This is a genomic window from Streptosporangium oxazolinicum, from assembly GCF_039537505.1.
Lineage (GTDB): Bacteria > Actinomycetota > Actinomycetes > Streptosporangiales > Streptosporangiaceae > Streptosporangium > Streptosporangium oxazolinicum.
The window spans coordinates 452,989-566,841 of sequence record NZ_BAABAQ010000001.1; the positions used below are offsets into that span (position 1 = coordinate 452,989).

General features: G+C 69.0%; 107 protein-coding genes and 3 pseudogenes (2 of these 110 cut by a window edge). 34 read left to right on the plus strand and 76 right to left on the minus strand.

What is annotated here, in order from left to right; genetic code table 11:
• On the minus strand, positions 1-472 hold the 5' portion of the coding sequence (locus ABD817_RS02125) for an NADH-quinone oxidoreductase subunit J family protein (protein WP_344914395.1). 65 nt of this gene lie to the left of the window's left edge; the window shows 472 of its 537 coding nt (coding positions 1-472); the start codon lies at positions 470-472; its stop codon lies off the left edge, out of view.
• Positions 469-1,608, minus strand: coding sequence for a NuoI/complex I 23 kDa subunit family protein (locus ABD817_RS02130; protein WP_344914397.1), 1,140 nt, complete (start codon positions 1,606-1,608; stop codon positions 469-471). Before ABD817_RS02130 ends, ABD817_RS02125 begins: the two co-directional genes overlap by 4 nt.
• Before the next feature lie 254 nt (positions 1,609-1,862).
• Here ABD817_RS02130 and ABD817_RS02135 point away from each other — a divergent pair, with 254 nt between their 5' ends.
• Positions 1,863-3,233: a serine/threonine-protein kinase gene (locus ABD817_RS02135; RefSeq protein ID WP_344914399.1), complete on the plus strand. Its 1,371-nt coding sequence runs from the start codon at positions 1,863-1,865 to the stop codon at positions 3,231-3,233.
• Between the two features lie 234 nt (positions 3,234-3,467).
• Here ABD817_RS02135 and ABD817_RS02140 read toward each other — a convergent pair whose 3' ends face one another.
• The 5 genes from ABD817_RS02140 to ABD817_RS02160 all read right to left on the minus strand — a co-directional run bounded on the left by ABD817_RS02140 (position 3,468) and on the right by ABD817_RS02160 (position 7,107).
• The gene (locus ABD817_RS02140; protein ID WP_344914401.1) at positions 3,468-4,406 is read right to left on the minus strand and encodes a hypothetical protein; all 939 of its coding nucleotides are present in this window, start codon (positions 4,404-4,406) and stop codon (positions 3,468-3,470) included.
• Positions 4,407-4,520: 114 nt separating this feature from the next.
• On the minus strand, positions 4,521-5,483 hold the full coding sequence (gene nuoH, locus ABD817_RS02145) for an NADH-quinone oxidoreductase subunit NuoH (protein WP_486389316.1): 963 nt from the start codon (positions 5,481-5,483) through the stop codon (positions 4,521-4,523).
• 78 nt (positions 5,484-5,561) lie between these two features.
• Entirely contained in the window at positions 5,562-6,062 is a 501-nt protein-coding gene (locus tag ABD817_RS02150) for an NADH-quinone oxidoreductase subunit C (protein ID WP_344914403.1), read from the minus strand.
• Between the two features lie 118 nt (positions 6,063-6,180).
• Positions 6,181-6,678 (minus strand): NADH-quinone oxidoreductase subunit B, encoded by a 498-nt coding sequence (locus ABD817_RS02155; protein ID WP_425583227.1) that lies wholly within the window; start codon positions 6,676-6,678, stop codon positions 6,181-6,183.
• Positions 6,679-6,735: 57 nt separating this feature from the next.
• Complete coding sequence (locus tag ABD817_RS02160) at positions 6,736-7,107, minus strand: NADH-quinone oxidoreductase subunit A (RefSeq protein WP_344914405.1); 372 nt, start codon at positions 7,105-7,107, stop codon at positions 6,736-6,738.
• Between the two features lie 460 nt (positions 7,108-7,567).
• On the opposite strand from ABD817_RS02160, the gene ABD817_RS02165 reads away from it, so the two are divergent.
• From ABD817_RS02165 to ABD817_RS39525, 8 genes and pseudogenes are all read left to right on the plus strand, one after another.
• A complete protein-coding gene (locus ABD817_RS02165) occupies positions 7,568-9,010 on the plus strand; it encodes a polysaccharide deacetylase family protein (RefSeq protein ID WP_344914407.1) in 1,443 nt (480 codons plus the stop codon).
• 69 nt (positions 9,011-9,079) lie between these two features.
• The gene (locus ABD817_RS39520) at positions 9,080-9,163 is read left to right on the plus strand and encodes a putative leader peptide (protein ID WP_425583263.1); all 84 of its coding nucleotides are present in this window, start codon (positions 9,080-9,082) and stop codon (positions 9,161-9,163) included.
• Between the two features lie 221 nt (positions 9,164-9,384).
• A complete protein-coding gene (locus ABD817_RS02170) occupies positions 9,385-11,238 on the plus strand; it encodes a 2-oxoacid:acceptor oxidoreductase subunit alpha (RefSeq protein WP_344914409.1) in 1,854 nt (617 codons plus the stop codon).
• Between the two features lie 79 nt (positions 11,239-11,317).
• Positions 11,318-12,301, plus strand: a complete 984-nt coding sequence (locus ABD817_RS02175; protein ID WP_425583228.1) for a 2-oxoacid:ferredoxin oxidoreductase subunit beta — start codon at positions 11,318-11,320, stop codon at positions 12,299-12,301.
• Positions 12,302-12,398: 97 nt separating this feature from the next.
• Positions 12,399-13,325 (plus strand): NAD-dependent epimerase/dehydratase family protein, encoded by a 927-nt coding sequence (locus ABD817_RS02180; RefSeq protein WP_344914411.1) that lies wholly within the window; start codon positions 12,399-12,401, stop codon positions 13,323-13,325.
• A gap of 247 nt (positions 13,326-13,572) precedes the next feature.
• Positions 13,573-13,932, plus strand: coding sequence for a type II toxin-antitoxin system RelE/ParE family toxin (locus ABD817_RS02185; protein WP_344914413.1), 360 nt, complete (start codon positions 13,573-13,575; stop codon positions 13,930-13,932).
• Entirely contained in the window at positions 13,929-14,267 is a 339-nt protein-coding gene (locus ABD817_RS02190; RefSeq protein ID WP_344914415.1) for an XRE family transcriptional regulator, read from the plus strand. The genes ABD817_RS02185 and ABD817_RS02190 overlap by 4 nt, the downstream gene beginning before the upstream one ends.
• A gap of 83 nt (positions 14,268-14,350) precedes the next feature.
• Positions 14,351-14,593, plus strand: a pseudogene (locus tag ABD817_RS39525) (ATP-binding protein); the annotation flags it as partial.
• Positions 14,594-14,647: 54 nt separating this feature from the next.
• Here ABD817_RS39525 and ABD817_RS02195 read toward each other — a convergent pair.
• The 3 genes from ABD817_RS02195 to ABD817_RS02205 all read right to left on the minus strand — a co-directional run bounded on the left by ABD817_RS02195 (position 14,648) and on the right by ABD817_RS02205 (position 19,189).
• The gene (locus ABD817_RS02195) at positions 14,648-16,060 is read right to left on the minus strand and encodes a hypothetical protein (RefSeq protein WP_344914417.1); all 1,413 of its coding nucleotides are present in this window, start codon (positions 16,058-16,060) and stop codon (positions 14,648-14,650) included.
• 13 nt (positions 16,061-16,073) lie between these two features.
• Positions 16,074-18,230, minus strand: a complete 2,157-nt coding sequence (locus ABD817_RS02200; RefSeq protein WP_344914419.1) for a glycosyltransferase — start codon at positions 18,228-18,230, stop codon at positions 16,074-16,076.
• A gap of 221 nt (positions 18,231-18,451) precedes the next feature.
• Positions 18,452-19,189, minus strand: a complete 738-nt coding sequence (locus ABD817_RS02205) for a WecB/TagA/CpsF family glycosyltransferase (protein ID WP_344914421.1) — start codon at positions 19,187-19,189, stop codon at positions 18,452-18,454.
• Between the two features lie 312 nt (positions 19,190-19,501).
• Here ABD817_RS02205 and ABD817_RS02210 point away from each other — a divergent pair, with 312 nt between their 5' ends.
• Entirely contained in the window at positions 19,502-20,050 is a 549-nt protein-coding gene (locus ABD817_RS02210) for a dTDP-4-dehydrorhamnose 3,5-epimerase family protein (RefSeq protein ID WP_344914423.1), read from the plus strand.
• A gap of 26 nt (positions 20,051-20,076) precedes the next feature.
• Here ABD817_RS02210 and ABD817_RS02215 read toward each other — a convergent pair whose 3' ends face one another.
• From ABD817_RS02215 to ABD817_RS02305, 19 genes are all read right to left on the minus strand, one after another.
• Positions 20,077-21,471, minus strand: a complete 1,395-nt coding sequence (locus ABD817_RS02215; RefSeq protein ID WP_344914425.1) for an O-antigen ligase family protein — start codon at positions 21,469-21,471, stop codon at positions 20,077-20,079.
• Between the two features lie 8 nt (positions 21,472-21,479).
• Complete coding sequence (locus ABD817_RS02220) at positions 21,480-22,190, minus strand: hypothetical protein (RefSeq protein WP_344914427.1); 711 nt, start codon at positions 22,188-22,190, stop codon at positions 21,480-21,482.
• Positions 22,191-22,340: 150 nt separating this feature from the next.
• The gene (locus ABD817_RS02225; RefSeq protein WP_344914429.1) at positions 22,341-23,222 is read right to left on the minus strand and encodes a hypothetical protein; all 882 of its coding nucleotides are present in this window, start codon (positions 23,220-23,222) and stop codon (positions 22,341-22,343) included.
• Between the two features lie 118 nt (positions 23,223-23,340).
• Complete coding sequence (locus tag ABD817_RS02230; RefSeq protein ID WP_344914431.1) at positions 23,341-24,237, minus strand: phytanoyl-CoA dioxygenase family protein; 897 nt, start codon at positions 24,235-24,237, stop codon at positions 23,341-23,343.
• Positions 24,238-24,420: 183 nt separating this feature from the next.
• Positions 24,421-25,314 (minus strand): glycosyltransferase family 2 protein, encoded by an 894-nt coding sequence (locus tag ABD817_RS02235; protein ID WP_344914433.1) that lies wholly within the window; start codon positions 25,312-25,314, stop codon positions 24,421-24,423.
• Positions 25,315-25,370: 56 nt separating this feature from the next.
• A complete protein-coding gene (locus ABD817_RS02240) occupies positions 25,371-26,960 on the minus strand; it encodes a lipopolysaccharide biosynthesis protein (protein ID WP_344914435.1) in 1,590 nt (529 codons plus the stop codon).
• Positions 26,957-28,060, minus strand: coding sequence for a hypothetical protein (locus tag ABD817_RS02245; protein WP_344914437.1), 1,104 nt, complete (start codon positions 28,058-28,060; stop codon positions 26,957-26,959). The genes ABD817_RS02240 and ABD817_RS02245 overlap by 4 nt, the downstream gene beginning before the upstream one ends.
• Positions 28,057-29,319: a DUF4910 domain-containing protein gene (locus ABD817_RS02250; protein ID WP_344914439.1), complete on the minus strand. Its 1,263-nt coding sequence runs from the start codon at positions 29,317-29,319 to the stop codon at positions 28,057-28,059. Before ABD817_RS02250 ends, ABD817_RS02245 begins: the two co-directional genes overlap by 4 nt.
• A 104-nt stretch (positions 29,320-29,423) precedes the next feature.
• The gene (locus ABD817_RS02255; protein WP_344914441.1) at positions 29,424-30,530 is read right to left on the minus strand and encodes an NAD-dependent epimerase/dehydratase family protein; all 1,107 of its coding nucleotides are present in this window, start codon (positions 30,528-30,530) and stop codon (positions 29,424-29,426) included.
• A gap of 5 nt (positions 30,531-30,535) precedes the next feature.
• On the minus strand, positions 30,536-31,186 hold the full coding sequence (locus ABD817_RS02260; protein ID WP_344914443.1) for a PIG-L deacetylase family protein: 651 nt from the start codon (positions 31,184-31,186) through the stop codon (positions 30,536-30,538).
• Positions 31,183-32,136: a sugar phosphate nucleotidyltransferase gene (locus ABD817_RS02265; RefSeq protein WP_344914445.1), complete on the minus strand. Its 954-nt coding sequence runs from the start codon at positions 32,134-32,136 to the stop codon at positions 31,183-31,185. The genes ABD817_RS02260 and ABD817_RS02265 overlap by 4 nt, the downstream gene beginning before the upstream one ends.
• On the minus strand, positions 32,133-33,458 hold the full coding sequence (locus tag ABD817_RS02270) for a methyltransferase domain-containing protein (RefSeq protein WP_344914447.1): 1,326 nt from the start codon (positions 33,456-33,458) through the stop codon (positions 32,133-32,135). The genes ABD817_RS02265 and ABD817_RS02270 overlap by 4 nt, the downstream gene beginning before the upstream one ends.
• A 180-nt stretch (positions 33,459-33,638) precedes the next feature.
• Positions 33,639-34,496 (minus strand): dTDP-4-dehydrorhamnose reductase, encoded by an 858-nt coding sequence (gene rfbD / locus ABD817_RS02275; RefSeq protein ID WP_344914449.1) that lies wholly within the window; start codon positions 34,494-34,496, stop codon positions 33,639-33,641.
• Positions 34,493-35,563 carry a dTDP-glucose 4,6-dehydratase gene (gene rfbB, locus ABD817_RS02280; RefSeq protein WP_344914451.1) on the minus strand — a complete coding sequence of 357 codons (1,071 nt, stop codon included), beginning with the start codon at positions 35,561-35,563 and terminating at the stop codon, positions 34,493-34,495. Before rfbB ends, rfbD begins: the two co-directional genes overlap by 4 nt.
• Entirely contained in the window at positions 35,560-36,627 is a 1,068-nt protein-coding gene (locus ABD817_RS02285) for a glucose-1-phosphate thymidylyltransferase (protein WP_344914453.1), read from the minus strand. The genes rfbB and ABD817_RS02285 overlap by 4 nt, the downstream gene beginning before the upstream one ends.
• Positions 36,627-38,081, minus strand: a complete 1,455-nt coding sequence (locus tag ABD817_RS02290; RefSeq protein WP_344914455.1) for a sugar transferase — start codon at positions 38,079-38,081, stop codon at positions 36,627-36,629. The genes ABD817_RS02285 and ABD817_RS02290 overlap by 1 nt, the downstream gene beginning before the upstream one ends.
• Positions 38,082-38,325: 244 nt before the next feature.
• Positions 38,326-38,676, minus strand: a complete 351-nt coding sequence (locus ABD817_RS02295) for a hypothetical protein (protein WP_344914456.1) — start codon at positions 38,674-38,676, stop codon at positions 38,326-38,328.
• A gap of 58 nt (positions 38,677-38,734) precedes the next feature.
• Complete coding sequence (locus tag ABD817_RS02300) at positions 38,735-39,358, minus strand: GntR family transcriptional regulator (protein ID WP_344914458.1); 624 nt, start codon at positions 39,356-39,358, stop codon at positions 38,735-38,737.
• Positions 39,355-40,365: a DMT family transporter gene (locus tag ABD817_RS02305; RefSeq protein WP_344914459.1), complete on the minus strand. Its 1,011-nt coding sequence runs from the start codon at positions 40,363-40,365 to the stop codon at positions 39,355-39,357. Before ABD817_RS02305 ends, ABD817_RS02300 begins: the two co-directional genes overlap by 4 nt.
• 403 nt (positions 40,366-40,768) lie before the next feature.
• On the opposite strand from ABD817_RS02305, the gene ABD817_RS02310 reads away from it, so the two are divergent.
• Positions 40,769-41,137: a barstar family protein gene (locus tag ABD817_RS02310; protein ID WP_344914461.1), complete on the plus strand. Its 369-nt coding sequence runs from the start codon at positions 40,769-40,771 to the stop codon at positions 41,135-41,137.
• Here the strand turns inward: ABD817_RS02310 and ABD817_RS02315 are convergent.
• The gene (locus ABD817_RS02315) at positions 41,047-41,388 is read right to left on the minus strand and encodes a hypothetical protein (protein ID WP_344914463.1); all 342 of its coding nucleotides are present in this window, start codon (positions 41,386-41,388) and stop codon (positions 41,047-41,049) included. The two genes, ABD817_RS02310 and ABD817_RS02315, sit on opposite strands and share 91 nt — an antisense overlap.
• Positions 41,389-41,630: 242 nt before the next feature.
• On the opposite strand from ABD817_RS02315, the gene ABD817_RS02320 reads away from it, so the two are divergent.
• Positions 41,631-43,637: a sensor histidine kinase gene (locus ABD817_RS02320; protein ID WP_344914464.1), complete on the plus strand. Its 2,007-nt coding sequence runs from the start codon at positions 41,631-41,633 to the stop codon at positions 43,635-43,637.
• Positions 43,634-43,993: a DUF742 domain-containing protein gene (locus tag ABD817_RS02325; RefSeq protein ID WP_344914466.1), complete on the plus strand. Its 360-nt coding sequence runs from the start codon at positions 43,634-43,636 to the stop codon at positions 43,991-43,993. Before ABD817_RS02320 ends, ABD817_RS02325 begins: the two co-directional genes overlap by 4 nt.
• A gap of 180 nt (positions 43,994-44,173) precedes the next feature.
• Here the strand turns inward: ABD817_RS02325 and ABD817_RS02330 are convergent, their stop codons facing one another.
• Both ABD817_RS02330 and ABD817_RS02335 read right to left on the minus strand, forming a co-directional pair.
• Positions 44,174-44,665 (minus strand): GNAT family N-acetyltransferase, encoded by a 492-nt coding sequence (locus ABD817_RS02330; RefSeq protein ID WP_344914467.1) that lies wholly within the window; start codon positions 44,663-44,665, stop codon positions 44,174-44,176.
• A gap of 58 nt (positions 44,666-44,723) precedes the next feature.
• The gene (locus ABD817_RS02335) at positions 44,724-45,110 is read right to left on the minus strand and encodes an STAS domain-containing protein (RefSeq protein WP_344914470.1); all 387 of its coding nucleotides are present in this window, start codon (positions 45,108-45,110) and stop codon (positions 44,724-44,726) included.
• Positions 45,111-45,320: 210 nt separating this feature from the next.
• On the opposite strand from ABD817_RS02335, the gene ABD817_RS02340 reads away from it, so the two are divergent.
• Entirely contained in the window at positions 45,321-45,638 is a 318-nt protein-coding gene (locus ABD817_RS02340) for a hypothetical protein (RefSeq protein WP_344914472.1), read from the plus strand.
• Positions 45,639-45,953: 315 nt separating this feature from the next.
• On the opposite strand, the gene ABD817_RS02345 is transcribed toward ABD817_RS02340, so the two are convergent.
• Positions 45,954-46,922, minus strand: coding sequence for a hypothetical protein (locus ABD817_RS02345; protein ID WP_344914474.1), 969 nt, complete (start codon positions 46,920-46,922; stop codon positions 45,954-45,956).
• 190 nt (positions 46,923-47,112) lie between these two features.
• On the minus strand, positions 47,113-48,639 hold the full coding sequence (locus tag ABD817_RS02350) for an alpha/beta hydrolase family protein (RefSeq protein WP_344914475.1): 1,527 nt from the start codon (positions 48,637-48,639) through the stop codon (positions 47,113-47,115).
• A gap of 78 nt (positions 48,640-48,717) precedes the next feature.
• Between ABD817_RS02350 and ABD817_RS02355 the strand changes: the two genes are divergently transcribed.
• Both ABD817_RS02355 and ABD817_RS02360 read left to right on the plus strand, forming a co-directional pair.
• Positions 48,718-49,281 (plus strand): helix-turn-helix domain-containing protein, encoded by a 564-nt coding sequence (locus tag ABD817_RS02355; protein ID WP_344914477.1) that lies wholly within the window; start codon positions 48,718-48,720, stop codon positions 49,279-49,281.
• Positions 49,282-49,677: 396 nt separating this feature from the next.
• Positions 49,678-52,197: a discoidin domain-containing protein gene (locus ABD817_RS02360; protein WP_344914479.1), complete on the plus strand. Its 2,520-nt coding sequence runs from the start codon at positions 49,678-49,680 to the stop codon at positions 52,195-52,197.
• Between the two features lie 133 nt (positions 52,198-52,330).
• Here ABD817_RS02360 and ABD817_RS02365 read toward each other — a convergent pair whose 3' ends face one another.
• Positions 52,331-52,915 carry a TetR/AcrR family transcriptional regulator gene (locus ABD817_RS02365; protein ID WP_344914481.1) on the minus strand — a complete coding sequence of 195 codons (585 nt, stop codon included), beginning with the start codon at positions 52,913-52,915 and terminating at the stop codon, positions 52,331-52,333.
• Between the two features lie 184 nt (positions 52,916-53,099).
• Between ABD817_RS02365 and ABD817_RS02370 the strand changes: the two genes are divergently transcribed.
• Positions 53,100-54,044: an SDR family NAD(P)-dependent oxidoreductase gene (locus ABD817_RS02370; RefSeq protein ID WP_344914483.1), complete on the plus strand. Its 945-nt coding sequence runs from the start codon at positions 53,100-53,102 to the stop codon at positions 54,042-54,044.
• Positions 54,045-54,087: 43 nt separating this feature from the next.
• Here ABD817_RS02370 and ABD817_RS02375 read toward each other — a convergent pair whose 3' ends face one another.
• Entirely contained in the window at positions 54,088-54,651 is a 564-nt protein-coding gene (locus ABD817_RS02375; protein ID WP_344914484.1) for a hypothetical protein, read from the minus strand.
• A 58-nt stretch (positions 54,652-54,709) separates the two neighbouring features.
• On the opposite strand from ABD817_RS02375, the gene ABD817_RS02380 reads away from it, so the two are divergent.
• Positions 54,710-55,153: a MarR family winged helix-turn-helix transcriptional regulator gene (locus tag ABD817_RS02380; protein WP_344914486.1), complete on the plus strand. Its 444-nt coding sequence runs from the start codon at positions 54,710-54,712 to the stop codon at positions 55,151-55,153.
• 31 nt (positions 55,154-55,184) lie between these two features.
• Here the strand turns inward: ABD817_RS02380 and ABD817_RS02385 are convergent, their stop codons facing one another.
• Positions 55,185-55,985 (minus strand): alpha/beta fold hydrolase, encoded by an 801-nt coding sequence (locus ABD817_RS02385; protein WP_344914488.1) that lies wholly within the window; start codon positions 55,983-55,985, stop codon positions 55,185-55,187.
• 114 nt (positions 55,986-56,099) lie between these two features.
• On the opposite strand from ABD817_RS02385, the gene ABD817_RS02390 reads away from it, so the two are divergent.
• The 4 genes from ABD817_RS02390 (at position 56,100) to ABD817_RS02405 (ending at position 59,344) form a co-directional block, all read left to right on the plus strand.
• Positions 56,100-56,693, plus strand: a complete 594-nt coding sequence (locus tag ABD817_RS02390; RefSeq protein ID WP_344914490.1) for a TetR/AcrR family transcriptional regulator — start codon at positions 56,100-56,102, stop codon at positions 56,691-56,693.
• A gap of 128 nt (positions 56,694-56,821) precedes the next feature.
• On the plus strand, positions 56,822-57,460 hold the full coding sequence (locus tag ABD817_RS02395) for a 50S ribosomal protein L11 methyltransferase (protein WP_344914492.1): 639 nt from the start codon (positions 56,822-56,824) through the stop codon (positions 57,458-57,460).
• Positions 57,461-57,551: 91 nt separating this feature from the next.
• On the plus strand, positions 57,552-58,691 hold the full coding sequence (locus ABD817_RS02400; RefSeq protein WP_344914494.1) for a sensor histidine kinase: 1,140 nt from the start codon (positions 57,552-57,554) through the stop codon (positions 58,689-58,691).
• Positions 58,688-59,344, plus strand: a complete 657-nt coding sequence (locus tag ABD817_RS02405; protein WP_344914496.1) for a response regulator — start codon at positions 58,688-58,690, stop codon at positions 59,342-59,344. Before ABD817_RS02400 ends, ABD817_RS02405 begins: the two co-directional genes overlap by 4 nt.
• Here the strand turns inward: ABD817_RS02405 and ABD817_RS02410 are convergent.
• On the minus strand, positions 59,334-60,044 hold the full coding sequence (locus ABD817_RS02410; RefSeq protein WP_344914498.1) for a DUF2306 domain-containing protein: 711 nt from the start codon (positions 60,042-60,044) through the stop codon (positions 59,334-59,336). The two genes, ABD817_RS02405 and ABD817_RS02410, sit on opposite strands and share 11 nt — an antisense overlap.
• A 226-nt stretch (positions 60,045-60,270) precedes the next feature.
• Between ABD817_RS02410 and ABD817_RS02415 the strand changes: the two genes are divergently transcribed.
• On the plus strand, positions 60,271-61,323 hold the full coding sequence (locus ABD817_RS02415; protein ID WP_344914500.1) for an NAD(P)-dependent alcohol dehydrogenase: 1,053 nt from the start codon (positions 60,271-60,273) through the stop codon (positions 61,321-61,323).
• Here ABD817_RS02415 and ABD817_RS02420 read toward each other — a convergent pair.
• Both ABD817_RS02420 and ABD817_RS02425 read right to left on the minus strand, forming a co-directional pair.
• Complete coding sequence (locus tag ABD817_RS02420; protein WP_344914502.1) at positions 61,320-61,874, minus strand: hypothetical protein; 555 nt, start codon at positions 61,872-61,874, stop codon at positions 61,320-61,322. The genes ABD817_RS02415 and ABD817_RS02420 overlap by 4 nt on opposite strands.
• Before the next feature lie 47 nt (positions 61,875-61,921).
• Positions 61,922-62,632, minus strand: coding sequence for a hypothetical protein (locus tag ABD817_RS02425; RefSeq protein WP_344914504.1), 711 nt, complete (start codon positions 62,630-62,632; stop codon positions 61,922-61,924).
• Between the two features lie 22 nt (positions 62,633-62,654).
• On the opposite strand from ABD817_RS02425, the gene ABD817_RS02430 reads away from it, so the two are divergent.
• Positions 62,655-64,016 (plus strand): hypothetical protein, encoded by a 1,362-nt coding sequence (locus tag ABD817_RS02430; protein WP_344914506.1) that lies wholly within the window; start codon positions 62,655-62,657, stop codon positions 64,014-64,016.
• Between the two features lie 1,028 nt (positions 64,017-65,044).
• Positions 65,045-67,390, plus strand: coding sequence for an N-6 DNA methylase (locus ABD817_RS02435; protein WP_344914508.1), 2,346 nt, complete (start codon positions 65,045-65,047; stop codon positions 67,388-67,390).
• Positions 67,391-67,853: 463 nt separating this feature from the next.
• Here the strand turns inward: ABD817_RS02435 and ABD817_RS02440 are convergent, their stop codons facing one another.
• Positions 67,854-68,747, minus strand: a complete 894-nt coding sequence (locus ABD817_RS02440; RefSeq protein ID WP_344914509.1) for an SDR family NAD(P)-dependent oxidoreductase — start codon at positions 68,745-68,747, stop codon at positions 67,854-67,856.
• 214 nt (positions 68,748-68,961) lie between these two features.
• Positions 68,962-69,540 (minus strand): TetR/AcrR family transcriptional regulator, encoded by a 579-nt coding sequence (locus ABD817_RS02445; RefSeq protein WP_344914511.1) that lies wholly within the window; start codon positions 69,538-69,540, stop codon positions 68,962-68,964.
• A gap of 340 nt (positions 69,541-69,880) precedes the next feature.
• Between ABD817_RS02445 and ABD817_RS02450 the strand changes: the two genes are divergently transcribed.
• Together ABD817_RS02450 and ABD817_RS02455 are read left to right on the plus strand one after the other, a co-directional pair.
• Positions 69,881-70,408: an RNA polymerase sigma factor gene (locus ABD817_RS02450; protein ID WP_344914513.1), complete on the plus strand. Its 528-nt coding sequence runs from the start codon at positions 69,881-69,883 to the stop codon at positions 70,406-70,408.
• Positions 70,405-71,550 (plus strand): CU044_5270 family protein, encoded by a 1,146-nt coding sequence (locus ABD817_RS02455; RefSeq protein WP_344914515.1) that lies wholly within the window; start codon positions 70,405-70,407, stop codon positions 71,548-71,550. Before ABD817_RS02450 ends, ABD817_RS02455 begins: the two co-directional genes overlap by 4 nt.
• A 232-nt stretch (positions 71,551-71,782) precedes the next feature.
• Here the strand turns inward: ABD817_RS02455 and ABD817_RS02460 are convergent, their stop codons facing one another.
• From ABD817_RS02460 to ABD817_RS02485, 6 genes are all read right to left on the minus strand, one after another.
• Positions 71,783-72,319, minus strand: a complete 537-nt coding sequence (locus ABD817_RS02460; RefSeq protein WP_344914517.1) for an acetoacetate decarboxylase family protein — start codon at positions 72,317-72,319, stop codon at positions 71,783-71,785.
• 423 nt (positions 72,320-72,742) lie between these two features.
• Positions 72,743-73,072: a type II toxin-antitoxin system VapC family toxin gene (locus ABD817_RS02465; protein WP_344914519.1), complete on the minus strand. Its 330-nt coding sequence runs from the start codon at positions 73,070-73,072 to the stop codon at positions 72,743-72,745.
• Between the two features lie 62 nt (positions 73,073-73,134).
• A complete protein-coding gene (locus ABD817_RS02470) occupies positions 73,135-73,446 on the minus strand; it encodes a hypothetical protein (RefSeq protein WP_344914521.1) in 312 nt (103 codons plus the stop codon).
• 395 nt (positions 73,447-73,841) lie between these two features.
• Positions 73,842-75,497, minus strand: a complete 1,656-nt coding sequence (locus ABD817_RS02475) for a hypothetical protein (protein ID WP_344914523.1) — start codon at positions 75,495-75,497, stop codon at positions 73,842-73,844.
• Positions 75,498-75,871: 374 nt separating this feature from the next.
• Positions 75,872-76,447: an HD domain-containing protein gene (locus ABD817_RS02480; RefSeq protein ID WP_344914525.1), complete on the minus strand. Its 576-nt coding sequence runs from the start codon at positions 76,445-76,447 to the stop codon at positions 75,872-75,874.
• 651 nt (positions 76,448-77,098) lie between these two features.
• The gene (locus tag ABD817_RS02485; RefSeq protein ID WP_344914527.1) at positions 77,099-77,893 is read right to left on the minus strand and encodes a type I restriction enzyme HsdR N-terminal domain-containing protein; all 795 of its coding nucleotides are present in this window, start codon (positions 77,891-77,893) and stop codon (positions 77,099-77,101) included.
• A gap of 190 nt (positions 77,894-78,083) precedes the next feature.
• Between ABD817_RS02485 and ABD817_RS02490 the strand changes: the two genes are divergently transcribed.
• Positions 78,084-78,335, plus strand: coding sequence for a hypothetical protein (locus ABD817_RS02490; RefSeq protein WP_344914529.1), 252 nt, complete (start codon positions 78,084-78,086; stop codon positions 78,333-78,335).
• A gap of 228 nt (positions 78,336-78,563) precedes the next feature.
• Here the strand turns inward: ABD817_RS02490 and ABD817_RS02495 are convergent.
• Positions 78,564-78,668 (minus strand): annotated as a pseudogene (locus ABD817_RS02495) (peptide-methionine (S)-S-oxide reductase MsrA); the annotation flags it as partial.
• A 32-nt stretch (positions 78,669-78,700) separates the two neighbouring features.
• Between ABD817_RS02495 and ABD817_RS02500 the strand changes: the two are divergent.
• A complete protein-coding gene (locus tag ABD817_RS02500; protein WP_344914530.1) occupies positions 78,701-80,221 on the plus strand; it encodes a recombinase family protein in 1,521 nt (506 codons plus the stop codon).
• Positions 80,222-80,964: 743 nt separating this feature from the next.
• Positions 80,965-81,333: pseudogene (locus ABD817_RS02505) on the plus strand (replication initiator); the annotation flags it as partial.
• A gap of 72 nt (positions 81,334-81,405) precedes the next feature.
• Here ABD817_RS02505 and ABD817_RS02510 read toward each other — a convergent pair.
• The 4 genes from ABD817_RS02510 to msrA form a co-directional block, all read right to left on the minus strand.
• Complete coding sequence (locus tag ABD817_RS02510) at positions 81,406-83,328, minus strand: AAA family ATPase (protein ID WP_344914531.1); 1,923 nt, start codon at positions 83,326-83,328, stop codon at positions 81,406-81,408.
• Positions 83,325-83,894, minus strand: a complete 570-nt coding sequence (locus tag ABD817_RS02515; RefSeq protein WP_344914533.1) for a hypothetical protein — start codon at positions 83,892-83,894, stop codon at positions 83,325-83,327. Before ABD817_RS02515 ends, ABD817_RS02510 begins: the two co-directional genes overlap by 4 nt.
• A complete protein-coding gene (locus tag ABD817_RS02520) occupies positions 83,891-85,285 on the minus strand; it encodes a hypothetical protein (protein WP_344914534.1) in 1,395 nt (464 codons plus the stop codon). The genes ABD817_RS02515 and ABD817_RS02520 overlap by 4 nt, the downstream gene beginning before the upstream one ends.
• Positions 85,286-85,673: 388 nt before the next feature.
• Entirely contained in the window at positions 85,674-86,336 is a 663-nt protein-coding gene (gene msrA / locus ABD817_RS02525) for a peptide-methionine (S)-S-oxide reductase MsrA (RefSeq protein ID WP_344914536.1), read from the minus strand.
• Between the two features lie 136 nt (positions 86,337-86,472).
• Between msrA and rarD the strand changes: the two genes are divergently transcribed.
• Positions 86,473-87,381 carry an EamA family transporter RarD gene (rarD, locus tag ABD817_RS02530; RefSeq protein WP_344914538.1) on the plus strand — a complete coding sequence of 303 codons (909 nt, stop codon included), beginning with the start codon at positions 86,473-86,475 and terminating at the stop codon, positions 87,379-87,381.
• Between the two features lie 77 nt (positions 87,382-87,458).
• Here the strand turns inward: rarD and ABD817_RS02535 are convergent, their stop codons facing one another.
• The 18 genes from ABD817_RS02535 to ABD817_RS02620 form a co-directional block, all read right to left on the minus strand.
• Positions 87,459-87,812 carry a MarR family transcriptional regulator gene (locus tag ABD817_RS02535; protein ID WP_344914540.1) on the minus strand — a complete coding sequence of 118 codons (354 nt, stop codon included), beginning with the start codon at positions 87,810-87,812 and terminating at the stop codon, positions 87,459-87,461.
• Between the two features lie 401 nt (positions 87,813-88,213).
• A complete protein-coding gene (locus ABD817_RS02540; protein WP_344914542.1) occupies positions 88,214-89,224 on the minus strand; it encodes a polyprenyl synthetase family protein in 1,011 nt (336 codons plus the stop codon).
• 14 nt (positions 89,225-89,238) lie between these two features.
• Positions 89,239-90,789, minus strand: a complete 1,551-nt coding sequence (gene nuoN / locus ABD817_RS02545) for an NADH-quinone oxidoreductase subunit NuoN (protein WP_344914544.1) — start codon at positions 90,787-90,789, stop codon at positions 89,239-89,241.
• Entirely contained in the window at positions 90,786-92,420 is a 1,635-nt protein-coding gene (locus ABD817_RS02550) for an NADH-quinone oxidoreductase subunit M (RefSeq protein ID WP_344914546.1), read from the minus strand. Before ABD817_RS02550 ends, nuoN begins: the two co-directional genes overlap by 4 nt.
• Complete coding sequence (gene nuoL, locus ABD817_RS02555; protein WP_344915585.1) at positions 92,420-94,282, minus strand: NADH-quinone oxidoreductase subunit L; 1,863 nt, start codon at positions 94,280-94,282, stop codon at positions 92,420-92,422. Before nuoL ends, ABD817_RS02550 begins: the two co-directional genes overlap by 1 nt.
• 66 nt (positions 94,283-94,348) lie before the next feature.
• A complete protein-coding gene (gene nuoK, locus ABD817_RS02560; RefSeq protein ID WP_329089089.1) occupies positions 94,349-94,645 on the minus strand; it encodes an NADH-quinone oxidoreductase subunit NuoK in 297 nt (98 codons plus the stop codon).
• Positions 94,642-95,478, minus strand: coding sequence for an NADH-quinone oxidoreductase subunit J (locus ABD817_RS02565; RefSeq protein WP_344914548.1), 837 nt, complete (start codon positions 95,476-95,478; stop codon positions 94,642-94,644). The genes nuoK and ABD817_RS02565 overlap by 4 nt, the downstream gene beginning before the upstream one ends.
• Positions 95,471-95,986 carry an NADH-quinone oxidoreductase subunit NuoI gene (gene nuoI, locus ABD817_RS02570; protein ID WP_344914550.1) on the minus strand — a complete coding sequence of 172 codons (516 nt, stop codon included), beginning with the start codon at positions 95,984-95,986 and terminating at the stop codon, positions 95,471-95,473. The genes ABD817_RS02565 and nuoI overlap by 8 nt, the downstream gene beginning before the upstream one ends.
• Complete coding sequence (nuoH, locus tag ABD817_RS02575; protein WP_344914552.1) at positions 95,973-97,322, minus strand: NADH-quinone oxidoreductase subunit NuoH; 1,350 nt, start codon at positions 97,320-97,322, stop codon at positions 95,973-95,975. The genes nuoI and nuoH (ABD817_RS02575) overlap by 14 nt, the downstream gene beginning before the upstream one ends.
• Positions 97,322-99,907: an NADH-quinone oxidoreductase subunit G gene (locus ABD817_RS02580; RefSeq protein WP_344914554.1), complete on the minus strand. Its 2,586-nt coding sequence runs from the start codon at positions 99,905-99,907 to the stop codon at positions 97,322-97,324. Before ABD817_RS02580 ends, nuoH (ABD817_RS02575) begins: the two co-directional genes overlap by 1 nt.
• Before the next feature lie 79 nt (positions 99,908-99,986).
• Positions 99,987-101,273 (minus strand): NADH-quinone oxidoreductase subunit NuoF, encoded by a 1,287-nt coding sequence (gene nuoF / locus ABD817_RS02585; RefSeq protein WP_344914556.1) that lies wholly within the window; start codon positions 101,271-101,273, stop codon positions 99,987-99,989.
• Between the two features lie 130 nt (positions 101,274-101,403).
• Positions 101,404-102,135, minus strand: a complete 732-nt coding sequence (gene nuoE, locus ABD817_RS02590; protein WP_425583232.1) for an NADH-quinone oxidoreductase subunit NuoE — start codon at positions 102,133-102,135, stop codon at positions 101,404-101,406.
• Complete coding sequence (locus ABD817_RS02595; RefSeq protein ID WP_344914557.1) at positions 102,132-103,511, minus strand: NADH-quinone oxidoreductase subunit D; 1,380 nt, start codon at positions 103,509-103,511, stop codon at positions 102,132-102,134. The genes nuoE and ABD817_RS02595 overlap by 4 nt, the downstream gene beginning before the upstream one ends.
• Entirely contained in the window at positions 103,508-104,194 is a 687-nt protein-coding gene (locus tag ABD817_RS02600; protein WP_344914559.1) for an NADH-quinone oxidoreductase subunit C, read from the minus strand. The genes ABD817_RS02595 and ABD817_RS02600 overlap by 4 nt, the downstream gene beginning before the upstream one ends.
• Complete coding sequence (locus ABD817_RS02605; protein ID WP_030916695.1) at positions 104,191-104,742, minus strand: NuoB/complex I 20 kDa subunit family protein; 552 nt, start codon at positions 104,740-104,742, stop codon at positions 104,191-104,193. Before ABD817_RS02605 ends, ABD817_RS02600 begins: the two co-directional genes overlap by 4 nt.
• Positions 104,743-104,744: 2 nt before the next feature.
• On the minus strand, positions 104,745-105,104 hold the full coding sequence (locus tag ABD817_RS02610) for an NADH-quinone oxidoreductase subunit A (protein ID WP_329089076.1): 360 nt from the start codon (positions 105,102-105,104) through the stop codon (positions 104,745-104,747).
• Positions 105,105-105,234: 130 nt separating this feature from the next.
• Positions 105,235-106,512, minus strand: a complete 1,278-nt coding sequence (locus ABD817_RS02615; protein ID WP_344914562.1) for a geranylgeranyl reductase family protein — start codon at positions 106,510-106,512, stop codon at positions 105,235-105,237.
• 149 nt (positions 106,513-106,661) lie between these two features.
• Positions 106,662-107,387 carry a demethylmenaquinone methyltransferase gene (locus tag ABD817_RS02620; RefSeq protein ID WP_344914563.1) on the minus strand — a complete coding sequence of 242 codons (726 nt, stop codon included), beginning with the start codon at positions 107,385-107,387 and terminating at the stop codon, positions 106,662-106,664.
• A 78-nt stretch (positions 107,388-107,465) separates the two neighbouring features.
• On the opposite strand from ABD817_RS02620, the gene ABD817_RS02625 reads away from it, so the two are divergent.
• Complete coding sequence (locus ABD817_RS02625) at positions 107,466-108,782, plus strand: hypothetical protein (RefSeq protein WP_344914564.1); 1,317 nt, start codon at positions 107,466-107,468, stop codon at positions 108,780-108,782.
• Here ABD817_RS02625 and ABD817_RS02630 read toward each other — a convergent pair.
• The gene (locus ABD817_RS02630) at positions 108,766-108,963 is read right to left on the minus strand and encodes a DUF4229 domain-containing protein (RefSeq protein ID WP_329089065.1); all 198 of its coding nucleotides are present in this window, start codon (positions 108,961-108,963) and stop codon (positions 108,766-108,768) included. The genes ABD817_RS02625 and ABD817_RS02630 overlap by 17 nt on opposite strands.
• 263 nt (positions 108,964-109,226) lie before the next feature.
• Between ABD817_RS02630 and ABD817_RS02635 the strand changes: the two genes are divergently transcribed.
• The gene (locus ABD817_RS02635) at positions 109,227-109,466 is read left to right on the plus strand and encodes a BldC family transcriptional regulator (RefSeq protein ID WP_012887349.1); all 240 of its coding nucleotides are present in this window, start codon (positions 109,227-109,229) and stop codon (positions 109,464-109,466) included.
• Between the two features lie 236 nt (positions 109,467-109,702).
• Here the strand turns inward: ABD817_RS02635 and ABD817_RS02640 are convergent, their stop codons facing one another.
• On the minus strand, positions 109,703-109,942 hold the full coding sequence (locus tag ABD817_RS02640; RefSeq protein WP_344914565.1) for a hypothetical protein: 240 nt from the start codon (positions 109,940-109,942) through the stop codon (positions 109,703-109,705).
• Between the two features lie 10 nt (positions 109,943-109,952).
• Positions 109,953-110,786: a hypothetical protein gene (locus ABD817_RS02645; protein ID WP_344914566.1), complete on the minus strand. Its 834-nt coding sequence runs from the start codon at positions 110,784-110,786 to the stop codon at positions 109,953-109,955.
• A gap of 113 nt (positions 110,787-110,899) precedes the next feature.
• Between ABD817_RS02645 and ABD817_RS02650 the strand changes: the two genes are divergently transcribed.
• Positions 110,900-111,199, plus strand: a complete 300-nt coding sequence (locus ABD817_RS02650; protein ID WP_344914568.1) for a PLD nuclease N-terminal domain-containing protein — start codon at positions 110,900-110,902, stop codon at positions 111,197-111,199.
• A 166-nt stretch (positions 111,200-111,365) separates the two neighbouring features.
• Here the strand turns inward: ABD817_RS02650 and ccsA are convergent, their stop codons facing one another.
• The gene (ccsA, locus tag ABD817_RS02655; protein ID WP_344914570.1) at positions 111,366-112,328 is read right to left on the minus strand and encodes a cytochrome c biogenesis protein CcsA; all 963 of its coding nucleotides are present in this window, start codon (positions 112,326-112,328) and stop codon (positions 111,366-111,368) included.
• A protein-coding gene (gene resB / locus ABD817_RS02660) for a cytochrome c biogenesis protein ResB (RefSeq protein WP_344914572.1) crosses the window boundary here: on the minus strand, positions 112,318-113,853 show its 3' portion. Its footprint extends 36 nt past the window's final position; 1,536 of the gene's 1,572 nt are visible here — the last part of the coding sequence; its start codon lies off the right edge, out of view; it ends in the stop codon at positions 112,318-112,320. Before resB ends, ccsA begins: the two co-directional genes overlap by 11 nt.

The window sequence follows — 113,853 nt, forward strand, 5'->3', positions numbered from 1 at the left end:
GGACCGAGAGCGCCTCGAACGGGAGCACCCAGTTGCGGAAGATGCTGGCACCGAGCTCACTGGCCGAACCGGCACCGGGCTCAAGCGGGACGTAGGCCATGCGGAAGCCGTCGACGACGACGGTGACCAGCACGGCCGCGGTGGCGATCGCCACGATGACCGCGGTCGGACGGTTCGGGCTGTCGAGGTCGGCGCTCCTGCCGATCGGCGCGCGGGTGAGCATGATGCCGAACAGGAGCAGGACCACGATCGCACCGACGTAGATCAACACCTGGACCCAGGCGACGAACTCGGCGGTGAGCACCAGATAGCACCCGGCCAGCGCGCCGAAGCAGACGACCAGCCACAGGGCCGCGTGCACAAGCTGCCTGGTGGTCACGACGAGCAGCGCCGACCCGACGGCCATCGCGCCCAGCAGAAGGAAGACGATCTCCTGCCCGGTCGGCGACAGGTAGGACGGCACCTCGGTCACTTCTCCTCCTCGGGCTCTCCGCTCGGATCCCCGGGAGCATTCTGCTCCGGTGCGGCCGACATCGGAGGCGCACCGTCCCCGCCTGTGGATAACTTCTCGACGGACGATCTACCTGTGGACGGATCGTCCTTCTTCGGAAGGGCACCCGGCGGCCGGATGGCCCGGACGCTCGCGTGCCCCGCAGAGGTGCCCGGTCTGGACGATCTACCCGGCGGTGGACCGCGCCGCGCGGGTGGCGCGTCGGGAGTGCCGAAAGCGGGTGCGGCGGGCTGGGGAGGCTGCGAAGACGGGGGGCCGGACGGCGAAGACGGGGCGTCGGACGCGGCGTCCTCGTGGTCCGGAGCGTCCAAAGCGTCCGGAGCGGCGATGGGGTCGGACGGAAGACCGGGTCCGGAGGGGGAATCGGCCGTGGAGGCCGAGGCATCGGACGGGGAAGCCGAGGCGCCGGGCGGGGAGGCGCCGGGGTCCGGCCCGGCGATGGGCTTGGAGGCGGAGGCGGTCTTGGGAGCGGCCCCACCTCCGGAAGCGGGAGCGGCCCCGGCCCGGGGAGCGGACCCGGAAGTGCCCCCAGGCCCGGCCCCGGACTCGGAAGTGCCCTCGGACTCGGAAGCGGACCCGGAAGTGCCCTCGGGTACGGACCCGGACCCGGAAGTGGGCCTGGGAGCGGGTCCGGATGGGGTGGGACGGGGGCGCACCGGGCGGGAGACCGCCGCGAGTTCCTTCGGCGGATCGGCGTTGGGCTCGTGGGCCGGAGGTGGCGGAACGGTCTGCGCCCAGGCGGCCAGCTTGTCCTTCTCGTGGAGAAGGTTACGGATGTCACCTTCGGCGTACTCGAACTCCGGGGACCAGAACAGCGCGTCGAAGGGGCAGACCTCGATGCAGATCCCGCAGTACATGCACAGGGAGAAGTCGATCGCGAAGCGGTCGAGCATGTTGCGGGCACGGGGTCGCCCGCCCTCCGGGGCCGGAAGGGTCTCCTTGTGGGAGTCGATGTAGATGCACCAGTCGGGGCACTCGCGGGCACAGAGCATGCACACCGTGCAGTTCTCCTCGACCAGCGCGATCACCCCCCTGCTCCTCGGGGGCAACTCCGGCCGGACTTCGGGGTACTGCTGGGTCACCGACCTGCTCAGCATGTGGCGAAGGGTGACGGAAAGTCCCTTCGCCAACCCCACTCCTGGTATCCGTGCCACACCTCAACATCATGGCGCACAGCGGGGCGCTCGGGAATGCGTGGGCCCAGGAGACCGTCACGGCAAGGGAATCACCCGAGGGATCGAGTTATCCACAGAAGTTATCCACAGACTGTGTGTTCGATAACCGCCCTCCAACCATCGGCTCACCGTCGAAGCGACTGCGGAGATCCTGAAAAAATCGTATTGTTCGCCACATGTCCCACCAGTACGGGCCGGTCTGGCAGTCGCGACCACCGGCGCGATCCAACACGGCATGGAGCGTCGTGTGGGCGTTGGTACCCCTGCTGACCTGCGGTGTCGGGACGCCGTTCGTCATCGGCCACGCCGCGCGGCGGCTGCGGAGCCCGTTGCTGGCCATCGCCGCCGTCCTCTACGGCCTCGGCATCGGCATCTTCATGGTCGCCGCGGCGATCTACGGGAGCTCCGACAACATCCCGGTCGTACTGGACACCATCGGGACGATCGGCCTGTTCGGCGGCTGGATCGGCGGGCTGGGCCACGCGCTGATCCTCAGGGGATCGGTTTTCCGGCAGGGGCCGTCCCAGGAGTTCCACCCCGGGCCGCCGCCCGGCTACGGCCACGTCCAGGGCCCGCCCCGGATGTCGTCGTACCAGACGGGTCCCACCGCGGCCTCGATGATGCACCCGCCCGCGCAACGACCGCAGCCGCGTCTCCCGGAGCCCCCGAACCACGGCGGGTACCAGCCCCAGCTCCGTCCTGAGCGGTACGCGCCGCCCCAGTACACCCAGGGCCAGCCCACCTACCCCTCGCAAAACCAGAACACCCACACCCCGCAGGGCTGGCTGGGGCCGTACCGGCTGATCGGCAGCCTGGGGAAGGGCGGCCAGGGAACGGTTCACCTCGCGCTGAACCCGCAGGGGCAGAAAGTCGCGATCAAGGTGCTGCACGAGCACTTCAACGGCAACCAGGTGGTCAGGGAGCGTTTCCTGCGGGAGGTGGAGGCGACGCGCAGGGTGGCGACGTTCTCCACGGCACGGGTGCTCGACGTGAACATCAACGAGGACCAGGCGTACGTCGTCAGCGAGTACGTGGAGGGCGACTCCCTGGAGCAGCTGGTCCGCGACAGGGGCCCGCGCGACGAGGACGGCCTGACCCGGCTGGCCCTGGCCACGGCGGGCGCGCTGGCCGCGATCCACCGGGCCGGTGTGGTGCACCGGGACTTCAAACCGGCCAACGTGCTGATCGGCGCCGACGGCCCCCGCGTCATCGACTTCGGCATCGCCCGAGCCCTCGACCAGGTCACCTCGACGTCGGGCAACATCATGGGCACCCCCGCCTACATGTCGCCCGAGCAGCTCGCGGGCAGGACGATCGGCCCGGAGACCGACGTGTTCAGCTGGGCCGCGACCATGATCTTCGCCGCCTCGGGAAGGGTGGCCTTCGGGGAGGACACCATCCCCGCCATCCTGAACCGGGTGATCAACCACCACCCGGACCTGACGGCCCTGCCCCGGTCGCTGCGCCCGCTGGCCGCCGCCTGCCTGGACAAACAGCCGGGCAACCGGCCCACGGCCGCCGACATCATGCTGCGGATCGTGCAGTAGAACCCCCGACGCCGGACAGCCGCGCGGAAAAGGACCGAGGAGACCCTGCGGGCGAATCCGTACGGCTCCGGCTCCAGGGCCTGTTTTGTGGATTTTTCCGCCTACCGCGGTCGCCCAGGCGGCGCCCCGCGGTGTTGTCGTCGTCGCCCACAGCCCCGTTATGGACCCCTCCTCCACCGTGCGGGGCATCCACCCGGACGATCCTCGCAACGGTGAAGAACCACAAAACAGACCTTAGGGGACCGCGTCCTTCGCCCGCGTCGTCAGGTCCAGGTACTCGTCGCGGGTCAGCGCGCGAACCGTGAGCTCCAGGCCGTTCCCGGTGGCGAAGCGCTCGACCTCCACGGCGTCCCAGCGTCCCGGCAGGTGGAACAGCTCCCCGCCGACCAGCAGGCCCGTCACCCCGGACTCCGCCGAGTACAGCAGCAGCTCGGACGCGTCCAGCTCGCGGGTCCTGCGCGCGGTCTCCAGCAGCAGGCGGCCGTGGACGAACACCAGGCGGCAGTGCGGCTGGCCGTGGCGCCTGAGCACGCGCCCCTGGGCGGTCTGGTTGCGGGACCTGCGGCGGCCGACCCCGACCACGACGACGGCCCCGGCGACCGTCAGCGCGGCCAGCACCAGGGCGGCGATCCCGAGCGGGCCCATCCCCCGGGTGACGTCGGCGCGGGTCTCGGTCAGGTTGAGGAGCACGAGCGCCACGAAGACCGCCCCGTAGGCGAGCACCGCCCACATGAGCACGTACAGCAGCTGCTCGCGCCACCACACCTTCGGTGAGCCCAGCGGCGGCCTGAGGCTTCGCACACCGGGCACGCGCAGGCGCGGCAGGGGCGCGGGCGCCCGGCGCCAGGTCACCGCGCGCCACCTCGGCGACCTGCGGGCGAGGGCGACCCTGGCCCGCTGCGGCGTCTCGAACGCCCGGAACTCGAACTCCAGCCCGTTGTCCACGGCGAACGTCTTCACCGCCCTCTGCGAGCGGGAGCCCGGAGCCTCCAGCATGACCAGGCCCGACTCGTCGAGCACCGCCAGGCCGTATCTCGTCCTCCCCCTGCCGGGATAGCCGAAGATCAGCAACGTGCTCGCCCGGCCCTCCCCGGCGAGCGGTAGCCGCACCGGCGGATGTTCCGGCACATCGACGACCAGTTCATCCTTTTCCACGGCAAGCGCGAGGGTCATGCGTTCCGTCCTTGGCAGGTGGTGTCACCGAGTGTATTTACTCCCTGCCCTGCGTGGGCGCTTCGAACGTCAGATCGTCCCGTACGACGGCCGGGACGGCGCGAAACAGCGGTATCACCCCATGGCGATACCGACGACTCCCGTCAGCGCGAGCTGGACCAGTGCCAGCGGCACCAGGCCTACCCAGGCGAGCTTCTGCAACTGGTCCTCGCGGAGGCGGGGATAGCTCACCCGGAGCCAGATGATCACGAAGACCAGCAGGAAGACCTTGAGGAGCATCCATACCGGCCCCGGCAGGAAGGGGCCGTGCCAGCCGCCGAGGAACAGCACGCTGGTGAGCGCGGACACCACGATGATCCCGGCGTACTCGGCCAGCATGAACAGGGCGAACCTCATGCCGGTGTACTCGGTCATCGGGCCCATGATGAGCTCGGAGTCGGCGATCGGCATGTCGAACGGCGGGCGGCGGAGCTCGGCGAGCCCGGCGACGAAGAAGACCACTCCGCCGATCGCCTGCCAGGGCAGCCACCACCACTGCCAGGCCTCCACGATGCCCGGCAGGGAGAGCGTGCCCGCCGCCATCGCGACGCTGGAGGCCGCGAGGACCAGCGGCAGCTCGTACGCCATGAGCTGGGCCGCCGAGCGCATTCCGCCCAGGACGGAGTACTTGTTGCCCGAGGCCCACCCGGCCATGATCGAGCCGAGCACGCCGACCCCCATCACGGCGAGGACGAAGAACAGCCCGGCGTCCAGGTCGACCCCGACCAGTCCGGGTCCGACCGGGATGACGACCATCACCAGGAGATAGGGGATCAGTGCCACGCCGGGGGCCAGGGTGAAGACCCGGCGGTCGGCGGCGGCCGGGATCACCTGCTCCTTCTGCATGAACTTGACCCCGTCGGCGATCAGCTGGGCCCAGCCGTGGAAGCCCCCGGCGTACATGGGACCGAGGCGCGCCTGCATGTGCGCCATGACCTTGTGCTCCATCTGCCCGGCGACCAGCGGCAGCACCAGGAAGACCGCGACGATCACGACGAGCCGTACCGCGACGTCGAGCACCTCGGCGATCACGGGCACCTCCGGTCCCTCGGGGGAGCTCCCCGGCCATCACGGATCCCACGGGCCTCGGGGGCGCTGGACGGCTTTCGGAGTGTCTCAGGTGCCACGTTCGCGCCCCCAGTCGGCGGGCACCCCCGGCGGGAGCGTCTTGCGGCGGCTCGGCGAGCCGTGACCCGACTCCCCGGGCTCCTTCGCCCCCGGCCAGGCCTTGGCGACCCGGGCGGCGAGCACGAAGTCCTTGCGCAGCGGGAAGCCCTCGAAGCCGTCGGGGAGCAGCAGCGGCACCAGGTTCGGGTGGCCCTCGAAGACGACGCCGAACATCTCGAAGGTCTCGCGCTCGTGCCAGTCGGCCCCGCGGAAGACGCCGACCGCGCTGGGCAGCCGGGGGTCGGCGCGCGGCACCCGGGTGCGCAGCAGCAGGTGGGCGTGCGAGACGGGGGCGAAGAGGTGGGCGACGACCGCGAACGCCTCCGGCGGCTCGTCCACCGCGGTCAGCCAGTCGAAGAACTCGTAGCCCCCGGCCCTGGCGGACTCCAGCAGGCCGAGCCAGTCGCCGGGATCCACGTCGACCGTGGTCTGGCCGAAGGACTCCGACACCCGGGCCCCCTCGCCGTACGCGAAACCGGGCGCGGAACCAGGCGCGGAGCCAGACGTGGAGCCGTGCGCGGAGCCAGACGCGGAACCCGGTACGGCGCCAGACGTGGGTTCGGGCAGGTCAGACATAGCGGTCACCCAGGTTCTCCGCGGCGATCTTCTCCTGGAGCATCATGATGCCGTGGAGCAGCGCCTCGGGGCGGGGAGGGCAGCCGGGGACGTAGACGTCGACCGGGATGATCTGGTCGACGCCCTTGGTCACGCAGTAGGAGTCCCAGTACGGGCCGCCGGAGTTGGAACAGGCGCCGAAGGAGATCACGTACTTCGGGTCGGGCATCTGCTCGTAGAGCCGCTTGACCGCGGGTGCCATCTTGTCGGTCACCGTGCCTGAGACGATCATCAGATCCGCCTGCCGGGGACCGTTGGCGAACGGGATGACCCCGAACCTGATGAAGTCGTGCCTGCTCATCGAGGTCGCGATGAACTCGATCGCGCAGCAGGCCAGGCCGAAGTTGAAGGCCCACAGCGAGTAGCGGCGCCCCCAGTTGAGGATGAAGCGCATGGGTTTGGGAGCCAGTCGCGAGACCGGCCCCACGGTGGGCATCGGGAGATCCGCCATGGCACGCATTCTCCTTCAGAGTTCGGCGCTCGCGCTCGCCCCGGGTCTGCCGGGCCCTCAGGTCCAGGTGAGCACGCGTTTGCGCCAGGCGTACAGGATGCCGAGCGCGATGAAACCGAGGAAGACGAACATCTCGGCCAGGGTGGTCGCCCCGAAACCTGGAGCGGCGAAGATCGTCGCCCAGGGGAACAGGAAGACCGCGTCCACCGCGAAGACCACGTACAGGTAGGTGAACACGTAGTAGCGGATCTGGGACTGCGCCCAGCCGTCGCCGACCGGGTCGACGCCGCACTCGTAGGTGAGCAGTTTCTCCGGGGTGGGGCGGTTGGGCCGGAGTCCGCGGTTGACCAGCAGTGCCCCGGCGACGATCAGCAGGCCGATCGCGAACAGCGCGAGGACCACCACATAAGAGCTGAAATATCCGCTCATGGCCTCTCTCCCTCGGGACCGTCACACGAGTCTCCCCCGGAACCGCCACACGGACGCCCCGGGACCCGCCACACCGACGTTCCGAAGAACGCCGCACGACGCCCCAGGACCCGCCGCACCGACGTTCCGAAGAACGCCGCACGGACCGCTCCGGGACCCACCGCGCGAAAGCCCCGCGGAGCGCCGGACGAACGCCCCGGAGAACGCCCGCACGGACAAACTCCGGAGAACGCCGGACGCGCTCGGAGAACCTCCCCGCCCGGACGGTCGCGGACCTGCCGTACGGGGGCTCTCCGCCCTACCTATAGCAGTATCCGCCCTTCCCGTCACGCGGGGAAACCACCGGCCGCGGAACGACTAAAGCCTCCGTCCACTTCACATCAAGTCAGGGCAAACACGCCATAAGCCCATATAACGTTATTTTATGCATAAAATGCGATTCGTCGGCGGAATCGCTTGGATGGCCGCGACGTTGGCCGGTTGCAGCATGGCCACCGCCTCCCCTCACGTGAAGCTCCCTGTCCCCTCGGAGCCAACGCTGATCAACTACGTGGACCCCTCCATGGTCCAGGGCCTGAGCACGAGAACCCTGAGCGCGAAGGAGACCACGGGCCGGCGCGTGCACGCCACCTACCCCGCCGTCGCCGAGGCCCCCCTCCTCACCGAGAAGCTCCGCAGGACGATGACCAGGAGTCTCGACCTGTTCACCCGGCGCGAGGCCCCCTCCGACGCCCTGTCCAACCCCGAGTTCAACGTGGACTGGCAGCTCGCCGCCGCCTCCGCCGAGGTCCTGGGGGTGCGGCTGCGCATCGGCCAGTCCATGGGCTCCGGCTGGAGCGAGTCCAGGACCACCGTCTGGTACGACCGGGTGAGCCGGCGCGCCCTGAACTCCCCCGACCTGCTCAGGGACGGCGCGGCGCTGGCCACGCTGACCGAGCTCGCCAGGAGGGAACTGGCCCTGCGGGGGCCGCTGGTGAACCCCAACGCGCTCAGGCCGGACCCGGCGATGTTCGACTCCATCGGTTTCAACCCGCGCGGCGACCTCGTCGTGGAGTTCGACGACGAGCAGGTGGGCCTGGGCGTCGCCGGCCGGGTGGCGGTCGCCGTACCGTCCGCGACCGCGGCGCCGCTGCTGTCGGCGACCGGGCTGCGGGCGCGGCAGGCGGCCATGGGGACCGCGACCCTCACCTCTCAGGAGGACATGCTCGCGGCGAGCAGGGACAAGCCCGCGGCGCGCAGTTCCGGGGCGGGCGGCGTGGACTGCGCGAAGGTCAAGTGCGTGGCGCTCACCTACGAGGACGGGCCGGGCCCCGAGACCGGGCGGCTGCTCGACATCCTCGGCGCGTACAAGGCGAGGACGACCTTCTTCGTCCTCGGCTCCAACGCCTCCGCGCATCCCGAGATGCTCAGGCGGATGCGCGACGAGGGCCACCTGGTGGCCAACCACAGCTGGTCCCACCGCGACCTCACCGTGCTTCCCCCCACCATGCTCGCCGACCAGCTCACCCGCGCGCAGTACGCGATCACCCATGCGATCGGCCAGGTCCCCACGCTGATGCGCCCGCCGTACGGCGTCACCGACGTGCAGGTGGCCTCCATCGCGGGCCGGCTGGGCATGTCCGTGGTGCGCTGGAACGTGGACGCCAAGGACCAGCGCGACTCCGACCCCCGGGCGATCGCCCGCCGGACCGTCGCCCAGGTCAGGCCGGGATCGATCGTCCTCATGCACGACTTCCGCGGCGCGACCGTGAAGGCGGCCCCAGAGATCCTGCGCGGGCTCGCCGCCAAGGGTTATACCTTTGTCACCGTCCCGGAACTGTATGGTCCCCGCGCGATGGAACCGGGCCGGACTTACGACTCCGGAGCCGTGTCGGCCACGCTGGAAAAGCAGTCCATGTCATAACCTGGGGCTATGGGGCCATAGCCGGAGGCGATGAGAGCGTCTTCGTGGCGGGACATATAGTTGGGCATCGTGATCCCAACTGTCTTCTTCGGCCGCCTGCACGTTGACCTGTGTCGGCTCGCGGCCGGGCTGTGTCGGGCCTACCGTCCGTGATCGTGACTTCTCCGTAGGCCGTACGACGGCCACGACGCGCGACGTCCGCGCCCAGGCTTCGACTCAGATTCGACTCAGCGACTACCAAGGATATGGGACAAAGGTCACTTTCCTCCGCCGAGTGGAACGCGAAAAGACTATGCGTGACCCCGAGGATCTAGCATGGAAAAAAGAATGTGCCACGAGCAACGGCGCCCTGTCGCGTCGAGGAGGACTGAGCTGTGACCAAGCAGGTTCAGCAACTCGACCGCGTGATCATCCGGTTCGCCGGAGACTCCGGCGACGGCATGCAGCTGACCGGTGACCGCTTCACCGCCGGGACCGCGGAGTTCGGCAACGACCTGTCGACGCTTCCCAACTTCCCGGCCGAGATCCGCGCCCCCGCGGGCACCCTGCCGGGCGTGTCGAGCTTCCAGCTCCACTTCGCCGACCACGACATCCTCACGCCGGGCGACGCTCCCAACGTCCTGGTCGCGATGAACCCCGCCGCGCTGAAGGCGAACCTCTCCGACCTGCCGCGCGGCGCCGACCTCATCGTCAACACCGACGAGTTCACCAAGCGCAACCTGCAGAAGGTGGGCTACGCCGTCAGCCCCCTCGAAGACGACTCGCTCGCCGAGTGGCGGGTCCACCCGGTGCCGCTGACCTCGCTCACGGTCAAGGCCCTCGAAGGCTTCGCGCTGTCCAAGAAGGACGCCGAGCGGTCGAAGAACATGTTCGCCCTCGGGCTGCTGAGCTGGCTCTACCACCGGCCCACCGAGGCGACGATCCAGTTCCTCGAGACCAAGTTCGCCAAGAAGCCCGACATCGCCAAGGCCAACATCGCCGCCTTCCAGGCGGGCTGGAACTACGGCGAGACCACCGAGTCCTTCTCGGTCTCGTACGAGATCAAGCCGGCCAAGCTGGCCCCCGGGGTGTACCGCAACATCTCCGGCAACCAGGCGCTCGCCTACGGCCTGATCGCCGCCTCGGTGCAGTCGAGGCTGCCGCTGTTCCTCGGGTCGTACCCGATCACCCCGGCCAGCGACATCCTGCACGAGCTGTCCAGGCACAAGCGGTTCGGCATCCGCACCTTCCAGGCCGAGGACGAGATCGCGGGCGTCGGGGCGGCGCTCGGCGCCGCCTTCGGCGGGGCGCTGGGCGTCACGACGACCTCGGGGCCGGGTGTCGCGCTGAAGGCCGAGACCGTCGGCCTCGCGGTGACCACCGAGCTGCCGCTCATCGTGGTCGACGTGCAGCGCGCGGGTCCCAGCACCGGCATGCCCACCAAGACCGAGCAGACCGACCTGCTGATGGCCATGTTCGGCCGCAACGGCGAGTCGCCGCTGCCGATCGTGGCGCCCTCGACCCCCTCCGACTGCTTCGACGCGGCGGTGGAGGCGGTCAGGATCGCGGTGAAGTACCGCACACCGGTCATGCTGCTCTCCGACGGCTACCTCGCCAACGGCTCCGAGCCGTGGAAGCTGCCCGACGCCGCCGACCTTCCCGACATCTCCACCGAGTTCGCCTCGGGGCCGAACGGCGAGGACGGCGTCACCTTCCTGCCGTTCAAGCGCGACGCCGAGACCCTCGCCCGCCCCTGGGCGATCCCCGGCACCGCGGGCCTGGAGCACCGGATCGGCGGCATCGAGAAGGCCGAGAACACCGGCAACATCTCCTACGATCCCAACAACCACGACCGGATGGTCCGGGTCCGGCAGGCCAAGATCGACGGGATCGCGAACGACATCCCGCCGCTGGCCGTGGACGACCCCGACGGCGACGCCCGCGTGCTGGTGCTCGGCTGGGGGTCCACGTACGGGCCGATCGCGGCGGCCGTGCGGCGCATCAGGAGGGCCGGGGGCAAGGTCGCCCAGGCCCACCTGCGGCACCTCAACCCGCTGCCCGCCAACACCGGCGAGGTGCTGCGCGCGTACGACAGGGTGCTCCTGCCGGAGATCAACCTCGGCCAGCTCGCGCTGCTGCTCCGCGCCCGCTTCCTGGTCGACATCATCAGCTACAACCGAGTGCGCGGGCTTCCGTTCAAGGCCGAGGAACTTGCCGGCGTGATCCAGGACGTGATCGACAGTGAGTAGTGCTGAGTTGCCCGAGGTGTCCGTCCCCGGAAGGGGCGGGGCGCTTTCGCTGGTCCCGAAGTCCGAGGTGAAGCTCGGCATGAAGGACTTCAAGACCGACCAGGAGGTGCGCTGGTGCCCCGGGTGCGGTGACTACGCCATCCTGGCCGCGGTCCAGTCGTTCGTGCCGGAGCTCGGGCTCAAGCGCGAGAACATGGTGTTCGTCTCGGGCATCGGCTGCTCCTCCCGGTTCCCGTACTACATGGACACCTACGGGTTCCACTCGATCCACGGCCGCGCCCCGGCGATCGCGACCGGCCTGGCCGCCTCGCGTCCCGACCTGTCGGTGTGGGTGATCACCGGTGACGGCGACGCGCTGTCCATCGGCGGCAACCACCTCATCCACGCGCTGCGCCGCAACGTCAACCTGAACATCCTGCTGTTCAACAACAGGATCTACGGCCTGACCAAGGGCCAGTACTCCCCGACCTCCGAGATCGGCAAGATCACGAAGTCGACCCCGATGGGCTCGCTGGACAAGCCGTTCAACCCGATCTCGCTCGCCATCGGCGCCGAGGCCTCCTTCGTGGCCAGGACCATCGACTCCGACCGCAAGCACCTCCAGTCGGTGCTGCGCGAGGCCGTCGAGCACCGGGGCACCTCCCTGGTCGAGATCTACCAGAACTGCAACATCTTCAACGACAACGCCTTCGAGCAGCTCAAGGACCCGGAGCAGCGCGACGACATCACGCTGCGCCTGGAGCACGGGCAGCCCATCGCCTCGGCGTCCAAGGCCGTGCGCAGGGCGGCCGACGGCGGCATCGAGGTCGTCCCGAGGTCGGCGGTGAGCGAGGACGAGATCCTCGTGCACGACGTCCACCGCGCCGACCCTTCGCTGGCCTTCGCGCTCTCCCGGCTGGACGAGCCCGCCTTCGAGCACGTCCCGATCGGCGTCTTCCGCAACGTCGACCGTCCCTCCTACGACGAGCTCATGGCCGAGCAGCTCCAGGAGGCCGTCAGTGAGCGGGGTCCCGGCGACCTGAACGACCTGCTGCTCGGCGGGGACACCTGGCGCATCGGCTGACCGGAGACAACCGCACGACACCACACGGCAGGGCCCGCTCTTCGGAGCGGGCCTTCCGCTTATGAGCCACAAATCCCCCCGAACCAGGAGAAAGCGCATGGCCGACCCGGGAGCGGAAGAGTACTGGCGGGCGAGGCCCGTGCTGGTGACGGGGGCCGGAGGCTTCATCGGGACCCACCTGGTGCGACGCCTGAGCGCGCTCAGCGCGCGGGTGCACGCGGTCGGCCGCCGTCCCAGGGAGAGCTCGGACGGCGAGACGTGGCACGTCGCGGACGTCGCCGACGCGGGCGCGGTCGAGCGGCTCGTCGGCTCGACTCGCCCCGCCGTCGTGTTCCACCTGGCCAGCGAGGTCGCCGGGGCGAGGGATCCGCGGCTCGTGCTGCCGATGCTGCACAGCAACCTCACCGGCGTGGTCAACCTGCTGACGGCGGTCGCCGAGGTTCCCGAGACCAGGGTGGTGCTGGCGGGCTCGCTGGAGGAGCTCCGCCCCGAGGAGGGCGACAGGGCGCCGTCCTCGCCGTACGCGGTGTCCAAGTGGGCCGCCGACGGCTACGCGCGGATGTTCCACCACCTGTGGGGCGTCCAGGTCAGCAACCTGCGGATCGGCATGGTCTACGGGCCGGGCCGCCAGGACACCCGGAAGCTGGTCCCCTACGTGACGCTGTCGCTGCTGCGCGGGAGCGAACCCGAGCTCGGCAGTGGAGCGCGCCACCTCGACTGGGTGTACGTCGACGACGTGGTCGACGCCTTCCTCGCCGCGGGCGAGACCCCGCACGCGGCGGGCCGCGCCTTCGACATCGGCACGGGGACGGGCACCTCCATCCGCGACACCGTGGAACTGCTCTCCCACATCGTCGGCGGCCGGGCCCGCCCCCGCTACGGCGCGCTCACCGACAGGGCACTGGACAGCGCGAGGATCGCCGACCCGACCGCCGCCGCCGAAATCCTCGGCTGGCGGCCCGCCGTGGGACTTGAGGAGGGCCTGCGCAGGACCGTCGACTGGTTCGCCCACGAGAACGGCTGAACGAGCGGCTCGGCCGGGCACCCTCACGCTCCCAGGTCGAGGTTCTCGGCTGGCGGCCGACTTCGGGCCTCAGCGAAGAAGCCTTCACCGCTTGGCGTCACCAGGAACGGTCCGCACCTGCGAACAGTCAAAAAAGGACAAGCTGGTAGAGGCGAAGCGGGTGGCCTGCTCCTCTGATCAGAAAAGCACTTCCTTGCTGCTGCCTTAATGCCAGGGTTAAGCTATGGATGGAGCTGGATGGCAGATCGTGCTGGTTGCCGAGGTCGCCAACTGGTACGACCGGTTATGCCAGGACGACTGGGACAGCGCCGAGCAGGTTGAAAACGCCATAGACATGTTGGCGCAGGTCGGGCCGACGCTTGGCCGACCGCTGGTGGATCGCGTCAAGGGAGCCGACAACCACCATTTGAACGAGCTGCGACCTGGTTCGTCAAAAGGGAGTGAGATCCGCATTCTGTTCGCATTCGACCCGGTTCGCCGGGCGGTGCTGCTGGTCGCGGGTGACAAGGCCGGCAACTGGGGCCATTGGTATGACACAAACGTACCGATAGCGGAGAAGCGGTACGCCGAACACATAGCGAAACTGGCTAGCAGGGAGTACGAATGAGCGCGGTCAACTGGGATGAGGTGAAGCAGCGGGCGCGGGAGCGGCGCCAGGCTGCGGGACTGCCTGTGCAATCGGATGCCGAGAAGTCCGCCGCGATGGAGCATCTCGCCGCGGAGGTCAGGGCTCACAAACTCGCGGAGATCAGGCGTGAGCGGGATCTGACCCAGCGCGACGTAGCCACCACCATGGGGGTCTCCGGCCCGAGAGTCTCGGCCATCGAACACGGCGAGGTCGACCGTGTCGAGGTGGCGACCCTGCGCTCCTATGTCGAGGCCCTTGGCGGGCGACTGCGCGTGGTGGCCGACTTCGGTGACGTCGAATACATCGTGGCGTAACTCGCACGACGTTCGACATCCTCCGACGTGGACGTCTCCAGGCCGTCCGCCGGGATCTGCCGATCGTCGGTAAGGCTCGTGCCATGGTGCGCGAGACCCTCGTCGCCTGGGAGCCGCACCACCTCGTCTACGACGTCGTCCTGGTGGCCGACGAGCTGCTCGTCAACGCGATCATCCACGGCGAGCCCGTGGTCAGGCTCTCCCTGTGGGCCCGCGCGGATGAGCTCCGGATCCAGGTCACCGATCGGGGTCCCGGGCAGCCCCGCCACCTCGCCCTCGACGCCGGGGCCGTCCACGGTCGCGGTCCGGCCATCGTCGGAGCTCTCGCCCATGACCACGGCGTCGCTCCTCTCCTTGACCGTCCGGGCCCGCTGGCGTCTTCAGGACAGAGGCGTGATCCGGTAGATGTGGTGGGAGTACTCGGCGGCGAAGGAGTCGGTGAACCTGCCCTCGCCGTCGACGGGGATCGTCCGGTTCTCGAAGAGGACCTCGGCACGGGTGGTCCGCAGCCCGCGCGGCAGGGTGAACGCGCGCCTACCGGGAGTCGCGTCCGCGCCGGGCATCGCGAAGACGTAGTACGAGCCCCGATGGTGTTTCAGCATGGTGTCGAGGCCGGGGCCGAAGCGGTGCGCGTACGACTGGGTGTTCAGCACCGGGGCCAGTTGCCCGATGCGCCGGTTGACCTCGGCGACCGCGGGCCTGACCTTCCGCCCGCAGCTCTCCCGCAGGACGTGCTGGGAGTGGCACGGCCCGCCGAAGTTGTGGTTGAAGTAGATGATGCCCCGGGCCTCGTGGATCAGCGAGCTCATCACCGCGCCCGTCACCTGCCGCGGCTGGATGGCCCGGGTGTCGTTCTCGGCGGGCCAGCCGACCTCGACGAAACCGTAGATCGGCTGGCGACGGCCGTCCAGCACGTCCAGCTCGCGCTGGCGGTCGAGGACGGCGCCGTAGTTGGCGGCCCTGCGGCACCGGGAGACCGGCAGGGACAGGAAGTTCTGCCCGTCCAGGCAAACGCTCGCGCTGGTGTACCAGTAGACGTCGGAGGAGACGACGTCGGTGAAGCGGTTGACGAACGCGGCGGCGTCCGCGTCCCTCTCCCACATCATCACGCCCTTGCCGTAGTTGGCGTAGTGCATCCTGCCGTCGCCCTTCGGGACCCTTTCCTTCCGGGTACGCAGCACGGTGAACCCGCATCCCCTGTCCTCGGGGACGCACAGGGGTCCCTCGCCGGGGTGGTTGCCGGTCCACCCGGCGTCTCCGGCCTTCGCCCACATGTCGACCTCGTCGTTGAGCAGCCAGCCCACCGTCTCCTCGCCGTAGCCGGTCAGCGGAGCGCTCGTCACCGCCGACATGCCGTTCTTCCGCACCAGCGCCATGTCGCTGGTCCCGGTCAGCTCCACGTAGGTGTTGATCCCGGCGGCCCGGTCCTTGTCCACGTCGGCCTGGGTGATCACGGACTCGAACCAGACGCCCACGGGGAAGAACGACGGGTTCGTCCAGCCCGCCGCCGCCGGTGCGGCGAACCGCCCGTAGTAGGCGGGACCCCCCTCCCACGGCACCCGCGCGGCCGTCGCGGGAGGACCGGCGGCCGACCAGACGCCTGCCGGAGGGGTCGCCGTCTCCGGGAGGGCACCGGCCGACGCGCTCGCGAGCGGGCCCCGGCCCTGGCTCGCGGGCGCGTCGATCAAGGTGAGCCCGAGCACCGCCACCGACACCGAGACGGCTCCCACCACGGCCAGCAGCGGTCGCCTGACCCGCCGTCCCGCCGTCCGCGCGTGGTTTCCAGATCTCATGATCCTGTCCTCCTCATCGCGGACCCGGCGGCAGCTCGGCGAGCGCCATCAGCCGCGCGGCCCGCGACGACCAGGAGGCACCGAGCACGGATCCCCGCATGGTGTCCGCCGGCTGCAGGCCCCCGTCGCGCAACGTCGCGCGAACAGCCTCGACGAAGAGGCCGCCGTCTGCCGCGATCCGTACGCGGTCGGCGTAGTTGGCGAGTTCCTGGAAATCGGTGCTGACCACCGGCAGGCCCAGCGCGAGATACTCCTTGAGTTTGATCGGGTTCGAATTCCTGATCCACGGATTGTCCAGCCACGGCATGATCGCGACATCGAACCCCGATCCGTACGCGGGGATCCGCTCGTACGGCCTGAATCCGAGCCAGTGGACGTTCGGATGGCGGGTGAGCCGTTCCATCGGGACGGTCGCGTCGCCGATCAGGACCAGCGAGACGCCGGGCAGCTCGACGGCGATCCGTTCGAGAAGGTCGAAGTCGACGAGATAGTCGTCCAGCGCGCCGAAGAAACCCACCCTCGGCCCGGGGATCGCGCGGAGGTCGGCGGGCTGTTCACTCTCCGGGCGCCGCCGGAAGTGGTCGGTGTCCACACCGTGGTCGAGGAAGTGCGCGCGGTCTCCGGTCACGCCGCTCTCCTCGCCCATCAGCGCGGTGCTGACGTAGACCACGTGGTCGGAGCTTTCGAGCAGGCCGCGTTCCAGCGCCTCGATGGTCGGCCGGTCGGACTCGGGGAACGACGAGTGCCGATCGGAGCGGTTGAACACCAGCGCGCGCCTGCGCATCGGCCGCACCACGTCCCACGCCGTGGGGATGGTCACCATGATCACGGGCCGGTGCAGTCCCAGTGCCCGCGAGACGGCGAGCACCTGGGCCCGGACCAGCAGCGCGTTCACCCGCCTGGCCAGCGGCGACCCGTAGAAGGGCAGCGGCAGCGGGGACATCACGTAGAAGCCGGGCAGCTCCCGCAGCGGCCTCCTGACGAGCATCGCGACGCTGCGCAGCTTGCGCCCGACGCGCCGCAGCACCTGCGTTGACCTGCCCAGCATCGGCATGCGCATCCCGATGCTGTTGACCACGAGGACCTTCCGGTGGGCGGCGACCGAGCGCATGAGCTGGAAGTCCGAGTGCGCCCGGTTGTGGTACCACCAGTCCTGTGCCGAGAAGCAGACGTAGCCGGGAGAGGGTGCCTTCTCAGCCGGAGAGGACCCGTCCCGGGTCAGAGAGGCAGTCGCGGAGGCGCCCTCCTCGTCGGGCAGGAGCGGCCACTCGCGCAGGGGGACCAGCTGGCGCAGGGCGGCCCGGTGCCGCCTCCCGCCCGCCCCACCCCTGGCGACCGCGCGGACCAGCTCGTTGAGCCCGACGGCCAGCCGCATCAGCTGCCCGCGCGGGCGGCCGTACCGCTCCCGGTGCATCCGGACCCGGTTCGCCGACGACAGCGCCCACAACCGGCTCGACGTGGACTGCTCGCCCCCGAGATGTACGGCCACGGCACGGGGCTCGTACCGGACGGCGAACCCCGCCTCCCCCGCCCTGAGCATGTACTCGGTCTCCTCCGAGTACAGGAAGTAGCGCTCGTCGAGGGGGTCCAGGGCGTCCAGGCACGCGCGGGAGACCATCCAGGCCGCGCCGGACACCCAGTCGGCCGTCTGCGGCCTGCCGTAGGCGGCCGGGTCCACGACCAGCTCGCCGAGCGCCGGGATCCGCCCGGCCGTGTGCCCGCCCAGCAGCGCCTCCCCGAGTGCCCTCGGCACGGTGGGGCGTCGGCGCAGGGAGAGGTGGAGCCTGCCCGTCTCGCCGGTGAGGCGGGGGGCGGCGATCCCGGTTCCCGGCAGGGCGAGCGCCTGCCTGAGCAGGAGCACGGAGCCGGGCGTGAGCCGGATGTCGGGGTTCAGCACCAGTACGTCGCAGCCGTCCGCGGCGGCGATGCCCGCGTTCACCCCGGCGGCGAAGCCCGCGTTGCGGCCGGTCTGGATCACCTCGGCCTCCGGCGCGACCCGGCGCACCCGCTCGACGGTGTCGTCGGCCGAGGCGTTGTCCACCACCACGACCCGTGCCGGACCGGCACCGGCCAGTGCCGCGTCGAGCGAGCGCAAACAGCCCTCGACGACCTCGCCACTCGAATACGTGACGATCACTATGGCCAGCGGAGGCCAATCTGGAACAGCCATGCGGGAGCCGTTTCTCATGGGGGAGGACCACACCGGGAAGGCGGTCGCGCCGGAGGGCGGGAAATCACCGGTCGTGCGGGGCGTCTCAATGTCGGAAGAAAAATCACCTGTCATGCGCGACGCCCCGATATCGGAATCACCGGTCATACGTGGCGTCTCAATGTCGGGAGAAAGATCGCCGGTCATACGTGGCAGCTCGATGTCGGGGGAAAAGTCGCCTGTCATACGTGGCGCCTTGACGTCAGGCGGGTGCGCAGGGCACCCGCGAGGAGGGTGATCGCGAACGGCGCGTCGTCGCGCAGGTAGCGGCGGGCCAGGCGGCGCGGTTCCAGGGCGAGTCGGTACAGCCACTCCGCGCCCACCCGCTGGACCGGCCCCGGGGCACGGCTGAACCGTCCGGCCGCCATGGGGATCCCGGCTCCGCAGCCGAGATACCAGGCGTCGGGCAGCTCCGCCCTGAGGGCCTCGATGACCCTTTCCTGCCTGGGGAAGCCCAGCCCGACGAGAACGAGGTCGGGAGCGGCGGCGACCACCCCCTCGACCGCCTCGCGTACCCCGTCCGGCGTGCCGTCGAATCCGAAGGGAGGCGAGCAGGTGCCCGCCACGCGCAACCCCGGGTAACGTCCGGCGAGGACCCGCGCCGCGGCCTCCGGCACGCCCGGCTCCCCTCCGAGCAGATAGACCGAACGGCTCTCGCGCGCGGCCCGCCCGGTCAGGGAGTGTACGAGCGAGGCACCGGTGACCCTTCCGGGAACCGCCAATCCGGCGAGCCTCGACGCCCAGACCACCGGCATGCCGTCGGCGACCACGATCTCGGAGCGGGTGACGAGGTCCGCCAGTGCGGGGTCACGCGTGGCGGCGCGGACGATGTCGACGTTCGCGGTGACGATCGCGCCGCCGCGCCCCCGCCGCCACCCGGCCGCCACGTGGTCGAGAAGCTCCGCCTCGCTGACCGCCATAACCTCGACGGCCCCGACCCGGACGCGCGCGAACCCCGCCCCGGCCCTCTCCGGCGCCACAGAGCGCGGCTCCGGCAGGGACGGCCGGTCCGCGAGAGGAACGTTCTCCGGGGTACGCCGACCGGTACCGGTTCCCGCTCCCCCACAGCCCAAAGACTCGGCACCGTTTCCCGCCCCCTCATGGCCCGAAGACTCCGTACGCGGACCAAGACCGTTTCCCGCTCCCCCATGGCCGAACGGTTTCGTACGCGAGCCAAGACCGTTTTCCCCTTCTTCATGGCCGGGCGGGTCAGGGGTCGGAAAAATGGGCGTATGAGAGTCGAACGCGCCGAGATCGACGGTGTCCTGCTGTTCGTCCCCACCCAGCACAGGGACGACCGCGGGCTGTTCACCCGCACCTTCGACGCGACGCTCGCCGCCGCCCACGGGTTGCGGCCCGACGCGTTCGTCCAGGACAGCCAGTCGCGGTCCCGCCTGGGGACGATCAGGGCCCTGCACGGCCGGGGCGGCCGGGGGGAGGCCAAGCTCGTCCGGTGCGCCCGCGGGGCCGTGCACGACGTGCTCGTCGACGCCAGACCGGGCTCCCCGACCTTCGGCCGCCAGATGTCGGTGGTTCTCGACGATGAGACGTTCGTTCACCTCTACGTTCCTCCTGGCTTGTTGCACGGCTATCAGGCACTGACCGATCAGGCCGACGTCTGCTACCGGATCGACCGGGAGCACGATCCCTCCGAGGACCTCGCCGTCCGCTACGACGACCCCGATCTCAGCATCCGGTGGCCGCTGCCGGTCACCGCGATCAGCGAGCGCGACCTGGCCGCGGGCTCCTGGGCGGACCTGCGCGACCGGCTGGCCGGGTGACCCTCCCGGCGATCTCACCGGCCTCCTCATCGATCTCCCCGCCCGGTTTCTCCGGCGGGCCTCTCCGGTGGCCGGAGGGCCGGGGCCCGCGCCCGCCGCGTGGCGCGCAGCAGCGAGCCGGTAGCCCCGATGATCAGGAATGACAGGCCCGTCACGGTCGCGAACGAGCGCAGGTCGAACGTGGCCGCCCCGACCAGGGGGACGACCAGGCACGCGGCCAGGGTGAGCCCCAGGTCCCGTACGGCGGGGTCGGAGCTGAGGCGGCGGACACGCAACGCCGCCCAGATGCCGGTCAGGAAGATCCCGGAGAAGGTGGCCATGCCGATGACCCCGGTCTCCACCAGCGACAGGATGTACTGGTTGTCGAAGATCAGATGCTTGGGCGCGTACCAGGTGCCCAGTCCCCTGCCGACCCAGAAGCGGTTCCCGATCTCGGTGGCCGCCACCGCGTAGTCGTGTGTCCTGTACTGGATGCTCGAATCGCTGGACAGGCTGGTGAACAGCCCCAGGAAGACGCTCATCAGGCCGGGCACCGCCACCTTCATCCCCACCAGGAAGCCCACGCCGCCAAGCGCCGCCCACAGCCTCCTGCGCGCGGGCCACCCGGCGACCAGTACCACGCCGACGACGGCGAGCCCGAGGACCGCCGACCGCGAGACGGAGAACATCAGCCCGACACCGATCAGCGCGCAGCAGACCCACCACCGCAGGGAGGGTTCACCCCGGTCGCGGGCGCCGAACGCGTAGTGCAGCGCGAGAGGGATGATCATCGCGCAGACGACGCCGAGTTCGATGGGGTGTCCCGTGGTGGCCGCGACCCGGCGCAGGGTGTTCCGTTCGAGGATCGCCGGAAGCTCCGAGGTGAAGCGGAAACCGGGAAAGGCCAGGTACTTCGTGAGGTCGAATTCGAGCACGAACTGAAGCGCCGCGATGACCCCCACCGCCGCACCGGAGATCACGAGACACCTCAGGACGAAGTCCAGCCGCTCCCGGCCCCGGATGCCGTCGCACGCCCCGAGCCCGATGCCCACCGTCGCCACGACGAGGACGATGCTGTGGTCGGCCATGTCGAGCTCGTCGGGCGGCAGGTAGGCGGCGCTGGCGTACCCGTAGGTGGCCAGCATCGCCGTGGTGTACATGAACAGCGCGGTACGTACGGGGTTGGAGCCCTTGGCCGCGCCGAGTGTGGTGGTGAGGTGCGCGCAGAACCACCACAGCGCGGCGAAGAGCCCGACCGCGTCGGCGGGTGTGAGCGAGAAGGGCAGGCCGCGGAAGACCAGCCGCGCCGGAGACAGCATCAGGACCACCGCGAACGCGGCGGCCAGGGTGGCCCCGTCGGCACCGCGGAGGCCGGGACGGTCGAGGGAGTCGAGGGAGGCGACGGGCGCGGGGGCCGGGACCGTGGGAAACGTGCGAACCACGGGAGCCCTCACCGCCTCAGGAGGGAGGGCTCGGCGGGCAGCCCGGACGCCGCCACCGGCACCCCGCGTCTCCGCTTCCGGGCGTCCAGGAAGCTCTCCAGGGAGAACACCGCGGCGAGGCTGGCGAGCACCCCGAGCAGCAGTGCGGCGGCGGCCCCGCGCGTCTTCCCCCCGCGCTGGGGTTGCGGCTCCGTCGGCGGCACCATCTCGTTCATCGTGATGTAGGTCGCCAGGGGCGCGTTGAGCTGCCGCTGGCGACCGGCCAGCTCGACCCTCGCCCGGTCCCTGACCCGCGTCACGATGTCCCGCGCCCCGGACGGCGACATGCTCGTGCCTTCGATGTACACGAACGGCCCGCCGTCCAGCGCCTCCGGGTTGGTGCCGCCGTTGGTGGCCGTGAAGGTGGTGTCGCCCTCGGGCCGAACGCCGAGCGACTCCGCCGTCTCCGGCGCGCTGATCACCTGGATGAGGATCGAGGCGGACATGCTCAGGCCCCAGTCGAAGTTCAGCAGGGGATTGGTCAGCCCGTTGGGACGTTCGGGATCGCTCGGCAGGCTTCCGCCGGTGGGCGGGATGGTCAGCACGAGCACCGCGTTCGAGACGTAGAGCGTCGGGATCGACGAATAGACGCCCAGCGCGGCGCCGATGGACAGCAGGAACGCCGGTAGGGCGACATACCAGCGCCGTAACACGATGAGTACGGCCCCCCAGAAGTCCACGCGTTTCCCTTCGTCCTGCCTGTCGCCGTCGCCTGCTTGTCGCGGTCGTCCGCTCGTCGTCTGCTTGTCGCGGTCGCCTGCTCGTCGTCTGCTTGTCGCGGTCGCCTGCTCGTCGTCTGCTTGTCGCGGTCGCCTGGTCGTCGTGGTCGCCTACTTGTCGCGGTCGTCGCCCCCGGTGCGCAGGACCGCCACGGTGTCCGGATCCTGTGGGTCCTCCCGCTTCCCGCCGTCCGCCACGACGCCGACACCGGAACCGGAATCGGGACCGGCCTCCGTAAGGTCGCCGTCCTCCCAGCCGGAGGGCTCGCGCGACGCGGCGCCCTCCAGCGCCGGGGTGGCGTCCGTGGCCGGGCGGGGCTCGCCGGCCCACCCGGCATCGGACCTGCATCGGAACACCCTCCGGCGCTCCACGGCGTACGCGGCACCGAGGCCGAGAAGGACGACGACGAACGACGCCCCGCCCGCGGCCTGCCACGTGCCGCTCCGGTCCATCGCGGGGTAGGCGGCCGGTACCACCTCGACGAACCCGATGAAGGTGGGGCGGGGGGCGCCGAGCACCTCCTGCCTGCGCACCAGCTCGGTCCTGAGACGGAACTGGGTCCTGGCCATGACGGTACGGGTGACGTCGACGGAGTCGCTCTCCACCTCCACGTACACGAACGGGCCGTTCATGAGGATGCCCAGCATGGTGGGGTTGGTGCGTCCGTCGTTGATCGTGACCTCGACGGGACCGTCCTTCACGATGCCCAGTTCCGTGGCGACCGCCTCGGTGTTCATGGACAGGATGAGGATGCCCGCCGTGGTTCTCAGACCGTCGCTGAACTGCAGCAGCGGGTTGCTCCGTCCCAGCGGCTTGGCCGGGTCCGTCGTCCCTCCGGCGGGAGGCGTGGTCAGCACCATGGAGGCGCTCGACACGTAGCGCGGGGGCACCAGGAAGAAGACGGCCACGGCGGCGAGGAGCGCCAGGGCGACCAGCGGAAACCCAACCCGCTTCCTTCTGGCGAGGTCGAGGACGGTCTTCCAGAACTCCACTACGTCGTCCCCGCTCTCCCGAGCGCGCCAGCCGCCCAGGACACGATGCTTGTTGATCGCAGCACACGAACTCCTTGTCAGTACGGGCGTCACGACGGCGTGGCGATGGCTCCGCCGCTCACCCGGCCCTGGTCAGGGCCTCCGCCTCGTACTCCAGCGCCAGTTCCTCCGGCATCGGGTCGAGGTCGGAGGAGCGTACGAAGTCACGCAGGGTGGTACCGGTGCACTCCGCGTCCACGTTGCGGGCGCCACGGCGGGTGCGTACGTCGTCGATGTGCACCGTGCGGAAGTCGATGCTGAAGCGGGTCCTGCCCGAGGTGTTGGGCACCGTGGAGTGCAGCTGGGCTCCGGAGAACACCATGACGCCCCCCGGCTCCGGCACCACCCGCACCTGCGGGTCGAGCACGACGGCCTCCTCGGGACGAGGCTGGTCCCTGGTGTCACCGCGTACGTGCTGGGCGGCGGTGACCCGGCTGGTCCTGTTCCACTCCGCGTAGTCGTAGCGCGCGCTGCCGTTGCGCACCGGGCTGCCGAAATACTGGGGATGGAAGGCCATCACGTTCTCCGGGACCACCTCGTAGACGGGGATCCACCAGTTGAGCTGGTTGAACGGGGCCGAGTACCAGCAGTCGCGATGGGGGTGGAAGGCGTAGGAGATGCCGGAGGTGAGGTAGTCGTGGGAGGTGGAGGTGCGAAGCCGGGGCACGTCGAAGTAGGTGCGGTCCAGGTCGCAGCCCAGCTCCTCCAGCACCGAGGGCAGCAGTTCCTTGCACCGGGGGTGATGGATGAACCGGGGCTTGAGCCGGGCGAGCAACGCGGCGAACTCCTCGACCGGCATGTCGAACTGGGCGGTCTCCGGGTCACGCTCGCCGAACGCCTCGGCGATCAGCTCCCTGGCGAAGGCGGCCAGCAACGCGGAGGCGGGCGTCGCCGAGTAGACGAAGACCTGCCCTTGGTAGAGCAGTTCCCTGCGCGTGTCGTCGTCCACCACGCTGTTGGAGAAGACGGTGGTCACGGGGTTCTCCTTTCCGGGATCGATGAAGTCGGGGAGATCGCCGGAATTCCGGCGACCCCGGTGTCGGTGGTTCCGGGCTCTGTCGTCCCGGGCTCCGGAAATCGGGAGTCGGGTTCCGTGGTTCCGGGAGTCGGACATTGGGAGTCGGGAGGTGACGGCCCCGCCCTGGTGAAGGGACATCGCTCACCGCCCGCCGGGGACGAGCCCCGAGGCGATCAGCGCGAGCCTGCGGCCCCGGCGGGCCGCGGTGAGCCGCTGGCGACGCGCGTACATGCCGACTACGGCCGCGCGGGCGCGACGGTGCTGGTCGGCGGTGAGACCGGCCCCCCGCAGCCAGCGGAACAGCTCCCCGCACTGCAGGAGGGTGGAGCAGCGAGCCCGCCAGGGCGGTACGTCGAGGCGCCGGGCGATCGCGGACAGGGTGTCGTGCTTCCAGTTGCGGTGGGCGAGGACCTCGGGGACGTGTCCCCACGGTCCGGCCAGCGCGAGCTTCGCCGCGAACACCTCGTCCTCGCGGAGCATGTTCCGCCGGGGGATCCTCGCCAGGGGGTCGCGCCGCAGTGTGCCGTACAGCGGGTCGATGAGCAGGTGGCTCTCGTTGAGCAGCCGCAGCATCTCGGCGAACCGCTCGACCGGGTCGTCCGAGGCCAGGCCGGAGCGGTCGAGGGGAGCGGTGGTGACGGTCCCGTCGGGGCCGGTGTAGGCGACCTGCGTGGTGACCAGGACGAGCCGGTCGTCCTCGGCGAACACCTGGAGGGACCGGGAGACGCACGCGGGCTCCAGCCGGTCGTCGTCGCCGACCCAGCGGAAGAACGTGCCCTCGATCAGCGCGGTCGTACGGACGAAGTTGTCGAACAGGCCCACGTTCTCCGGGTGCCTGCGGTAGAGGATCCGGCGGTCGGTCGCGGCCAGGTCGCGGCAGATCTCCTCGGTGCCGTCCGTGGACGCGTTGTCGGAGATCACCAGCTGGAGGCGTTCGTGGTCCTGGCCGAGCACCGAACGGACCGCGCCCTCGATCCGCCCCGCCCCGTTGCGTACGGGGAGCACGATGGACACCAGCGTGTCGGAGTTCTCCATCCGGTCTCTCCTCTCGTGGGTTCGTAGGTTCCTGGGTTCGCGGGTCCTGCCGGCGGTCAGCGGGCGCGGGCCGGGATCACCCGTGCGCCGAACCGTTTGAGCCGCGTCACGGGTACGACGACCAGGACGTACGCGAGCAACCCCCCGCCACCGGCCACGCAGAGCCGGACGAACGCGGAGCCCGCGGTCACCCCGCCACCCGTCACCTCATCCGTCACCCCGCTCGTCAGACCGGCGAGCGTCACCGTGACGGCCGCCGCGACCACCGCGCCCAGCAGCGGGCGTACCAGGGCCGGGAGGACGGGTGCCAGGCGCACCCCGGCACGGCTCAGCACCAGCGCCGCCACCGGCAGGGCGACCAGGACACCGGCCAGCGCGTGCCCGATCGCCGCGCCTCGGATGCCGTACCAGTGCGTGCCCGCCCACAGCGCGGGTACCAGCGTCACGGCCCAGCCGAGGTTCATCCACACGGTGGCCCTGGTGGCGCCCGCCGAGGTGAGGATGTCGAAGGCGAGGGAAATGAGCATCCGCACGACCATCAGGACCGCCAGCAGCGCCAGGACCCCGGCGGCCGGAGCCCACTTCTCGCCGTAGAGGAACGCCACGATCTCCGGGGCCAGCGTGGCCGTCACCACGGCGACCGGCAGCACGAACGCGACCAGCAACGGCACCGAACGCTGCACCCCCAGCGACAGCGACTCCGGCCGCTGCTCGGCCAGCCGCGAGAAGCTGGGCACGGTGACGTACCGCAGGGCGGTCCCGATCACGCTGGGCACCCAGCTGGAGACGTTGAACGCCAGCAGGTAGAAACCGAGGGCGACGGGGCCGAGCACGGCGCCGACGATGACGTAGTCGGCGTTCATCAGCACCGCCTCGATGCCGAGTCCCAGGGCCAGCGGCGCCCCGAACCGCAGGAGCCTCACCGCCACCTCCCGGTCGAAGCCGAGGCGGAACGGCAGCCCGGCCCAGGCGAGCACCAGCGCGCCGGTGACCGTGTTGGCGGCCACCTGCCCGCAGGCGAAGCTGTAGGCACCGGCGCCGTTCGCGGCGAGCGTGACGGCCACCCCGGCGTTGACCAGTGAGCCCGCGATGTTGGCCTTGGTCAGCCTGTCGTGCCCGAAGCCGCGCATCAGCGAGCCCGCCCGCACGGCGGTGACGCCGTCGATGAGGATGATCGCGGTGAGCAGCCGGACCACCGGGGTGGCCTCCGCGCTGCCCGCCAGCTCCGCGAAGTACGGGGCCACCACCCAGAAGATCCCGTACATCCCGGCGCTGAACGCCATGGCCATCACCGTCGCCGTCGGCGCCATGTCCTCGACCCTGCCCCGCCACTGCACGGTGGCGGCGATGATGCCGACGTCGTTGACGTGCATGACGAAGGTGGTCGCGGCGAGCGCGATGGCGTAGAGGCCGAAGTCCTCCGGTACGAGCAGCCGGGCGAGCACGAGTCCCGTGACGAAGGTGGTCGCCTTCGTCCCCAGGTTGCCCAGGAGACTCCAGCGCAACCCGCGACCGGCCTTCCTGCCGATCGTCCCGACCTGCTCACCTGCCGTGCCGACGCCATCGGCCCCGCCGACCGAGTCGGCCTCACCGGCCGTACCGACCGCGCCCGTCTCGCCGCCCGTTTCGTGGAAGGACCCGCTCAACGGGGCTCCTCGACGCGTTCGAGCCAGATCTCCCGCCAGAACGGCACGAACTCGCGCGGGCAGCTGACGTTGTACGCGCCCGCGCAGACGACGCCGTCCAGGATGATGCAGGGGTTCTTCATCCGCAGCATCCGGCCGGTCTTCTCGTCCAGGCACCTCTCGACGCGGGCACTCACCCGCGCGACGTGGCCGCAGTAGCGCGACATCTCCTCCTCGAACCCCATGCCGCGGTTGAGCAGGCCGTCGTTGAGCGTCCTGAGGATCTCCTCCTTGGACTTGACCCGGACGAGCTCTCCGGGCCGCAGGTCCAGGGTGAGCGTCGGGGTGGTGGCCCCCGCCTCACCCCTGACGAACCCCCAGCGCATCCCGCCCCTGATCCACAGCCATCTGGGCAGGACGCGCTTGCTGGCCCGCTGGAAGCGGTTGAACAGCCCGACGAGGAACGAACGCAGCATCCAGGGCACGCCCACGTTCCCGGTCCGCACGTCGGCGACGTACTGTCCGACGTCCTTGAACGGCAGGCAGGTGGGCGCGGCGCGCAGCAGCTCGGTCGCCTGGCAGGAGAAGCGCTCCTCCCCGTCGGGGCCGGGCTCCTTCCTGGTGGCGGCCCGCAGGATCGGCAGCAGGGGCCTTCCCTCGGCGAGACCGTTCCCCGCAGTGGGGCTCGTAGCGGGATCCGTAGTGGGACCCGCAGTGGGATCCGTAGCGGGATCCGTGACGGGAGAGTCCGGGGAGGCCGGGTCCACCCGCTTGAGCCAGGCCTCCTTCCAGTAGAACTGGCAGGCCGTCTGGCAGCCGCCGTGCGCCCGCCCGTCGCAGCGGGCCCCGGTCAGGTGGACGGCACGCTCCATCCGCCGCATGCCGCTGCTGCTGATCGTGTCGCAGAGCTTGTGCGCCACCTTGTGCACCGTGAGCCGCCGCCCGCAGAACGCCAGCATCTCCGGCATGAAGGGCAGCTCGTCCAGCTCCCCCCTCTCGTCCAGCGTGGCCATGATCTCGGCCTCGCCGAGCACCTCCACCGTCTCGCCGACCCGGAGGTTGAGCGCCCCGCCCGCCCTGGAGCCCGCCCGGGAGCCCGTCACGACCTGGAACCGCGTCACAGCGAACACTCCTTGAGAAGTCCCGAACCGCGAAGGGCCCGTGCCGCCTCCGCCACCGCGCCGAAGGGAAGATCCGACCGTTCCGCGATGTCCAGGAGGCTGTGCCTCCCATCGGAGAGGTTCAGCACCCACAACATCGCCATCTGGGTCTCCTTCGTGTCGCTGCGCCCGCCCAGCGACCCGTACAGGCCCCGCCTGCCCAGCTGCGGTTCCCCGTACGGGCTGAGGTTGAGGTAGGCGCGGTTGCCCTCGAGCACCCGGGTGACCTCCCAGCAGGTCTCCAGGGTGTCGGCCATCGCCTCGGGGGAGACGAAGTCCGGGTCGTCGGCGGAGGTGTGGTACTCCGGGTAGCCCGCGTACGGGGTCCTGGTGAGCGAGCCGACGGGCAGGTCGAAGCCGGGCGAGCAGAACTGCCGCTCGTCGTAGCCGTACGGGGAGAAGTCCACGACCGTGTGGGCGCGCCCCGAGCTCCGCAGGACGTGCCGCACGGCCCTGTCGATCTCGGCGTCACCCCGCCTGCTGCGCTTGTACGTCAGCGGGCCGCGGTCTCCCGCGCAGGCCAGCACCAGGCCGTGCCTGATCCGCCCGATGCGTTCCCGGTTGCGCGCCAGCCAGGTGATCGCGCCGATGGTGCCCGGCGCGAACAGGAAGCGGTAGGTGTACCACGGGTCGGACCCGGCCAGCCGCCGGGCGAGCCGGACCGCCACCGCGATCCCCGCCAGGTTGTCGTTGGCGAGCGAGGGGTGGCACACGTGGCAGGAGACGAGCACCTCCTCGGCGACCCTGCCGGGCACCACGTACTCGCCGTAGGTCAGGTGCCCGTCGGCGAGCGTGGAGTCGATCATGACCTCGTACGGCCCGTCGGGGAGCCCCTCCAGGGTGTCGTGGGCGAGGCAGAAGCCCCACGTCTCCGCGTAGTAGCTCGTGCGGTACGGGACCAGGGTGGGCTGCTCGGGGAGCGTGTGCAGGTGCCCGCGCAGCTCGTCCAGGGACATGGTGGCCGCCACCGGGACGCTGTAGCCGACCACGTGCAGGTTCGACGCGGCGAAGTCGACGACCCTGGCCCCCGAGGCGTCCTTGACGTAGGCGTCGCGGATGTTCCACTCCCTGGGCACCGTCCAGTCGAGGACCTGGGTGCCCGTCGGCACCTCGCGGACCTGAAGGCGGAGGGACTCCCCGACGATCTCCAGGGTGCGGCGCACGCCGTCGCCGGTGATGCTCCTGCAGAGCGGGTAGAGCCGCTCCACGAGGGCGTGCATCTCGCGCGCCTCGTCACCGCTCCCCGCTCCCGCTCCCGCTCTCGCTCCCGATGTCGGTGTCGGTGCCGGTGCCGGTGCCGGTGCCGGGCCGCCGGTGTCGCCCGTCACCGTTCGCCGCCCCGCACGGCCACCGGCACCCCGTCACCACCGGCCGCCCCACCCTGGGCTGGGGCACCGTCGCCACCGGCCGTTTCGCGCGGTCGCAGGGCGTCGTCGACGGTTCCTGCCTCGCGCCGGGCCGACAGCCACGCCAGCCTGGTGAAGCGGCTCTGAAAGCCGTCCTCGGTCAGGCCGAACCTCCCGTACGCCTCGACCAGCTCGACCGCGCCCGCCTTGACCGTCCACAGCGCCCGGTAGCCGGGGAGCGCGTCGCGGATGCGGGAGAAGTCGACCCGGTAGGAGCGCGGGTCGGCCCCGGTCTCCCCGGTGATCACGACCTTGGAGCCGGGCACCGCCTCGGCGACCTCGGCGGCGATCTCCGCCACCGTCACGTTGTTCTCCTCCGTGCCGACGTTGAACGCCCTCGCGTGGACCGCGTCGCGCGGAGCGGCGAGCGCCATGGCGAAGGCGTTCGCGATGTCGGCGGCGTGCACCAGCGGGCGCCACGGGGTGCCGTCGGACAGCACCCTGACCTCCCCCGACAGGAGCGCGTGCCCGACGAGGTTGTTCAGCACGATGTCCGCGCGCGGCCTGGGCGAGAACCCGAACGCGGTGGCGTTGCGCAGGAACACCGGGCTGAAGTCGTCGTCGGCCAGCGTGAGCAGGTCGTTCTCCACCCGGACCTTGGAGTCGGCGTACGGGGTGACCGGGCGCAGCGGCGCGTCCTCGTCGACCAGGTCCGGGCCGGAGGCGCCGTAGACCGAGCAGGTGGAGGCGTACAGGAACCGGCGCGCGCCCGCGTCGCGGGCCAGCCGGGCGAGCCGCACCGCGGCGCGGTGGTTGATGTCGTAGGTCAGCTCGGGCGCCAGCGCGCCCAGCGGGTCGTTGGACAGCGCGGCGAGGTGCACCACCGCGTCCACCCCCGCCAGCATCCCGGGGGTGACGTCCCGCAGGTCGACGGCGTGTCCGGGCGGGTCGTCGGGCGCGGGGCCCAGCAGACATCCGGCGAAGAGCCCGGAGTCGAGCCCGGTCACCTCGTGGCCCTCGGCGGCGAGCACCGGGACCATCACACTCCCCAGGTAGCCCTGGTGCCCGGTCAGCAGCACGCGCATCCGGTTCAGCCTCCAGCCAGATCGAAGGTCAGCTTGTTGACGTGGAACGCCTCGGCGTAGCGGGCGTGGCACTCGACCCCCCGGATGCGGGCCAGCCCCAGAAACGCCTCGCGGTCGTACCAGGAGCGGTGGCGCTGCGAGGGGTAGTGGCGGTGGAGCAGGCCCACCTTCGCCTCGGCGATCTCGGGGGTGAGCGGCTGGTAGGCCGTGGGCCGCCCGAGGTCGCCGTCCCATTTGGCGATCTCGTAGCCGAGCACCTGGTGGTCGCGGAAGGCCGTGGGCACCAGCCTGGCCAGGCCCCGGTGGTCCTGGTGGGCGTCGGCGGGGTTCGGCGCGAACAGCAGGTCGGGGTCGGTGCGCGCCCGCAACCCCTCCACCGCCTCCTTCGCCTCCTCCCAGCGCGCGGGCAGCCGCCCGTCGGGCAGCTTGAGCACGGTGAGCCGCAGGTCGGCGCCGGGGCAGAAGGCGTCCAGCGCGGCGCGCTCCTCGTCCTCCCGCTCGGTCCCGCCGCCGGAGAGCACCAGGGCGTCCACCCGGACGCCGGGGCGCGCGGAGCAGAGGGTGAGCAGGCTGCCGCCCGCCCCGATGGCGAGGTCGTCGCAGTGCGCGGCGAGCAGCGCGATCCGGCCCGTTCTGGCCGCCCGGAACCGGATCACGTGACCGTCACCGCCGCGGACCCGCCCTCAAGCGCCACCGACGGTCCCCCCTCAAGCACCGCCGCGGACCCGTACCCGGGCATCTGTCCGAGCACCGGCCCGCGCTCGCGCTCCAGAACCGCCACCGGTCCGCGTACGGGCATGGGCACGGGCACCTGACCGGACACCACCGCACGCTCGTGCTCCCACAGCGCCCAGGGGCGATCGCCGCGCGAGTAGGCCTCGTCGAGGGCCACCCGCTCCTTGACCGTGTCGGTGGGCCGCCAGTAGCCGCGGTGCGGGTAGGCGAGCAGCCTGCCGCGCTTGGCCAGTTCGGCGCAGCCGTCCGCGACGAGGTCGCCGCCCACCGGGATGTGGTCGAAGATCTCCTGGCGGAGCACGAAGTATCCGCCGTTGACCCAGAGCGACATCTCGCTGACCGGCGTGATCCCGCCGACCGTGCCGCGCTCCCCCAGCTCGATGCAGTGGAACGTGTCGGAGGGCGGCACCACCATCATCGACGCGCCCGCGCCCGACCGGGTGAAGCGGTCGACGATCTCCGGCAGCGGCGCGTCGGTGAGCACGTCGGCGTAGTTGGCCAGGAACATCTCCTCGCCGTCCAGGTGGTCGCGGACCCGGCGCAGCCGCTCGCCGATCGGCGACGCGACCCCGGTCTGCACGAACGAGATCGACCAGTCGGAGATGTCGGTGGACAGCAGCTCGATCCTGCCGCCGCGCAGGACGAAGTCGTTGGACGTCGTCTCCTGGTAGTTCAGGAAGAAGTCCTTGATGTGGTGCGCGCCGTACCCCAGACAGAGGATGAACTCCGTGTGCCCGAAGTGCGCGTAGTAGCGCATCACATGCCAGATGAGCGGCCGGGGTCCCACGAGCTGCATGGGCTTGGGCGCGTCACCGGGGGTGCCGGTGCGCATCCTGGTGCCGTATCCGCCGCAGAAGAGGACGACCTTCACGGGTTCACCTCGACGATCTCCAGATTGGGGATGGGGAAGACCAACCGGCCTCCCCAGGCGTGTACGAAGGACAGCTGGCCGACGAGTTCCTCGCGGAGGTTCCACGGCAGGACCAGCACGTAGTCGGGCCGCTCCTCGGCGAGCCGCTCGGGCGGCAGGATCGGTACGCGCGTGCCGGGGGTGAACCTGCCGTGCTTGTACGGGTTGCGGTCGACCGTGAAGGGGAGCAGGTCGGGCCGGATGCCGCAGTGGTTGAGCAGGGTGTTGCCCTTGCCCGGCGCGCCGTAGCCCGCGACGGTCCTGCCCTCGCGGGCGGCGTCGAGGAGGAAGCCCAGCAGGTCCCGCCGCACCCGCGCCACCCGCTCGCCGAACTCGGCGTACCCGGACAGCTCGTGCAGACCGGCGGCCTTCTCCGCCGCGAGCAGCGCGGCCACCCGCCCGCCCGGCCCACCCGGCCTGCTCTGCCCGTCCGACCTGCTCCGCCCGTTCTGCCCGCCTGGCTCGCCCTGTCCGTCCGGCCCGCTCCGCCCGCCCGGCCCGTTCACGGCCTCCAGCGGCCTGGCCCACAGGCGGATCGAGCCCCCGTGCGTGGGCAGCGACTCGACGTCCACGAGAACGAGCCCGCCGGTGGCCAGCGCGCGCCGGGCGGAGGCGACCGTGTAGTACTGGAAGTGCTCGTGGTAGATCGTGTCGTACTGGTTGCGCTCCATCAGCGTGAGAAGGTGCTGGACCTCGATGGAGACCCAGCCGTCATCGGCCACGAGGGCGCGCAGCCCCTTGGTGAACCCGATGACGTCCGGGATGTGGGCGTAGACGTTGTTGGCCACCACCAGGTCGGCGGGCCCGTGCTCCGCGCGCACCGCCGCGCCGGTCCCCGGGTCGAGGAACGCCGTGTAGGTCGTCACCCCGGCGTCCCTGGCCGCCCGGCCGACGTTCTCCGACGGCTCGATGCCCAGGCACCGGATGCCCCGTTCGACGACGTGCCGCAGCAGGTATCCGTCGTTGCTCGCCACCTCGACCACGAACGACCCGGCCCCCAGCCCGAGCCGATCGACCGCCCCGCGCACGAACTCCCGCGCGTGCTCCACCCACGAGGTGGAGTACGAGGAGAAGTAGGCGTACTCGGTGAAGGTCTCCTCCGGCGTGATCATCGGCGGGATCTGCGCCAGCCAGCAGCCGGTGCAGACCCGCAGGTGCAGCGGGTAGGTGACCTCGGGCTCCTCCAGCTGCCGCTCGGTGAGGAACCGCTCGCAGGGCGGCGTCGCCCCGAGGTCGACGACGCTGGCGAGGCTCGCCGAGCCGCACAGCCTGCAGGTTGTCATGAATGCGCTCCCTCGCCGCGTGACGCGGTCCGACGGTTCTCCGACTGGGTCGTTCTCGTGCGCGGCGTCCTCTCCGTACGCCGTCTCATGCGCGGCGTCCCCTCCGTACGCCGCTCCACCGGCGGCGGGGCGGACGGTGTCCGGCCCGTCCCCCGGCACCACGGACCGGCCCCGCTCCCGCTAGCCCGCCGCGAGCACACGGGACTCCCTCAGCGCCTCTCTCCAGTGCCGCATCGGCGGCAGCCCGGCCCTGCGCCAGCCGTCGTGTCCCAGCACGCTGTACGCGGGCCGGGGCGCGGGGCGCGGGAAGTCCTTGGAGGAGATCTCCGTCACCCGGACGGGATCGGCGCCGAGCAGCGTGAAGATCTCCCTGGCCAGGCCGTACCAGCTCGTCTGGCCCGAGTTGGTGGCGTGGTAGACGCCGGGCGGCGCCCCGCTCCCGGCCAGGTCGACGATCCTCGCCGCCAGGTCCCCGGCCCAGGTGGGCTGGCCGAACTGGTCGCCGACGACGCCGGGGGCCGCCCCCTCCCCCTCCAGGCGGGTCATCGTACGGATGAAGTTGTGGCCGGTCGCGGCGTACACCCAGGCGGTGCGCACCACGTAGCCGCCGCACGGCAGCGTCTCCAGCACGGCGCGCTCGCCCGCGAGCTTGGTCCTGCCGTACGCGTTGATCGGGCGGGGGCGCGCGTCCTCGGGGTAGGGGTCCAGCGCGGTGCCGTCGAAGACGTAGTCGCTGGAGGGCTGGATCATCCGCGCGCCGACGCGCCCGCACGCCTCGGCGAGCGCGCGCACCCCGGTGCCGTTGACCGCGAGCGCCTCGTCCTCTCGTGTCTCCGCCTCGTCGACGGCGTTCCACGCGGCGCAGTTGACCACGACGTCGGGCCTGCACGCCTCGACCAGGTGGTGTACGGCGGCCGTGTCACGGAGGTCCAGCTCGTGCCTGCGGAACGCGAGGACGGGCTGTCCCCCGACGCGCAGGCGGGCCGCGAGCTCGGTTCCGAGCATGCCGGAGGCGCCGGTGATCATCCAGCGGGTCATCCGGTCTCGCCTCCCCGCCGCCCGCCCGCCGCACCGGCCATCCCCGCCGAACCCACCGAACCCACCGGGCCTGCCGAGCCCCCGGCACCCGCCTCCCCCGCGATGGCCTCCCACCAGCCGGGGTTCTCCTCGTACCAGCGGACCGTCTCCGCGAGTCCGCGCTCGAACGACACGGACGGCCGGTAGCCGAGCGCGCGGAGCCGGGAGTCGTCCAGGGAGTAACGGCGGTCGTGCCCCTTGCGGTCGGGGACGCGCTCGACCATGCCCCACCCGGCGCCGCAGGCGTCGAGGAGCCTGGCGGTGAGCTCGACGTTGCTCAGCTCCGCCGTACCGCCGATGTGGTAGACCTCGCCGGGTTCGCCGCGCTCGGCGACGAGGCGGATGCCCGCGCAGTGGTCGTCGACGTGGACCCAGTCGCGGACGTTGCCGCCGTCGCCGTAGAGCGGGACCCTGCGGCCCCGCAGCAGGTGGGTGATGAAGCGCGGGATCAGCTTCTCCGGATACTGGCGGGGACCGTAGTTGTTGCCGCAGCGCGTGATGGAGACCGGCAGGCCGTGGGTGACCGCGTACGCCTGGGCGACCATGTCGCCGCTCGCCTTCGCCGCGGAGTAGGGCGAGCGCGGGCTGAGCCGGGCGCGTTCGTCCCAGGAACCCTCGTCGATCGACCCGTACACCTCGTCGGTCGAGACCTGCACCACCCTCGGGGTGCCCGCCTCCAGGCAGGCCTGCATCAGCGCCTGCGTGCCGAGGACGTTGGTCCGTACGAAGTCGGCGGCGCCGTCGATCGACCGGTCGACGTGGGACTCGGCGGCGAAGTTGACGACGAGGTCGTGGCCGGGGACCAGCCCGGCCAGCAGCCCGGTGTCGCAGACGTCGCCGAGGACGAAGTCGTGGGGCGTCCCCTCCAGGTTGGCCGGGTTGCCCGCGTAGGTGAGCTTGTCGAGGACCGTCACGGTGGCCCCGCTCGCGGCGAGCACGCGGGCGAAGTGGGAGCCGATGAATCCGGCTCCCCCGGTGACCAGGACCTTCGATGGGGTGGGGGTCGTCCCCCTGTCGGCTGTTGTCATGAACTGATCTGGACCTTGCTGTGATCGCCCAGCACGAGACGGTGGGCTCTGGGGGTGGTGGGGGCGGGGGTGACCTCGACGTCGTGGCCGATGAGGGACGCCTCGATGCGCGAGACCCCGGCGATCGAGGACCTGGGCAGGACGATCGAGTACTCGATCTCGCTGCCGCTGATCGCGCAGCCTGCCGCGATCGAGGTGAAGGGGCCGATGTAGCTGTCGCGGACCCGGGCTCCGGGACCGATGATCGCGGGCCCGACGACACGGGACCGCTCGATCTCGGCGCCCGCCTCGACGACCACCCGGCCGATCAGCTGGCTGGCGTCGTCGACCAGGCCGTCCACCCGGGGTTCCAGGGACTCCAGCACCAGCCGGTTGACCTCCAGCATGTCGGTGACGTTCCCGGTGTCCTTCCAGTAGCCGGAGATGACGGAGGACTCGACCCTCCGCCCGTCGGCGATCAGCCACTGGAGGGCGTCGGTGATCTCCAGCTCCCCGCGCCACGAGGGCTTGATCTCGGCCACCGCCTCGTGGATCGCGGCGGTGAACAGGTAGACGCCGACCAGGGCGAGATCGCTCTTGGGAACGGGCGGCTTCTCCTCCAGCCCGATCACCCGGCCGGTGGCGTCGAGTTCGGCGACCCCGAATTGCCGGGGGTCTCCGACCCGGGTGAGCATGATGTGGGCGGCGGGCCGCTCGCGGGCGAAGCGCTCGACGACGTCGTTGATGCCGCCGACGATGAAGTTGTCGCCGAGATACATGACGAAGTCGTCGTCGCCGAGGTAGTCGCGGGCGACGAGCACCGCGTGGGCCAGGCCCAGCGGTGCCCGCTGGCGGACGTAGGTGACCTCCAGGCCGAGCGCGCGGCCGTCGCCGACGGCCGCCTCGATCTCGGCGTGCGTGTCGCCCACGACGATCCCGATCTCGCGGATGCCCGCGGCGGCGATGGCCTCCAGCCCGTAGAAGAGCACGGGTTTGTTCGCGACGGGGACGAGTTGCTTGGCGGAGGTGTGGGTGATCGGCCGCAGCCGGGTGCCCGACCCTCCGGCGAGCACGAGCGCTTTCACTAGTAGGCCCCTTCCCCGCGGGTCACGGCGCTCCAGGTCTTCCAGAGGATCTGCAGGTCCAGGAAGAGCGACCAGTTCTCGACGTAGCGGAGGTCCAGGCGGACCGACTCCTCCCAGGTCAGGTCCGAGCGCCCGCTCACCTGCCACAGGCCGGTCATGCCGGGCCTCACGACCAGGCGGCGGCGTACGTCGGCGCCGTACTGCCTGACCTCGTCGGGGAGGGGAGGGCGCGGGCCGACGAGGGACATCTCGCCGCGCAGCACGTTGAGCAGCTGGGGCAGCTCGTCGATGGAGTATCGGCGCAGGAAGGCGCCCACACGGGTGATCCTTGGATCGTTCCTAATCTTGAAGAGGACGTCGTCGAACTGGTTCTCGCGCTCCAGGTCGATCTTGAGCCGCTCCGCGTCGACCACCATCGTGCGAAATTTCACGACATGGAACTCCGCGCCCCCCTTACCTACCCTGACCTGGCGAAAGAGGGCGGGTCCCGGGCTCGTCGCGCGGATCAGCGCGGCGATCGCCAGCATGGGCGCCCCCAGCGTCAGCAGGGCCAGGCCCGCCCCCGCCCGGTCGAACAGGCTCTTCGCCAGCCGCCGGGCGCCGCGGAAGTCGGGGTGCTCGACGTGCAGGAGCGGCATGCCGGCGACCGGGCTGATGCTGATGCGCGGGCCGGCCACGTCCATCAGCGCGGGCGCCACGAACAGGTCGGTGCGGGCGTCCTCCAGGCTCCAGGCGAGTCTGCGCAGCGCCGCGCCGTCCAGTTCCGGGCAGGCCAGAACGGCGACGGCGTCGGCGTTGACCTCGGCCACCACGGTGGGGACGTCGGAGAAGTTGCCGAGGACCGGAATCCCGTCGACCTCCACCAGATCAGGTCCCGCGGGCAGGCACGCGGCGACGACGGTCATGCCGTGGTGCGGTTGCCTGCGCAACTGCATCACCAGATCGAGCACCGACTCACGATGTCCGACGGCGACCATATGGCGCATGTAGTCGCCGCGCGAGCGCCTGCGGTGGAGCCGTTTGCGCATCCGGTAGCGAAAGAGGAGGGTGAGGGCGAAAGCGAGCGGAAACATCGCCATGACGAAACTGCGGGCGATCGGAGTTTGCGTGATATACGCACCGATCGCAACAGCGGCTGTCAGACCGGCGGCCCCATTGAAAACCGCTCGGAATTCGTCCGTCCCCTCACCGTGTGTACGCCCGCGATAGGCGCCCCCCGACGCCAAAGCCAGCGGCCAGACCAGGGAGAGACCCAGCCCGAGCAGGGCTTCCGTCCCGGGAATGAAGGCGCCGAACCACAGCCGGACCCCCAGGACGGTCTCACAGGCGATCACGGAACATGTGACGTCTCCGGCAAGCAGAATACGCACATAAGAGCGCGTCCAAATGCTTGGAGCAGTGCGTGCGGCACCTTTGAGAAGCCCGGGTAAGAGCTCCTCGGTTTCCACTCTCATACCACCCCGTCCCACCCAAGATGCCCCGGCGCGACCGAATAGGGTGCCGCACATCCCATTCAATGGTTGACAGCATTCCCTAATGCATCGGGAGCGTGGATACCCAGGGAAATACTAGTGATCACCATTGAGCAGGGGAATACCGGCCACTGTCCACTATTGGCCGAACTGCGGCAGAGATGGCATCTTGACGGAACGGTCCAAACGTGTACGTTTACCGCCACATATCGGAAATAATTGGAAATTAGTCGTATTCAAAATCCGGGAGAGCCGAAGGCGGTTCGGGACTGCGCCATACGACGACGTAATCGTCGCGCGCGGACTCCACCGCCGCGCCGAGCCTGTCGAGATCGAAATCCGGGAGATATCGGAGGCGGGCGAGGAAGGTCCCGTCGGTCGCCGAGTGAGGCACCACGCACCCCTCACCCTGTCGATCAAGAAGGATGTACAGGATGTCCGAGTCCGTATCGCCCACTACCCGCACCTCGACGACGTCCTCCCACGCGAGGGCGTCAACGCTGCCGTCCGCGTAGTGACGGGTCACGCCTTCTTCGGTGACATATACGTAGGAGTCCGGCACTGAGTTGCCGTGCATGGGCGCGATTGTGACGACTTCAGGGCTCCGCGTGCAATAGAACCATGCAAGTCGGCATCTAATGATCACCCCAGCCGTGATCGAGATGCGCGGCGACCGCCTCCCTGGCGACCTCCCCGGGACCCCGGCCGATCGCGTCGAGCAGGTTCCCGTGCTCGGCGACCAGCACGTGCCGGTCGGGGTAGACCTCGCGCAGCCTGACCAGGCCGAGTCTGGTCTCGGCGGCCAGCATGCCGTAGAGCCGCTCCAGCCGGGGACTGCCCACCGCGACGACCAGCGCCTGGTGCAGGGCCATGTGCTCGGCCACCATCTCCGACCAGGGGGCGTCGGCGGGCAGCGCGGCCATCCGCGCCAGCGCCGCGTCGGCCTCCCCGACCCGCCGCCCCGCCAGCGAAGTGGCCGTCAGCTCCTCCAGCGGGCGCCGGACGAACATCAGGTCGTCCAGGTCGGCCACGGTCACCTCGGCCACCTGGGCGCTGCGGTGCCGCTCGCGCCTGAGCAGCCCCTCGTGCACGAGCACGGCGAGCGCCTCCCGGACGGTCGGGCGGGCCACCCCGTACAGGGCCGAGAGCTCCTGCTCCGGCAGCGTGGTGCCCGGGGCGATCTCGCCGGACAGCACCCGCCGACGCAGGGCGTCGGCGAGCGCGCCGACGGCGGAGACGGGATGGAGCGGGAGAGTCACGCCGACGACCCTATTGCCTCCCGGTCCCGGCTTCCGGGGTGGACGCGCCCCGGCAGGGAGACCGCGACCAGGCTGGCACCGAGCAGGACGAGACCGGCGACCGAGGCGGGCGCGAGCCGCTCACCGAGTACGACGACGCCGAGCAGGGCCGCCACCGCGGGCTCGGCCAGGGCGAGGGTGGCGGCGGTCGCGACCGGGGTCGTGCGCAGCCCCCTCCCGTACAGGAAGTAGGCCAGCGCGGTGGTGGCGCAGCCCAGGTAGAGGGCGGTGAGCAGGCCGCGCGGCTCGGCGAGCCAGCCGGTGCCCGTCCACAGCAGGACGGGCACCATGACGACGGCGGCCCCGCCGAACATCAGCCCCATCACCGCGTCCGAGGGGGCTCCCGCGCCGATCGCCCGCGCCGCAGTGACCGCGTAGAACGCGTACAGCAGGCCGCCGAGCAGCGCGAGCAGGACGCCGTCGGCCCGCACCTCGCCTCCCCCGCCGGTGAGCACGGCGCAGCCGGCGATCGCCACCGCGGTCGCCCCCGCCCAGCGGCGGCCGGGCCGCACGCGGTCGAGCAGCCAGGACAGCAGCCCGGTGAAGACGGGACCGCTGCCGATGGCGACCACGGTGCCCACGGCCACCCCGGTCCTGTCGACCGCGGCGAAGTAACACAGCTGGTACGCCGCCACGGCCACCGCCGCCGCCACGAGCGGGCCGAGCCGTGTCCCCGGGCGTCCGCCCTCCCGCGCCCCGGAGAGGCCCCCTGGAGGGCCTCCGAGGGAGCCCGCGGAGCCCGTAGCGGGACCGGAGGGGGAGCCCGCAGAGCCCGTAGCGGGACCGGAGGGGGAGCCCGAGGTGAGGAGCAGGAGCGGCGCGGCGGGCGCGGTGACGGCCGCGAGGACCAGGCCGCCGATCACCAGGCGGGCGGCGGCGAGGGAGACGGGATCGACCCCGGCGACGAGCAGGCCCGCGGTTCCCGCGGTCCCCCAGAGCACGGCGGCTCCGATCACGGCGATTTTCATGGGCCGATTGTAGGCAGATTGTATGACAACTAGACAATGTATTTCTCCTGCGGCCGGAGAGCCGGGGACGGGACCGGCGAAGGGGTGAGGCGTCCAGGGCGAAGCGGAGAGGAGCGAGGTAGTCGGCAGACGAGGAGCCGGGCGAGACAGATGGAACGGATGGGGAGACGAGGCGCCGAGCGGGTGAAGGGTGCGGGTGAAGGGCGGGGGTGAGGGGTGGGGAAGACACGCCCGTCATCCCGTTTTCACGGGTTCGCGCGCGGGTAGTTCGGCGGGGTGAGAGGTCCGAGAGGCAGCACGAACCAGCAGCTCAGGGGGCACGGCCGATGGTGATCCACGGCGTCGCCCGCGAGACGAGCCGGCCGGGCGGCCGTGCCGCGCCCGCCACCGGCCGGGGGCGACGATGACCACGGTGTTCAGGGGGACGTTCCGCCAGGGGTCGGCAGGGGAGGTCGAGTCCATGCTCGGCGACGCCACGCCGCATCCGCTGGACGGCGCGAGGATCACCACTTCGGCCGAGGCGATGGACGCGATCGCCGAGGCCCTCGACCTGCCCGACCATTTCGGGCACAACCTCGACGCGCTCTACGACGTGCTGACGGACCTGTCGTGGCTGCCGCCGGGCGAGCACACGCTGATCTGGGCGGAGCCGTCAACGCTGCGGGCGGGGGACCGCCCGGCCTACGACGCCATCCGCACCGTTCTCACCGAGGCGGTCGCCGACGGCACAGGGGGAGAGTCCTTCCTGTCCGTCCTCATCCTGACCGACTGAGCCGTCGCCACGCAGTGGGCGCAGAAGACGCCGTTCCTGCCCTCGGGGCAGCTGCAGTGCCAGCGGAGGGCCTCGTCGACGATCCGGAACTCGACGCACGCGGCGCCGTCGTCGACCTCGGCGATCACCTGCGGCGGCCCGAAGCGGACCAGTTGCACCGCCCCCGCTCCCGCCAGCTCGCCGCCACGGGCCAGCGCCGCCTGACCGGCGCGCTCAGCCTCGATTCCGATCAGGTCCGCGATCCTCTGCATCGTTGACCCCCCTCCTATCTAAAGAGACGCACGTGAGGGACCGATGGTTCCGAACCGACACAGCACGATAAATCATCTCAACGTGACTCGCGTGCACGTCTGGTCCCAAGTGACCCACATTGCTATGTTTGGCCATTGTTAACCACGCATCTCAAGGTGTGCGAGGTATTATGGCCACCCGAAAATACTCAATCAGGGTAAAGATTTTTGCCTTACTCCTGGTACCTATTATATCCCTTGTAGTGATTTGGGTATTTGCGGCCAACCTCGCGGTCCAGGATGGGCAGGAGCTGCTCAAAATCCGTGGTGGCTACGAGCACGTGGTCGTGCCCACCAGGAAGGTGACCACCGCGCTCCAGCACGAGCGGATGCTGTCGCTCTCCGTCCTGGGAGACATCGACGTCCCCCGGGCGGAGCTGGACGCCCAGCGCCTCCGGACGAACGGCGCCAAAGCCGAGCTGGAACGGCTCACCACCGAGATCCGCCCCGACATCTCCCCCGCCACCTGGGGCCGCCTGAGCCGGCTCCTCGCCTCGCTGGAACGGCTCACCGACATCCGCAGCGGGGTCGACACCCGTACCGAACCCCGGCTGCGGGTCCTCGACGCCTACAGCGGGATCATCGCGGCCGCCTTCGACGCCTACGAGAAGATCCGGATATCCGCCGACGTCGAGCTGACCGACCAGACGCGAGCCGTCGTCATGGTCGGGCGGAGCCGCGAGATGCTCAGCCAGCAGGCCGCGCTGATATCCGGAGCCGTCGTCGAGGGGACGATGAGCCCCGGCGAGCGCGAGAGGTTCGGCCAGCTGGTCACCGGCCGCAGGCTTCTCTACTCCCTGGGCTTCGACCAGTTCGACGCCGAGTTCCAGGCCCTCTACACCCCCCTGCGCGACTCCTCCGACTACTCCTCGTTCGAGAGGATCGAGGACGCCGTCACCGCGTCGGCCGTGCCCGAACCCTCCTGGGCCGGGATCGCCACCCGGCTCTCCGACGACTTCGACAGGCGCGCCGGGGACGTCAGCAGGCGCATCAGCGAGCGGTCCCTGCCCCTCGCCAGGGACACCATGATCCGGATCGGCCTCGCCGCAGGACTCGGCCTGGTCGCGATCGGGCTCTCCGTCTTCGTCTCGGTACGGTTCGGCCGGAGGCTCGCCGGTGAGCTCGTCGGCCTCCAGCAGGCGGCCCTCGACCTCGCCGGCAAGCGGCTGCCGGACGTGGTCCAGCGGCTCCGCCGGGGCGAGGACGTCCGCTCCGAGACCCCCGAGCTCACGGTCGGCAGCACCACCGAGGTCGCCGGGGTCGCCCAGGCGTTCTCCTCCGTACAGCGGACCGCGGTCGAGGCGGCCGTCGGCCAGGCCCAGACGCGCAGGGGCGTCAACAAGGTCTTCGTGAACCTGGCCAGGCGCAACCAGTCCCTGCTGTACCGGCAGCTCAGCATGCTGGAGGCCATGCAGCGGCGGGCCAGCGACCCGGCGACCCTTGAGGACCTCTTCGGCCTGGACCACCTGACCACCCGGATGCGCCGCCACTCCGAGGGCCTGATCATCCTGTCCGGCGCCGCCCCCGGCCGGGGATGGCGGAAACCGGTCACGATCTACGACGTGGTCCGCGCCGCGGTCGAGGAGGTCGAGGACTACCCTCGCGTGACGATCGACGTCCCGCACGGCCCGTCCGTGATCGGCGCGGTCGTCACCGACGTGATCCACCTGGTCGCCGAGCTGGTCGAGAACGCCGCCATGTTCTCTCCCCCGCACACCTCCGTACGCGTCCACGGCGACATGGTCGCCAGGGGCTACGCCATCGAGGTCGAGGACAGGGGGCTCGGCATCTCCCCCGAGGAGACGTCCCGGCTCAACATGCTGCTGGCCGATCCGCCGGAGTTCGACCTGGCCGACAGCGACCGTCTCGGCCTGTTCGTCGTCGCGCAGCTCGCCATCCGGCACGGCATCCGCGTCTTCCTGCGCCCCTCCCCCTTCGGCGGCACCACGGCGATCGTGATGCTCCCGAACGAGCTGGTGGTCGAACCGGTCGATCCCCGGTTCACCTACTCGGTCGAGGTCGAACGGTTACCCCCGGGCGAGGGCCTGCCCAAACGGGTGCGCCAGACCGTACCCGCCGATCGGACCTCCCCCAAGGACCCGGCCGCGGGCACCCGGGAGCCCCGCGAGGGCGAGGGCGCCGTCCCGAGCGGCGTGTCCGGGTCGCTCCCCGACGGATGGCGGCACGCCGGGCGGGAGAATGGACCGTGACAGTGGAGCACCCGCTCGACCAGGAGCCCGGTCCGATCATCCGCCCCTACACGATGACCCGCGGCCGGACCAGGGCCGCGGGAGCCCATTTCGACCTGATGGCGGTGGTGGTGGCGGTCGGTGCCCCCCACCGGGAGCTGCAGCCCGAGCACCTGTCGATCCTGGACGCCTGCCGCACACCGATCCCGGTCGTCGAGCTGGCCGCGCGGACCGCCCTGGCCGTCGGGGTGCTCCGGGTGCTCCTCGGCGACCTGCGCGACAGCGGCCTCGTCAACGTACGGCCCCCCGCGCGCCCGGCCACGCTCCCCCGCGAGAGCCTGCTCCGCGATCTCCTCGCCGGTCTCAAAACCCTCTGACTCCGCCCCTCTGCCCCCGGGCCTCTGCCCCCGGGCCTCTGCCCCCGGGCCACGGGCTACGGGTGGCGGGCTACGGGTGGCGGGCTACGGGTGGCGGGCTACGGGTGGCGGGCTACGGGTGGCGGCCCGGCTCCCCGGGCCGCCCCCTCGCCGGTCCCGGAGCCCGCTGCCCCCCGCCGCTCAGTCGATGGCCAGGCGGGCGTGCCGCTCCACGTCGTAGCGGACGCCCTCGTAGCTCAGCTTGGACCGCTCGATGCCCTCGGGCAGGAATCCGGCCCTGGTGGCCACCGCGCAGGAGGCGACGTTGCCGACCCGGTGCGCCAGCTCCAGTCGGAACAGCCCTCGCTCCCTGAACGCCCACTCGGCCATCTTCCTGGTGGCGGCCACGGCGACACCCCGTCCCCTGGCGCGCGGGAGCGTCCAGTAGGAGACCCAGCCGGTGCCGTGCGCGTCGATGTTGCTCACCGCGACATTGCCCACGACCTCGCCGTTGGACACCACGGCGAACGCCCGCGCGTCGTCGCGGAACCCCCAGACCCCCATCCACTCCAGCGCCGCCTGGGCGGTGTCGATGGGCCGGGCCGCCTGCTCCGCCATGTCCGGGGAGCTGAACGCGTCGAGCACGACCGGCATGTCGTCGGGCCGCCAGCCGCGCAGCTCCACTTCCGTCATCCGTGCAGGGTAGTGCCCGGTGACCGGCCCGTTCCACCTCCCCGGTGTCCCGATCTCCTCAGCGTGGATCGGAGGGAGGCTTCGCGTCCGGAGCGGCCTGCCTCACGGCCCGCAGTGCCGTGGGGACGTCGGGGTCGAGGGAGAACGCGCCCGCGAGGCCCGTGATCGTCAGGATCCGTTCCAGGACCCCGTGGGCACCGGCCAGCCGCAGTCGGCCTCCCGCCGCGCCCACGCGCCGCCGCAGCTCCAGCATGGTCCACAGGCCGGTGGAATCGCAGAAGCTCAGGCCGGTGACATCGAGGACCAGGTGGCACACCCCGTCGTCCAGCTGCGTGACCATGACGTCACGGAACCGGGGGCTGGACAGCTTGTCCAGCTCACCGGCGAGCACGATCACCGAGGCGCCTTCGTGCCTGCGGACCGAGAGATCAAGCCGCGTCGTCATCCCCCACGATCCTTACGCCGGTTGCCTCGAGGTTATTTTAAAGATCTTGGTGAGAAGGCACTCTCCGGCCAACTGCAACACGCCCGTAAGCGAATCGCGTCCTCGGCTTGGGACCCCCTGGACCCGGCTCACGGCTTTCCCATCAGGAAGTCGCCCACATCGGATCGGATGTCCCAGATAGATCTAGGACTTGCGGGGCACTCAGCAGCTATGAGCGACGATCTGGAGAGCCACGACTTCGCCGGGAAGGGGTTCGGCGACGGACTTTCTGGCCGACCCAAGACAATGGGAGAGATAGCCGTGAATCTGGCTGTCAGCGAATCACTCGCCAACCACGGGCATCACGCGCTGGTCAACGCCCACGAGGCGGCGGCGAGCAGCCACCAGCTCATGGCCGAGGCGGGTGTGGGCGATGTGGAGGAACATCTCGATCTGGCGCGATGGCACCGCTGGTGCGCCATCGTGGAGGATCAGCTGGCTGACGAGGCGGACCAACGGACTCCCGCCAAACGAGACAAGGACCACTGAACACGACGAGCACACCGGAGGACGAGGCCGGTACGTACGTGCCCCCGTACCGGCGCGGAGAGTCCTCGGGAGACACCGGAAAGCCTCAGGAGGCATCAGGAGGCATTGGGAGGCGCGGTCTCGGTGAGGGAGGCCGCGCCTCCCGTCGTTGTGGGAAACATGCCCGGGAGACGTTCTCCGGAAGGGCTCGGGAAAGCCGGAAGGGCTCGGGAAAGTACGGCGGGGCGACGAACGCCACGGCCGGGCCGTGAGATCACCGCCCGGCCTCGGCCCCCGGAAGCCCTGGGATCTCCGCGAGCGTGCCGTCACCCCGGCCTACGCGGCGTTCCGGTTCACGTCCTGCTGCCACCCTCCGTGGTAGGAGCAGACCCCGGAGAGCCCGCCCGACATGCTCACCATGCCGTCCTTGCACATGACCAGGTAGCCCCTCCCGTTGGGGAAGTTCTCGATGCACCGGAAAACCAGGCAGGTGACGTCAGGCGCGGGCGGATACACCTTGCTCCCCGTGGGGCAGTACGTGAACCCGTAGGGGTTGGCGGGCGCGCCGCAGAGCTGGCCGTTCGGCGTCGGGGGCACGGTGGGGGGCGTCGGGGGCACGGTGGGGGGCGTCGGCGGCAGGGTGGGAGGCGACGGGGGCAGGGTTGGGGGCAGAGTGGGGGGCAGGGTGGGGGTGGCGGTGACCGTCGCGGTGACGGTCGCCGTCGCCGTCGCAGTGACGGTCGCGGTCGCCGTCACGGTGGTGGTCACGGTCTCGGTCACCGTGATCGTGGTGGTCACGGCCGGGGTCGTGGGCCGTACGGTGACGGTCACCCGGGGCGCGGGGGTGGACTTCGCCGGCTGCGGCGTCGTCACGGAAACGGAGAAGGTGCCGCTTTTCTTGTACGTACCGGTACCGAGGTATGTTTCCTGCCAGGCCGTCCGCCCGGCGTTCACCGACAGGCCGGTCGTCACCGTCCGGCATTTCTTGTTCACGCAGACACGTTGTTTCACGGAGAACCGTCTGGTGGTGCTGTAGCCGCTCGTCACCTGCACCCTGAGGTAGGACTTGCCGCCGACCTTCGTGACGGAGGTCTTGACCACCCGCTTGTCCGTCGCCGTGGAAGCGCCGCTCGCGCCCTTGCCCGCCTCCACGAAGCTCCTGATCGCCCGCTTGTCACTCGCGGAGGGACCCGCGTCACTCACGGCCGAAGCGGAGAAGGTGTCCCGGATGTCGATGGCACCCAGCCAGCCGATGACGGCGATCAGGACGCCAACAGCCGCTACGGACAATACGAAAGCTCTCATACCACCACAAATATTCCGCGTGTCGGAATTGCTACAGATAAATGATTTATTAGCACTTATACCACCTCCCTTCCTTGCTTTCAGCCGTATGGACCTTTCCGGCAGCCCTCGTTCCCTTGCACAGTGGAAGGTCACCGTGGAAGGTCGCCATGGAAAGGGTGCCGGGCCGGGCACCACGACGGGCCTTCCGTCAGGGCAGCAGCAACCCCCAGTAGAGGGCCCACGGAACGAAGACCACCCCACCCGCGAGCAGCAGGCCGAGCCGTACCCCTTCCCCCCGCGACACCGAGGCGCGGGCGCGGCGCCAGGCGAGCGCGGTGAGGACCGTCGCGACCACGGAGGCCACCGCGAGGGCCTGCAGCAGCAGCCAGAGCAGCGGGCGTTCCGCCACCACCGGCCCGGGAGCGGCCAGCTTGCCGCCGGTCATCACCAGGTAGAACAGGTAGGAGAGCGATCCGAGCACCGCCGCGAGCCCTCCGGCGCTGAGCAGCCGCGCCGCCCCGGCCACCGGAGGCCGCGACCGGCCGCGAAGGCGCCGTACCAACGCGACCACCGGGTAGCCGGTGAAGGCGACCAGGATCAGCAGCAGGGCCGTCAGCTGGACCGGCGCCGACTCCCACAGGGCGGGGGGATCGACCGGCACGGTCCGTGAGGCCTGCACCGGAGCGGGCCCGGACGTGCTCGACGCCGGAGGCCGGCCCGCCGTGACGTCGCCGACCCAGGAGCCGACCAGTTCGGCGTAGCCCGGGGCGAGTTCGGGTGACCTGGTGACGCCGCCGTCGGGGGTCTGGTGGGCGGCATGATCCGCATCGGGGAAGAAGCGGGACGTGTAGTGCTTGTTGCCCCCCTTCTCCAGCGCCCTGGCGAAGATCGGCGGGCTCTCCTCGGGCGGGGTCAGCAGGTCGTGGGTCCCCCAGATGCCGAGCACCGGCTGGCGTACCGCGGCGATCGTCGGCTCGGGGTCGTAGTACGGCTCGGGGAACATGCCGCCGTCGGCGATCGTCCGGTACAGGTTGAACTCGGCCCGGTCGATCAGCGATCCCGACACCCCCGCCTTGCGCAGCCCGGCCGCCACGGCCCAGGTCTGCTGCCGCAGCGGCGGCAGCCCGTTGGCGCCCACGAGCACGACGAAGGCGATGTCACTCGACCGCGCCGCCGCGACGGGGACCACCCAGCCCCCCTCGCTGAGCCCCCACATTCCGGTCTTCGCCGGGTCGACGCCCGGCTGGGAGCGGAGGACGGCCAGGGCGCCGAGCGCGTCGTCGGCGAGCAGCGAGTAGGACCGCTTGAAGAGCGAGTAGTTCTCCGAACGCTTGTCGTAGATCAGCACGACTATTCCCTGCCGGGCGAACGCGACCGCCTCGCCCATCAGCTTCTCGCGGGGCGTGCCGGTGCCCGCGCCGTGCACCAGGACCATGCCCGGACGCGCGGACCCCGCCCCGGTAGGCGAGATGACCGTGCCGTGCATGGCGAGACCGCCGCCACCGCGGAAGCTCACCTCCGTCGCCGCGAGGTCGGAGGGTACGCCGGGGGGCGTGGCGTTCGCCGGAGTCGCCGGAGTCGTCGAGGTCGCAGGGGTCGGGGCCGTGGTCGTGATCGCGGACGCGGGCATGACGGTGGTGGCGGCGGCGGGGACCGCCGGAACCGTGAGCAGGCAGAGGGCGGCGGTGACGACCGCCGCCCGGAGTCCCGTGGAGGCGGGGACGGTTCTTCTCATATGCCGAAGCTACTCTGCAGAGAGTTCTCGGCAAAGGCTTGTCTGCAGATATCGTTCTGCAGGACTAGGCTGCTCCTCATGAAGGATGACGAGCCGTTCCTGCTTGACGATCCGGGGAAACTCAAGGCCCTGGCCCATCCCATGCGGCGGCTCATGCTGCGCCATCTCAACGTGCACGGTCCCGCGACCTCCACGACGCTCGGCGAACTGCTCGGCGCGAAGACCGGCACGACCAGTTACCACCTGCGCCAGCTTGAGAAGTACGGCTTCGTCGAGGAGATCCCGGAGCGCTCGACCGGCAGGGAGCGCTGGTGGCGCAAGGCCGAGAGTCCTCGCGACCTGCGGCTTCCCACGCCCGGCCAGCTCGCCCCCGAGGATCGTCCCGTGCTCGCCGAGTTCCACCGGATCGGCATGGAGGAGGACCGCGAGCTGTTCGAGCGGTTCCCCGAGGCCTACCTGCGCGATCCCGAGTGGGCCACCGGCTCACGCGGCCTGGGCCGGATGACCAAGGCCGAGTTCAAGGAGTTCATGGAGGCCTACATCGCGCTGCTGATGAAATACAGCCCCCGGCCCGAGGACGCCTCCCCCGGTGCGCGCCCCATGTACGTCCGGCTCTTCGCCATGCCCGCCGACGAGGACTGACCGCGCACCTCACCCGCGTCTGTCCGTCCCCGGGATCCCCCTGACCCCCGGACCGACCTCTCGACCTCTCGCACCGGCCGCCTCTCCCCGGCTCCCGGCTCCCGCGCCGACTTCCATCCCGGCTTCCGGGCTGAGACTCCCGCCACGGCCCGCTCCCGAGGCACGCATGCGCTTGCGGCCAGGTGGTTACCGAAATCTCCCCCCAAAGCGACCATCCACGACTTTTGACCCATTGACGTCATGTTTCCGACAAGTTAAATTAAGTGTAGAAATAAGGCGTTGATTTACCGTTCCCCGTAAGTCGCCCTTCACCTGCTGTTAGACCTTCCACCCCCCGGATCCGCAGTGGAGACATGCATGAGAGGTCTGTTCCGTCCTGCCGCCTTATGGACTGCCTTGGCAGTCGCGGCAGCCCTGATCGCAGTACCGTCGACCCCCGCCTTCGCCGACACGTTGTTGTCCCAGGGCAAGACCGCGACGGCCTCGTCGACCGAGAACGCCGGAACCCCCGCGAGCGCCGCGGTCGACGGCAACGCCGGCACCCGCTGGTCCAGCGCCGCCACCGACGCCCAATGGCTCCAGGTGGACCTCGGCACCTCGACCAGCATCAACAGGGTCGTGCTGAACTGGGAGGCCGCGTACGCCAGCGGATACAAGGTCCAGCTCTCCACGAACGGCACCACGTGGACGGATCTGAAGACCGTCACCGGTGGTGACGGCGGGATCGACACCTGGGACGTCACCGGCACCGGCCGGTACGTCCGCGTGCAGGGCGTCACCCGGGCCACCGGCTACGGCTACTCCCTGTGGGAGTTCCAGGTCTTCGGCCCCGACGGCGGCCCCGGCCCCGGCGAGCCGTGCGGCACCACCAACGCCGCGCTGAACAAGACCTACAGCGCCTCGTCGATCCAGGACGCCGGCCTTCCCGCGAGCGCCGCCTTCGACGGCAACAACGGGACCCGCTGGGCCAGCGCGGCCGGCGACCCGCAGTGGGTCCAGGTGGACCTCGGCTCGGCCCAGACCCTCTGCAAGATCGACCTGAGGTGGGAGGCCGCGTACGCGAGCGCCTTCAAGCTGCAGGGATCGACCAACGGCACCACCTGGACCGATCTGAAGACCGTCACCGGCGCGACCGGCGGCGTCCAGTCGCATGCGGTGACCGGCTCCGCCCGCTACGTCCGGATGCTGGGCACCACGCGAGGCACCCCCTACGGCTACTCCCTGTGGGAGTTCGCGGTGTACACCACGGGCGGCACCGTTCCCGAGCTGCCCGGCGGCGGCCCGCTGGGCCCGAACGTCCACGTCTTCGACCCGTCGATGTCCAGCGCCACCATCCAGAGCCAGCTCGACGCGGTGTTCACCCAGCAGGAGTCGGCCCAGTTCGGCACCGGGCGCCACGCCTTCCTGTTCAAGCCGGGCACCTACAACGTGAACGCCAAGGTCGGCTTCTACACCTCGATCATCGGTCTGGGCCAGAACCCCGACGACGTCACCCTCAGCGGCGTGACCGTCGACGCGGGCTGGTTCAACGGCAACGCCACCCAGAACTTCTGGCGCTCCACGGAGAACCTGTCGGTGCAGCCTCCCGGCGGCACCAACCAGTGGGCCGTCTCCCAGGCCGCGCCGTTCCGTCGCATGCACATCAAGGGCGCGCTGAACCTGGCTCCCACCGGCTACGGCTGGGCCAGCGGCGGCTACATCGCGGACAGCAAGATCGACGGCAGCGTCGGCCCGTACTCGCAGCAGCAGTGGTACACCCGTGACAGCTCCGTCGGTGGCTGGGTCAACGGCGTGTGGAACATGGTCTTCTCCGGGGTGCAGGGCGCTCCCGCCACCGACTTCCTCGGCAAGTCCTACACCACGCTGGAGAACACCCCGATCAGCCGCGAGAAGCCGTACCTCTACGTGGACGGCGCCGGCGCCTACCGGGTGTTCGTCCCGGCCAAGCGGACCAACGCGCGCGGTGTGAGCTGGGCGAACGGTCCCACCCCCGGCACCTCGCTCCCGCTCGGCCAGTTCTTCGTCGCCAAGCCCGGCGACTCGGCCGCGACCATCAACGCCGCGCTCAACCAGGGTCTGCACCTGCTGCTCACCCCCGGCATCTACAACCTCAGCCAGCCGATCAACGTGACCCGCGCGAACACCGTGGTCCTCGGCCTCGGCCTCGCGACGATCATCCCGGGCGGCGGCTCCACCGCGGTCAAGGTGGCCGACGTGGACGGCGTGAAGCTCGCCGGCTTCCTGGTCGACGCGGGCACGCAGAAGTCCGACGTGCTCATCGAGGTCGGCCCGCAGGGGTCGAGCGCGGACCACGCCGCCAACCCGACCACGCTGCAGGACGTCTTCGTCCGCATCGGCGGCGCCTTCGCCGGTAACGCCACCACCAGCGTCGTCATCAACAGCGACGACGTGATCATCGACCACACCTGGCTGTGGCGCGGTGACCACGGTGAGGGCATCGGCTGGAACGTCAACACGGCCGAGACCGGCCTGATCGTCAACGGTGACGACGTCCTGGCCACCGGCCTGTTCGTCGAGCACTACCGCAAGTACGACGTCGAGTGGTACGGCGAGCGCGGCCGGACGATCTTCTTCCAGAACGAGAAGGCGTACGACCCGCCGAACCAGGCGGCCTACATGAACGGCAGCAGCAAGGGATGGGCGGCCTACAAGGTCGGCCCCGCGGTCAACACCCACGAGGGCTGGGGTCTCGGCAGCTACGTCTACTTCAACGTCGACCCGACGATCGAGGTGGAGAACGGCTTCGAGGCGCCGGTGAAGCCGGGCGTCAAGTTCCACAGCCTGCTCACCGTCTCCCTCGGCGGCAACGGCCGGGTCAACCACGTGATCAACGGTGTCGGCGGTCCCGCCTACGGCACCGCGACGATCCCGTCCAAGCTCGTCTCCTACCCCTGATTTCCTGAGCCCGCCTGATCAGCGGTGGTCACAGCGCTCTCCCCGCTGATCAGGCGTTCCACCCCACACCGTGGGTCTCCGCCATCGCGGAGGCCCACGGTGTTCCGCGTTACGCGGCCGGGCGTCTCCCGCGTCAGGGGGCCTTGGAGGCTCCGTAGCGCAGCCCGTCCATCAGCAGGTCGAGCAGGCGGCGGGCCTGGTCGCGCTGCTCGGGCTCGCCCGCGGTGAGGGACACACCGCTGATGCTCGCGAGCACGTCGATCGGCTCGACGTCCGGCCGCACGGTCCCGGCGGCCACGGCGGCCCGCAGCAGCGTCGAGATCGCCTCGACGAGCCGATCGAGGCTCTGCGCGTACGGATTCCCGCCGGACGCGATGACCACGCGCAACGCGTCGGCCATGCCGCGCTTGGTCGTCATGTAGTCGACGAAGTGATCCATCCAGGCGCGCGTCGCCTCGTCGGGCGGCATGGTCCCCAGCAGGTCCGGCACGACGTCGCACAACCTGTTCAGCTCGCTGCGGTACGCCTCCTCGATGAGCGCCTCGCGGGTGGGGAAATGGCGGTAGAGGGTGCCGATGCCGACCCCCGCGGCCTTCGCGATCGCGTCGAGCGTCACGTCCGGCCCGTCGTGGGAGAAGGCGCGCACGGCGACCTCAAGCAGCCGGTCGCGGTTGCGCCGCGCGTCGGCACGTAGCGGTCGAGGGCCGGTGGCCGACACGATCTCTCCTCGTCAGTCCGTCTGGACACGGTAGTCGGCGATCTTGACGCCGAGGGCGATTTGCTAAACGGAGGAAACTCCGCTTAGAGTCGTTCGTAGTGGAGGCTCCTCCGTTTGCACATCGTACCGGCTGGGCCTCCCATGCGCATCGTCGGGCAAACCGCCAAGCAGGACGGGCAGGATCATGACTGAGACCACACACATCACCACTCCGTTCACCGCCACCTCCACCGCCGCCGAGGTCGTGGACGGCGTCGACCTCACCGGCCGCCGCGTCATCGTGACCGGCGGGGCGTCCGGCATCGGCGTCGAGACCGCACGGGCGCTCGCCGGAGCGGGCGCGGAGGTGACCCTGGCGGTACGCGACCTCGACGCGGGAGAGCGCACCGCGAACGACATCATCGCGACCACCGGCAACAAGCAGGTCCTCGTCGCCCCGCTGGACCTCGCCGACCAGGCGTCCGTGGCGTCGTTCACGGCCGCGTGGGACGGCCCGCTGCACATCCTCGTCAACAACGCCGGTGTCATGGCCTCGCCCGAGACCCGTACGCCGGAGGGCTGGGAGCTGCAGTTCGCCACCAACCACCTCGGCCACTTCGCGCTCGCCACCGGACTGCACCGGGCCCTCGCGGCGGCCGGTGGCGCCCGCGTCGTGTCGGTCAGTTCGGGCGCGCACCTGAGGTCGCCGGTCGTCTTCGAGGACATCCACTTCAGGGAGCGCGCGTACGAGCCGTGGGCCGCGTACGGCCAGTCCAAGACGGCCAACGTGCTGTTCGCGGTCGAGGCGACGAAGCGCTGGGCGAGCGACGGCGTCACCGTCAACGCGCTCATGCCCGGCAGCATCCGGACCAACCTCCAGCGGCACATCTCCCAGGAGGAGCTCGACCGGGCGATCGCGGCGGCCGGTGGCACGGGCATCACGTGGAAGACGCCCGAGCAGGGTGCCGCCACGTCCGTGCTGGTCGCGACGTCGCCGCTGCTCGAAGGCGTCGGCGGACGCTACTTCGAGGACTGCAACGAGGCGGTCCAGAACCAGCCGGGCAGCCGCAAGGGCGTCGCCGCGTACGCGCTCGACCCCGAGGCGGCCGCCCGGCTCTGGCAGGTGTCCGTCGAGACGCTCGGCCGGTAACGACCACCAGGTCGCTCAAAAGCCGAAACCCCCCATTTCCTGATCACCTGTCGGCATCGGGACCCGCGGGAGAATCGGCCGCCTCCCGCGGCTCCCCGGAAAGGATCATCTGGCGGGCCACCCCGACCATCCAGACGATCGTGAAGGCGATCACCGTCGGATTCTTGGCGGAGACGAGAAGCGACGCCACCAGCTCGCGCCGGTCCTCCGCGACCCAGTGCTCGATGGCCAGGTTGGGCAGGACGTCCAGCACGAAGAAGGCCGCCCCCAGGACGAGGAACTGGACGACGACGTCGTACCTCCTGCGCTTCGCGAACGACCCCAGGCGCTCCCAGCGGGCGTCACGGTCGAGGGGCCGCAGCTCGGGGTCGTTGACGATCGCCAGCCTCAGGATCACGTAGAGCAGCAGGACCCGGCCGGCCCCGGTGAGGATCTCGGCGGCGATGTTCACCACGGCCGGGAGGTCCTGCCCCCAGCGCACGGCGACGAAGCGTTGAACGGTCGGGACGAGGGAAAGCCCCAGGACGATCCAGAAGTGCCGGACGTAGAAGCGCACACCCCAGCGCGCCGCGTCACGGCTGAGCCGCAGCCCCGAAGAGAGAGTCATACCGCTAAGATACTTCGACATAGTGAAATATTCACTACATCGAAGAATTGGAGCGATGATGAGTGGCGCCGAACTGGGATGGGAGCTGAGCACCGCGATCGTGCTCTTCCACGAGGCGGTCGCACGACGGCTCGGACTGAACGCCGCCGACCACAAGGCCCTGGGATTCGTCACCAGGAACGGCCCGCTGCCCGCCGGGGCGCTCGCCACCGAACTCGGGCTCGGCGCCAGCGCGATCACCGCGCTGGTCGACCGGCTGGAACGGGCCGGTTACGTGCGGCGCGTCCCCGACCCGGGCGACCGCCGCCGCGTGCTCGTCTCCGCCGTCACCGGAAACGTTCCCGACCTCGGCGACATCTTCGCCGACCTCGGTCGCGAGATGGGGGACTTCATGACGAAGTACGACGAGCGCGAGCTGGCCGTGATCCTCGACTACGTCACCAACACCATCGCGGTCCTCAAGGCCCAGACCGCCCGCCTGGCGTCACCCGACGGCCCGTGACACGGACGAACCGCCGCCTCGGCCCTCCCGGTCAGCTCTGCCGCGCGCCCGCCACCGAGGTGAGGAAGTCGCCGACGACTCCGGCGAACCCGGCGGGGTCGTTGGCGTAGACGAAATGGTCGGTGTCCAGCTCGGCGAGGCGGGTGCCCGGACGCCGCTCGACCATGGCCTGGGCCTGGTCGGCGGGGATGACGCCCCGGGTGCCCCGGACCAGCAGGGCGGGGCAGGTGCCGGCCAGCCAGTCGTCCCAGTGGTCGCCGTGGACCAGGTCCTCCGAGTCGACCATGTCCTGCGGATGGAAGGGCAGCCGCCAGGTGCCGTCGGCGTTCTCACGCAGCCCGCCGGCGAAGAAGGGGGCCGCCTGGCCGAGTCCTTCGATGAGCGCCTGACGGGTGGGGGCCTGGGCGCGCAGGGTGAGGACGAAGGCCAGCGGGTTGGGGCCGTGTGGATCGAGGGAGACCGGTCCCTCGGCGTTGACCAGGGCCTCGACCCGGTCGGGGTGGCGGGCGGCGAACTGGTAGGCGTTGATGCCCCCCAGCGAATGGCCGAGGATCGTGATCCGGTCGAGGCCGAGGTGGTCCAGCAGGGCGAGGATGTCGTCGAGATAGCCCTGGCGCGAGTAGTCGGCCGCCCGGTCGGAGTCGCCGTGGCCGCGCTGGTCGGGAGCGATGACGCGCCAGCCGGGAGCCAGTCCGGCGGCCAGGTCGGCGAAATCGGCGCCTTCGGACAGGTGACCGTGCAGGGCGAGCAGGGGGCGGCCCAGGTGCCCGAAGTCGAGGTAGGACAGGCGGCGGCCGTCGATGCGCAACTCGGCGCGGACGGAATCGGTCACGGCGGTCTCCCGAGGGTCGTTTCCTGTGATGTCAGCGACCATAGGACGGATTTGGGCATTTGCGCAAGGCGCTTGCCTGGCGCGTTCGCTTCAGGCGCCGATAGCATGCCCGGCATGGGAAATCGTGAGGATCTGCTGGCGGGGGCCCGGCGCTGCCTGGTGGAGAAGGGATGGGCGCGCACCACCATCCGTGACATCACGGCCGCCGCGGGCGGGGTCAGCATGGCCGCCATCGGTTACCACTTCGGCTCGCGCGAGGCACTGTTGAACGCGGCCCTCATCGAGGCCATCGACGAGTGGGGCACCGAGACCGGCCGCACCCTGTCCGGCTACGCCGAGCCGGGCGCCGGCCCGGCCGAACAGTACGAGGCCATGTGGGAGAGGATCATCGAGTCCTTCACCGCCCACCGGCCGCTGTGGATCGCCAGCCTTGAGGCCCTCCTGCAGGCCGAGCACTACCCCGAGCTGCGGCAACACCTGGCTCGCGGCCAGCGCGAGGGCCGTCGCGGGCTGGCCGCGATCCTGGCGGGCGTCGAGGAGGACGCGGTCGGGGACGACATGACACGCACCCTCGGCGCGGCGCAGCTCGCCCTGATGAGCGGCGTCATGACGCAGTGGCTCCTCGATCCCGAGCAGGCACCGTCCGCGGCCCAGGTGGTGGCCGGGCTGCGGGCCATCGTGGCGGGCACCGACCCCGAGGCGAAGTGACGGCGGCCCCCGGAGCCGCACGGGCCCCCGTTATGGTGATCTTGGAATGGGTAGGACTCCCGCCTGACCGCGGAATCCGTCGTCTCGACACCGCGAATCCCACGGGTGACGCGGGATCGGAGGATCGTGTGGACATTGACCGCTGGGTCGCGGTCGGCCGTGACCTCGAGTCGAGCCCGGCCGTCCACCGGCCGTCGTCCTTCTCCGCCCTGCTGGCCGCGACCATGGGCGACTGCGAGGGAAAAGTCGTCATCGACGCCGGATGCGGAGCCGGTCTGGTCACCCTGGCGGCACTCTCGGCGGGGGCCGTTCACGTGGTGGCCCAGGACTACGACCCCGCGGCGCTGGCCGACACGGCCCGCAACGTGGAACGATTCATCGGGCCGGACGGGAGAAGGCGGCTGAGCCTGTGGGAGGCCGACTGGAGCCTGCTCGGCCCGATGCGCGCGGATCTGCTCGCGGTCAATCCGCCCCAGCGCCCGTCGTCCCTGCTTCCCGAGGTGGACCCCGAGCTGCGGCACCTCCACGCGGGAGGGGGCCAGGACGGTCTGGACGGGATGCGGCTGGTGCTGGCCCACGCGGGCGCCGCCCGGGTCCGCACCACCGCGGCCGGGGTGCTCAAACTGGCCGACGCCGAGATTCCGGGGTGGAGCGAGCCGCTGATCGTGGCGAGCGCCGAGATCCCGTACGACCCGGCGTGGCGGACGATCGTCCCCAGCCTGCGTGACCGGGTGTCCGTGTGGGAGTTCGAGCGCCTGAAGACGTGACCGGGGCGGCCGGGCCGTCGGGTCGTCGGGGTAGGTGTCTCTCGTACTTTGGGCCGATCCGGATCGGTACGGGCTCTCGTACCATGATGAGGTGCTCCCCCTTGTCCGATCCGTGTGGGACGAGCCCCGTCCCCCCAACCCGCCGGTACGGGTGTGGCGGGACTGGGCGCTGGTGGGGCTGCTCGTGCCGATCGCGCTGCTCGAAGGAGTGCTGCGGCCGGACCTCCCGTGGCGGGTCGTCTCGGTGGCGGTCACCATCGGGCTGATACCCACGCTGTTGTGGCGCCGCAGCAGGCCGCTGCTGGTGGTCGCGATCGTCTTCGGCACCACGAGCCTGGCCCCGCTGCTGACGGGCGGGGACTCCGCCGAGACGTACACGATGGGATATCTGCTGATCGTGGTGTACGCGCTGGTCCGGTGGGGGTCCGGACGCGAGGCCGTGATCGGGTTGACGATCATGCTCGTCGCGGTCTGTCTCTCGATCGTCTTCGACCGCCTCGCCCCCGCCGACGCGGTCGCCGCGTTCGCCGTCGTGTTCTCCGCCGTCACCCTGGGCGGGGCGTTCCGCTACCGGGCGAGGGCGAGGATGCGCGAGCTCGACCAGGTCAAGCTGCTCGAACGCGAGCAGCTGGCCCGCGACCTGCACGACACCGTCGCCCATCACGTCTCGGCGATGGCGATCCGCGCCCAGGCGGGCATCGCCATCTCCGCGTCGCGGCCGAACGCCGCGACCGAGGCGCTCCACGTGATCGAGGCCGAGGCGTCGCGCGCCCTCGCCGAGATGCGCGCCATGGTCCGCGTCCTCCGCCGGGACCAACCGGCGGACCTGGCGCCCGGCCGGCGCGTCACCGATCTCCGGCAGCTCGCGGACCAGGGCACGTCCGGTTTGTCGGTCGATGTGGACATCTCCGGCGACCTCGGCGACCTCCCCCCTTCGGTCGAGGCGGCGATCTACCGCCTCGCCCAGGAGGCGGTCACCAACGCCCGGCGGCACGCTCGTCACGCCACCCGCGTCGAGGTCCAGGTCACCGCCGACGACACGTCGGTGCACCTGCGGGTGAGCGACGACGGCGACACCGGTTCCATCCGCCCGCCCGGACCGCCGGGGTACGGGCTCATCGGCATGGTCGAACGCGCCGACCTGCTCGGCGGCACCTGCGAGGCGGGCCCGGACCCCGATCGAGGCTGGACCGTCACCGCCGCGCTGCCCCGGTCCGGAGCGGCGGAATGAGCATCCGGGTGCTCGTCGCCGACGACCAGGAGATCGTCCGTACCGGGCTCGCGATGATTCTCGACGCCCAGCCGGACATCGACGTCATCGGCGAGGCCGCCGACGGGCGGCGGGCCGTCGAGCTCGCGCGGCGCCTGCGCCCCGACGTGTGCCTGTTCGACATCCGCATGCCCGGCCTCGACGGCATCCAGGCCACCCGCCTCCTCGCCGGACCGGCCGTCGACGCCCCTCTCGCCGTCGTCGTCATCACCACGTTCGACCTCGACGAGTACGTCTACGCCGCCCTGAGGGCCGGGGCCCGGGGCTTCCTGCTCAAGGACGCGGGCACCGTCCTGCTCTCCCAGGCCGTCCACGCCGCCGCCAACGGCGACGCGCTCATCGCCCCGAGCATCACCGCTCGGCTACTCGGCGCCTTCGCCGATACCGGGCCCACCTCATCGCCGCTGCGACCCGTCGAGGCGCTCACGGACCGGGAGGAACAGATTCTCGTCACCGTGGCGCGGGGACGGACCAACAGCGAGATCGCCGACGAGTTCCACATCTCCCTCAGCACCGTCAAGTCGCACATCGCCAGCCTGATGGCCAAGCTCGGCGCCCGCAACCGCGTCGAGATCGCCATCTGGGCCTACGAGACCAGGCGCGTCAGGAGCTGACCCCGCCGCGGCGCCGCCTACGGATGATCCACTCGGCCACGGCGAGGTTGATCACCCAACCGGCGGCGACGAGCAACGCCCTGCTGAACTCGCCGGGCGTGCCGGCGATCAGAAACCAGGGCAGGTGGGTCAGCGCCTGCGTGCCCGCGCCCAGCGCGATCGCGTACCCGCGGATCATCCAGGCGCGGTGCCGGGTGAAGTCCCGCCGCCGGATCGCGGCGAGGCCGAGAACGATGGACAGGAGCATGGCCGAGCCGAACACGAGCCGGAAGACGGCGAGGAGATCACCGTCACCGGGCGGGCGGGCGTAGAACAGGGTCATCCACAGACCGGAAAGCGCCGCGACCAGTCCGCTCGGGACCAGAAGCCGCCCGGCGGCGCGGTGCCGGCCAGGCCTGCGGCGGCGGAAACCCGGGGCGAACTGGAAGGCCCCCAGCAGGCTGTACAGGCTGACGCTGAAGATGTGCAGCACCACGGGCACCGGCGCCGCGAAGAACCGCGCGTTCTCCGGCGTGACCGTCGCGCCGCCGGTCAGTTCCGTCATGCGGACGGCACCGGCGACCAGGGGAATGACGCTGAGCAGGATCAGCCCGGCGGGCACGAGCCTGTCCGCCCTGAATCCGTTCCGGCCGTTCGCCGGCCCGCCCCTTCGCGACTGTCGCGGGAACGGGCGATGTCCCGTCATGCTCTGGTTGGTCATGTCCCGATCGTGACGGCTCGGACGGGGGCGATTCATCGCCGAAACGGCCGGAACCACGGTGGCCGATCATCCATCGATCGGGCGTACTTTCGGCTGATGAGCCCTTCGCGGAGCTTTCCTACATTGATTCTCGTGGCCACGAGGCACGCTCGCCGCTATCCACCGATGTCGACCACGACGTCGATCCGCGAGTACGGCGCTCCCGACGGCCCCGTATCCACCCGCGATGGATGAGGAGAATACGTTGAAGGCGTTCGTCCTGCGCTCGTACGGCTCACCTGATGTCCTCGATCTGACGGACATCGACAAACCCGTTCCCGGCGACGGCGAGGTGCTCGTCCGGGTCCGCGCCACCTCCGTCCAGCCCTACGACTGGCACCACATGAGAGGCGAGCCGTACGTCGCGCGCCTGATGGGCGGCCTCGGGCTGCGCAGGCCGAGGATCAGCATCCTGGGCGCCGACATGGCGGGGCAGGTCGAGGCCGTCGGCAGGAACGTGACGGGCTTCCGCCCCGGAGACGAGGTGTTCGCGCTGCTCAAGCAGGGCGGCTTCGCCGAGTACGTGTGCGTCGGCCAGGACGAGCTGGCGCCGAAACCGAGGAACCTGTCGTACGAGCAGGCGGCGGCCGTACCGATGGCGGCCGTCACCGCCCTGCTGGGACTGCGCGACGAGGGACGGATCCAGCCGGGGCAGCGGGTCCTCGTCAACGGGGCCTCGGGAGGGGTGGGGACGTTCGCCGTACAGCTCGCTCGGGCGTTCGGCGCGAAGGTCACCGGCGTCTGCGGTCCGAGGAACGTGGACCTGGTCCGGTCGATCGGCGCGGACGAGGTCATCGACTACGCCAAGGAGGACTTCACCCGGAACGGACAGCGCTACGACCTCCTGCTGGACGTCGCGGGAGGCCGCTCGGCGTCGGCGTGCCGCCGGGCGTTGACCCCCAGGGGGACCTACGTCATCGTCGGCGGACCGGGCGGCCGATGGCTGCGGCCCGTCGGTCACATGCTCTCGGCGTTCGCGGCCTCGCCCTTCGTGTCCCAGAGGACGGCCAGGGCGGACGCGGTCGGATGCGCGGAGAAGAAACGGAACCTGATGACGCTGACCGAACTCATCGAGGCCGGGAAGGTCACCCCGGTCATCGACCGGGGCTACCCGTTCGAGGAGATCCGGACGGCCGTCCGCTACCAGGAGGAAGGGCACTCCCCGGGAAAGGTCGTCATCACGCTCGCCGAACGCCGATCCGCTCACGGCCCCGCCACGGACGGAATCACGCCCGTCTAGCTCGCCACGGGCTTCCATTCCGGGGAGAGGTACGGCAGGTGGGCCGAGCGGTAGAGCGTGACGATCAGGGCCAGGACGGCCGCGAACCAGACGACGGGCAGGACAGGGCCCAGGTCGGCGTAGCCGTACCCGGCCAGCATGCCGAGCGCTCCCAGGCTGACGACGGCCCAGCGCAGCACGTCGAGGAGGGCGACCTCGGAGACGCCTCCGTGGGAACGGATCCGCCTGATGACGGCGTCGACGGACAGCCAGACGGTGATCAGGGCGCAGGCCGTGTTCGCGACGCCGATCCCGTGCTCGACGGGGGAGAAATCCAGAAGGCCGTTCGAGGGCGCACCGGACACGACCAGGGCGACGAGCGAGACGCAGAACGTGGCCATGGCGAAGGGCCTGGCCCGGCCGAAGGGGTCGTCCTCGGATCGCTGCAGCTGGAACAGCCCGGACACGCACAGGGCCCATCCGACCGGGTCGAACAGCAGGTCTAGGCCGTTGAACCGGAGGGCGGCGAAGGCGAAGAGGAAACCGATGGCGATCTTCATAACGGGCAGCACGCGTCACAACCTTCCCGGCTTGTCGTCGTCCACGGATGGGCCGGCCGTCAGGGCCAGTCCGGGCTCACCGCGTCACCGCAGACCTTGGCGGCGAGACCTCGGTGCCAGGCGACCGGGAGCTCATCCCCTTCGGGTCCCGTCAGCCGCCATGAGTCCCACATCACCTCCGCCGAACCCGAGACCAGCCAGGTCCTGTAGGTGAAGGCGACCGGCTGGGGCTCGTGCGGCACCGCCGCGCAGTCGGTGATGACAACGCGGCTCTCCAGGATCTTCCGGCCACCACTTCCCACGGTGACCGGGGAACGTTCCTCCTTCGCCCCGTCGGCGGGCAGCAGCACCATCCCCGGTATTTCCGCCGAGATATCGGTGAGGGTGAAGGGGACCAGTCCGTCGTTTTCGAGTCTGACAACCATGGGGGTGGACAGGACGCCATTCTCATCCACCTCGGCATGGAGGAAGAAAGCGTCGGTGTCCCACCGGATATGCGGGGTTATCGCTCCCGACCACCACAGGACCGACGCGACGACCATCAGCGACAGGAAACCGGTCACCACAATCCGCAACAGTGACCTCGCACGTTTGGCGCGCCAGGTAGCAACGCCGAATTGCTGCCATATATCGCCTGAAGTCACGGCACAAAACCATATACGGTGATACCTCGTGACGATACCTCCGGCGATTTTATGGCTGGCCGCCGCGATGACCGTGCTGGCGGCGGCCATACCGGTCACATCGGAGCGGCTGACCAGGTTCGCCACGCTAATCGGCCTTTCCGTCACAATGGCCAACGCCCGCCTGGCCGTCGACCACTTCGCCGGCCTGCGCCGATGGCGGCTGATCACCCTCACCGTCACGGTCCCCGTGGCCTGTCTCACCGATGACCCGTTCTATCTGGTCCTGGGCTGGTGCGCCGTTTCCGTCTTCCGCGACGTACGGCTACCGGCCCCGGTCCCGGTGCCGCATGCCGACGGCGACGGCGACGGCGACGGCGACGGCGACGGCGACGGCGACGGCGACGGCGACGGCGACGCGAAGATCTACCGATGGGCATGGCTGCTCGGTGTGGGCGGCGCCGTGGTGACAGGCGTTTATCTGCTGATCGACAGAGGGGTCACTCCGGCACGTCTGGCCCATGCTGTCATCGTGATCATCGTGACCGCGGCCGTACCGCTCGCCGCCCGGAACCTGGCCGCCGAACCGGCACCCGAGGCGTCGGACGACACGACCTGGACCGAACCGGCCATCCGCCGATGGTCGACACGGACTCTCTACCTCGCGGGAACCGCGATCGTGCTGTCGGGCGCGCTGCTCACCCCCGGACAGCCGCTGCCGCGGGAACTGCCCGAATACTCGATGCCCGTGCCGTTCCAGAAGTACACGGCCGAGTTCGCGGCGGTGGACAAGTACGTCGGACCCACCTGTTCGTGGACCGACGAGGTGGACGCCCCCTGCCGGTCGTGGCTGGTGAACGGGGAGCCGTTCCCGCAGGCCGCGCCGTACGTCATCAGGAAGGGCGGAGCACCCAAGCGGGCGCCGTTCGTGCGCAGCCCCGACAAGCAGGCCGTCGTCTATCTAGACAGGCACGATCGCCGCATGGTGTACCAGAACTCCGAGGGCATCCACCACCTCACCGGCAGGCTGGCCGACACCGAAGTGCCCACGCCCACGTTCGCCGGCCAGAACAGGTATGTCGCCCTGACCAAGGACGGCACGCGGATCATCGACACCAGGACCTGGACCACGGTGTCGATCCCCGGTGTTCGACAGGTCCACGACCTCAACGAGAGCGGGATCGTGGTCACGACGGCCTCTCAGGTGCTCGTGCTCGACCACCGGGGAAGGACGCGGATGAGCATTCCCCTCAGGAAGATCGCGGATGACGCCGCCGAGGACACGTACCACCTCCGGCCGGACGGGAAGCGCTTCGTGGCCATCCGAGGCCTTGGGAGGAGTGTCGAGACCTTCGCCCCGGAGACCGGCAGGCGTCTGTCCAGCGTCACCCCCACGTTCCCCGGCGAAGACTTCCTCGAAATCGGCCTCGGCTGGTCGAAGGAGGGCCCCTTCCTGGTCCGCGGCTACCAGAGCGAACGCGTCTACTACCTCGAACTGGCGACGGGCAAGCTCTGGAGACGCGACAGGTGAACCGCGGGCAGCGGACGTCGCCGGCAGGTCGCCGTGTCCAAGCCGCGGCCCGGTTCCCGCGGGTCGGCGACCGGGAGCCGGGCCTGTCGCCGGCATCCGCGATCGTGACCTCACCGTGCGGCCCCGGACCTCAGTTTCCCTTCGGGGGAGTTTTCAGCGTCACCGGCCCCTCCCAGAACAGGCCGGGCTCGGGGAGGGCCTCGGCCTCGATACCCAGATGACCGGATGACGTTTCCGTGACCGTCCCCGCAGCCCCCTCGCATGGACGCCGTCAGGCTCGACGGGTGACCATGCGGTGTGAGCGGCTATGTCGTGACAGGCTCCTCGTGAGGGGTCCGCCGTCCCGCGTCGAATCCCCCGGACCACGCCGGCGGTGGCGAGTGCGAGGGTCACCAGCAGCGCGCTCACCCACAGTGGCGAGCGGTAACCGAGGCCGGCGCCGATGGGGATCCCACCGGGCCAGGGACCGATCGCGGCGCCCACGTTGAAAGCCACCGTGGCGAACCCACCGGCTAGCGTCTGGACGCCTCGGGGCTGGACATGAGCGCAAGCTGGCAACCCCGGCACATCACGTCCAACTATTTAGCCGCGAGTTCGTCCGCGCCTCCTCCGTGTACCTTCCCGGGCGATGAGACGGAACCGGAGCTTTCCGATGTCCGCTTCCAACCTCGTCCCCCTCGACGGCGTCGTTTGCGCATGGAAAGACCGCCGGTGCCGGTCGAGGGTATCCCGGAGGAGCTGAACCTCCATGTCGACAGATCCACACGCTGCCCGCGACAATCGGAGGACGGCAGCATCCGTCCGTGAGCCGGCCCACGGTGGTGATCACTTGGTGCCTCCTTACGACAACTGCTACAGGGGTTATCAGTCGCACAAGGTTGCCCACATGCGTTGAGCTGGCAATATCCTTCATTTAGCTGTTTCGGGTGCGCTGATAATGCTGCGTACTCCGGAGTACGCACTTGTCGCAGGTGCCTGGCCTCCCTATGGTTGGCGATAATCGTCGGCAGAAGAACTGAGGGATTCCGGTGCGGCGCCAGGAAGAAACAACGGATCGATTCGTCTCGCGGGCCGAGCTCGCCACGCTGGCGGGGGTTCGGCGTCCCACCATCACGACGTGGGCGAAGCGCCACGCGGACTTCCCTCAGCCCATCAGCCTGGGCGACGGGGAATTCTTCACCCTCGCGGACGCCCTGAGGTGGCTGGACGGCCGCGTCATCCCGGAGAAGGAGCGGCGCCCCGACGAGCCGACCGGATTCACCTACGGCGGACGGGTGCGACGTACGGTGTCCGTCGCCGCTCAAGTTCCCGCGGGCGAAACCGGTCCCGCCCGCGATGCCGACGCCTCTCCCACGGACGGCTCGATCGACTCCGACAGTACCGAAGCGGCTCTCCAGCGCCTGCTCGGACCACTGGCGACAAGGTTTCGTGATGGCGCCAACCGTCAGACCGACTACTTGAACCTGCTGCTCTGCCTGATCTTCCTGCGCCGCTGCGCGCCTGAGGCATGGTCCGAGATTCACAAAGCCACCACCCGGCCTCCGGCCGAGCTCCGGCCTGCCATGATCATGCGAATGGTTGGTGAGTTCACAGACCAGACGCTTCGCACGCAGCGGATACCGCCAGGTGTGCGGGGCATGTTCGAACGGTTGCGCCCCCCTCCGGGTACGGATCTCGCCGAGGTGATCGGCTTGTGCGATCGTCTCGGCACAGCGGCTTTCCATACGCTGCTCAGCCACTTCGCCGCCGCGATGAAGTTCGAAAGCCGCGACTACTTCACCCCTCGCGAGGTGGCCTACCTCATGGCGCGCCTGGCCGTCGGCGACCGCGGTACAGATTTTTCCGTATACGACCCGTGGTTGCGCGGCGGGGAAACGCTGCACGCCGCGGGCGTCCTGCTGCCTGGGCCGGTGCCTTCGGTGCGCGGCGCGAGCCCGAACCTGGAGACGCTGCGACTCGCCGGGATGAACCTCTACTTAAACGGCCATACCGCCGAGCTTCGCTTGAGCAACGTGACGCCATGGGAGGAGAGGGGTGAGCCGCCCGCGCAGGTGAGTGCCGTGGTGACGAACCCGCCGTTCAACATGCGCGCCGCGCGGCCGACCGGCCGCCGCGACGACGACTGGCCGTTCGGGCCGCCGCCCCCGCACAACGACAACTACGCGTGGCTGCAGTACGCGGTCGAGTCCCTCGCGCCCGGGGGCAGGGCGGTCGTATTGATGCCTCATCAGGCCGGGGTCAGCTTCGACGAGCGCGAGCACGCGATCCGCCGGGAAATGGTGAGGCGAGGGACGGTGGAAGCGGTCATCTCACTTCCCTCGCGACTGTTTCCGACGACGAACACGGCGGTGACCATATGGGTTCTCAGCCCTCCCACCGACGCTCCGGGGCGGATCCTTTTCGTGGACGCCACCGAGATGTGCACCGTGACGCGGAAAGAACCGTTCGTTTTGCCGCCGCTCGCGGCCGATCTCATCTCCGAGCTGTATGGGAGACGGCACCTGCTTTCCGGCGTAGAAGCAGAGCGGCTTCCGGGTGACGGATTCGCGATCTCGGCTGACATGGACACGCTTTGCCGGACCGACTATTCGCTGGACCCGGCCGAGTACATCGAAGACAGACTTGGAGTCACGTCTTCTCCATCGGATGGCGCTCCTGGCAGCGAAGCCGAACTGGCGCGGCTGAGAGTCGAAGTAGATCGCCTGGACGCCCAGGCCGATCGGTTACGGCCTGTTCCGCGTACCGGATTCTCGGGAATCCTTCCCAAAGGGTGGATTCAGGTTCCCTTAGATAATTTGTGCAGCATCCAGGCCGGGCCGTCCTTCTCCCGGCTGGGCATGGCCGAACGCGTGGAACACGGGTCGGTACCCATCGTGATGCCCAGACACCTGCACCGAGGGTCGATCATCGCCGGCGACGCGGACAAAGCGACCGAGAAGACGGCGCAGCGGTTAGCCAGGTTCCACCTCCGCGTGGACGACATTCTCTGCGTGCGATCAGGTGCCATGGGCCAGCGGGCGATCGTCGGCGAACGGCAGCAGGGGTGGCTTTTCGGCGGTAACTTGCATCGGTTGCGCCTTGTCGAAGCCGACGTGGTGGATCCCCGCTACCTTCTGACCTTCCTGGGGCTGCCATCGGTCATGAGGTGGATTCACAGCCGATCCAAGGGAACCGTCATCCCGTTCATCACCACTCGCGATCTCGGGCAGTTGACGGTGACCATTCCTCCGCTCGACGAACAGGGGGAGATCGAGTCAGCACTCAACACACTCGACGAACAGGTCGCGATCCATGAGGAATTCGCGCGTGCCGCCGCGACGGCACGTACCGCGCTAGCCGAGCGACTGGTGGAGGGCGCGGTGATTCTCCAATGACAGTGCGAACTGTCGAGAGCGGGACCGTCGAGGGCAAGAAGGAGACCACTGTCGGGCGTGTGCTGACAGGGACGGCCGGAGTCGGCGGGCCCCTCGGCCTCGGTATCGCCGGTGCGCCGTGGGGAGTGGTGTTCGCCCTGAGTGCGCTGGCGTTGGCGATCGCTTGCCTGCAGAGCGTCTTCCCGCAGGAGTCCGCCCATCGCCTGGCGTGGTGGCGCTCCCATTGGCAGTCCCGCGAGCGCAGGTCGAGCAGACGATCAGCAGGGCTTCGGGACCCCACGCGAATTGATCATGAAGCATGACGTAAGCCTGTGGCGAATGACAGCGTCAATCCCCGACAGGCGCACCGGTCCCGGTGCCGATCACCCCGAAGACCAGCGCCAGTGGTGGGACACGGTCACCGCCGATTCCGAGGTGGCCGCCGATGTTCCGGTTCACGTACCGCCGGTGGTGGCGGTTCGCTTCATGCGATCACGCCGGCAGGCGGAGTGAGCGGGGCCAGCCGCCGGCTGAGCCCGAGGACGGCCTTGGCCGTTCGCGGGTCGGCGGCGGGGGCGAAGGGGGCGACGGGACGAGCCTTGGACCCGATGACCAGGCCGGTCAGCCCGTCGAGTGAGGCGTCGGCCGCGGCGAGGATCGACGACCGTGCCGCCACTGACGCGGAGCCTGACGTGGCGCGTTCGAAGGCTCGCCGGACCAGCGGCCAGAGCAGCCGCAGCCCCGGCGAGACGATCCTGGGTAACCGCATGGTGCCGTCGGTCATCTCGGTGGCCGCGCCGCCCGGATCGGCCGCGAAGACCGAGATGCCGGTACCTCGCAGCCGCTCCGCCAGATCCAGCGTGTAAGCGAGGTTGGCGAGCTTCGCCCGGCCGTACCAGTGGAAGCCGTAGTAGCCGCCCGGCGGCTCGACGGCGCCGAAGGCGCGTTTGGCGACCCGGACCGAGCCCGAGGTGACGTTCACGATCCGGCTCGGCCCTCCGTCCCGGAGCGGTTCCAGCAGCAGTTCGGTCAACAGGTACGGGGAAAGGTGGTTCACGGCGAACGACGCCTCGATCCCGTCCACCGTCTGCCGCCGGTCCGCGAACATCGCTCCGACGTTGTTGACCAGGACGTTCAACGGCCCCTCCTCGGCGAGACGGGCGGCGAGCGCTCGTACGGCATCGAGCGACGCGAGGTCCGCGGCGACGAACCTCGCCTCCGGCCCGGTCGCAACCGCGTCGATCCGCTCGACCGCGCGGGCGCCCCGCTCGGCGTTCCGGCCCACCACGGTCACCGCGTGACCCATCGCCGCCAGCCCCATCGCGGTCTCCAGACCGATTCCCCCGGTCCCCGCTGTCACCACAGCCCGTTCACCCATGGCCCCGCCCTTCGCCAGCCGATCACTAGCGGATAGCTATCCGCTTTCCGGGTTGTACCGTAGCATAAGCGGATAGCTATCCGAATAGGAAGGCCGGGCGCGCGGCGGCGACCTTCCGAGCGGGAAGCTCCGAACCGTCACCAACGCGGCCGGCCAGCCCTTAATGAGCCGTCAACACTGGGGACGCAAACCCTCAAGGGGTTCCGAACCACCGTCAGCGCGGAGGACGCAGCCCCTCAAGGAGAACGTCGAGGTAGAGCTCCGCGTGCCTGGCGTCATCGTCGCCGGAGCGGACCGCGTGCTCGATGCCGCAGAGCAGGCGGCGGACATCGTCCGCCTCGATGTCATGCCGGATGGCCCCCGCACGACGAGCGCGGTCGAGCAGTTCCGCGACGGCGCGGTCAAGCTCGGCCTTCATCGCCGAGGTATGCGCGTCGGCGTCGCTGGCGGATCCGAGCACCGCCGCGAACCCGGCGTCGTCCAGTGCCCGTCCGAGAGCGAAACGCAGGAGGCGATGCAGACCCGCGAGCGAATCCTCGTCGGCCGCCGCGGCCTGCGCCTCACGGACAAGCTGCTGAAAGTGCTCCGCCACCAGCGCTTCCATCAGCGCGTGCCGGTTGGGGAAATGCCGGTACACGGTCCCGACGCCCACTCCCGCGAGCCGGGCGATGGTGTTCAGCATGAGTGAGTCGTCACCCGCGGCCAACTGCTCCCTGGCGACCTGCAACACCCGTGCGCGGTTGCGCGCCGCGTCCGCGCGCAACGCCGTCCCCCGCTCAGCATTGGGTGTCACGGGCTCAGCCTAACCCCCGCCAGCGAGCGTGGGCCGTACCGGCGGTTCGCCGACAGGCTCTCACCGGCCGCGGACATGGGCCGGGCGAGATCCCCCACGGGATCGGGCGCGCCGACCGCGTCGCCGTACGCGAAACGCGAACGAGCGCGAATGGACGCGGGACGCGGGACGCGGGACGCCGGGGTGCCGCCGCACGCGGCTCCGAGGGGTCCGGCGTCGCGTGGCGGGCGTGGCCGCCACCACCGGACCAAGAGGTGATTTGAGGTTGTTTGTAACATTCGAGGATCTCAGCCCACTTCCTGGTGTTGAAGCGATTACCCAGGACGAAGGGGGCCAGGCGGTGGCGGACGACTCACAGCGGTTCACCACGATGTACGACGAGTGCCGGCAGCGGGTCTGGGCCTACGTGGTCAGCCAGGCGGGCAGGCAGATCGCCGACGAGGTGGTGAGCGAGACGTTCGCGATCGCCTGGCGGCGGTTCGACGACATACCGGAGCCCGCCCTGCCATGGCTGCTCGGCGTGGCCCGCAACGTGCTGCGCGACAACATTCGCGCCGGGATCCGGCGCGAGTCGCTCGCCGGCGAGCTGCGCGCGTGGACGGAGGAGGACCACGCCGATCAGGTGGCCGAACGCCTCGCCGTCATGACCGCGCTCGCCTCGTTGAATCAGGACGAACGCGAGCTGCTGATCCTGGTCGCCTGGCAGGGGCTCTCGCCGCGCGACGCGGCACGCGTCATCGGGTGTTCCGCCGCGACCTTCCGGGTGCGGCTCCACCGGGCCCGCAAACGGCTGGCCCAGGCGATGAGGTCGGCACCGGCGATCCGCCCCCGAACCCGGGTGCGCAATCTCACTGAGGAGTGGTCATGAATCCGCTGGACCAACTGCGGGCGGCCCGCCCGGACCATCTCGACACCCCGGCCGACGAGCACACCCGGGCCGCCGAGCTTTCCTACGCCACGTCCCAGGCCAGGCCGACACGAACCCCGGCACAGACCCGCAAGTCCGGCGTTCTCAGGCCCGGGTGGGCACTCGGCCTGGCGGGCGTGGCCGCCGCCACCGCCGTGGCCGTGACGATCACCGCAATCGGCGGCACGGCACCGGCCCCGAGCTCCCCGGCCGTCGCCGGGGACGACCAGCCGGTGACGCGGTTGTCGGCGAAGCAGGTCCTCCTCGTCGCGGCCGAGTCGTCACTCAAGGCGCGGCAGGGCAGCGGCGCCTACTGGTACGTCGAGAGCACGAGCGGCAACGCCCAGCAGGTGGGCACCAAGGTGCGGTACACGGTGAACAGCCTGGGCCGCGGCCAGACCTGGATCGCCCGCTCGCCGAAGCGGGAAAGCTGGTGGGTGTCCCAGAACCTCGGCACCAAACCCGCGCCCGACTCGGAGGCCGCCTGGAAGCAGGACGGCTCGCCGACCAGGTGGACGGTGACCGTGACCAAGAGCGCCGACACCAAGGCACGCCTCACCGTCGAGGCCAAGGGCGGCGAGCCCTTCAGCAACCCGATCAACATGGGCGACAAGGTCGCCGACCTGGCCGGCGAGAACGTCTCGGTGGCCGAACTCCAGGCTCTGCCCGCGACCCCGGCCGACCTGAAGGCGTACCTGCTCAAGAGATACAAAGGGCACGGCACCGAGTCCAACGCCCCGCAGGATGCCGACTCCTGGCTCTTCCAGGTGACCGCGGGCCTGTTGAGCGACATGCCCGTCAAGCCCGCTGTCCGGGCCGCGGCCTACCAGGTGCTCGCCGGGCTGGACGGCGTACGGTCGCTGGGTGAGGTGACCGACGCGCTGGACCGCAAGGGCCAGGGCGTCGCCCGCGCCGAGACGTGGCCCACCGGCGAGTTCGAGCGGCAGCTCATCGTCGACCCGCGAACCGGCATCCTGCTGACGGACCGGTTCGTGGCCGTCGCCCCGACCGGAACCTACGGCTGGGCGAAGCCGGGCACCGTCGTCAACTGGAACGCGATCGTCAAGGCCGAGTGGACCGACCGGAAGCCGGTCAAGCCGTAACGGCCGGCGGTTCCGACGAGGGCGGGCGATCGCGGCCACAGGCCGCGACCGCCCCTTCGCCATGCCACCGGACCTGCTGCCGTGTGATCGCCCTGGTCGTGAGCGGATACCCGAGCCTCCATGAACGACTCCGGATGCTCCGGGCGCCCCTGGGCCGGGATCGGGGTGAGTATAAGCCCCACATGATCCGCAGCGGATCGGCGGGGCGGAGAGCGTAGACGGAGTGGCTCGGCTACAGGAACTCCAGTGGCACGACCTCAAACGGGTAGATCCCGCTGAGCCTCTGCCCGCCGACCTCCGTGATGTAGCGCAGCTGGCCACGGTTGACCGCCGTACCGGTCTCACCGGCCCGCGCGGTCGCGCGGATCACCGGCACACACCGTCCGACTCGGTCATCGCGACCAGTTTCCCGCCCTCGACCTTGATCGTGGTACGGCCCACGGGTGGCGGGCACCCCCCGGGAGGCCGCGTACTCGCGCACCACCGCGCTGGAGTTGAAGTAGTGCGTCCACCAGCGGCCCGGGGTCACACAGTCGGGAGCGTAGGCGTCCTCCAGGTCCGGCCCGATGTAGGTGAGCGAGTACGCGCCGAAGCCCGAAGGCGGCTCAGGCCGGTCGACGACGTACTGGTTCATGAAAACCTGGCGGTTGGCCATGGGCTTCAGACCATCGGGCACCAGGGCCGCGACGGCCTCGGGATCGGCCGGCACCCAGCCGAAGTAGATCATCCGGCTGTTCACAACGAGCTGGGAAGCGACGAGTTCGGACACCACTTCTCCCTGGCCATTGACGGCACACAGCCGGAACATACGTCACACACCCAGGCGGGACAATGACCTCGTTTTCCCGGAGACCGAGAGCATTCCCAAGCTCGACACCGGCATCGACGGCCACCTTCGCCGAGAAGGCGAGAGCATAGGCCATACCTGCCCCTACCTGCACATACGGTCCATGATGATCCACCCGCGTCCGGCCCTGTCCTCGAAGAGGCAGGCTCATCGGCACGAAACCAAGCCGTACGCCCTACCGACACCTACAACCTCGCGGTCATCAGTGATGGCAACGCCCTGCGTCAGTTCGGCCGCAGAGAATCAAAATACTCAGCCCGAACGAGTACGAGCGGCGTCACCAGCCGCTGGACCCAGGAGCCTGATGGCACACCGCCGGTGTCCGGACTACAGGGAGAGCCTCGCTCAGACTCCGATGACCTTGACGGTTTTTCCGCAGAGCTTGTCCATGTCGTCCTCATCGGAGGTGAGGACGATCACCGGCCTGACCGCACGCAGGGCGGTAGCAGCCACCACGGCATCAATGGCGTACTTGTGACCATGCAGCCGGGCATCGCGCAGAAGCTCGATCGCCCGTACACAGATGTCCTCGGTCACCGGCTCGACCTTCAGCCGGGACAGGTGCCATTTGAGGCGATCACTTCTTACCCGGACGTCCTGCGCCTCGATCGGCGTCATCGCGCTGACAACGACTCGGAAGTCATTGTCCTGAGCTCCACGGACAAGCGCGGTCACCCTCTGATCGGCCTCGCACCACCTCACGAGGCCTTCGCAATCGAGGACCACGGTGCCCGCGCTCAACTTGCTTCGTGCGCGCGCCATCCGCCCTCTTCCTGGAGCTCGGGGGCGGATTTCACGCTGCGAAACAACTCCGCCGCCTCATCCCGCAATGCCTGGGGAATCGGCCCGGAGGCGGCCTCGTTCGCCTGAAGCGCCTCCTCCAGGAGGTCCCGCTCGATCTGACGTTCAACCGCGGCATCGACATAGGCGGAGAACCCGCGCGCTCCGACGCGTTCCCTGACCGCCCGGATGTTCCCCGCACGCAAGGAGACACTGACCTTGGCCGCCGGACCGTCCCCCGGGGCGAACTCCCGCTCAGGCACACTCATGCGGCTAGTTTACTACTCGAAGTAGCAAATGGCTGGGAACTCCACCCATCGATGGATCGAGCGGTCGAGCCCTGCTCCTCGGCGAGAGCCAGCCCCGCCTGACAGGAGCCCCACCTGGAGGGGATATCTGGCTTGACACTGACGCCGCCGATTCCACAGCAGTCTCCGAAGCTTCCGAGCGGCACTGGGGCCCATACGCATTATGGAGCGAAAGATCCTGATCGTGATGAGGTCATATCCCTACGGTGATCGAATTGGAGCGCGCGGAAACTCACCGACTACCTGAGCGGCGCCCTTCAGTGGGTGGTACGAATCGGCCGCGAGCGACCGCAGGAGACTTCGCGCTGTCACCGGATCTCCTTCCAGCGCATCCGGACCTGGAAGGAATCCGCCCATCAGGAAGTGGGAAACACCACCACAAGGTCTTCTCCCATCCCCTCGTCCAATGTTCGGGTGTGCAGGCGAACCCGGTATTTCCCCGCCTTCGGAAGGGCGACTTCGGCCTTGATGCCCCTGCCCTTCAGGTGCACCCGTCCCGAGCCGAGAACCAGATCCGCGTCGACCACGTCGTCCCAGCCCTTGCGCCGGATCGGCGGGGTCGCACGCAGGACCTTCACGGTGACGCAGGTGGCGCCGTACTCCAGCGTCGTGCCGACCATGGCGGCACCCCCGTGGGCCACGAGCGGGCTGTCGGATTCGATGTTCTCGGCATGGAGCGCCTCCAGGCTCGCCGCGCGCCCGTCGAAGATGTCGTAACCATCCCAATCAGTGGGCAGGTGAACGACTGTGACCTGACGGGAGGTCCGCAGCGCGGGCCAGGGATCACGGCAGCCGCTCACGTACTGGGCGGCCTCGTCCACCACCTCTTGCCGCCGCCGGGCTCGCTCCTTGGCATCTCGCTGCTTGAGCTGAGCCACCGTGAGCAGGAGGTCGGGACGGTCACGTGCGACGACTTCCGGGCACAGGTAGACCAGCGCCTCGGCCCTCACCTTGCCGTCGCCTGCCGCGCAGCTCTTCCAGCCCTTGCCCAGGAGCTGCTGGTCCGTGACCGTGCGCCCGCCCACGCTCCAGAACCGAATTCTTTCGTAGAGCCGCCCGTTTCCGGCCAGGCACAGGTAAACGCGCCGGCGATCCTGCGGAGGGGTGTCGGCGAACAGGGGGATCGACGAACAGTCGGCATCGAGCCAGGTGTAGGTCATGTGGGGCTTGGCCTCGGGGGCGACGACCGCCAGCGGAGCCAGGACCATCAGCGCGAGAAGCCATCGGGGCGAGCGCAGGGGCTCGGGATCCGGCGCGGTGCCGGGACGGTTGAGCTCGTGCGCCGTCCGGGCGAGCCAGACCAACTGGAAGACGCCCGGCGCATCCAGGAGGTCGGATAGGACCACGCTCTCCGGAAAGCCGACGAGCTGGTTCAGGACGATGGTGACGGGGAAGACCGCCAGCTGGCACGCTCCCAGGACCATCGTGGTCCGGGTCCAGCGGCCGTCGCGTCGCTGGGCGATGAGGATCATCAGGAACCAGGCCAGCCCCGCCGCCACGAGTGCCAGGCTCACAACAGCGGAAAGCACGGGTGTAGCCCAGTCCGAGTAGCTGTCCCGGGGCACAGCTTCGAGCACCAACAGAAGCGCCGTACTCACCAGAGCGGTGGCGACCAGGATCAGGCGGAAGGTCGGTCCCGAGTGCGTCAGCACCTGCGCGAGGAGGATGACGATGGGCACCCATAGCACCACGTCGAACGCGGTCTCCACCTCGTCTGGGAGCGGCACCGGGATCAGTAACCAGCCGACGTAGACGTAGAGCAGTCGGCGCAGCCACAGCGCGCGCCGCGGCAACGGCGCAGCATCGGCCGGCCTCCGGAGCACCTGCCAGAACATCCACGAATTGACCGCGCCGACCAGGAGCAACCCACCCAGCACCGCGAGCAGCGAGATCTCGTCGGCGAAGCGGGAGGGCGGGTACCACTGGACCACGGTCCAGGCCGGATCAGGGGAATCCCGGACCAGGCTGACGACAACCGCGACCACCACGGCCGTCATGTTGACGATTGCCACTAACCGCCCTAGACGGTATCTCCGCACCGCATGCCGCCCTTTTCACGCGAAAGGGCTGATCGTAGCGCCTATCTGACGGCGCTTGTGCGCGAGCTGTTCGTAGGGCGATAAACCGAGAGTTTCTCCAAGCTGCCGAGGGCGCGTAAAAGGCCATGTGCGCGAGGAAAGAAAGGTCACGTCGTCGGTGGCCGGTCAGGGTGTGATCGATCGTCAGCGGAAAGTCGCAGCTCAATGGGTGCGACGCCTGGTAGGGCCGGTCGGCTTCGGACGCGATGGCGTGTCGGTCCCGTCAAGACGAGACGGAAGAGATACAGGGCCCCACAGATGAGACGGATTAAGGTCAGATCTTCGCCTCTCGATGAGCGCCGAGCGTCTCAGTCTCCGTTCAGGACGCGTTTCACCCATTCCAGCGACCCCGTACTGAGCGCCTCGTCCGCGAGGCGCTTCGCGGACGCCGTCTTCAGCGCGGCGAGCGAGCTGTCGATCCACGGCTGGACGTTCTGGTGGCCCTGCTCGCGATACTCGATGGCCTGGATCAGGCATTCCAGCTTGTCGGCGTCCCGGGCGCAGACCGCTTCGAGGCTGGTCTTCTCCTCGTACTCCCCGACCGCGCCGCGCACCATCTCCGCCACCGGCTCCGGAACACCGCGCACCTGGTCGGCGGTGACCTCCTCGTTCGGCGCCGCCTTCAGATACAGCTTGCCGAGGTAGGGGATGTCGGTGATACGAGTCTCCTGCGTGTCGTGGAACAGGCTCATGAACGCCGCACGCTCGGGGTTACCCCCCTCCAACGCCGCGATCACACTCGCGATGACCGCCGTCCGGAACGAGTGGTCGGCGACGCTCTCGGGATCCCGTACCCCCGCGACCAGCCAGCCGGTGCGCTTGTAGCGCTTGAGCAGCCCGACCTCGTACAGCAGACCCGCCAGCCTCGACAGCTCCTCCGCCATGGAAGTCCCCTCTCATCCTCGGTGGATCATGCGCAGAGCGTAAATGACCGACTCCGGTCCCCGCTTGAACTGCGGCGACGCGCCGACGCGGCGACCTTGTCCAACGTACGGATCGCCGCTTCCTTGAGGGCGTTCGTGGTCCAGGCGTCCAGCGCCGGGGGCGCAACATGACCAGCGCCCACAGCGTGTGCGCCACCACGTCGAGGTAGGGGTTGGCGGAGTCCAGCTTGCCGGTCAGATGCCTGAGAAGCACCGCACTCGTGCTTCCGGTCAGTTCTGCGAAATCCGCACTGTCCCTAACGTTGTCGACCAGTACGGACAAGCCATTTCAGCGTAAACCCGGAGCGGGTACGGATGGTGGCCTGGACCTGCTTCTGCCGCACCACGGTCTACAAGCTGTGTGAGGGCGGCGAACGGGCGTTCATTCGGTGGACCGTTTAACTCGGCGGTAGACACGAGATCCACGAGACCTCTGTCTACGCGATCTATGAGGCTCGGGCGATCTGGACGGCCCTGCTGTCCGGAGAAGCACAGCAGCGACCGGCGTGGCGGCGCGGATCTGGAGGGACCACATCGCCACGCCTCAGCTATGCAGCAGAGCATCTTCACCTTGTAGTTGTAGAAGAAGAGCGTGACACCGCTACCAGTCAGCTAACTCAGCGCTTCGGAGCGCAGCACCTCGGCCCGAAGAATGCGGACGAGGTCCTTCGGCTCGGCGTTGTGATTCGTTTGCCTTCGAACCTCCTTTCGAATCGCGTCGATTACCGGATCTGACAACACGACCTGAACCAGCGACTTGGCGGAGGTCGCCGCTCGCGCCTTCCAAAGATCATCAATCAAACGGCGTTTGAAGGCTTCTTTGCTGAGATAGAAGAAAGCATCCGTCTTCGTCGCCAGCCCGGCCTCGCCGAGCAGGTCGACCTCCAATGCAAGATCGATCACCACCGGCAACCCTCCGGTCATGTGGTAGACCTGCCAGACCTGCCCGTTGGTGAGGATCATCCACTCAACCCCCTCGTTCACGGCATACATCTGCACCTGGCGCAGATGCTTCGAGTTGAGTTTCTGGCTGCAACGCTTGACCTCGATGAAAGCAACAAGTTGCTTGTCGATGCGGATCCCATAGTCCGCGAACTCACCCTTGACCTGGTATTCGGTCGTGAGCTCCTCATACTTGTCGTAGCCGAGACCGTCACAGAGAAAGTCCGTCACCAGCAGCCGGGTGTCCCCCTCATTGGCGTCCCTGGCCACGAGATCAGCCAAAGGCTTGGAGTAACGACGTATGGCTGCCCGGACGCGATCCCGTGCGTCCATCTCCCACTTCGGGGCGGCACGTGGAACGGACGGCTTCCTAATGGGAACGTCACGTCCCACTGCGAGCGGAGCCGTAACCACCTCATCTACCTGCCCGGAAACAACCGCCGTTTCGACTGCCTGCTCACTCATGTGACCGCCCTGAAGTCCTAGTGGTAACAAGGCAGACTAAGCGTTAATGCCACATCAACATAGAGTAATACAGCACTCGAAAGGTCTCAGGTTTGCGACAAAACAAACGATCTCCAGACGTAACAAGACTCCACACTACCAAAATAGACATATTGGACATTTCGCCGCCAGACTGCTGGTCGGCGTAGCCATGATCACCTATCGCATGGAAAGCAATCGAAAGCAAGAACATGCCGTCGCGAACAGAATCACCCAGAGTGCTGCAGGTCCTGGCTCCCGCATCGCTACAAGCCCGATCAACGCAACCAGCGCAGACGTCGATCAGGTCGCCGAGAGTCGCGGTCAGATCCTGAACTCTAGGATCACCGCCGAGAGTGCAACAGTGCGGCAGAAGGCGGCGGACGGTGGGATCATCGAAGACTCCTCGATCATCGCGCAGTAGCACCTGATACAAGCCTGAATGTCCTCTATGGCGCTCCTTGCGCATGAAGGTGCCGGTCACGATCGGCCGAAGAGCCTCGGTACGGATGGCGACCGCCCGACGCGTGGCGCGTTGCGCAGCGGACTGCCTGACCCTGCAGTGATACCTGCCCCCGAAAATGGCTCTGGCCCTAGATCGACACCGGACACACCGGTGATCAAGGGCCAGGATCTATCTAAAACCGCAGGGTTACGCCTCGCCGGAGGTCAAACCGACCGGGCACGAGACCCCGGTTCCCCCGATCCCGCAGTAGCCGTTCGGGTTCTTGTGCAGGTACTGCTGGTGGTAGACCTCTCACTTAGGCAATAATTCCTGTGGAGGTCCCCGTGGCACAGGTCGGCTCGGCTGTCCCCGTCGTCTCCTACGCTCGCATCTCCGCGGACATCAGGAGGGACGAACACGGGGTTCAGGACCAGCACAAGCTCAACCGCGAGACGGCGGCACGGCAGGGCTGGGCCGTGGTCCACGAGTTCACGGACAACGACAAGTCCGCGGCCAAGGCCGACGTGGTCCGTGACGGCTTCGAAGCGATGCTCAAGGCGCTTCGTGCCGGTGAGCTTTCCGACGGTACGGCAGTCCAGGGCGTCGTCATCGTGGCCGAGGATCGTCTTGCCCGCCGTCCGGGTGACTACGAACGCTTCGTAGAGGCGATCACATACCGGGACGGCCGCGTGTTCGCCGACGCACGTGGGATGAAAGACCTCTACAGCGAGGACACCGAGAGCATGGGTCTCTTCGGCGCGGTCATCTCCAAGATGGAAGTCCGGAAGATGCAGCGCCGGATGCGCCGCTCACATCGGACGCGCGCGGAACTGGGCGTGCCCGCTGGCGGAACGCGCCCCTTCGGCTGGTTGCCCGATCGGCTGACACTCGACCCCCGGGAAGCACCTCTCGTGCGGCAGGCCATCGCGGATCTGGTCAGCGGGCGCTCGCTCCACTCGATCGCAAACCAGTGGCAGAAGGAAGACGTCAAAACCACCCTGGGCAACGCCTGGACCCCAAGCTCTCTCAAGCTCACAGTGACCAACCCTCGGGTCTGTGGCTGGCGCCAGATCAACAAGGAGCTCGTACGGGACTCGGAGGGGAACCCGGTCGTCGGACAGTGGGAGCCGATCGTCTCCCCCGAGCAGTGGATGGCGGTCAAGAACCTGTTCGACGCCCGCAAGGGCCACTACATCCACCGGGACGGGCGAGTCGGCCACATCCTCTCGCGAGACTTCCGGGAGCCCAACTACCTGCTCACCGGTTTCCTGCGGTGCGGGAGAGCCAAGCCCGACGGCACCCCCTGCAACACGTCCCTGCGGGTCACTCACAGCAAGGACTGTGTCCAGCACATCTACATCTGCCCCGCCAAGACGGTCGGAGGGTGCGGCAGCCTCGGCAGGCGCGGCGACATGGTCGACCTCTACATCTCGGAAGCGGTTCTCGCCAAGCTCGAAGAGGTCCAGATGGCCTCCTCCGCCGAGCCCTCCGAATGGACGGGAAAGCAGGAGTACGAGGACACGAAATCCCGGCTCGAAGAACTGCGCAACCAGTGGGCAGCCGGGAACATCAGCAACGAGCTGTTCTTCTCCATGGCTCCCGATCTCGAAAAGCGAATCAGCCGTCTTCGCACGGAAGCGCAGAACTTCACGGCGTCCGCCGAACGTCATCTGGCCCGGTCCACCACGGACGTGGCCGAGATCCGGCGACGCTGGTACCTCACCGAGGAAAAGGGCGGCCTGCCCCTGTCCATCAAGCGGTCGTACATCCGCGAAGCCCTGCATGCGGTGATCATCTACCCCAGTGGCGGAGGTCGCAGGCCCTTCAATCCCGATCTCCTCGAACCGGTCTGGCGGGAGACCTGAGTCTCAGGACGTCCTGGACGTCTTCCGCGAGCAGGCGAGCCGTTGCCCTTACCCATGGGTGACGGCTCTCTTACTTCATGCCCGGTGTAGCCGGACGTCACAGGACTTCAGTGGAAGTATACGGACGTCAAGGGACGCCGACGGACGCCCCTGAACAGCAGGAACGCGCGCAGTTCATGAGGCTTACTCAGCTGCTTTCGGTGGTAAAAGAATAAGTAATCAAAACCGCGCCACGAATGAGGGAGACAGCGAGAAAACGGCCTGCGGCCCAATCCGAGCGTGTAAGAGAACCGGGCACGACCACATCCCCTAGACAGCCATTCCGCTGGAGGCACCCGGCCCAGCGGTAGGCCGGCAACGCACGGCACGCTCGCCCGTCATCGTCGCAGCAGACACTCCATTTCTCCTCTCGCTGGCAGCACCACGACTCGCCACAGGCTGTCTTCGGCCTGTTCGCGATGCTGCTCGCCCTTTCCCGTCCGTCGGCGACGGTTCCCTACTCGGAAAGGAGGCACTACGAAGTCCCTACCACCCACCGCGCAGGCCCAGGAGTGGGGCAGGCGCCAAGCAGCCCGATCCCCCCGGTGGGATCACGACAAGTGGCGACGCGTCGCCACCGTCTTCGGTGTCGAGATCAGCGACGAAATCCCTGACGCCACCCCGGAGCGCGGTGGGAGGGACGCCGCATGAGCAACGACCCCTCCTTCTCCCCTGATGTGCTCGCCGCCGTACAGCGCGCGGCCATGCCGGACTTCGACCGATGGCAACGCATGGTGTACGCCACTGGCGGCTGTGCCCAGCCCGTCCGGCTCCACGGCGAACGCATTACCGTAGACGCCGGAACGGGCGAGGTCCTGGACGTCTACCGAACCGCCGACGAATCCACCGGTTTTCTACTGACCGCGTGCGGCAACCGCCGCGCATCCCGTTGCCCCGCCTGCTCGACCACCTACAGGGACGACACCTATCACCTGATCATCTCGGGATTGCGCGGCGGTAGGGGCGTCCCCGAGGAGGTGAGCGGGCATCCGCGCGTGTTCGCCACCTTCACCGCCCCATCCTTCGGCGTGGTCCACGCACACCGGTCAGGCGAGAACGGCAAGCTGTTGCTATCAAAGCAGCGGCGTACTCAGACTCGAAAAAGTCTGCGGCCATACGAATTTTCGAAGTCGGACGATAATTATTTAGTCCTCTACGACACTAATGGGCGACACCTGCGCAGGACCGGGGTGATCAATAGTAGAAACCGTTGGTGTGGCATAATCGAAATCGATCTGCTCCCTTCCGCCGCGATAATTATCGGGAAGTTCATTATCGGCGATGATGAGCTGCAGTCGGCCGGGCATGGCATTTACTTGGATAGTGAGTCTGGCATACATGGCCTCGGCGAGATGAACAGCAGTATTGAGAGCCAGACGCGGGCTATCGATAACGATAAAAGCAGGGTAAATAGTGTCCCTGCGCCGCATTGCCACCGCAATCAGAGAACACCAGTACGCTATCTGCGTAGCAGTAGTGACACCTCCAGACAGCTGATTCTTTCCGGAAAATACTTTTCCATTGATGACTGGCAGATAATTACCTGCGTCAACCGACGCATCAACAATTGAAGGAATTCCAATTGCGCGAACGATGGCATCAAATTCTTCGCTTATTTCTGAGATGATTTCAGAGTGCCTCGCGTTCAAGGAAAGCAAGGCCGCGTCGAGAGCGCTGCGAGCATCCTCTCTCTGGATACGAAGATTCTTCGCTGCAATTTCGAGATCACCAACACCATCCCACTGGCGCAAGATCGAATCCCAGCGCTCCTGGTCAGCTGCTGCAGTAGCTGCCTGGCTAGAGATGTCGGTAAATGCCTGTAGTCGCGGAGTGATACGATGAAATGTCCGCTCCTCGAGCAGTTTTGCCAAGTGAGCGATAAGAGTTTCGCGATCGTCGATCACTCTCAAGGTGGCGGCGTGCTGATCTGCTAGAACGCTATCTTGCTCGTTCATTTCATTGAGCTGTTCAGTAAGCTGTCGCACTTCATATTGGTCGTGGCTAGGGAGATTTGGAACAGGGTCAGTCTGAAGACATAGCCGACATGCTCCCGCAGGAGGGCGGCGTTTCTTAATAGACTGCATACAGCGCGGACAGACAGTGAACTCGATGTCAGCCAGACGCTCCCCTGCGTCACGCATGCGGTTTAGTCGCGCCAAGTCTGCTTGGACACGGAATCGTTCGGCGCTGTTTTGGGCTTGTCGACGACTCAAGTCGACTGCGGCGGCACGGCTATCAGCCAACCCTCTTTCGGCGTCCGTCAGCAGGTCCCGAAGCGTCTGAGTTTCTCGGTCGAGAATAGGGTCAATGCTATCGCGCAGTTCAGCGAGCTGGCTTTGTGCTTCTTCGAGTTTTTCAACAGCCCGAGCTTGCGCAGCCAGAGCATGATCGCGACTCTCGGTCCCACTGTCGTGCAAGAATTGCACGACAGTGGCATGCCGAGTCTCAGCCTCTCCAATATCGCCCTTGAGCTTGCTGATCTTTGAGCGCAAGTTAAGAATCTCTGCGTCCGCCAGTCCGAATAACAACTCAAACACTGCCCGACGCTTTGGCTCACGATAACTCTCATGGCTATAGGCGATGTCGCGATTAATCTGGCCTTGTGGAATATACATATAGGTGAAGATATCCGCAAAGGTTATGCGGGCACCTACTCGCGTGCTGTTCCCCCCAGCTGCTGCTCGTAGATCGTCCGACAGGCCGAGGCAGGTCATCAGCAGAGTATTGAGTTTTGGCTCCTTGTCGTCAGTGTGATGATCGCGTAGGCGCTGCTGGTCAATAACGTCGAAGACTCGAACAGTCTTACGCTTAGCCTGGTCGATACTACGACTCAGCCGAAGTCTGTGATCGCCAATCCGGACCTGGACGGTGACTGATTCAACGTGTTGCACAGCGATATCCGCCAATATCGCGTCACCCCCGAAGCCGAACTTGATCAGTTCTAGCAACGTAGTCTTGCCAACCCCTGTTGGCCCTGCCAGAACTGTAAGATCGGAACGGAATTCATAGTCGACCGTGCCATTCGTGGTTTCCAGGCTTACAGCCTCGAGTCGGAAGCGTATGGTCACTGGATCACCTGCCGGTGGGGCCGGTCCATGAGATCAGCCAATCGTTCGTAGATGAGATCTTTTAACGTGCTGCCCGTCAACCCCGACGAGGCTTCGGCGATCGCCGCACCACGATCTGCAATTACTCGCCATTGCTCGCCGGAGGCGAGCTCAGCCGCCAGGTGCCGGCCTGTAGCCGTCGGCACAACTGCCACGCTTCCCTTGCGAGCGCGGGTATATCGAATCAACCCCCGACCAACCAGGGCACCAAGTACGGCGTAGTAGCGGTCATCCCATGGACCATATTTGTAGCGAGTCATCGGAGCCTCGACGCTGGTGCGCGCGGACACCTCAGCCATGCTGAGATGAAGCCTCGGATCGGCGGCATCAAGACGGTCCAGGACGTCCGGAGCTAGAGCGGGATAGCGCAGCAGGAAGTCCAGTTTGGCTAGCTTAGTCATACCATCAAGCTTGTGCCCATGTTCCTTGAGCTCGCAGACGGCTGACACCAAGAGCAATACTCGGGCTTGGTGGTAGGCGAGGTCCTCACGCAAGAGAGTGAGCTCGTCGGCGCTGGGATCAATCATGCCGACGTTCTCCGTTCTAGCTTGCCGCGTTCGAGAACGACATCGACATCGAAGCGGGGCCCAAACCAGATCATGCATTGATCAGTTAAATCACAGATTCCGCCCATAACAAGATCCGCATCCATGCCAGGGGGAAGCAGCATCGGGTCAAGAGCATCGACTAGCTCCTGTAGCCGCCGCCATAGCGATGCTCCTTGCGGCTGTAGAGTGTCAGTTGCCTCATCGCTTAGACGCTGCAGTCGCCGCTCTAGACGCAACCGCTCCACTCGAGCGGTCGGATCTCCGCTTTCACGGTCACTCCAATAATCGCGATATGCCATCCGGAGGCTCCGTGCTCGCTCGATGGTATTCGCAGAGCATCCGCTAACGTCTAGCTTTACCTCAAGCCGGGACGTCGGCGGGAGCGGAGGGAGTTGTGCGTATCCGCCTGGCAACGCGGCTGCCACATGAATCGCCTGCTCGATATCGGACATTGTGACCGTCCGCATCTGGAGCTTCCTAGCCAAATCAGAAGGAAACCCTTTGTAAGTATTACCTCGCTGGAGGACAGAGGGCAATTCACCGATGGGCAGTCGTCCTCGTCCGCGCATTCTGCTCTGAAAGACCGCCAGAACTGCAGACCACACCGCGTCCGCCGGAGCGCTTACTTGCATCTTGTCCAAAACTGGCTGAACAAACATCCCCGGCGCAGCGTACGCTATGTGATCACGCTGAATCTGATTCTCATGGATACTAAGCGCTGCAAGGAATCTTGCAACCTCGATGTCGCGCTCATCGTCTGGAACTACTACTGACACTCCAGAGCCCGACCACCGCTCCTTGGTTACCTCACAATGGGTGTTAATTGCGGTTCGCAGCTTGCCCACAACAATGCGGTGTTCAAAATCTGACATGTGCGGCATCTGTGGCTTCGTACTCCGCAGAGAGGTCATCGCATTGAGAAGATGTCGGGGATCCCCAGCTGCGAGGCCACCAGATGTTACCAACCTACAGAGCACTCGCTCCTTCAAAGCGGCCCAGCGACTGAATAGGTGTGCTAGGCCTCCGTCATCAGCAAGCTTGTTGATAGTCGTATAAGCACCTGCTGAGGTATCACGGTGCTTACCTGACACCAACTCCACGATCTCGCCCGATATCAGGATCCAATCTTCCTGCCATTCACACAGGATCCAGTCTTCACACTCGGGCCTCAGACGCCCATCATCGCCCAGGCCGTCCTGGTACAAACGAAGCCCGTCGGCGGCCGCCATGGCTGCCTGCCAGTCGTAACGATCCGCAGTGGGAGCGCCGTCGTCATCGGCAGGAATGACCGATGAGACTAATTCGGCTGCGGTCATGTGCGGCGCATCGCCACGGGCAGTTGGCCGGCCACCAACAGATTCAGGCGCCACCTGTCAGACTATATGGCGTTTTCGATGCGCTGTCCGGTGATCATGCGATCACGACTCTGAACAGGGCCACGAGGTCGCGAGCCGACTCAACTGCAGTTGGAAGTCCAACTGAGGCAATCACAGGGCGCTTACGCGCTGGCCGTGACGGTGATGTCATCCGTCGTCTTTAGCTTTCCGCGTCGTTGCCACCCAGCGCGCGGGCGACCGCGGGCCGCGACCGGCCGAAGAGCCGCAGCGCGGCCCGCGACCGCCCGACGCGCGGCGAGACGCCGTAGGCGGGTCGCCTTTAACCCTGTAGTGATACTTGTCGCCGAAAACGGCTCTGGCCCAAGATCGACACCGGATATACCGGGCGATCAAGGGCCAGAATCTAACTAAAACCGCAGGTCTACGCCTCGCCAGAGGTCAGGCCGACCGGGCAGGAGACCCCGGTCCCTCCGATTCCGCAGTAGCCGTTTTTGTTGTGGTGAAGGTACTGCTGGTGGTAGTCCTCGGCGAAGTAGTACTCCCCCGCCGGGGCGATCTCGGTGGTGATGGGGCCGTAGCCCGACTCGGTGAGCACCTTCTGGTAGGCGTCGCGCGAGGTGAGGGCCGACTTTTCCTGCTGGGGTGAGTTGAAGTAGATCGCCGAGCGGTACTGCGTGCCGACGTCGTTGCCCTGGCGCATGCCCTGGGTGGGGTTGTGGGCCTCCCAGAAGACGCGCAGCAGTTCCTCGTACGAGACCTTGGTGGGGTCGAAGACGACGCGGACGAGCTCGGTGTGGCCGGTCTGGCCGGTGCAGACCTCCTCGTAGGTCGGGTTCTGGGTGTAGCCACCCGCGTAGCCGACCGAGGTGGAGATCACGCCTGGGGTCTGCCAGAAGATGCGCTCCGCGCCCCAGAAACAGCCGAGGCCGAAGTCGGCGATCTCGCTTCCCTCGGGGTAGGGCGGAGCGAGCGGGGCGTCGAGGACCGCGTGGCGGCCGGGTGCCGTGATCGGTGTGGGGCGGCCCGGGAGCGCGTTCTCCGGGGACACCATCGTTGTTTTGTCCTTGCCGAACAGCCAGCCCATTGTGAACCTCCTCCTGACACGTTCTCACCAGGAGGCAACCGCGGGCGACCTTCCCGTGTTCCCGTAAGGCTCTCTTAACAGAGATAAAAGTACTGCTAAATTGTATTAAATCAAGTAAGCAGCGAAGATGGGGGTCATGCCTGAAACGCGCCGTGGAGTCCTATACGGCATCGCCGCCTACGCCATGTGGGGCCTGTTCCCGCTGTACTGGCCGCTCCTGAAGCCCTCGGCCGCCCTGGAGATCCTGGCTCACCGCATCGCGTGGTCCCTGGTGGCCGTCGTCGCCATCCTGGCGGTACGGCGCCACTGGTCCTGGTTCCGCGAGCTCCTGCGCACCCCGGGCAAGCTCGGTCTCCTCGTCCTGGCAGCGATGATCATCACGGTCAACTGGGGCGTCTACATCTACGCCGTCAACAGCGGGCACGTGGTCGAGGGAGCACTCGGCTACTTCATCAACCCGCTGGTCAGCGTGCTCTTCGGGGTGTTCCTGCTGAAGGAGCGGCTACGGCGGTGGCAGTGGGTCGCGGTGGGCCTGGGCACGGTGGCGGTGGTCATCCTGACCGTCGACTACGGGCGTCCGCCGTGGATCGCGCTGGTGCTGGCCGCCAGCTTCGGCACGTACGGGCTGGTCAAGAAGACCGCCGGGGTGGGCGCGGCGGAGAGCATGACGGTCGAGACGCTGGTGTTGCTGCTGCCCGCGCTGGGCTACCTGGCCTACCTGGGACAGCAGGGGACAAGCACCTTCGGGAACGCGGGGGCGGGCCACGCGCTCCTGCTGGCCGGGGCGGGTGTGGTTACCGCTGTCCCGCTGCTCTGCTTCACCGCCTCCGCGATTCGGATACCGCTCACCACGATCGGCCTGCTGCAGTACATCGCGCCGATACTGCAGTTCCTGTGCGGGGTGTTCGTCGCGCAGGAGGTGATGCCGCCCAGCCGCTGGCTGGGGTTCGGCGTCATCTGGCTGGCGCTGTCGGTCTTCACCTGGGACAGCCTCCGGACGGCCGCGCAGGCCCGCCGGACGGCCCCCGAGTCCGTCCCGGCATAGGGAAACCCACATGAGCCCCATAGCGCCACATAGTGGCGCCAGGGGCCGCTGCGGGACCACACCGAGGAGCGAGACGGTCAGGAGCCGCGTACGGCGAGGACCAGCGGGGTGAGGTCGGGGTCGACGCCGGCCTGCTCCAGGGCCGCGGCCAGGGAGCGCTCGTAGGTGGGGGTGGCCCCGGCCAGGCGGGCGCGTCCCTCGTCGGTGATCACCGAGTAGACGCCTCGGCGGTCGTCGGAGCACAGGTCGCGCCGGGTCATCCCGGCCTCCTCGAGACGGGCGACGAGCCGGGTCACCGAGCTCTGGTTGAGCCCCACCGCCTCGGCGAGCTCCTGCATGCGCATGCAGCCGCGGGGGGCGGTGGCGAGCCGTCCCAGTGCGCGGTACTCCGACAGGCCGAGGCCGTGCCCGCGCTGGAGGGCCTTGGTCAACTCCGCCTCCACACGTGCGTGCAAGAGGGCGAAACGGTCCCACGACATGGTGATTCCTCCTGGAATATTCTATCGGCAGGAGTCTACATGCACGTACAATATTTGCTTATACATACAAGCAACATCGTGGAAGACGTACGAAAAACCCGGCTCCGCCGGGTGGGCGAGCCGGGTGATCATCCCTGCGCCGACCGGCCCGGACACTTCACGACGTGGTCGCACAGTGCCAGGCTAACGGGACCGGCCGGAAGACCCGCGACGCGGTCGCGCGGTGCGAGGGGCAGCGGCCTGCCGGGACACCCGCCACGTGGACGCGCGGCGCCAAGAAAGCAGCGCCAGGGAAACCGGGGCCGAGGAAGCAGCGCCGGGGAAGCACAGAGCCGGGCAGGCGCGGGCGGGGGTCAGCCGGAGCGCTCCACCACGTAGTCGCACAGTGCCAGGTAGGCGGCGCGGGCCGGGATGTCGGGGAGGCCCGTCAGGGCCTCGCGGGCGCGGTCGGCCCAGGCGAGCAACTCGGCGCGGGCACGCTCCATGGCGGGGTGGGCGCGGAGCAGGCGCAGGGTCTCCTCGACGTCCTCCTCCGCCACCGGACCGGCGAGCAGCTCGCGCAGGCGGGCACTCTCCAAGGCGTCCGAGCCGGAAGCGTCCGAGGCGAGGACGTAGAGCACCGGCAGGGTCCGGATGCCCTCGCGCAGGTCGGTTCCGGGGGTCTTGCCCGACTCGATCGTCTCGGAGGCGACGTCCAGCAGGTCGTCGCTGAGCTGCCACGCGACCCCGATGGCCTCGCAGGCCCGGGTGAGCCGCTCGACGACCTCGGGTGAGGCGCCGCTGAGCATCGCGCCGAACCGGCCCGAGGTGGCGATCAGCGAGCCGGTCTTGTCGGCCAGCACCCCGATGTAGTGGGCCACCGGGTCGTCACCGGGGCGGGGGCCGATGGTCTCGCGGATCTGGCCGCGCACCAGGCGGGAGAACGTCTGGGCCTGGATCCTGATGATGTCGGAGCCGAGGTCCGCGAGGATCTCCGACGCCTGGGCGAACAGGTAGTCGCCGGTCAGGATGGCCACGGTGTTGTCCCAGCGGGCGTTCACCGACGGGGAGCCCCGGCGGACCGGGGCCTCGTCCATCACGTCGTCGTGGTAGAGCGTCGCCAGATGGGTCAGCTCGATCACCACGGCTCCGGGCACCACACCCACGGCCTCCGGCGAGCCGAACTGGGCGGCGAGCAGGACCAGCATGGCCCGAAACCTCTTGCCGCCGGCCTCGATGAGGTGCTTGGACGCCTCCGTGACGAAGGCGTCGTCGCTCTGCACCGAGGACCGCAGCAGCTTCTCGACCTCTGCCAGCCCGGTAGCGAGGTCCTGCGCCAGCCGCTCGTCAACAAACGGAAGATCAACAACCGGTGGCGCAGCCATGAAACGTTACCCCTCTAGCGAATGAACAGCGCGGACGCAGCCTGATCCGCGAGATCGAGCACCGGCTGCGGGAAGACCCCGAGCACTACCGTAGCCGCTGCCGCCAGGGCGACCACAGCCGAGGTGCCCACCGTGGGCGCCGCGATGGACGGCCCGTCGGCGGCGGGCTCGCTGAAGAACATCAGCACGATGACGCGGACGTAGAAGAACGCCGCGATCGCCGAGCTGACCACACCCACGACGACCAGCGGCAGGGCGTCACCGGCGACCGCCGCCGAGAAGACGGCGTACTTACCGAAGAAGCCGCTCGTGAGCGGGATACCGGCGAAGGCCAGCAGGAAGAAGGCGAAGATACCCGCCAGGATCGGGGAGCGCTTGCCCAGGCCGGCCCACCGGGACAGGTGCCCGGCCTCGCCTCCCGCGTCGCGGACCATGGTGACGACCGCGAAGGCGCCGACCGTGGTGAAGCCGTACGCGGCCAGGTAGAACAGGATGGCCGACAGGGCGTGCGCGTTCTGCTCGGCGGCGCCGATCGCGACGACACCGGTGAGCAGGAAGCCCGCGTGCGCGATCGAGGAGTAGGCGAGCATCCGCTTGATCTCGGTCTGGGTGATGGCCAGGATCGCGCCGACGATCATCGTCAGGATCGCGACACCCCACATGACCGGCTTCCAGTTCCACTCAAGGCCGCCCAAAGCCACCCAGAAGACCCTGAGGACGGCCCCAAAGGCCGCGACGAGCACGGTGGAGGCCATCAGTGCGGTGACCGCCGTGGGCGCGCCCTGGTAGACGTCAGGCTTCCACGCCTGGAACGGCGCGGCTCCGATCTTGAAGAGCAGGCCGATGCCGAGCATCGCGGTGCCGATCAGCAGCAGGGTCTCCTGGCCACTGACCGTGCTGAGCGCGGCGCTGATGGCCCGCAGGTCCACCGACCCGGCGTAACCGTAGATCAGGGCCATCCCGTACAGGAAGAAGGCCGAGGAGAACGCGCCGAGCAGGAAGTACTTGACCGACGCCTCCTGCGAGAGCAGGCGGCGACGGCGGGCCAGGCCGCAGAGCAGGTACAGCGGCAGGGACATGACCTCAAGGCCGACGAACATGATCAGCAGGTCGTTGGCGGAGGCGAAGAGCAGCATGCCGCCGACCGAGAACAGCAGCAGCGGGTAGACCTCGGTCTGGGCGTACCCGCTGAGGATCGCCTCCTCCTCGTCGGGGCTTCCCGGCACCGCCGCCGCCTGCGCGACGAACTGGTCCTCGTCGTTGATCAGGAGCGTGCTGACCAGGGCGAGGACGAGGATGATGCCCCAGATGAACAGGGACGGCCCGTCCACCGCGACCGAGCCCATGGCCGCCGGGGCGTCCGGCAGGCCGTTGACGGCGTTGAGCACCGTCATCAGGAACGCGCCGAGCAGGGCGAGCAGCGTGAGCGGCATGTGGATCGACTTGCGCAGGTAGCGGGGCGCGAACGCCTCGACCAGCACGCCGATGATCGCCGCGCCGAAGACGAGCAGCATCGGCGAGAGCAGCGCGTACTCGATCGTTGGGGCTTGGATGGTGCCGTTCACTCGCCGGCCCCCTTCTGGTCTGCCACGGCGGGGTTGGGCTGGTCGATCTTGACGCTGGTGAGCGTCTTGTCCACCGCGGGATTGATCACGTCGAGCACCGGCTTGGGGTAGAAGCCCAGGACGAGGAGCACCGCGATCAGCGGGGCCACCACGAACAGCTCGCGCCGGTTGAGGTCGGGCATGCCGAACGCCGGCTTCTTCGGGGAGCCGGCCACCTCCGTGGAGCCCGCCTCCTCGGTGGAGCCGGCCACGGCCGGGGCACCGACCACGGCCGGGGCGTCGGCCACGGCGTACGCAGGTTCCTTCGGGGCGCCGGTCATCATGCGCTGGTACATCCACAGGATGTAGACGGCCGCCAGGACGACACCGCTCGTCGCGATGATCGCCGGGACCGGGTAGCGCTGGTAGGTGCCGAGCAGGACCATGAACTCACTGACGAACGTCGACAATCCCGGCAGGGAGAGCCCGGACAGCCCGGCGATCAGGAAGGTGCCCGCGAGCAGCGGGGCGACCTTCTGCACGCCTCCGTAGTCGGCGATCTGGCTGGACCCCCGGCGGTAGATCAGGAACCCGGCGATCAGGAACAGCGCGCCGGTCGAGAAGCCGTGGTTGACCATGTAGAGGGTGGCGCCCGCGCCCGCGTTCGTGGTCATCGCGAAGACGCCCAGCGCGATGAAGCCGAAGTGCGAGATCGAGGTGTAGGCGATCAGGCGCTTCATGTCGGTCTGGCCGATGGCCACGATCGCGCCGTAGACGATGCCCACGACCGCCAGCACGATCACCAGCGGGGTGAAGAACTTCGACGCCTCGGGGAACAGCTCCAGGCAGAAGCGGAGCATCCCGTACGTGCCGACCTTGTCCAGCACGCCCACCAGCAACACCGCGGCACCGGCCGGAGCCTGCGCGGCGGCGTCGGGCAGCCAGGTGTGGAACGGCCACAGCGGCGCCTTGACCGCGAACGCGATGAAGAAGCCCGCGAAGAGCCACTTCTGCGTGGTCGGGTCCTGAACGGCCGCGATCAGCTCGGGGAACATGAAGGTGTTCTTCCCGGCGACCACGTAGAGCGCGATCACCGCGACCAGCATGAGCAGGCCGCCGAAGAGCGAGTACAGCAGGAACTTCACGGCCGCGTAGGACCGCTGCGCCCCGCCGTACGACCCGATCATGAAGTACATCGGGATGAGCATGGCTTCGAAGAAGACGTAGAAGAGGAAGACGTCGGTCGCCGCGAAGACGCCGATCATCATCGCTTCCAGCACCAGCAGCAGCGCGAAGTAGGTCTTCACCGACCGCTTGGGCGGGGCCGCGGCCCCGGAGCCGTCGGCGTCGTGCCAGGAGGCGAGGATCACGATCGGCACGAGCACCGCCGACAGCGCGATCAGCACCAGGGCGATGCCGTCGACGCCGACGCCGTAGTGGACGCCGAAGCGCGGGATCCAGTCGTAGACCTCGGCGAACTGGAAGCGCGTCCCGGAGGCCGGGTCGAACTGGACCGCGAGCACCACGGTCAGCGCGAGCACGACGAGCGAGACCACCAGGGCCAGCTGCTTGGCGAGCTTGTCACTCTTGACAAGGGAGACACCCACCGCGCCCAGAACGGGCACGGCCATCAGGGTCGAGAGCCAGGGCATCACATGTTCCCTACGTAGAGCAGCGCGCCAACGACCACGGCGGCACCGAAGAGGATGGACAACGCGTAGGACCGCACGTAACCGGTCTGGACGCGACGCAGCCGCCCGGAGGTCCCGCCGATCCCCGCCGCCAGGCCGTTGACCAGGCCGTCGATGCCGCGGTTGTCGAAGAACACCGCGATGCGGGCCAGCCACTGGCCGGGGCGCATGAACAGCGCCTCGTTCAGCGCGTCGCCGTACAGGTCACGGCGGGCGAAGGTGGTGAGGAACGAGCCGCGCGGGGCGACCGCGGGCACCTCGGCGGCACCGTAGCGGAACCAGGCGAAGACGACGCCGACGGCGACCAGCGCGAGCGTGGCCAGGCCGGGGACGCTGAAGGGGTGGAAGCCGGGGAGCTCGTCGGGCAGGCCGACCGCCGGGGCGAGGAACCTCATGAACCGGTTGTCCAGCACCAGGAAGGCGCCCAGGACGATGGAGCCGATCGAGAGCAGGATGAGCGGCACGGTCATCACCGAGGGCGACTCGTGCGGGTGCGCGTCGTCGGCCCAGCGCTTCTTGCCGAAGAACGTCATGAAGATCATCCGCGACATGTAGAAGCCGGTGATGCCCGCGCCCACGACCGCGAGCCAGCCCAGGATCGCGTTGTGCTCCATCGCCGTCTCGATGATGCCGTCCTTGGTGAAGTAACCGGACAGCAGCGGGAAGCCGATGATCGCGAGGTAGCCGACGATGAAGGTGGCCGCGGTTACCTTCATCACCGAGAACAACCCGCCGTACCTGCGCATGTCGACCTCGTCGTTCATGGCGTGCATGACCGAGCCCGCCCCGAGGAACATGTTGGCCTTGAAGAAGCCGTGCCCGATCAGGTGCGCGATGGCGAAGGCGTAGCCGACCGGACCGAGACCCGCGCCGAGCATCATGTAGCCGATCTGCGACATCGTCGAGCCCGCGAGGCCCTTCTTGATGTCGTCCTTGGCGCAACCGATGATCGCACCGGCGAGCAGCGTGGCCACGCCCACGATCGTCACGACGAGCTGCGCGGTGGGGGCGGCCTCGAAGAACGCGCCCGAGCGGACGACCAGGTAGACGCCCGCGGTGACCATGGTCGCGGCGTGGATGAGGGCCGAGACCGGGGTCGGGCCCTCCATCGCGTCCAGCAGCCAGGACTGCAGCGGCAGCTGGGCCGACTTGCCGCAGGCGCCCAGGAGCAGCAGCAGGCCGATCGCGGTGATCGTGCCCTGCGAGGCGCCGCCGGAATCCAACGCCCCCTGCACGGTCGCGCCGGACAGCTCGCCGAAGGCGACCGTGCCGAACGTCGTGAAGACCGTGAAGATCGCGATCAGCAGGCCGAAGTCACCGACGCGGTTGACGATGAACGCCTTCTTCGCCGCGGCCGCCGCCGAGGGCTTGAACTGCCAGAACCCGATGAGCAGGTACGAGGCCAGGCCCACGCCCTCCCAGCCGATGAACAGGGCGACGTAGTTGTCGGCCAGCACCAGCAGGAGCATCGCCGCGACGAACAGATTCAGGTACGCGAAGAACCGGCGCCGGTCGACGTCGTGCGACATGTAGCCGATCGAGTAGATGTGGATCAGGGATCCCACACCGGTGATCAGCAGGGCGAAGCTGATCGACAGCGGGTCGATCAGCAGCCCCATGTCGGCGACGCCGGGGATGAACTGGTAGAGCGGGACGCCCTGGCGACGCTGGGCGTCGGGCAGGCCGAGGATCTCGACGAAGGCGGCGACCGCCACCACGAAGGCGCCCAGGGACATCGCGACGCCGAGGAGGTGCCCCCAGCGGTCGGTGCGCCGCCCGCCCAGCAGCAGGACCGCGGCGCCGAGCAGCGGGAGTGCGATCATGAGCCAGGAGACTCCGATCACGCCCCCGGAATGCTGGATGATCTCAGCGGGTTCCACGGCCACCTCTTAGTACTTCAGCAGGTTGGCGTCGTCCACCGACGCGGACCTGCGGGTTCGGAAGATCATCACGATGATGGCGAGGCCGATCACGACCTCGGCCGCGGCCACCACCATCACGAAGAACGCGATGATCTGGCCGTCCAGGTTGCCCTGCTGCCTGGCGAAGGTGACGAACGCGAGGTTGCAGGCGTTGAGCATGAGCTCCACGCACATGAACACCACGATCGCGTTGCGCCGCACCAGCACACCGACGGCGCCGATCGCGAACAGCAGCGCGGAGAGCACCAGGTAGTGAGTGGTCACTTGCCGTCCTCCTGCTGGAGTGCCGCGTCCCTCACATGGACGGGCTCGTCGTCCGGGTCGGAGTCGCGGCCCTGCGCCGCGTCCTTCTCCAGGACCTGCTTGATGAGCGCCGCCTTCGCCGGGTCGGTCGGCGCGAAGCCGTCCTCGATCTCGTGCCGGGCGAGCACCCGGTTGATGGACTTCTCCGCGACGGTGCCGTCGGGCAGCAGGGCGGGCATGTCGATCGCGTTGTGCAGCGCGTAGGTGCCGGGTCCCGGCAGCGGCGAGGGCTGCGGGCCGCTGAAGCGGGCGCGGGCCAGGTCGCGCTGGGTGGCCTTGGGCCGGACGCGCTCGCGGTGCGCCAGCACCATCGCGCCGAGCGCGGCGGTGATCAGCAGCGCCGAGGTGACCTCGAAGGCGAAGACGTACCTGGTGAAGATCAGCTGCGCCAGGGAGGGCACATTGCCGCCCGCCTCCTTCACGGCCCCGGCGAGGCCGGTGGGCGCGGCGTAGGCGGCGTTGCCGACGCCCAGGGCGAGCAGGGCCGCGAAGCTCAGGCCCGCGACGGCCGCCCAGAGGCGCTGCCCCTTGATCGTCTCGACCAGTGAGTCGGCGGAGTCGACGCCGACGAGCATCAGGACGAACAGGAAGAGCATCATGACCGCGCCGGTGTAGACGATGATCTGCACCGCGGCGAGGAAGGGGGCGTCCTGGACCGCGTACAGCACGGCCAGCGACAGCATGACGACGCCCAGCATCAGGGCCGAGTAGACCGCCTTGCGGCTGAAGACGAGCCCGAGGGCGGCCCCCACCGAGACGACCGCGAGAACCCAGAACGTGATGGTCTCACCCATTGTTGCGTCCCAGCCGGTAGTAGTCCTCTTCGGTCTCGCCGAGACGCATGGGGTGCGGCGGGATCTCCATACCGGGACCGAGCGGCGCGAGCAGCATCTCCTTGGTGTAGATCAGGCTCTCACGGCTGCTGTCGGCGAGGTCGTACTCGTTGGTCATCGTGAGCGCCCGTGTCGGGCACGCCTCGATGCACAGGCCGCACAGGATGCACCGCAGATAGTTGATCTGGTAGGTGCGCCCGTAGCGCTCCCCCGGCGAGAACCGCTCCTCGTCGGTGTTGTCCGCGCCCTCGACGAAGATCGCGTCGGCCGGGCAGGCCCAGGCGCACAGCTCGCAGCCGACGCACTTCTCCAGGCCGTCGGGCCAGCGGTTGAGCTGGTGCCGGCCGTGGAAGCGCGGGGCCGTGGGCCGCTGCTCCTCGGGGTAGTTGACCGTCTCGACCTTCTTGAACATCGTGTGGAAGGTCACGCCGAACCCCTTGATGGGGTTCAGCCAATCAGTTGCTCCCACTGGGAACCTCCTTGCGCGCTACACCGTGGTAGTGCGGCAGGTCGAGCGGCGGCACCGGGAAGCCCCCCGCGGACGGTTCGGCTTGGAGTTGCTCGAACTCGGCCTCGACCTGGGCGGCCTTGGCCTCCTTGCGCCTCTGCAGCACGCTGTCGAAGCGCCACCAGATGCCGAGGCAGGCGATCATCACGATCGCGGCCAGGATGAGCACGAGCGAGCGGTCGACGCTCTCCAGCTGCAGGGCCCGCACCGTGGCGACGAGCAGGATCCAGGCCAGGTTGACCGGGATGAGGATCTTCCAGCCGAGGGCCATCAGCTGGTCGTACCGCACGCGCGGCAGCGAGGCGCGGCACCAGATGAAGAAGGAGAAAACCAGCACCATCTTGAGGAAGAACCACAGCAGCGGCCACCAGCCGGCGTTCGCCCCGTCCCACATGGAGATCGGCCACGGGGCCCGCCAGCCGCCCATGAACAGGGTGATGGAGACCGCGGAGACCACGAAGACGTTGACGTACTCGGCGAGCATGATGACCGCGAACTTCAACGAGTTGGAGTACTCGGTCTGGAAGCCGCCGACCAGCTCGCCCTCGCCCTCGGGCAGGTCGAAGGGGACCCGGTTGGTCTCGCCCAGCATCGTGATGATGTAGATCAGGAAGGACGGGATCAGCAGGATCATGTACCAGGAGGGCATCGAGAACTGCACGCCGAACAGGGTGACCACCCCGCCCGTCGCCTGCGCCGCGACGATCTCCGAGGTGGAGAGGGTCCCGGCGAACAGGAAGACGCCCACGAACGACAGGCCCATCGCGATCTCGTACGAGACCACCTGGGCGCTGGCCCGCAGGCCGCCGAGCACCGAGTATGGGGAGCGCGAGCCCCAGCCGGCCAGCACGATGCCGTACACGCCGATCGAGGCCATCGCGAGCACCAGCAGCACAGCGACCGGCAGGTCGGTGAGCTGCAGCGGCGTCTGGACCCCGAACATCGAGACCATCGGGCCCATCGGGATGACGGAGAAGGCCAGGAAGGCCGGGACCGCCAGGACGACCGGGGCGATGAAGTAAATCACCTTGTCGACGGTCCGGGGCATCAGGTCTTCCTTCAGCCCCATCTTGAGACCGTCGGCGACCGACTGGAGCAACCCGAACTTGCCCGCCCGGTTGGGGCCGTACCGGTTCTGCATGCGGGAGATGAGCTTGCGCTCGAACCACACGCCGAACAGCACGCCCAGCATCAGGACGATGAAGATGACGGCGGCCTTGATGATGCTGATCCAGAGCGGGTCCTTGCCAAAGTCGGCGAGGGTCGGATCGGCCGCTAGAAGAGTCCGGGCATTCATTACCGCTCCTCGTTAGCTTCGCCGGCGGCGCGTACCTCGCCGGCCGTCGTGCCGGTGGCACGCTCGTCGAGCCCGGTGCCCGCGACGGTACTCGCCGGACCGGGCGTGACCGGACCGGCGGCGACGGGCGCGACGGCGCTTCCGTCGGACGCGGCGTTCCCGGCGGAGGCGCCGACGCTGACCACGTCACCGGCGACGGCGCGCAGGTCCCGGGTGACCGAGCGGCCCGCGGAGTTGGCCGGCAGCCACACCACCCGGTCGGGCAGGTCGGCGATCCGCACCGGCAGGCTCAGCGAGCCGCGCTCGGTGCCGACGACGATCTCGCCGCCGTCGACGAGGCCGTTCTCGGCCGCGGTGGACTCCGACACCAGCGCCACGGCCGGGCGGGCGGTGCCCGCCAGGTACGGCTCCCCGTCCTGCAGGCGGCCGTCGTCGAGCATCAGGTGCCAGCTGGCCAGGACGGCCTCCCCCGCCTCGGGGCGGGCGGCGGCCCGGCCGGCCAGCTCGGGGGCGGCGGCCCTGGGGCCGCGCCAGGCGCCGATCGCGCTGAGCTCGCGGCGGGCGGCGGCGGGGTCGGGCAGGCCGAGGTGCACGTCCATCGCGTCGGCGATCGAGGAGATGACCCGCAGGTCACTCATGATCCCCGGGACCTTGAGCGCCGTCTCGAAGGTGCGCCCGCGTCCCTCCCAGTCGACGAAGGTGCCCGACTTCTCGGCCACCACGGCGACCGGGAGCACCACGTCGGCGCGGTCGGTGACCGCGCTGGCGCGCTGCTCCAGGCTCACGATGAACGGGGTGTTCTCCATGGCGAGCAGCGCGGCCTGCGGCGCGGCCAGGTCGTAGGGGTCGACACCGGCGACGACGAGGGCGTCGAGCTCGCCGTCGAGCGCCGCCGCCAGCATGGCGGTGGTGTCGCGGCCCTCGCCCTCGGGCAGCGAGGAGACGTCCCACGCCCTGGCCACCTCGGCGCGGGCGGTCTCGTCGCCGACCGGGCGGCCGATCGGCAGCAGGTTCGGCAGCGCCCCGGCCTCGATCGCCCCGCGCTCACCGGCGCGGCGCGGGATCCAGGCGAGGCGGGCGCCGGTGGAATCGGCGAGCCGCAGCAGCGCCGACAGCGCGCCCGGCACGGTGGCGAGCCGCTCACCGGCCAGGATGATCGCGCCCGGCTGCCTGATCGCCTCGGCGGCGATCGCGTCCACGGCGGCCAGGTCGTCCAGGACGGCGGTCTCCGTACCCGGCACCGCCGGGATCAGGGTGCCGCCCATCTTGGCGAGCCCGGGACCGGCGAACGGCGCGACGGAGAAGACCTTCAGGCCCTTCTTGCGCCACGCCTTGCGCAGCCGCAGGAAGACGATCGGCGCCTCCTCGTCGGGCTCGAAGCCCGCCAGGAGCACCGTCGGCGCCTTCTCCAGGTCGGCGTAGCGGACCTCGATGCCCCTGCCCGCGACGGCGTGCGCCAGGAACCGCGCCTCCTCCTCGGAGTGCGGCCTGGCGCGGAAGTCGATGTCGTTCGTGCCGAGGGCGATCCGGGCGAACTTCGCGTAACCGTACGCCTCCTCGACGGTGACGCGACCGCCGACGAGCACGCCCGCGCGCCCGCGCGCCGCGGACAGGCCCTTGGCGGCCGCGGCGAACGCCTCGGGCCAGGAGGCCGGGACCAGGCGGCCCTCCTCGTCACGGACGAGAGGGGTCCTCAGCCGGTCCGGCTGGGTCGCGTAGGTGAAGGCCCAGCGGCCCTTGTCGCAGTTCCACTCCTCGTTGACCTCGGGGTCGTCCCCGGCCAGGCGGCGGGTGACCTTGCCGCGCCGGTGGTCGGTGCGCAGGGAGCAGCCCCCGGCGCAGTGCTCGCAGGCGCTGGGCGTGGAGACCAGGTCGAACGGGCGGGCCTGGAAGCGGTACGCGGCGCCGGTGAGCGCGCCCACCGGGCAGATCTGCACGGTGTTGCCGGAGAAGTAGGACTCGAACGGGCGGCCGTCGGCGGTGGCGACCTGCTCCTTGGCCCCGCGCTCGAAGAAGTCGATGAGCGGGTCTCCGGCGATCTCATCGGAGAAGCGGATGCAGCGGGCGCACTGGACGCAGCGCTCGCGGTCGAGCAGCACCTCCGAGGAGAGCGCGACCGGCTTCTCGAAGGTCCGCTTCTTCTCGGTGAAGCGGCTCTCGCCCTGGCCGTTGGACATCGCCTGGTTCTGCAGCGGGCACTCGCCGCCCTTGTCGCAGACCGGACAGTCGAGCGGGTGGTTCAGCAGCAGCAGCTCCATCACGCCGCGCTGCGCCTTCTCGGCGACCGGGGAGGTGAGCTGGGTCTGGACGACCATGCCCTCGGCGACCTCGATCGCGCAGGAGGGCTGCGGCTTGGGGAAGCCCCGGCCGTTTCCGGCGTCGGGGATGTCCACCAGGCACTGGCGGCAGTTGGCGGCCGGCTCCAGCAGCGGGTGGTCGCAGAACCGGGGGATCTGGATGCCGAGCAGCTCGGCCGCCCGGATGATCAGAGTGCCCTTCGGGACGCTCACCTGGAAGCCGTCGATGGTGACGGTGACCAGGTTCACCGGCACCTGCTGCGCCGGGGTGGTGGCTTCGACGGTCATGGCGTCTCCTCCGTCGGCCTGGCGACCGGGACGGTGCTGTGCTTACCGGTGTGCTTGCCGGTTGCCTGGGTCCGCGCGCTCATCGGGCACCCCACACCGTGGACGGGGCGTGATCGAACGGGCAGCCGCCGATCTCGAAGTGCTTGAGGTATTCGTCGCGGAAGTACTTCACCGACGAGTGGATGGGGCTGGTGGCACCGTCGCCCAGGGCGCAGAAGGAGCGTCCCAGGATGTTGTCGGCGATGTCGGTGATCGTGGTCAGGTCCTCTTCGGTGCCCTGCCCTTTCTCCAGCCGCTTGAGCACCTGCTTGAGCCAGAAGGTGCCCTCCCGGCAGGGGGTGCACTTGCCGCACGACTCGTGCGCGTAGAACTCCGTCCAGCGGAGCACGGCGCGCACCACGCAGGTGGTCTCGTCGAAGATCTGCAGGGCCCGGGTGCCGAGCATCGAGCCCTTGGCGCCGACGGACTCGAAGTCCAGCGGGACGTCGAGGTGCTCGTCGGTGAAGATCGGGGTGCTCGACCCGCCGGGGGTCCAGAACTTGAGCCGGTGGCCCTCGCGGATGCCGCCGGACATCTCCAGCAGCTCACGCAGCGTGATGCCGAGCGGGGCCTCGTACTGACCGGGCGTGGTCACGTGGCCACTCAGCGAGAAGATGCCGAAGCCCTTGGACTTCTCGGTGCCCATCCCGGCGAACCAGTCGGCGCCGTTGGCGATGATGGAGGGAACACTCGCGACCGACTCGACGTTGTTGACGACGGTCGGCGAGGCGTACAGGCCCGCCACGGCGGGGAAGGGGGGCTTGAGCCGAGGTTGGCCGCGATAGCCCTCCAGCGAGTCGAGCAGCGCCGTCTCCTCGCCACAGATGTAGGCGCCGGCCCCGCTGTGCACGACCAGCTCCAGGTCGAAGCCGGAGCCGAACAGGTCGGTGCCGAGGAAGCCCTTGGCGTACGCCTCGGCCACGGCCGCCTGCAGGCGGCGGATGACGTGCACCACCTCGCCGCGCACGTAGATGAAGGCGTGGTTGGCCCGGATCGCGTACGCGGTGATGATGACGCCCTCGACCAGCGAGTGCGGGTTGGCCATCATCAGCGGGATGTCCTTGCACGTGCCGGGCTCGGACTCGTCGGCGTTGACCACCAGATAGTGCGGCTTGCCGTCCCCTTGGGGGATGAAGCCCCACTTCATGCCGGTGGGGAAGCCCGCGCCGCCCCGGCCGCGCAGTCCGGAGTCCTTGACGGCCTGGATGACGGCGTCGGGGTCCATGCCCAGCGCCTTCTTGGCCGCCGAGTAGTCGCCGTAGCCCTCCAGGGTGAAGGAGTTGGGCTGGTCCCAGTTCGCGGTGAGAACCGGGGTGAGAGTGGTCACTTCGTCTCCTCGCCTGACAGCCCGTCGCTCCGTGACGAGGCCGTGCCGTGCCCGCGGGCACGCTCGTTACGCTCGCATGCGCCGGTCTGACCGATACGCCCGCTCGTGGTGGCTCCGCTCCGTGGCACGCTCATGCCTCCGGGGCCTTCCATCCGTTGGCCTTCGCGATCCTCAGGCCCTCCAGGGAGGGGCCGTTCGCCGAGGGGCCGTCGCCGGCCAGGCCGTCGGGCAGCCCCGCGAGCACCCGCGAGGCCTCCTTGAACGTGCACAGCTTCTTGGGGCCCCGGGTCGGGGAGATCTCCTTGCCGTCCCGGAGGTCGTCGACGAGCTGCTTGGCCGAGGCCGGGGTCTGGTTGTCGAAGAACTCCCAGTTGACCATCATCACCGGGGCGAAGTCGCAGGCGGCGTTGCACTCCAGCCGCTCCAGCGAGACCTTGCCGTCGGGAGTCGTCTCGTCGTGGCCGACACCGGCGTGCTCGGACAGCTCGTCCCAGATCTGGTCGCCGCCCATCACCGCGCAGAGCGTGTTGATGCACACGCCCACGTGGTACTGGCCCATCGGCCTGCGCTTGTACATGGTGTAGAAGGTGGAGACGCCCACGACCTCGGCCTTGCTCACGCCGAGCATCTCGGCGCAGAACTCGTGGCCGTCGTCGGAGACGTAGCCGTCCTCCGACTGCACGAGGTGCAGCAGGGGCAGCAGGGCCGACCTCGGCTTCGGGTAGCGGCCGATGATCTCCTTGGCGTCGCGCTCCAGGCGCTCGCGCACGTCCGGCGCGTACCCCTTGGACACGGTCGCGCTCACCTCCTCGCCGCTCGTCGGGACTGCCCTGTCGTCGGCCGGGCCCGTAGTCGCGCTCATCGGTCGACACCTCCCATCACCGGGTCGATCGAGGCCACCGCCGAGATGACGTCGGCGACCATGCCGCCCTCGCACGTCGCGGGCATGGCCTGCAGGTTCGTGAAGGACGGGTCGCGGAAGTGTACGCGGTAGGGGCGGGTCCCGCCGTCGCTGACCACGTGGGCGCCGAGCTCGCCCCGGGGCGACTCGACCGAGGCGTACGCCTGCCCGGCCGGGACCCGGAAGCCCTCGGTCACCAGCTTGAAGTGGTGGATCAGCGCCTCCATGGAGCCGCTCATGATGTGCGCGATGTGGTCGGGCGAGTTGCCCAGGCCGTCGGGGCCGAGCGCGAGCTGCGCGGGCCAGCCGATCTTCTTGTCGTCGACCATCACCCGGCCGTTCTTGAGCGGCCCGGAGAGGCGGTCGAGCGCCTGCTCAATGATCTTGAGCGACTCCTCCATCTCGGCGACCCGTACCAGGTAGCGGCCGTAGACGTCGGCGGTCTTCTCCGTCGGGACGTCGAACTCGTAGGTCTCGTAGCCGCAGTAGGGCTGCGACTTGCGCAGGTCCCAGGGCAGGCCCGCGGCCCGCAGCATCGGGCCGGTGACGCCCAGCGCCATGCAGCCGGTGAGGTCGAGGTAGGCGACGTCCTTGGTGCGGGCCAGGTAGACCGGGTTCGCGTCGAGCATCTTGCGCATGTCCTTGATGCGCCCCGGCATGACCTTGAGCAGCTCGCCGACCTTGTCGACGGCGCCGGCGGGCAGGTCGACGGAGACGCCTCCGGGCCGGACGTAGGCCATGTTCATCCGCAGGCCGGTGATGTACTCCATCACGTCGAGCACCATCTCGCGCTCGCGGGACCCGAAGAGGAACGGCGTGGTCGCGCCCAGCTCCATGCCGAAGGTGCCGATGGCCACCATGTGCGAGGAGATCCGGGTGAGCTCCATCATCATCACGCGGATGGCCTGGGCCCGCTCGGGGATCCGGTCGGTGATGCCCAGCAGCCGCTCGACGCCCATGCAGTAGGCGGTCTCGTTGAAGATCGGCGCCAGGTAGTCCATCCGGGTGACGAACGTCGTGCCCTGGGTCCAGGTCCGGTATTCAAGGTTCTTCTCGATGCCGGTGTGCAGGTAGCCGATGACCGTGCGGGCCTCGGTGACCGTCTCGCCGTCCAGGTTCAGGACCAGGCGCAGCACGCCGTGCGTGGACGGGTGCTGGGGGCCCATGTTGACGACGAGCTGCTGGTCCTGCTGGCCGGAGAGGGTCTCGACCAGCTCCGTCCAGTCGTTGCCGGAGACGGTGTAGACCGTGCCCTCGGTGGCGTCGGCGGACTCGTCGTACGCGGTGTCGTACGGGCCCCCGAGGGTCTCCTTGGTCTCCTGGTAGGGGACGCTCATGTGTAGGACCTCCTCTGGTCCGGCGCGGGGATCTCGGCGCCGCGGTACTCGACCGGGATGCCGCCGAGCGGGTAGTCCTTGCGCTGGGGGTGACCGTCCCAGTCGTCGGGCATCATGATGCGGGTCAGCGCCGGGTGCCCGTCGAAGATGATGCCGAAGAAGTCCCAGGTCTCGCGCTCGTGCCAGTCGTGCGTGGGGTAGATCGAGACCGTGGAGGGGATGTGCCGGTCGTCGTCGGGGCAGGAGACCTCGACGCGCAGGCGGCGGTTGTGCGTGATCGAGCACAGGTGGATCACCGCGTGCAGCTCCTGGCCCGCCAGGTGGGGGTAGTGCACGCCGGAGACGCCGAGCGAGAGCTCGAAGCGCAGCGCGGGGTCGTCGCGCAGGGTCTTGACGACGTCGAGCAGGCGCTCGCGCCTGACGTGGAAGGTCAGCTCGCCGCGGTCGACGACCACGCGCTCGACGGCGTCGCCGAGATCGCCGCCGAGGGCGCGCTCCAGCTCGTCGGCGACGGTGTCGAAGTAGCCGCCGTACGGGCGGGCGCTGGACAGCTCGGGCTTGCGCCGCACGACGAGGCGGCCGTAGCCCGAGGTGTCGCCGGTGCCCGAGGCGCCGAACATGCCCAGGTGGGCGACCGGCTCCTCCGGCACCCTGGGGAGGTTGTCAGCGGGTTCGCTCGTCATTTGGCGGTTCCCTGGTCGATCAGCGGCAGCGTCCGCAGGGCCTGCAGTTCGAGCTCGTCGATCTGCTTGGCGCGGTGCGCGCCGAACTTCGTGTTCTGGATCTTGTCGTGCAACTTGACGATCGCGTCGATGAGCATCTCGGGCCGCGGCGGGCAGCCGGGCAGGTAGATGTCGACGGGGACGACGTGGTCGACGCCCTGCACGATCGCGTAGTTGTTGAACATGCCGCCGCTGGAGGCGCAGACGCCCATCGCGATGACCCACTTGGGCTCGGCCATCTGGTCGTAGATCTGGCGCAGCACCGGGGCCATCTTCTGCGACAGCCGCCCCGCGACGATCATCAGGTCGGCCTGGCGCGGAGACGCCGAAGCGCGCTCCATGCCGAAGCGCGCCAGGTCGTGCTTGGGACCGCCGGTGGACATCAGCTCGATGGCGCAGCAGGCGAGGCCGAACGTCGCCGGCCAGACGGAGTTCTTGCGTGCCCAGCCGGCGACCTGCTCGACCGTGCTGAGCATGAACCCGCTCGGAAGTTTCTCTTCAAGACCCATATCTAGTCCCAGTCCAGACCCTTGCGGCGCCACACGTACGCGTAGGCCACGAGCACGGTGACGATGAACAGCAGCATCTCGACCAGTCCGAAGATCCCGAGCTGGTCGAACGCGACCGCCCACGGATAGAGGAAGATGATCTCGATGTCGAACACGATGAACAGCATCGCGGTGACCATGTACTTCAGCGGGAAGCGTCCTCCGCCCACGGGCTGGGGCGTCGGCTCGATGCCGCATTCGTAGGCGTCGAGTTTCGCGCGGTTCCAGCGCTTGGGACCGGTGAAGGGGGCGATCGTCACCGAGAAGATCGCGAATCCCGCCGCGAGAACGGCGAGCACCAGGATGGGTGCGTACAACTCCATCGCTACGCCTCCTCTCCCATCTCCACGCGCGCCGGCGCGTAGCTCTGCGTTGTGGTGTATTTCGAAAGTCTAGGCAAATCGATCATCGCCCCCGGCTCCGGGTGCTCGGCACTCGCTGACCTCGTCGACCTCATGCCGGTGGCGCCACCTTCGACAGGGCGTTGATGATGCGGTCGGACGCGTCACCCCGCCGGTCGGTGAGATTAGCAAGGAGCTTGAGCGCGAACCGCATCAGGTGCGGGTGCGGCAGCGCGTGACGGGTGGCGAAGTTCATCACTCCGCGATGCCCGATCAGCTCCACGAATCCCCTGCCGAGGGTGAAGTATCCACCGTATGCGTCTTTGAGCGTCTGGGGGTAAGCGCGCAGCACGCGCTCCCGCTGCGCCGGGGTCACCCTGCCGAGCGCCTGGACGATCGTCTCGGCGGCGATGTGGCCGGTCTCCATCGCGTACGCGATGCCCTCGCCGTTGAACGGGTTGATCATCCCACCGGCGTCGCCCACCAGCACCAGGCCCCGCGTGTAGTGGGGCTGGCGGTTGAAGGCCATCGGCAGCGCGGCGCCCCTGATGGGGGCCGTCATGTTCTCCTCGACGTAGCCCCACTCGGGGGGCATGCCCTTCACCCAGCGCTTGAGCAGGTCGCGGTAGTCCATGCCCTTGAAGGACTCGCTGGTGTTCAGCAGCCCCAGGCCCACGTTGGAGGTGCCGTCGCCGACGCCGAAGATCCAGCCGTAGCCGGGCAGCAGGGTGTCGCCGTCCCACAGCTCCAGCCAGGTCTCCAGGTAGTCGTCGTCGTGGCGGGGGCTCTCGAAGTAGGTCCGCACGGCGACGCCCATCGGGCGGTCCTCGCGCTTGTGCAGTCCCATCGCCAGGGAGACGCGGGTGGAGTTGCCGTCGGCGGCGACCACCAGCCGCGAGCGGTAGGTGACCTCCTCGCCGTCCCGCCTGGCGACCACGCCGACGATGTGCCCGCTGCGCTCGTCGAGGACCGGGGCGGTGACGTTGACGCCCTGCAGCAGGCGGACGCCCGCCTTGACCGCGTTCGCGGCCAGGATCTCGTCGAAGTCCTGGCGGGTGCGGACCAGGCCGAAGTCGGGGTAACTCGACAGCTCCGGCCAGTCGAGCTCGAAGCGCATCCCGCCGCCGACCACGCGCAGGCCCTTGTTGCGGACCCAGCCGGGGGCGTCGATGTCGATCCCCATCGCGATGAGCTGCTTGACCGCTCGGGGCGTCAGCCCGTCGCCGCAGACCTTCTCGCGGGGGAAGGTGGTCTTCTCGAGCAGCAGGACGTCAAGCCCGGCCTGCGCGAGATGGAAAGCGGTTGTCGAACCGGCGGGCCCGGCGCCGACGACGATGACGTCGGCGTCAGCCTCAGCGACTTTCCGCTGTGTGGCGGCTGGCACGGTCACGGGACCTGTCCTGTCCTACACGCTTAAGGGGCCTCGGGGTAAGGGGCCTTTCGTTCCTTTGTGAAGGTCTTCACAAACTTGTCGCGCCGAAGTCTAACGCCTTTGCAGGGCAAAGTGTCAGGCGGGTGTTGTCATCGCCCGCGAATCTTCTAGGCGGGCTTGTACGCACGGTGAAGGGCCACGATTCCCAGGGTCAGATTACGCCAGGCGACCCGCTCCCAGCCCGCCCCCTGAATGATCTTCGCCAGCCCCGCCTGGTCCGGCCAGGCCCTGATCGACTCCGCCAGATACTCGTAGGAGTCGTCGTTGGACCCGAAGAGCTTCGCGGCCTGCGGCATCAGTCTCATCAGGTACTGCGAGTACACGAGGTCGAAGGACTTCGGCGTGGGGTGCGAGAACTCCAGGATCACCAGGCGCGCGCCCGGCCTGGCCACCCGGTACATCTCGCGCAGCGCCCGGCCGGTGTCGTGCACGTTGCGCAGCGCCGTGGAGATCGTCACCGCGTCGAAGACGCCGTCGGCGAAGGGCAGCCGCAGCGCGTCGCCCGCGACGAAGCTGACGCCCCGCACCCCTCCTCCGGAGATGCCCGAGCCGCCCCTGCGCCTCACCCCGGTGCTCAGCATGCCGAGCGAGAAGTCGGAGGCGATGGCGCGGGCGCCCAGCGCGGTGAACGCGTCGGTGGACGTACCGGTGCCCGCGCCGAGGTCGAGGACGAGCTCCCCGGGGCCCGCGTCGACGGCCGCGGCGGCGGCCTTGCGCCACAGCCGGACCTGGCCCAGGGAGATAACGTCGTTGACAAGGTCGTACCGCCTGGCCGTGCGATCGAACATCGCGGCGACCTCGTGCGGCTGCTTGTCCAGAGAAGCGCGCGTCATGACCCCCACCCTAGGGCCGCCCCGACAATCCACGGAAAGTAGTCATTCCATTACCTAGAGCATGCTAAAAATTGTCGAATGTTTGCCAGAGCCACTTACGCGCTGGTCGCGGCCCTCACCCTGGTCCCCCCGGGGGTCGCCGCCGCCGGCACCACGAAGCACAGCGGGGTCGTCTCGGCCGATCCGGTGGACACCACCCCTCACGTGCTCGACGGGATCGTCAACGCCATCGCGCTGGTGGGCGGCACGGTGGTGGTCGGCGGCTCGTTCGGCGAGGTGCGCGAGGCCGGGAGCGCCGGGGTGGCGAGGGTGCTGCCGCGCGCCAACCTCTTCGCCTACGACCTGGCCACCGGCCGGATCCTGCCCGGCTTCGCGCCGCGCCTCGACCGCCCGGTCCAGGCCCTGGCGGCGGGGGTCCGCGGCACCGTCTACGCGGGCGGGCGGTTCACCAGGACCGGCGACGCCCAGACGCGGGGCCTGGCCCTGCTCCGGCTCTCCGACGGCTCCCCGCTCCCCCGCTTCGGCGCCCAGGTCCACGGCGGCACGGTCACCAGCCTGGCCAGGCTCGGCCGCCACCTGTACGCGGGCGGCGACTTCACCCGCGTCGGCCGGGTCGCCCGTACGGCACTGGCCAGGCTCGACGCCGTCACCGGCGCGGCCGACCCGTCCTTCACGATCGAGCCCGGCGCGCCCAGGGGAGGCAGGACCAGGGTCCACGCGATCTCCCTCGGCCCCGGCAGGCTCGCGGTCGGCGGCGACTTCACCACCCTCGGCGGCCTGCCGCGCGCCCAGCTCGGCCTGATCGACGTCACACCTCCGGCCGTCGTCGCCCCGGACGCCCCCGCGCCGGGCCCCGCCGCACCGGCCACGGTCGCGCCGTGGCGGACCGACGCCTACCGGGGCAGGTGCATGGCCGACTTCCCCGGTTACGTGCGGGGTCTGGACTTCGCCCCCGACGGGAGCTATCTCGCCGTCGTCACGACCGGCGGGCCGGGGGGCCGGGACAGGATGTGCGACACCGCCGCCCGCTTCGAGACCGGCGCGCGCGGCGCGGTGGAGCCGACGTGGGTGAACCACACCGGGGGCGACTCGCTGTACGCGGTGGCGGCGACGGGGGCGGCCGTCTATGTCGGCGGGCACCAGCGCTGGCTGGACAATCCGGGCGGCCACGACTCCGCGGGCCCCGGGGCGGTGGCACGGCCGGGGATCGGCGCGATCCATCCGCGCACCGGCAAGGCACTGACATGGAACCCGACGCGGGAACGCGGAATCGGGGTCAAGGCATTCCTCGCGCATCCCGGTGGATTACTGGTTGGTAGTGACACAACCCGCCTTGGTCACGAGTACCATGCCCGAGTCGGCATGTTCCCGTTGCCGATCACTCCCGATTCTTAGTGATTCGCTCGCTCACCGCGTCCCTCTGCTTCGAGAGCAGGACGTAACTGGCCACACCGCTGACCAGGAATGCGGCGATCAACAGGACCAGGGGCTGGCGCAGGCCGAGGATATAGAGCACTCCCAGGCTCACGGCCAGCAGGCCGACCCGGGACGCGGTGTAAACGATGACGGGATGCACAGCGTCGAGGCTACGTCACTCCACTCACGGCCTCGCGATCGCGGTGGCTGTAGCGGTAACTCTTCGCATCGACTGCGAGCGCTGCTAGTCTTCCCAAGAGATCTGTTTCGTAAAGAAACACCCACGAGAGTCCCAAAAAGGCTCTATCATATAACAATCGGGCAGGCAGTAGATAACAACCCGTGATCTTTGTTGAAAACCACGGATAAATCAGGCTTCGCTCGGCACACTGGTTACCTGTCCGCCCGCTGGCAGGAAGCGGGATGCGAGGGGGAGAGATTGTGGAGAGTAGCAGCGAGCGTCTGCTGACGCCCGGAGAGGTTGCCGCCCTCTTCCGGGTCGACCCAAAGACGGTTACACGCTGGGCCGCGGCAGGCCGCATCAGCAGCATCCGTACCCCCGGAGGGCACCGGCGTTTCCGCGAGTCGGAAGTGCACGCCCTTCTGCGTGGAGAGGACGTCTTGACGGCCGAACGGCCGGCAGGCGAGTCCCCGCGCGTCTGACGACTTAGGACGTCACACCATCGGTGATCCTGCGCGCCTTACCCGGAAGCCGCAGGGTCACCGTGGAGTCGTGTGAGATACGACACGATACGGACGGTGACCTCCCCCGTCACCGGGCCACCCGCCCGCCGGGCCCGCCGCCGCGTTCCGCACCCGGAACCCCCCGGCGCGCTCCGGCCCCCGATCTCCCCGGTCCCGGCCCGGCTCGCCCGGCCGAAGCCTCGCCGAAAAGCCCCCTAGGTCTCCTGCTCGGCCTTGAAGGCGAGGAACTCCCGCTCCAGCTCGTCGTTCTCCTCCAGCCACCGGCGGCGCCGCTCGGCCCACTCCTCCTCGGTGAGCGACTCGGCCAGCCAGCGGTCGTAGTCGGGGTCTCCCGGAGAGACCTCCACGTAGGCGTTGCCGATCAGACGCCCGTCATCGCCGGCCAGGGTCTGCGGCACGCGCAGGGTCCCGTCAGCGAGCCTGACGACGTACATCCCAGATCACCTAGATTCCGTAGCGCCGGTTGAAGAACAACATGACGTTGAGCGCCATCCGCGTGTCGCCGCCCAGCATGTCGACCAGCGCGGGGCGCTGCCGGGAGACGATCGCGGCGAAGGCGTCGGCGAAGAACTCCTTGCGGCCCAGGTCGCCCGCCTGGAGATGGAACCCCGAGGCCAGCACGGGAACGCACTGGGCGTAGAGGGCGGCGAACTCCGGGGAGTCGGACACCCAGTCGCCGTGGGTGGCGTCCACGTCGTCCAGGGCGTGCCCGACCTCGTGCATCATCACGTCGGGGGTGGGCGAGGGCCGGTCTCCCACCACGATCTTGCGGTCGCCGTACGCCCCCGCGCAGACGTCCCACGTCGCCCGGCCCGAGGGGAGCGGCGCGCCGCGCAGGTATCCCATGTCGTCCAGGTCGGGCACCCCGCCAGCGCCGACGTAGATGCCGTCGAGGCCGTCGGCCAGCTTGTCCTTCAGCACGTCGGGCAGCCTCGCCAGGCTCTCCACCGCCCGTACGACCTCGGGGGGCGGTGTCTCCCACCGCGAGTCCCACTGGCGGTGCAGGATGCGCTCCAGGCGCCCGCAGTGGCGCAGGCCGTCACCCAGGTCGGGGGTGTCGGGGGAGTTGGGCTGGGCCCGGGGACTGTCGTCGAGCTCGAAGTCCTTCCAGGTGTACTGCGGGCGGTCGGCCACCGGGGCCGTGACCGTCCCGACCCGGCGCTCCGGCTCGCGGGGGACCTCACGCGGAGCCTCCCTGACGGCACTGTCCGCACGCGCGGCCGGACCCCGCTGCCACCACCGCCGTCGATGGCGGCCCTTGTCGCCCGAATGTGCCATCACACCCCCTGGGGAAGTGGCAACGGCTCTAAGGTACGGGGTGGGACCCCTGCCAGTCATCCGTAACACGGGGCCGGACCGCAACCGGTCCCACGATGGCTTACAGTTCGGGCATGCCCCTGCTTGTCGGTCTGGCGATACTCGCCTTCTGGCTTTACTGCCTGTTCGACGTCATCACCACCCCGGACGAGGAGTCCAGGAACCTGCCCAAGCTCCTCTGGGTGCTCATCGTGGTGCTGATGCCGATCGCCGGGGGAGCCTTCTGGCTGTTACTCGGCCGGCCGACCGGCCCCAGGGCCCCCCGCCCCCTCCCGCCCGAGAACAGGCAGCCGCGCCCCGAGGCCCCGAAGGGCCCCGACGACGACCCCGACTTCCTCAAGGATCTCGACCGCCGCCTGCGCGACGACGACTGAGAGAGCGAGCTATCGACCGGCCGATACGACTGTTACGGCCGACCGAATTCCGGCGCGGAAACTCGCGGGGAATCCAGTGTGAAGAATCAACGGAAAACCCGGCCCGGGAATTCGCCGGAAAATTCCGATGCGAAAAATCGGGCCGGGGAAATCTCGGCGTCGAGAATCAGCCGGGAACCTCGGCGTAGGAGTGCAGACCCCCGAGGAAAATGTTCACCCCGACCAGGTTGAACAGCAGGCAGGCGAAGGCGACGAGCTGCACGATCATGGCCGCCCTGCCCTTCCATCCCGCGGTGGCCCTGGCGTGCAGGTAGGCGGCGTAGGCGATCCAGGTGATGAACGCCCAGATCTCCTTGGGGTCCCAGCCCCAGTAGCGGCCCCACGCCTTGTCCGCCCAGAGCGCCCCGGCGATGACGGCGAAGGTCCAGATCGGGAAGCCGATCACGATGGCCCGGTGCGCGACCCGCTCCAGATCCTGCCGGGACGGCAGCCGGACCGCGCTGTCCTTCCTGACCAGGTAAAGAATGCCGGAGACCCCGGCCACGATGAACAGCCCGCTGGCGACGATGGCCGCGGACACGTGGATCGCGACCCAGTACGAGTTCAGCGCGGGCACCACGGGACCGGCCTGCACGTGCAGGTACCGTACGGCGAAACCGAGCCCCAGCGCGGCGGCGACCGTGACGAACGCGCCCAGGAAGCGGACCGGGTAGCGGAGCTGCATGAACAGGAACGCGCTCACCGCCGCGAGGCACATGGCGACCACGAACTCGTACATGTTGCCCCACGGCCACCGGTCCACGGCGAGGCCACGGGTGAGGACGGAGGCGAGGTTGGCGGCCCAGCCGAGCCAGCTCAGCCCGACGGCCACCGGTCCCGCCCACACCGCCCAGGCGGGAGGCGCCTTGGGCGCGGGACCGTCCCCGGCCGGGGCGGAGCCGGCGGCCGGGGTCCCGCCTCCGCCGACGGTGGCCAGGACGGGCCGGGCCGCGCGGGCCGACGCCCCCGCCGACCGGCCGAAGGCCAGGTCGAGGGCGTAAGCGATCATTGCGGCGACGTAGAGCAGCACCGTCGCCAGGATGAGCTGGTCGCTCAACGTGGCGAGGCCGGCGTCAACCTCAGCGGACATCCTTCACTCCTGAATTCGGAACTCCTGGGTTCAAGGCGGAGACGATCTCGGTGAACTCCTCGCTGAAATCGCCGCCCTCGGTGCGCGTGAGACCGCCCGCCTCGACCTGGCGGTCCCCGTGGACCCGCACCCATATCCTGCGGCGGCGGACGGTCAGGGTGAGCACCAGGCCGACGACGGCGAGGACCGAGGCCACGAGCGCGGGCATCCGGCCCGGGTCGTGGGTGATCTGCAGGGCGATCCACTCCCTGACGCCGGTGAACTCGATCGAGCCCGCGCCGTTCGGGAGCGTGAGTTTCTCGCCGACCGCCAGCGGGTCGGCCTTCATGACCAGCGGCTTCATCTTCTTCAGGCTCGCCGGGTCGAGCTCGTAGACCGACTGCGGCCGGCCGTCCCTCAGGCCCAGGTCACCGGCGAAGGCACCGTACACCTGCGCGGTGGGGTTGGCGGCGCCGGGGAAGACCGAGACCCACTCGGAGCCCATCGGGACGGTCGTCGGCAGGAAGCCGACGAGGAGGCCGAGCTGCTCGGGCCGCGCGTCCGGGACCTTGATCACGCACTCGGAGGTGAAGGTGGCGGGCTGGACGACCAGGCAGGGCACCGGCCCGTCGAAGGCGACCTGGCCCTCGCCGTCGGTGATCCTGAAGGTCGGCGCGTAGCCGTGGTCGATCAGGTAGCTCAGCGTGCCGTTGACGTCCAGCGGCTCGTTGACCTTCAGGACGTAGTCGCGCGGGGCGGCGCCGGGAGCGTCCTCGACCTTGAGCCGCGCCTCGTAGTCGAGGGCCTGGCCCGCCTTCTCGCCCTTCGCGATGTAGGTCGCCTGGAAGTCGTCGACGGTGAAGGAGAACGGCTCCAGCGACTCGGCGTTCACCTGCTGGCCGGGCATGTAGCGGTCGTAGGCGGCGACCGTGTTGGCGAACCCCTCGCCCTCCACGACCAGCACGTTGCCCCGGTAGCCGTACAGCGTCCCGGCGCCGACCGCGACCAGCAGGCCGAGCAGGGCCACGTGGAACAGCAGGTTGCCGGTCTCGCGCAGGTAGCCCTTCTCCCCGGCGACCCAGCCGGGCCCGGTGGTCACCCGGAACCGCCTGGCGCGCAGCCTCGCGGCGGCCTCCTCGACGGTGAGGTCGGACTCGAAGGAGGCGTGCTGCGGCAGCCTGCCCAGGTTGCGCGGCGCCGCGGGCGGCTTCCTGCGCAGCTCCCGCAGGTGGGTCGCGGTACGGGGGAGCACGCAGCCGATCAGGGACACGAACAGCAGAAGGTAGATCGCGGCGAACCAGGGCGCCCTGAACACGTCGAACAGCCAGAACCGGTCCAGCCACTCGGCGAGCCGAGGACTGTCGTCGAAGTACTGGAAGACCTTGGCGTCGGAGACGCCGCGCTGCGGCCAGATCGAGCCGGGGATGGAGCCCAGGGCGAACAGGAACAGCAGGATCAGCGCGGTCCGCATCGAGGTGAGCGTCCGCCAGAACCAGCGCGCCCACCCTGCGACCCCGAGCCCGGCGGGCCGCCGCGCCTCGTCCAC

What these genes read in the sequence shown, in the direction of transcription:
- ABD817_RS02335 (WP_344914470.1), bottom strand. Translation starts at nt 45,110, where the DNA reads ATGACGACGCGGCTTGATCTCTCGGTCCGCAGGCACGAAGGCGCCTCG.
- ABD817_RS02645 (WP_344914566.1), bottom strand. Translation starts at nt 110,786, where the DNA reads ATGGCACATTCGGGCGACAAGGGCCGCCATCGACGGCGGTGGTGGCAG.
- rarD (WP_344914538.1), top strand. Translation starts at nt 86,473, where the DNA reads ATGCCTGAAACGCGCCGTGGAGTCCTATACGGCATCGCCGCCTACGCC.
- ABD817_RS02620 (WP_344914563.1), bottom strand. Translation starts at nt 107,387, where the DNA reads ATGACGCGCGCTTCTCTGGACAAGCAGCCGCACGAGGTCGCCGCGATG.
- nuoH (WP_344914552.1), bottom strand. Translation starts at nt 97,322, where the DNA reads ATGAATGCCCGGACTCTTCTAGCGGCCGATCCGACCCTCGCCGACTTT.
- ABD817_RS02410 (WP_344914498.1), bottom strand. Translation starts at nt 60,044, where the DNA reads ATGACCAACCAGAGCATGACGGGACATCGCCCGTTCCCGCGACAGTCG.
- ABD817_RS02235 (WP_344914433.1), bottom strand. Translation starts at nt 25,314, where the DNA reads ATGGAGAACTCCGACACGCTGGTGTCCATCGTGCTCCCCGTACGCAAC.
- ABD817_RS02610 (WP_329089076.1), bottom strand. Translation starts at nt 105,104, where the DNA reads ATGGAGTTGTACGCACCCATCCTGGTGCTCGCCGTTCTCGCGGCGGGA.
- ABD817_RS02375 (WP_344914484.1), bottom strand. Translation starts at nt 54,651, where the DNA reads ATGACTCTCTCTTCGGGGCTGCGGCTCAGCCGTGACGCGGCGCGCTGG.
- ABD817_RS02485 (WP_344914527.1), bottom strand. Translation starts at nt 77,893, where the DNA reads ATGAGTGAGCAGGCAGTCGAAACGGCGGTTGTTTCCGGGCAGGTAGAT.
- rfbD (WP_344914449.1), bottom strand. Translation starts at nt 34,496, where the DNA reads ATGACCCGCTGGATGATCACCGGCGCCTCCGGCATGCTCGGAACCGAG.
- ABD817_RS02370 (WP_344914483.1), top strand. Translation starts at nt 53,100, where the DNA reads ATGACTGAGACCACACACATCACCACTCCGTTCACCGCCACCTCCACC.
- ABD817_RS02200 (WP_344914419.1), bottom strand. Translation starts at nt 18,230, where the DNA reads ATGGCTGTTCCAGATTGGCCTCCGCTGGCCATAGTGATCGTCACGTAT.
- ABD817_RS02165 (WP_344914407.1), top strand. Translation starts at nt 7,568, where the DNA reads ATGGCCGCGACGTTGGCCGGTTGCAGCATGGCCACCGCCTCCCCTCAC.
- ABD817_RS02405 (WP_344914496.1), top strand. Translation starts at nt 58,688, where the DNA reads ATGAGCATCCGGGTGCTCGTCGCCGACGACCAGGAGATCGTCCGTACC.
- ABD817_RS02595 (WP_344914557.1), bottom strand. Translation starts at nt 103,511, where the DNA reads ATGAGCGTCCCCTACCAGGAGACCAAGGAGACCCTCGGGGGCCCGTAC.
- ABD817_RS02415 (WP_344914500.1), top strand. Translation starts at nt 60,271, where the DNA reads ATGGATGAGGAGAATACGTTGAAGGCGTTCGTCCTGCGCTCGTACGGC.
- ABD817_RS02255 (WP_344914441.1), bottom strand. Translation starts at nt 30,530, where the DNA reads ATGCGCGTGCTGCTGACCGGGCACCAGGGCTACCTGGGGAGTGTGATG.
- ABD817_RS02315 (WP_344914463.1), bottom strand. Translation starts at nt 41,388, where the DNA reads ATGCAGAGGATCGCGGACCTGATCGGAATCGAGGCTGAGCGCGCCGGT.
- ABD817_RS02600 (WP_344914559.1), bottom strand. Translation starts at nt 104,194, where the DNA reads ATGACGAGCGAACCCGCTGACAACCTCCCCAGGGTGCCGGAGGAGCCG.
- nuoE (WP_425583232.1), bottom strand. Translation starts at nt 102,135, where the DNA reads ATGAGCGCGACTACGGGCCCGGCCGACGACAGGGCAGTCCCGACGAGC.
- ABD817_RS02130 (WP_344914397.1), bottom strand. Translation starts at nt 1,608, where the DNA reads ATGCTGAGCAGGTCGGTGACCCAGCAGTACCCCGAAGTCCGGCCGGAG.
- ABD817_RS02195 (WP_344914417.1), bottom strand. Translation starts at nt 16,060, where the DNA reads ATGAGATCTGGAAACCACGCGCGGACGGCGGGACGGCGGGTCAGGCGA.
- ABD817_RS02135 (WP_344914399.1), top strand. Translation starts at nt 1,863, where the DNA reads ATGTCCCACCAGTACGGGCCGGTCTGGCAGTCGCGACCACCGGCGCGA.
- ABD817_RS02550 (WP_344914546.1), bottom strand. Translation starts at nt 92,420, where the DNA reads ATGCCCTGGCTCTCGACCCTGATGGCCGTGCCCGTTCTGGGCGCGGTG.
- ABD817_RS02205 (WP_344914421.1), bottom strand. Translation starts at nt 19,189, where the DNA reads ATGGCGGTCAGCGAGGCGGAGCTTCTCGACCACGTGGCGGCCGGGTGG.
- ABD817_RS02540 (WP_344914542.1), bottom strand. Translation starts at nt 89,224, where the DNA reads ATGGCTGCGCCACCGGTTGTTGATCTTCCGTTTGTTGACGAGCGGCTG.
- ABD817_RS02175 (WP_425583228.1), top strand. Translation starts at nt 11,318, where the DNA reads ATGAAGGACTTCAAGACCGACCAGGAGGTGCGCTGGTGCCCCGGGTGC.
- ABD817_RS02380 (WP_344914486.1), top strand. Translation starts at nt 54,710, where the DNA reads ATGAGTGGCGCCGAACTGGGATGGGAGCTGAGCACCGCGATCGTGCTC.
- ABD817_RS02345 (WP_344914474.1), bottom strand. Translation starts at nt 46,922, where the DNA reads ATGAGAGCTTTCGTATTGTCCGTAGCGGCTGTTGGCGTCCTGATCGCC.
- ABD817_RS02180 (WP_344914411.1), top strand. Translation starts at nt 12,399, where the DNA reads ATGGCCGACCCGGGAGCGGAAGAGTACTGGCGGGCGAGGCCCGTGCTG.
- ABD817_RS02290 (WP_344914455.1), bottom strand. Translation starts at nt 38,081, where the DNA reads ATGAGAGTGGAAACCGAGGAGCTCTTACCCGGGCTTCTCAAAGGTGCC.
- ABD817_RS02155 (WP_425583227.1), bottom strand. Translation starts at nt 6,678, where the DNA reads ATGGCGGATCTCCCGATGCCCACCGTGGGGCCGGTCTCGCGACTGGCT.
- ABD817_RS02190 (WP_344914415.1), top strand. Translation starts at nt 13,929, where the DNA reads ATGAGCGCGGTCAACTGGGATGAGGTGAAGCAGCGGGCGCGGGAGCGG.
- ABD817_RS02515 (WP_344914533.1), bottom strand. Translation starts at nt 83,894, where the DNA reads ATGATTGATCCCAGCGCCGACGAGCTCACTCTCTTGCGTGAGGACCTC.
- ABD817_RS02310 (WP_344914461.1), top strand. Translation starts at nt 40,769, where the DNA reads ATGACCACGGTGTTCAGGGGGACGTTCCGCCAGGGGTCGGCAGGGGAG.
- ABD817_RS02640 (WP_344914565.1), bottom strand. Translation starts at nt 109,942, where the DNA reads ATGTACGTCGTCAGGCTCGCTGACGGGACCCTGCGCGTGCCGCAGACC.
- ccsA (WP_344914570.1), bottom strand. Translation starts at nt 112,328, where the DNA reads ATGTCCGCTGAGGTTGACGCCGGCCTCGCCACGTTGAGCGACCAGCTC.
- ABD817_RS02355 (WP_344914477.1), top strand. Translation starts at nt 48,718, where the DNA reads ATGAAGGATGACGAGCCGTTCCTGCTTGACGATCCGGGGAAACTCAAG.
- msrA (WP_344914536.1), bottom strand. Translation starts at nt 86,336, where the DNA reads ATGGGCTGGCTGTTCGGCAAGGACAAAACAACGATGGTGTCCCCGGAG.
- ABD817_RS02605 (WP_030916695.1), bottom strand. Translation starts at nt 104,742, where the DNA reads ATGGGTCTTGAAGAGAAACTTCCGAGCGGGTTCATGCTCAGCACGGTC.
- ABD817_RS02440 (WP_344914509.1), bottom strand. Translation starts at nt 68,747, where the DNA reads ATGGGTGAACGGGCTGTGGTGACAGCGGGGACCGGGGGAATCGGTCTG.
- ABD817_RS02625 (WP_344914564.1), top strand. Translation starts at nt 107,466, where the DNA reads ATGTTTGCCAGAGCCACTTACGCGCTGGTCGCGGCCCTCACCCTGGTC.
- ABD817_RS02580 (WP_344914554.1), bottom strand. Translation starts at nt 99,907, where the DNA reads ATGACCGTCGAAGCCACCACCCCGGCGCAGCAGGTGCCGGTGAACCTG.
- ABD817_RS02480 (WP_344914525.1), bottom strand. Translation starts at nt 76,447, where the DNA reads ATGGCGGAGGAGCTGTCGAGGCTGGCGGGTCTGCTGTACGAGGTCGGG.
- ABD817_RS02340 (WP_344914472.1), top strand. Translation starts at nt 45,321, where the DNA reads ATGAGCGACGATCTGGAGAGCCACGACTTCGCCGGGAAGGGGTTCGGC.
- ABD817_RS02330 (WP_344914467.1), bottom strand. Translation starts at nt 44,665, where the DNA reads ATGACGGAAGTGGAGCTGCGCGGCTGGCGGCCCGACGACATGCCGGTC.
- ABD817_RS02270 (WP_344914447.1), bottom strand. Translation starts at nt 33,458, where the DNA reads ATGACAACCTGCAGGCTGTGCGGCTCGGCGAGCCTCGCCAGCGTCGTC.
- ABD817_RS02350 (WP_344914475.1), bottom strand. Translation starts at nt 48,639, where the DNA reads ATGAGAAGAACCGTCCCCGCCTCCACGGGACTCCGGGCGGCGGTCGTC.
- nuoL (WP_344915585.1), bottom strand. Translation starts at nt 94,282, where the DNA reads ATGATCGCACTCCCGCTGCTCGGCGCCGCGGTCCTGCTGCTGGGCGGG.
- ABD817_RS02210 (WP_344914423.1), top strand. Translation starts at nt 19,502, where the DNA reads ATGAGAGTCGAACGCGCCGAGATCGACGGTGTCCTGCTGTTCGTCCCC.
- ABD817_RS02295 (WP_344914456.1), bottom strand. Translation starts at nt 38,676, where the DNA reads ATGCACGGCAACTCAGTGCCGGACTCCTACGTATATGTCACCGAAGAA.
- ABD817_RS02490 (WP_344914529.1), top strand. Translation starts at nt 78,084, where the DNA reads ATGATCACCTATCGCATGGAAAGCAATCGAAAGCAAGAACATGCCGTC.
- ABD817_RS02140 (WP_344914401.1), bottom strand. Translation starts at nt 4,406, where the DNA reads ATGACCCTCGCGCTTGCCGTGGAAAAGGATGAACTGGTCGTCGATGTG.
- ABD817_RS02305 (WP_344914459.1), bottom strand. Translation starts at nt 40,365, where the DNA reads ATGAAAATCGCCGTGATCGGAGCCGCCGTGCTCTGGGGGACCGCGGGA.
- ABD817_RS02470 (WP_344914521.1), bottom strand. Translation starts at nt 73,446, where the DNA reads ATGAGTGTGCCTGAGCGGGAGTTCGCCCCGGGGGACGGTCCGGCGGCC.
- ABD817_RS02390 (WP_344914490.1), top strand. Translation starts at nt 56,100, where the DNA reads ATGGGAAATCGTGAGGATCTGCTGGCGGGGGCCCGGCGCTGCCTGGTG.
- ABD817_RS02250 (WP_344914439.1), bottom strand. Translation starts at nt 29,319, where the DNA reads ATGCACGCCCTCGTGGAGCGGCTCTACCCGCTCTGCAGGAGCATCACC.
- ABD817_RS02650 (WP_344914568.1), top strand. Translation starts at nt 110,900, where the DNA reads ATGCCCCTGCTTGTCGGTCTGGCGATACTCGCCTTCTGGCTTTACTGC.
- ABD817_RS02455 (WP_344914515.1), top strand. Translation starts at nt 70,405, where the DNA reads ATGAATCCGCTGGACCAACTGCGGGCGGCCCGCCCGGACCATCTCGAC.
- rfbB (WP_344914451.1), bottom strand. Translation starts at nt 35,563, where the DNA reads ATGACAACAGCCGACAGGGGGACGACCCCCACCCCATCGAAGGTCCTG.
- ABD817_RS02565 (WP_344914548.1), bottom strand. Translation starts at nt 95,478, where the DNA reads ATGGGTGAGACCATCACGTTCTGGGTTCTCGCGGTCGTCTCGGTGGGG.
- ABD817_RS02635 (WP_012887349.1), top strand. Translation starts at nt 109,227, where the DNA reads ATGCGAGGGGGAGAGATTGTGGAGAGTAGCAGCGAGCGTCTGCTGACG.
- ABD817_RS02160 (WP_344914405.1), bottom strand. Translation starts at nt 7,107, where the DNA reads ATGAGCGGATATTTCAGCTCTTATGTGGTGGTCCTCGCGCTGTTCGCG.
- ABD817_RS02430 (WP_344914506.1), top strand. Translation starts at nt 62,655, where the DNA reads ATGGCCAACGCCCGCCTGGCCGTCGACCACTTCGCCGGCCTGCGCCGA.